The sequence below is a fragment of the Marivita lacus genome, assembly GCF_014637725.1.
Lineage (GTDB): Bacteria > Pseudomonadota > Alphaproteobacteria > Rhodobacterales > Rhodobacteraceae > Marivita > Marivita lacus.
Map to the genome: position 1 here is coordinate 336,146 of NZ_BMFC01000002.1, position 113,448 is coordinate 449,593.

106 protein-coding genes and 3 tRNA genes (1 of these 109 running past the window's edge) are annotated in these 113,448 nt (G+C 63.2%); 59 read left to right on the top strand and 50 right to left on the bottom strand.

Annotated elements, in window-relative coordinates; all coding sequences use genetic code 11:
- The 8 genes from IEV82_RS06335 to hflX form a co-directional block, all read left to right on the top strand.
- Positions 1–430: the 3' portion of a sensor histidine kinase NtrY-like gene (locus tag IEV82_RS06335; RefSeq protein ID WP_188481119.1), read on the top strand. It extends 1,793 nt beyond the left edge of the window; the window shows 430 of its 2,223 coding nt (coding positions 1,794–2,223); its start codon lies off the left edge, out of view; its stop codon occupies positions 428–430.
- A gap of 24 nt (positions 431–454) precedes the next feature.
- The gene (gene ntrX / locus IEV82_RS06340; protein WP_188481120.1) at positions 455–1,870 is read left to right on the top strand and encodes a nitrogen assimilation response regulator NtrX; all 1,416 of its coding nucleotides are present in this window, start codon (positions 455–457) and stop codon (positions 1,868–1,870) included.
- A gap of 246 nt (positions 1,871–2,116) precedes the next feature.
- On the top strand, positions 2,117–2,578 hold the full coding sequence (locus IEV82_RS06345; protein WP_188481121.1) for a DUF488 domain-containing protein: 462 nt from the start codon (positions 2,117–2,119) through the stop codon (positions 2,576–2,578).
- Between the two features lie 7 nt (positions 2,579–2,585).
- Positions 2,586–3,359, top strand: coding sequence for a DUF8758 domain-containing protein (locus tag IEV82_RS06350; RefSeq protein ID WP_188481122.1), 774 nt, complete (start codon positions 2,586–2,588; stop codon positions 3,357–3,359).
- A gap of 627 nt (positions 3,360–3,986) precedes the next feature.
- The gene (gene trkA / locus IEV82_RS06355) at positions 3,987–5,363 is read left to right on the top strand and encodes a Trk system potassium transporter TrkA (protein ID WP_188481123.1); all 1,377 of its coding nucleotides are present in this window, start codon (positions 3,987–3,989) and stop codon (positions 5,361–5,363) included.
- 4 nt (positions 5,364–5,367) lie between these two features.
- The gene (locus IEV82_RS06360) at positions 5,368–6,882 is read left to right on the top strand and encodes a potassium transporter TrkG (RefSeq protein WP_188481124.1); all 1,515 of its coding nucleotides are present in this window, start codon (positions 5,368–5,370) and stop codon (positions 6,880–6,882) included.
- A gap of 123 nt (positions 6,883–7,005) precedes the next feature.
- Entirely contained in the window at positions 7,006–7,245 is a 240-nt protein-coding gene (gene hfq / locus IEV82_RS06365; RefSeq protein WP_188481125.1) for an RNA chaperone Hfq, read from the top strand.
- Complete coding sequence (hflX, locus tag IEV82_RS06370) at positions 7,242–8,519, top strand: GTPase HflX (RefSeq protein WP_188481126.1); 1,278 nt, start codon at positions 7,242–7,244, stop codon at positions 8,517–8,519. The genes hfq and hflX overlap by 4 nt, the downstream gene beginning before the upstream one ends.
- A 129-nt stretch (positions 8,520–8,648) precedes the next feature.
- Here the strand turns inward: hflX and IEV82_RS06375 are convergent, their stop codons facing one another.
- Positions 8,649–11,123 carry a penicillin acylase family protein gene (locus IEV82_RS06375; RefSeq protein ID WP_188481127.1) on the bottom strand — a complete coding sequence of 825 codons (2,475 nt, stop codon included), beginning with the start codon at positions 11,121–11,123 and terminating at the stop codon, positions 8,649–8,651.
- 156 nt (positions 11,124–11,279) lie between these two features.
- Between IEV82_RS06375 and IEV82_RS06380 the strand changes: the two genes are divergently transcribed.
- Together IEV82_RS06380 and IEV82_RS06385 are read left to right on the top strand one after the other, a co-directional pair.
- Positions 11,280–12,152 (top strand): NAD(P)-dependent oxidoreductase, encoded by an 873-nt coding sequence (locus tag IEV82_RS06380; protein ID WP_188481128.1) that lies wholly within the window; start codon positions 11,280–11,282, stop codon positions 12,150–12,152.
- Between the two features lie 191 nt (positions 12,153–12,343).
- A complete protein-coding gene (locus IEV82_RS06385; RefSeq protein ID WP_188481129.1) occupies positions 12,344–12,583 on the top strand; it encodes an EF-hand domain-containing protein in 240 nt (79 codons plus the stop codon).
- 64 nt (positions 12,584–12,647) lie between these two features.
- On the opposite strand, the gene IEV82_RS06390 is transcribed toward IEV82_RS06385, so the two are convergent.
- The 3 genes from IEV82_RS06390 to IEV82_RS06400 form a co-directional block, all read right to left on the bottom strand.
- Entirely contained in the window at positions 12,648–13,349 is a 702-nt protein-coding gene (locus IEV82_RS06390; RefSeq protein WP_188481130.1) for a TspO-related membrane protein, read from the bottom strand.
- 2 nt (positions 13,350–13,351) lie between these two features.
- A complete protein-coding gene (gene serS, locus IEV82_RS06395; protein ID WP_188481131.1) occupies positions 13,352–14,644 on the bottom strand; it encodes a serine--tRNA ligase in 1,293 nt (430 codons plus the stop codon).
- 71 nt (positions 14,645–14,715) lie between these two features.
- Positions 14,716–15,387: a trypsin-like serine peptidase gene (locus IEV82_RS06400; RefSeq protein ID WP_188481132.1), complete on the bottom strand. Its 672-nt coding sequence runs from the start codon at positions 15,385–15,387 to the stop codon at positions 14,716–14,718.
- Between the two features lie 216 nt (positions 15,388–15,603).
- Here IEV82_RS06400 and yajC point away from each other — a divergent pair, with 216 nt between their 5' ends.
- From yajC to IEV82_RS06450, 10 genes are all read left to right on the top strand, one after another.
- Complete coding sequence (yajC, locus tag IEV82_RS06405) at positions 15,604–15,891, top strand: preprotein translocase subunit YajC (RefSeq protein ID WP_188481133.1); 288 nt, start codon at positions 15,604–15,606, stop codon at positions 15,889–15,891.
- A 46-nt stretch (positions 15,892–15,937) separates the two neighbouring features.
- A complete protein-coding gene (gene secD, locus IEV82_RS06410) occupies positions 15,938–17,599 on the top strand; it encodes a protein translocase subunit SecD (protein WP_188481134.1) in 1,662 nt (553 codons plus the stop codon).
- Position 17,600: 1 nt separating this feature from the next.
- A complete protein-coding gene (gene secF / locus IEV82_RS06415) occupies positions 17,601–18,569 on the top strand; it encodes a protein translocase subunit SecF (protein ID WP_188481135.1) in 969 nt (322 codons plus the stop codon).
- Positions 18,562–19,320 (top strand): sulfite exporter TauE/SafE family protein, encoded by a 759-nt coding sequence (locus IEV82_RS06420; RefSeq protein WP_188481136.1) that lies wholly within the window; start codon positions 18,562–18,564, stop codon positions 19,318–19,320. The genes secF and IEV82_RS06420 overlap by 8 nt, the downstream gene beginning before the upstream one ends.
- A gap of 15 nt (positions 19,321–19,335) precedes the next feature.
- Entirely contained in the window at positions 19,336–19,701 is a 366-nt protein-coding gene (locus tag IEV82_RS06425; RefSeq protein WP_188481137.1) for an Mth938-like domain-containing protein, read from the top strand.
- Positions 19,702–19,842: 141 nt separating this feature from the next.
- Complete coding sequence (ccmA, locus tag IEV82_RS06430) at positions 19,843–20,457, top strand: heme ABC exporter ATP-binding protein CcmA (RefSeq protein ID WP_188481138.1); 615 nt, start codon at positions 19,843–19,845, stop codon at positions 20,455–20,457.
- Positions 20,454–21,110: a heme exporter protein CcmB gene (gene ccmB / locus IEV82_RS06435; protein ID WP_188481139.1), complete on the top strand. Its 657-nt coding sequence runs from the start codon at positions 20,454–20,456 to the stop codon at positions 21,108–21,110. Before ccmA ends, ccmB begins: the two co-directional genes overlap by 4 nt.
- A 58-nt stretch (positions 21,111–21,168) precedes the next feature.
- Positions 21,169–21,897, top strand: a complete 729-nt coding sequence (locus tag IEV82_RS06440) for a heme ABC transporter permease (protein WP_188481140.1) — start codon at positions 21,169–21,171, stop codon at positions 21,895–21,897.
- Positions 21,894–22,046: a heme exporter protein CcmD gene (ccmD, locus tag IEV82_RS06445; RefSeq protein WP_188481141.1), complete on the top strand. Its 153-nt coding sequence runs from the start codon at positions 21,894–21,896 to the stop codon at positions 22,044–22,046. Before IEV82_RS06440 ends, ccmD begins: the two co-directional genes overlap by 4 nt.
- Positions 22,046–22,585: a DsbE family thiol:disulfide interchange protein gene (locus IEV82_RS06450; RefSeq protein WP_188481142.1), complete on the top strand. Its 540-nt coding sequence runs from the start codon at positions 22,046–22,048 to the stop codon at positions 22,583–22,585. The genes ccmD and IEV82_RS06450 overlap by 1 nt, the downstream gene beginning before the upstream one ends.
- Positions 22,586–22,971: 386 nt before the next feature.
- Here the strand turns inward: IEV82_RS06450 and acnA are convergent, their stop codons facing one another.
- Entirely contained in the window at positions 22,972–25,761 is a 2,790-nt protein-coding gene (acnA, locus tag IEV82_RS06455) for an aconitate hydratase AcnA (RefSeq protein WP_188481143.1), read from the bottom strand.
- A gap of 214 nt (positions 25,762–25,975) precedes the next feature.
- On the opposite strand from acnA, the gene IEV82_RS06460 reads away from it, so the two are divergent.
- Entirely contained in the window at positions 25,976–26,674 is a 699-nt protein-coding gene (locus IEV82_RS06460; protein ID WP_188481144.1) for a DUF1223 domain-containing protein, read from the top strand.
- On the opposite strand, the gene IEV82_RS06465 is transcribed toward IEV82_RS06460, so the two are convergent.
- On the bottom strand, positions 26,638–27,564 hold the full coding sequence (locus tag IEV82_RS06465) for a lysophospholipid acyltransferase family protein (RefSeq protein ID WP_188481145.1): 927 nt from the start codon (positions 27,562–27,564) through the stop codon (positions 26,638–26,640). The genes IEV82_RS06460 and IEV82_RS06465 overlap by 37 nt on opposite strands.
- A 211-nt stretch (positions 27,565–27,775) precedes the next feature.
- On the opposite strand from IEV82_RS06465, the gene IEV82_RS06470 reads away from it, so the two are divergent.
- Both IEV82_RS06470 and IEV82_RS06475 read left to right on the top strand, forming a co-directional pair.
- The gene (locus tag IEV82_RS06470; protein ID WP_188481146.1) at positions 27,776–28,543 is read left to right on the top strand and encodes an SDR family NAD(P)-dependent oxidoreductase; all 768 of its coding nucleotides are present in this window, start codon (positions 27,776–27,778) and stop codon (positions 28,541–28,543) included.
- A 29-nt stretch (positions 28,544–28,572) separates the two neighbouring features.
- Positions 28,573–29,289: a sirohydrochlorin chelatase gene (locus IEV82_RS06475; protein WP_188481147.1), complete on the top strand. Its 717-nt coding sequence runs from the start codon at positions 28,573–28,575 to the stop codon at positions 29,287–29,289.
- A gap of 27 nt (positions 29,290–29,316) precedes the next feature.
- Here IEV82_RS06475 and IEV82_RS06480 read toward each other — a convergent pair whose 3' ends face one another.
- Both IEV82_RS06480 and IEV82_RS06485 read right to left on the bottom strand, forming a co-directional pair.
- A complete protein-coding gene (locus IEV82_RS06480; protein WP_188481148.1) occupies positions 29,317–29,637 on the bottom strand; it encodes a hypothetical protein in 321 nt (106 codons plus the stop codon).
- A gap of 301 nt (positions 29,638–29,938) precedes the next feature.
- Positions 29,939–30,015: transfer RNA gene (locus tag IEV82_RS06485), tRNA-Ile, on the bottom strand.
- 114 nt (positions 30,016–30,129) lie between these two features.
- On the opposite strand from IEV82_RS06485, the gene purM reads away from it, so the two are divergent.
- The 3 genes from purM (at position 30,130) to rnd (ending at position 33,015) form a co-directional block, all read left to right on the top strand.
- Positions 30,130–31,176, top strand: coding sequence for a phosphoribosylformylglycinamidine cyclo-ligase (purM, locus tag IEV82_RS06490; protein WP_188481149.1), 1,047 nt, complete (start codon positions 30,130–30,132; stop codon positions 31,174–31,176).
- On the top strand, positions 31,173–31,766 hold the full coding sequence (gene purN / locus IEV82_RS06495) for a phosphoribosylglycinamide formyltransferase (protein ID WP_188481150.1): 594 nt from the start codon (positions 31,173–31,175) through the stop codon (positions 31,764–31,766). The genes purM and purN overlap by 4 nt, the downstream gene beginning before the upstream one ends.
- Positions 31,767–31,857: 91 nt before the next feature.
- A complete protein-coding gene (gene rnd / locus IEV82_RS06500) occupies positions 31,858–33,015 on the top strand; it encodes a ribonuclease D (protein WP_188481151.1) in 1,158 nt (385 codons plus the stop codon).
- Between the two features lie 3 nt (positions 33,016–33,018).
- Here the strand turns inward: rnd and IEV82_RS06505 are convergent, their stop codons facing one another.
- Positions 33,019–33,534, bottom strand: a complete 516-nt coding sequence (locus IEV82_RS06505) for a hypothetical protein (protein ID WP_188481152.1) — start codon at positions 33,532–33,534, stop codon at positions 33,019–33,021.
- A 135-nt stretch (positions 33,535–33,669) separates the two neighbouring features.
- On the opposite strand from IEV82_RS06505, the gene IEV82_RS06510 reads away from it, so the two are divergent.
- The gene (locus IEV82_RS06510; RefSeq protein WP_188481153.1) at positions 33,670–34,083 is read left to right on the top strand and encodes a SufE family protein; all 414 of its coding nucleotides are present in this window, start codon (positions 33,670–33,672) and stop codon (positions 34,081–34,083) included.
- Between the two features lie 157 nt (positions 34,084–34,240).
- Here the strand turns inward: IEV82_RS06510 and trpE are convergent, their stop codons facing one another.
- The 6 genes from trpE to fabI form a co-directional block, all read right to left on the bottom strand.
- A complete protein-coding gene (gene trpE, locus IEV82_RS06515; RefSeq protein ID WP_188481154.1) occupies positions 34,241–35,755 on the bottom strand; it encodes an anthranilate synthase component I in 1,515 nt (504 codons plus the stop codon).
- A 5-nt stretch (positions 35,756–35,760) separates the two neighbouring features.
- The gene (locus IEV82_RS06520; RefSeq protein ID WP_188481155.1) at positions 35,761–37,605 is read right to left on the bottom strand and encodes a peptidyl-prolyl cis-trans isomerase; all 1,845 of its coding nucleotides are present in this window, start codon (positions 37,603–37,605) and stop codon (positions 35,761–35,763) included.
- A 42-nt stretch (positions 37,606–37,647) separates the two neighbouring features.
- Complete coding sequence (locus tag IEV82_RS06525; protein WP_188481156.1) at positions 37,648–38,844, bottom strand: aminotransferase; 1,197 nt, start codon at positions 38,842–38,844, stop codon at positions 37,648–37,650.
- Positions 38,845–38,958: 114 nt separating this feature from the next.
- The gene (gene gpt, locus IEV82_RS06530) at positions 38,959–39,462 is read right to left on the bottom strand and encodes a xanthine phosphoribosyltransferase (protein ID WP_188481157.1); all 504 of its coding nucleotides are present in this window, start codon (positions 39,460–39,462) and stop codon (positions 38,959–38,961) included.
- A 19-nt stretch (positions 39,463–39,481) separates the two neighbouring features.
- Positions 39,482–40,084, bottom strand: coding sequence for a LysE family translocator (locus IEV82_RS06535; RefSeq protein ID WP_188481158.1), 603 nt, complete (start codon positions 40,082–40,084; stop codon positions 39,482–39,484).
- 3 nt (positions 40,085–40,087) lie between these two features.
- Positions 40,088–40,894: an enoyl-ACP reductase FabI gene (gene fabI, locus IEV82_RS06540; RefSeq protein ID WP_188481159.1), complete on the bottom strand. Its 807-nt coding sequence runs from the start codon at positions 40,892–40,894 to the stop codon at positions 40,088–40,090.
- Between the two features lie 166 nt (positions 40,895–41,060).
- Between fabI and pdxH the strand changes: the two genes are divergently transcribed.
- The 5 genes from pdxH to IEV82_RS06565 all read left to right on the top strand — a co-directional run bounded on the left by pdxH (position 41,061) and on the right by IEV82_RS06565 (position 47,083).
- Positions 41,061–41,666 (top strand): pyridoxamine 5'-phosphate oxidase, encoded by a 606-nt coding sequence (pdxH, locus tag IEV82_RS06545; protein WP_188481160.1) that lies wholly within the window; start codon positions 41,061–41,063, stop codon positions 41,664–41,666.
- Between the two features lie 93 nt (positions 41,667–41,759).
- Positions 41,760–42,299 (top strand): cold-shock protein, encoded by a 540-nt coding sequence (locus IEV82_RS06550; RefSeq protein WP_188481161.1) that lies wholly within the window; start codon positions 41,760–41,762, stop codon positions 42,297–42,299.
- Positions 42,278–42,757, top strand: a complete 480-nt coding sequence (locus tag IEV82_RS06555) for a DUF192 domain-containing protein (protein WP_188481162.1) — start codon at positions 42,278–42,280, stop codon at positions 42,755–42,757. Before IEV82_RS06550 ends, IEV82_RS06555 begins: the two co-directional genes overlap by 22 nt.
- Positions 42,758–42,817: 60 nt before the next feature.
- Positions 42,818–42,894: transfer RNA gene (locus IEV82_RS06560), tRNA-Pro, on the top strand.
- 514 nt (positions 42,895–43,408) lie between these two features.
- A complete protein-coding gene (locus tag IEV82_RS06565; RefSeq protein WP_188481163.1) occupies positions 43,409–47,083 on the top strand; it encodes a vitamin B12-dependent ribonucleotide reductase in 3,675 nt (1,224 codons plus the stop codon).
- Between the two features lie 162 nt (positions 47,084–47,245).
- Here IEV82_RS06565 and IEV82_RS06570 read toward each other — a convergent pair whose 3' ends face one another.
- Both IEV82_RS06570 and IEV82_RS06575 read right to left on the bottom strand, forming a co-directional pair.
- On the bottom strand, positions 47,246–50,446 hold the full coding sequence (locus IEV82_RS06570; protein ID WP_188481164.1) for a reductive dehalogenase: 3,201 nt from the start codon (positions 50,444–50,446) through the stop codon (positions 47,246–47,248).
- Between the two features lie 53 nt (positions 50,447–50,499).
- A complete protein-coding gene (locus tag IEV82_RS06575) occupies positions 50,500–51,165 on the bottom strand; it encodes a helix-turn-helix transcriptional regulator (RefSeq protein WP_188481165.1) in 666 nt (221 codons plus the stop codon).
- A 184-nt stretch (positions 51,166–51,349) separates the two neighbouring features.
- On the opposite strand from IEV82_RS06575, the gene IEV82_RS06580 reads away from it, so the two are divergent.
- Genes IEV82_RS06580 through IEV82_RS06595 form a run of 4 tightly spaced genes read left to right on the top strand, consistent with a single transcriptional unit; the run spans position 51,350 to position 53,820 of the window.
- Positions 51,350–51,574 (top strand): twin-arginine translocase TatA/TatE family subunit, encoded by a 225-nt coding sequence (locus tag IEV82_RS06580; RefSeq protein WP_188481166.1) that lies wholly within the window; start codon positions 51,350–51,352, stop codon positions 51,572–51,574.
- Between the two features lie 5 nt (positions 51,575–51,579).
- Complete coding sequence (gene tatB, locus IEV82_RS06585) at positions 51,580–52,032, top strand: Sec-independent protein translocase protein TatB (RefSeq protein WP_188481167.1); 453 nt, start codon at positions 51,580–51,582, stop codon at positions 52,030–52,032.
- 1 nt (position 52,033) lies between these two features.
- Positions 52,034–52,987, top strand: coding sequence for a twin-arginine translocase subunit TatC (tatC, locus tag IEV82_RS06590; RefSeq protein ID WP_188481168.1), 954 nt, complete (start codon positions 52,034–52,036; stop codon positions 52,985–52,987).
- Positions 52,988–52,995: 8 nt separating this feature from the next.
- On the top strand, positions 52,996–53,820 hold the full coding sequence (locus tag IEV82_RS06595; protein WP_373285188.1) for an ATP-binding protein: 825 nt from the start codon (positions 52,996–52,998) through the stop codon (positions 53,818–53,820).
- Positions 53,821–54,089: 269 nt separating this feature from the next.
- Here the strand turns inward: IEV82_RS06595 and IEV82_RS06600 are convergent, their stop codons facing one another.
- The 4 genes from IEV82_RS06600 to IEV82_RS06615 are packed head-to-tail and all read right to left on the bottom strand — an operon-like array spanning position 54,090 to position 57,088.
- Complete coding sequence (locus IEV82_RS06600; RefSeq protein ID WP_188481170.1) at positions 54,090–55,172, bottom strand: methyltetrahydrofolate cobalamin methyltransferase; 1,083 nt, start codon at positions 55,170–55,172, stop codon at positions 54,090–54,092.
- Positions 55,169–55,828, bottom strand: a complete 660-nt coding sequence (locus tag IEV82_RS06605) for an HAD family hydrolase (RefSeq protein WP_188481171.1) — start codon at positions 55,826–55,828, stop codon at positions 55,169–55,171. Before IEV82_RS06605 ends, IEV82_RS06600 begins: the two co-directional genes overlap by 4 nt.
- A gap of 9 nt (positions 55,829–55,837) precedes the next feature.
- A complete protein-coding gene (locus IEV82_RS06610; RefSeq protein ID WP_188481172.1) occupies positions 55,838–56,764 on the bottom strand; it encodes a methylenetetrahydrofolate reductase in 927 nt (308 codons plus the stop codon).
- 27 nt (positions 56,765–56,791) lie between these two features.
- Entirely contained in the window at positions 56,792–57,088 is a 297-nt protein-coding gene (locus IEV82_RS06615; protein ID WP_188481173.1) for a virulence factor, read from the bottom strand.
- Between the two features lie 265 nt (positions 57,089–57,353).
- Here IEV82_RS06615 and IEV82_RS06620 point away from each other — a divergent pair, with 265 nt between their 5' ends.
- On the top strand, positions 57,354–58,466 hold the full coding sequence (locus IEV82_RS06620; protein ID WP_188481175.1) for a Ppx/GppA phosphatase family protein: 1,113 nt from the start codon (positions 57,354–57,356) through the stop codon (positions 58,464–58,466).
- A gap of 3 nt (positions 58,467–58,469) precedes the next feature.
- On the opposite strand, the gene aroQ is transcribed toward IEV82_RS06620, so the two are convergent.
- The 11 genes from aroQ to IEV82_RS06675 all read right to left on the bottom strand — a co-directional run bounded on the left by aroQ (position 58,470) and on the right by IEV82_RS06675 (position 69,062).
- Positions 58,470–58,907 carry a type II 3-dehydroquinate dehydratase gene (gene aroQ, locus IEV82_RS06625; protein ID WP_188481177.1) on the bottom strand — a complete coding sequence of 146 codons (438 nt, stop codon included), beginning with the start codon at positions 58,905–58,907 and terminating at the stop codon, positions 58,470–58,472.
- Between the two features lie 72 nt (positions 58,908–58,979).
- Positions 58,980–61,088, bottom strand: a complete 2,109-nt coding sequence (locus IEV82_RS06630; protein WP_188481179.1) for a molybdopterin cofactor-binding domain-containing protein — start codon at positions 61,086–61,088, stop codon at positions 58,980–58,982.
- Entirely contained in the window at positions 61,085–61,540 is a 456-nt protein-coding gene (locus IEV82_RS06635; RefSeq protein WP_229747700.1) for a (2Fe-2S)-binding protein, read from the bottom strand. The genes IEV82_RS06630 and IEV82_RS06635 overlap by 4 nt, the downstream gene beginning before the upstream one ends.
- Entirely contained in the window at positions 61,537–62,016 is a 480-nt protein-coding gene (locus tag IEV82_RS06640; protein WP_188481183.1) for an OsmC family protein, read from the bottom strand. Before IEV82_RS06640 ends, IEV82_RS06635 begins: the two co-directional genes overlap by 4 nt.
- The gene (locus IEV82_RS06645) at positions 62,013–63,272 is read right to left on the bottom strand and encodes an LVIVD repeat-containing protein (protein WP_188481185.1); all 1,260 of its coding nucleotides are present in this window, start codon (positions 63,270–63,272) and stop codon (positions 62,013–62,015) included. Before IEV82_RS06645 ends, IEV82_RS06640 begins: the two co-directional genes overlap by 4 nt.
- Positions 63,269–64,783, bottom strand: a complete 1,515-nt coding sequence (locus IEV82_RS06650; protein ID WP_188481187.1) for a tripartite tricarboxylate transporter permease — start codon at positions 64,781–64,783, stop codon at positions 63,269–63,271. Before IEV82_RS06650 ends, IEV82_RS06645 begins: the two co-directional genes overlap by 4 nt.
- Positions 64,776–65,288: a tripartite tricarboxylate transporter TctB family protein gene (locus tag IEV82_RS06655; RefSeq protein WP_188481189.1), complete on the bottom strand. Its 513-nt coding sequence runs from the start codon at positions 65,286–65,288 to the stop codon at positions 64,776–64,778. Before IEV82_RS06655 ends, IEV82_RS06650 begins: the two co-directional genes overlap by 8 nt.
- A gap of 75 nt (positions 65,289–65,363) precedes the next feature.
- The gene (locus tag IEV82_RS06660) at positions 65,364–66,359 is read right to left on the bottom strand and encodes a tripartite tricarboxylate transporter substrate-binding protein (protein ID WP_188481190.1); all 996 of its coding nucleotides are present in this window, start codon (positions 66,357–66,359) and stop codon (positions 65,364–65,366) included.
- Positions 66,360–66,444: 85 nt separating this feature from the next.
- Positions 66,445–67,230 (bottom strand): sulfite exporter TauE/SafE family protein, encoded by a 786-nt coding sequence (locus IEV82_RS06665; protein ID WP_188481192.1) that lies wholly within the window; start codon positions 67,228–67,230, stop codon positions 66,445–66,447.
- Between the two features lies 1 nt (position 67,231).
- Positions 67,232–68,224, bottom strand: coding sequence for an ABC transporter substrate-binding protein (locus tag IEV82_RS06670; RefSeq protein WP_229747701.1), 993 nt, complete (start codon positions 68,222–68,224; stop codon positions 67,232–67,234).
- A gap of 148 nt (positions 68,225–68,372) precedes the next feature.
- A complete protein-coding gene (locus IEV82_RS06675; RefSeq protein ID WP_188481194.1) occupies positions 68,373–69,062 on the bottom strand; it encodes a FadR/GntR family transcriptional regulator in 690 nt (229 codons plus the stop codon).
- A 179-nt stretch (positions 69,063–69,241) separates the two neighbouring features.
- On the opposite strand from IEV82_RS06675, the gene IEV82_RS06680 reads away from it, so the two are divergent.
- From IEV82_RS06680 to IEV82_RS06695, 4 genes are all read left to right on the top strand, one after another.
- Positions 69,242–69,928: a fumarylacetoacetate hydrolase family protein gene (locus IEV82_RS06680; protein ID WP_188481196.1), complete on the top strand. Its 687-nt coding sequence runs from the start codon at positions 69,242–69,244 to the stop codon at positions 69,926–69,928.
- Positions 69,929–70,113: 185 nt separating this feature from the next.
- On the top strand, positions 70,114–71,049 hold the full coding sequence (locus tag IEV82_RS06685) for a dihydrodipicolinate synthase family protein (RefSeq protein WP_188481198.1): 936 nt from the start codon (positions 70,114–70,116) through the stop codon (positions 71,047–71,049).
- 21 nt (positions 71,050–71,070) lie between these two features.
- Positions 71,071–72,519: a dihydropyrimidinase gene (hydA, locus tag IEV82_RS06690; RefSeq protein WP_188481200.1), complete on the top strand. Its 1,449-nt coding sequence runs from the start codon at positions 71,071–71,073 to the stop codon at positions 72,517–72,519.
- The gene (locus tag IEV82_RS06695; protein WP_188481202.1) at positions 72,516–73,166 is read left to right on the top strand and encodes an aspartate/glutamate racemase family protein; all 651 of its coding nucleotides are present in this window, start codon (positions 72,516–72,518) and stop codon (positions 73,164–73,166) included. Before hydA ends, IEV82_RS06695 begins: the two co-directional genes overlap by 4 nt.
- Before the next feature lie 20 nt (positions 73,167–73,186).
- On the opposite strand, the gene IEV82_RS06700 is transcribed toward IEV82_RS06695, so the two are convergent.
- The 3 genes from IEV82_RS06700 to IEV82_RS06710 form a co-directional block, all read right to left on the bottom strand.
- Positions 73,187–74,272 carry an FAD-binding oxidoreductase gene (locus tag IEV82_RS06700; protein ID WP_188481203.1) on the bottom strand — a complete coding sequence of 362 codons (1,086 nt, stop codon included), beginning with the start codon at positions 74,270–74,272 and terminating at the stop codon, positions 73,187–73,189.
- Positions 74,273–74,276: 4 nt separating this feature from the next.
- A complete protein-coding gene (locus IEV82_RS06705; RefSeq protein WP_188481205.1) occupies positions 74,277–75,518 on the bottom strand; it encodes an aromatic ring-hydroxylating oxygenase subunit alpha in 1,242 nt (413 codons plus the stop codon).
- A gap of 248 nt (positions 75,519–75,766) precedes the next feature.
- Positions 75,767–77,812 (bottom strand): NADH:flavin oxidoreductase, encoded by a 2,046-nt coding sequence (locus IEV82_RS06710; RefSeq protein ID WP_188481207.1) that lies wholly within the window; start codon positions 77,810–77,812, stop codon positions 75,767–75,769.
- A 116-nt stretch (positions 77,813–77,928) separates the two neighbouring features.
- On the opposite strand from IEV82_RS06710, the gene IEV82_RS06715 reads away from it, so the two are divergent.
- The 9 genes from IEV82_RS06715 to IEV82_RS06755 all read left to right on the top strand — a co-directional run bounded on the left by IEV82_RS06715 (position 77,929) and on the right by IEV82_RS06755 (position 87,682).
- A complete protein-coding gene (locus IEV82_RS06715) occupies positions 77,929–78,567 on the top strand; it encodes a TetR/AcrR family transcriptional regulator (protein WP_188481209.1) in 639 nt (212 codons plus the stop codon).
- Positions 78,568–78,883: 316 nt separating this feature from the next.
- A complete protein-coding gene (locus tag IEV82_RS06720) occupies positions 78,884–79,597 on the top strand; it encodes a FadR/GntR family transcriptional regulator (RefSeq protein WP_188481210.1) in 714 nt (237 codons plus the stop codon).
- Complete coding sequence (locus tag IEV82_RS06725) at positions 79,594–80,598, top strand: ABC transporter ATP-binding protein (protein ID WP_188481212.1); 1,005 nt, start codon at positions 79,594–79,596, stop codon at positions 80,596–80,598. The genes IEV82_RS06720 and IEV82_RS06725 overlap by 4 nt, the downstream gene beginning before the upstream one ends.
- Positions 80,595–81,671, top strand: coding sequence for an ABC transporter ATP-binding protein (locus IEV82_RS06730; RefSeq protein WP_188481214.1), 1,077 nt, complete (start codon positions 80,595–80,597; stop codon positions 81,669–81,671). Before IEV82_RS06725 ends, IEV82_RS06730 begins: the two co-directional genes overlap by 4 nt.
- A 53-nt stretch (positions 81,672–81,724) precedes the next feature.
- Positions 81,725–83,236: an ABC transporter substrate-binding protein gene (locus IEV82_RS06735; protein ID WP_188481216.1), complete on the top strand. Its 1,512-nt coding sequence runs from the start codon at positions 81,725–81,727 to the stop codon at positions 83,234–83,236.
- A 55-nt stretch (positions 83,237–83,291) separates the two neighbouring features.
- Entirely contained in the window at positions 83,292–84,236 is a 945-nt protein-coding gene (locus IEV82_RS06740) for an ABC transporter permease (RefSeq protein WP_188481218.1), read from the top strand.
- Positions 84,233–85,114, top strand: a complete 882-nt coding sequence (locus IEV82_RS06745; RefSeq protein WP_188481220.1) for an ABC transporter permease — start codon at positions 84,233–84,235, stop codon at positions 85,112–85,114. The genes IEV82_RS06740 and IEV82_RS06745 overlap by 4 nt, the downstream gene beginning before the upstream one ends.
- A 15-nt stretch (positions 85,115–85,129) precedes the next feature.
- Complete coding sequence (locus tag IEV82_RS06750) at positions 85,130–86,923, top strand: gamma-glutamyltransferase family protein (RefSeq protein WP_188481222.1); 1,794 nt, start codon at positions 85,130–85,132, stop codon at positions 86,921–86,923.
- Between the two features lie 9 nt (positions 86,924–86,932).
- Positions 86,933–87,682, top strand: a complete 750-nt coding sequence (locus IEV82_RS06755; protein ID WP_188481224.1) for a DUF1028 domain-containing protein — start codon at positions 86,933–86,935, stop codon at positions 87,680–87,682.
- An 84-nt stretch (positions 87,683–87,766) separates the two neighbouring features.
- Here IEV82_RS06755 and IEV82_RS06760 read toward each other — a convergent pair.
- Both IEV82_RS06760 and IEV82_RS06765 read right to left on the bottom strand, forming a co-directional pair.
- Positions 87,767–87,841: transfer RNA gene (locus tag IEV82_RS06760), tRNA-Asn, on the bottom strand.
- A 70-nt stretch (positions 87,842–87,911) separates the two neighbouring features.
- On the bottom strand, positions 87,912–88,823 hold the full coding sequence (locus IEV82_RS06765; RefSeq protein ID WP_188481427.1) for an MBL fold metallo-hydrolase: 912 nt from the start codon (positions 88,821–88,823) through the stop codon (positions 87,912–87,914).
- A 93-nt stretch (positions 88,824–88,916) separates the two neighbouring features.
- Between IEV82_RS06765 and IEV82_RS06770 the strand changes: the two genes are divergently transcribed.
- On the top strand, positions 88,917–90,215 hold the full coding sequence (locus IEV82_RS06770; protein ID WP_188481226.1) for an ATP-binding protein: 1,299 nt from the start codon (positions 88,917–88,919) through the stop codon (positions 90,213–90,215).
- 162 nt (positions 90,216–90,377) lie between these two features.
- Positions 90,378–90,824 (top strand): acyl-CoA thioesterase, encoded by a 447-nt coding sequence (locus IEV82_RS06775; RefSeq protein ID WP_188481228.1) that lies wholly within the window; start codon positions 90,378–90,380, stop codon positions 90,822–90,824.
- 3 nt (positions 90,825–90,827) lie between these two features.
- Here IEV82_RS06775 and IEV82_RS06780 read toward each other — a convergent pair whose 3' ends face one another.
- The 8 genes from IEV82_RS06780 to IEV82_RS06815 all read right to left on the bottom strand — a co-directional run bounded on the left by IEV82_RS06780 (position 90,828) and on the right by IEV82_RS06815 (position 100,395).
- Positions 90,828–93,038: a PAS domain-containing hybrid sensor histidine kinase/response regulator gene (locus IEV82_RS06780; RefSeq protein ID WP_229747702.1), complete on the bottom strand. Its 2,211-nt coding sequence runs from the start codon at positions 93,036–93,038 to the stop codon at positions 90,828–90,830.
- Positions 93,025–94,173: an FIST N-terminal domain-containing protein gene (locus IEV82_RS06785; RefSeq protein ID WP_188481230.1), complete on the bottom strand. Its 1,149-nt coding sequence runs from the start codon at positions 94,171–94,173 to the stop codon at positions 93,025–93,027. The genes IEV82_RS06780 and IEV82_RS06785 overlap by 14 nt, the downstream gene beginning before the upstream one ends.
- Positions 94,174–94,263: 90 nt before the next feature.
- On the bottom strand, positions 94,264–94,947 hold the full coding sequence (locus IEV82_RS06790) for a response regulator (protein WP_188481429.1): 684 nt from the start codon (positions 94,945–94,947) through the stop codon (positions 94,264–94,266).
- A 121-nt stretch (positions 94,948–95,068) separates the two neighbouring features.
- Complete coding sequence (locus IEV82_RS06795) at positions 95,069–96,358, bottom strand: branched-chain amino acid ABC transporter permease (RefSeq protein WP_188481232.1); 1,290 nt, start codon at positions 96,356–96,358, stop codon at positions 95,069–95,071.
- Complete coding sequence (locus IEV82_RS06800; RefSeq protein ID WP_188481234.1) at positions 96,355–97,365, bottom strand: branched-chain amino acid ABC transporter permease; 1,011 nt, start codon at positions 97,363–97,365, stop codon at positions 96,355–96,357. The genes IEV82_RS06795 and IEV82_RS06800 overlap by 4 nt, the downstream gene beginning before the upstream one ends.
- A 129-nt stretch (positions 97,366–97,494) precedes the next feature.
- Positions 97,495–98,325, bottom strand: coding sequence for an ABC transporter ATP-binding protein (locus IEV82_RS06805; RefSeq protein WP_188481236.1), 831 nt, complete (start codon positions 98,323–98,325; stop codon positions 97,495–97,497).
- Entirely contained in the window at positions 98,322–99,101 is a 780-nt protein-coding gene (locus IEV82_RS06810) for an ABC transporter ATP-binding protein (RefSeq protein WP_188481238.1), read from the bottom strand. The genes IEV82_RS06805 and IEV82_RS06810 overlap by 4 nt, the downstream gene beginning before the upstream one ends.
- Positions 99,102–99,198: 97 nt before the next feature.
- Entirely contained in the window at positions 99,199–100,395 is a 1,197-nt protein-coding gene (locus tag IEV82_RS06815) for an ABC transporter substrate-binding protein (protein ID WP_188481239.1), read from the bottom strand.
- 255 nt (positions 100,396–100,650) lie between these two features.
- Between IEV82_RS06815 and IEV82_RS06820 the strand changes: the two genes are divergently transcribed.
- Entirely contained in the window at positions 100,651–101,784 is a 1,134-nt protein-coding gene (locus tag IEV82_RS06820) for a PQQ-dependent sugar dehydrogenase (protein WP_373285186.1), read from the top strand.
- A gap of 14 nt (positions 101,785–101,798) precedes the next feature.
- On the opposite strand, the gene IEV82_RS06825 is transcribed toward IEV82_RS06820, so the two are convergent.
- The 3 genes from IEV82_RS06825 to IEV82_RS06835 form a co-directional block, all read right to left on the bottom strand.
- The gene (locus tag IEV82_RS06825; RefSeq protein WP_188481240.1) at positions 101,799–102,689 is read right to left on the bottom strand and encodes a cation diffusion facilitator family transporter; all 891 of its coding nucleotides are present in this window, start codon (positions 102,687–102,689) and stop codon (positions 101,799–101,801) included.
- A 167-nt stretch (positions 102,690–102,856) separates the two neighbouring features.
- Positions 102,857–103,627 carry a hypothetical protein gene (locus IEV82_RS06830; protein ID WP_188481241.1) on the bottom strand — a complete coding sequence of 257 codons (771 nt, stop codon included), beginning with the start codon at positions 103,625–103,627 and terminating at the stop codon, positions 102,857–102,859.
- 241 nt (positions 103,628–103,868) lie between these two features.
- Positions 103,869–104,873, bottom strand: coding sequence for a GlxA family transcriptional regulator (locus IEV82_RS06835; RefSeq protein ID WP_188481242.1), 1,005 nt, complete (start codon positions 104,871–104,873; stop codon positions 103,869–103,871).
- A gap of 169 nt (positions 104,874–105,042) precedes the next feature.
- Here IEV82_RS06835 and IEV82_RS06840 point away from each other — a divergent pair, with 169 nt between their 5' ends.
- A complete protein-coding gene (locus tag IEV82_RS06840) occupies positions 105,043–106,413 on the top strand; it encodes a class II 3-deoxy-7-phosphoheptulonate synthase (RefSeq protein ID WP_188481243.1) in 1,371 nt (456 codons plus the stop codon).
- A 49-nt stretch (positions 106,414–106,462) separates the two neighbouring features.
- On the opposite strand, the gene IEV82_RS06845 is transcribed toward IEV82_RS06840, so the two are convergent.
- Positions 106,463–107,026, bottom strand: a complete 564-nt coding sequence (locus IEV82_RS06845; RefSeq protein WP_188481244.1) for a PAS domain-containing protein — start codon at positions 107,024–107,026, stop codon at positions 106,463–106,465.
- A 166-nt stretch (positions 107,027–107,192) separates the two neighbouring features.
- On the opposite strand from IEV82_RS06845, the gene IEV82_RS06850 reads away from it, so the two are divergent.
- The 5 genes from IEV82_RS06850 to IEV82_RS06870 all read left to right on the top strand — a co-directional run bounded on the left by IEV82_RS06850 (position 107,193) and on the right by IEV82_RS06870 (position 112,478).
- Positions 107,193–108,083, top strand: coding sequence for a YicC/YloC family endoribonuclease (locus IEV82_RS06850; protein ID WP_188481245.1), 891 nt, complete (start codon positions 107,193–107,195; stop codon positions 108,081–108,083).
- Between the two features lie 3 nt (positions 108,084–108,086).
- Positions 108,087–108,728: a guanylate kinase gene (gmk, locus tag IEV82_RS06855; RefSeq protein WP_188481246.1), complete on the top strand. Its 642-nt coding sequence runs from the start codon at positions 108,087–108,089 to the stop codon at positions 108,726–108,728.
- Positions 108,725–109,246 carry a gamma carbonic anhydrase family protein gene (locus IEV82_RS06860; RefSeq protein WP_188481247.1) on the top strand — a complete coding sequence of 174 codons (522 nt, stop codon included), beginning with the start codon at positions 108,725–108,727 and terminating at the stop codon, positions 109,244–109,246. The genes gmk and IEV82_RS06860 overlap by 4 nt, the downstream gene beginning before the upstream one ends.
- Positions 109,247–109,338: 92 nt before the next feature.
- Positions 109,339–110,640, top strand: a complete 1,302-nt coding sequence (locus tag IEV82_RS06865; protein ID WP_188481248.1) for a HupE/UreJ family protein — start codon at positions 109,339–109,341, stop codon at positions 110,638–110,640.
- Positions 110,641–110,837: 197 nt separating this feature from the next.
- Positions 110,838–112,478, top strand: coding sequence for an ABC transporter substrate-binding protein (locus IEV82_RS06870; protein WP_188481249.1), 1,641 nt, complete (start codon positions 110,838–110,840; stop codon positions 112,476–112,478).
- A 120-nt stretch (positions 112,479–112,598) separates the two neighbouring features.
- Here IEV82_RS06870 and IEV82_RS06875 read toward each other — a convergent pair whose 3' ends face one another.
- Complete coding sequence (locus IEV82_RS06875) at positions 112,599–113,195, bottom strand: hypothetical protein (RefSeq protein ID WP_188481250.1); 597 nt, start codon at positions 113,193–113,195, stop codon at positions 112,599–112,601.
- Positions 113,196–113,448 lie beyond the last annotated feature (253 nt).

Sequence of the window (113,448 nt, forward strand, 5' to 3'; positions counted from 1 at the left end):
GATGATCGGCCAGGCGTTCACGAACCTGATCAAGAACGCCGGGGAAGCCATTGAAAGTTATATCGAAACGGGGCCAGATCAGCCTGTGTCACCGCAGGTGCGCGTCACCTGCGAGATGAAGGACGACATGGCCGAAATCCGCATCTCGGACAATGGCATCGGCCTGCCGGAAGACCCGTCGCGGCTGTTCGAGCCCTACGTGACGACGCGCGAGAAAGGCACCGGGCTGGGCCTGCCGATCGTCAAGAAGATCATCGAGGAACATGGCGGGACGCTGACGCTCGAGCAGGCCGAGCCGTTCGATGACACGGGCCGCTGCGGGGCGATGGCGGTGATCCGGCTGCCGGTGCTGATCGTTCCGAAAACTGCAAGCGAAATCAATGGGCTGGAGGCCGACATGGCGCTGGCTGAACCGGAACACGAGACGTGAGTTCAGAAGGACAAGGGTGAGGTTATGAGCGATATTCTGATAGTGGACGATGAGCGCGACATCCGCGAACTGATCGGTGACATCCTGAAGGACGAAGGCTACACGACCCGGCTCGCGGGCAACTCGTCCGAGGCGATGGCCGAGATCAATGCAGAGGAGCCGTCACTGCTGATCCTCGATATCTGGCTGAAAGACAGCAAGATGGACGGGATCGACATTCTCAAGACCGTCAAGCGCGACAATCCGGATGTGCCGGTGGTCATCATCTCGGGGCATGGCAACATCGAGATCGCGGTCGCCGCGATCAAGCAGGGTGCCTATGACTTCATCGAAAAACCGTTCAATATCGACCAGTTGCTGGTCGTCATTCGACGCGCGATGGAAACGAGCCGCTTGCGGCGCGAGAACCACAAGCTCAAGCGGCGCGACAGCGACGTGGCGCAGATGGTGGGTGAATGCGCGGCCTATCGCGGGCTGGTGTCGAACCTCGACAAGGTGACGAAATCCAACGGCCGGGTGCTTTTGTCCGGGCCTGCGGGCAGCGGCAAGGAAGTGGCGGCGCGGTACATCCATGCGCATTCCAACCGCGCCAGCGCGCCGTTCATCACGGTGAACTGTGCCGGCGTGGCGCCAGAGACGATGGAGGAGGTGCTGTTCGGCCGCGAAACACCGGAACGCGGGGTCGAGCCGGGCTTGCTCGAGCAGGCGCATGGCGGGGTGGTCTATTTCGACGAGGTGGCGGACATGCCGCTGGGCACCCAGTCCAAGATCCTGCGGGTGCTGGTGGACCAGCAGTTCCAGCGCGTCGGCGGGGCGGACAAGGTGCGGGTGGACCTGCGGGTGATCTCCAGCACCAACCGCGACCTCAAGACCGAGATCGCGGGGGGGACGTTCCGCGAGGAGCTGTATCACCGGCTCAACGTGGTGCCGATCTCGGTGCCCAGCCTCGAGGACCGGCGCGAGGACATCCCGATGCTGGCGGGGCATTTCATCGACCTGTTCCACCAGTCGCAGGGCCTGCCCAAACGCGGGCTGAGCCCCGATGCGGTGGCGCTGTTGCAGACGATGGTGTGGCCGGGCAACGTGCGGCAGCTCAAGAACCTGATCGAACGGGTGCTGATCCTGGGCGACGGCACGGGCGACATTGCGGCGCGAGAACTGCCGCAGGACACGACGCCCGCCGAGGATGAAGAGGGCCGGGTGGTGCTGTCGGGCACGCTGGCCACGATGCCGCTGCGCGAGGCGCGCGAGGCGTTCGAACGCGAATACCTGCTGACCCAGATCAACCGCTTTGGCGGCAATATCAGCCGGACGGCAAGTTTCGTCGGCATGGAGCGCAGCGCGCTGCACCGCAAGCTGAAATCGCTGGGGGTGGTGACAAGCTCCAAGGCGGGGGGGCGGGTCGCCTATCTCGAGGACGAGGTGGAAGAGGCAACCTGAGCGGATAGGTCCGTTCTGGCCCTTTTGTTTCGCGCGCGAAACATTGGGTCCGGAGTGGACCTATTAAGGGTTTGGTAACGTTGGGGAAGGTCTGGATTGGAAAATCGTTTCTTTTGGAGGCGCACCTGAGCCGAAGTCCGTTCACGTAGCATTGTTGTCCCATCTTAACGCTTTTTTCACGCGCTTATTTCAAAGATATGGACAGTAGTAGCTTCGTAGGTACTATGGAAAAAAAGGAGGTGCCAAATGGCAGAGAGCATTCAGACGGATGAACCAATATTCACAATCGGTTATGAAAAGTCCACAATCGATGACTTTGTGAATAGACTTTCGGACGCGGAAATTGATGTTTTAGTAGACGTCCGTGAGCTTCCATTGTCTCGCAAAAAGGGTTTTTCAAAAAACGGTCTCAACGCTGCTGTCCGAGAGGCAGGTATCGACTACGTTCATGTCAAGGCGCTTGGTGACCCCAAGCTTGGCAGGGAAGCAGCGCGAGCTGGGGACCATGATCTATTTGTCGAGATATTCACTCGTCACATAGATGGTGAGGAAGCGCAATCGGCGCTAGCCGACCTTGCCGCTACTGTGAAGGGAAAGCGAATTTGTCTTACATGTTTTGAACGCCATCACGACGGCTGCCATCGCAAGATAGTTGCTGAGCGACTATCAAAAATGGTTGGGGCACGTATTGAGCATATCGCCGTGTGAGCTGACCTTGAGTGATTGGCAACCTCCTGTCGAAGTATGCGTAATCGTAAAAGCTGCGCCTGAGACAGGTCAAACGCACGGTGAGACGGTGTGCGTGGCGGGGATCGATGTTTACGGTCAATGGCATCGGCTATATCCAATGCCTTTCAAGCTACTTAGCAGTAAACAAAAATTCAATCGCTGGGATATAATTCGTACAAGATGGCGAAGCGCTGCTCCAAAAGATTTGCGTCCTGAAAGCAAGCGAGTCGATCATGGATCACTTGAGAAGGTCCGCGAGGTTAAAGTATCAGAGCGCCATGAATTTGCGAGGCGCGCTATCGTGGAGAGCTTGTCAGAGGAAAAAGCAAAGGGTCGCTCTTTTGCTCTAATTCGACCAGAAAACCCCGAATTTATCATTCGACGTTTGACTGAACCTGAAATGAAAAAGAACCAAAGGCGTCGTGATTTCCTTCTTAATCAAACAGATATGTTCTCGGGGGATAGTACGGTGCTTACGCCCGACGTAGCTCCGTATTCATTTCACTACCGGTTCGTGCATGAAGGTAAGACTCTAACCCACACGTGTATTGATTGGGAAACGGAGCGAACGTTTTTTAAATGGCGTAGCCAATATGGCGAAGAAGCGACTTTGCGTCACATGGGCGAAAAGTGGGGACACGACATGCCATCGAGGGGAATAGCTTTCGCTATGGGCACGCATAGAGTAACGAAGTTCAATAAGTGGTTGTTATCTGGTGTAATCAGAGTAGATCATTCGACACAGCCAAGCCTATTGTGAGGTCGAATAATCAATTAGCTTGTAAGTATTCGCGCGCCCACACGGCGGCGATTTGGTGGGACCAGTGCTCCGCTTTGATCTTCTTTGGATGTGACCGAGATAAATCGAGGGATTCGACAGTTGGAACGCCACCGCGCGCGTCGGAGATGCGCGGCGGGTGAGCGTTGCGCGGATTCTTGGGAGTTCGGTGCGTGCGAGCACGCACCCTACGGGATGAATGCACCTATGATGAAAGTCGAGTTTGACGTTAACCATTTTGGCGAAAACTCCACGTTGCCGCCCAATTCTCAACCTTTTTGAGCGCGAACAATGGTTTGTCTCGATTTCGAGATTTTGAAAATTAGGAGATTTTTCATGGGTAAAGGACAAGGAAACGGTGGCGGTTGGCCCAGCACAACCGGGAATCCTTCTGGCGGTGGCCGCTCCAATGGCTCTTCCGGTGGTGGAAAGAGCAAATAACTTGAAGGCTCCCAAAAGGGGCCTTTTTTCTTTTCTCTTTTGCGTAGTCAACGGAAAGGTAAGGGAGGCAAGCGCAGCGCCAACACCCTCCCCAATTGACCCCACCCCGGACCTCTGCCACACAGAAGCCTGCGTCACAGCCAAGGGGCCCGTCCGCGGGCGTGTGTCATGAAAGTCATCATCTGCGGAGCGGGTCAGGTCGGCTGGCAGATTGCGCGTCACCTCGCGGGCGAACGCAATGACGTCACGGTTGTCGACAACAATGCCGAACTGGTGCGCCGGGCGACGGATGCGCTGGACGTGCAGGGGATCGCGGGGTTCGCGTCCTACCCGGATGTGCTCGAACAGGCGGGGGCGCGGGATGCCGACATGATCATCGCGGCGACCCATTCGGACGAGGTCAACATGGTGACCTGCCAGGTGGCGCATTCGGTGTTCTCGATCCCGCGCAAGATCGCGCGGCTGCGGGCGAAATCCTACCTGACGGCGATCTATTCCGATCTCTACCGGCGCGATCACATGCCCATCGACGTGGTGATCAGCCCCGAGATGGAGGTGGCCGAGGCGGCGTTGCAGCGGCTGAACGCCCCGGCGGCGTTCGACACGGAAAAGTTCCTCGGGGGGGATGCGTCGCTGATGGGGCTGACCATCGACGCCGATTGCCCGATCATCAACACGCCGCTCAAGCAGCTGACGGATCTCTTCTCGACGCTGCGGAGCATCGTGGTGGGCATCCGCCGCGAGGGCACGCTGTTTGCGCCGGAATCGAACGATCAGATCTTCGCGGGCGATTCGTGCTACGTGATGTCCCACAGCGAGGACGTGCGCCGGACGCTCGAGATCTTCGGCAAGACCCATCACAAGCAGGAGCGGGTGGTGATCATCGGTGGCGGCAATGTCGGGCTGATGGTGGCCAAGGAGCTTGAACAGCGCACCGACCGGGTGCGGGTCAAGGTGATCGAGCGCAACCGCAAGAACGCCGAACGCGCCGCCGAGGCGCTGGAGCGGACGATTGTTCTGAATGGCGACGGGCTGGACGTGGCGCTGCTGGCCGAGGCCAATATCGAGCGCGCGGATGCGGTGCTGTGCGTGACCGATGACGACAAGACCAACATGCTGGCCGCGGTGCGCGCCAAGTCCGAGGGCTGCCGCATGGCGATCGCGCTGATCAACGACCCCACGCTGGAGCCGCTGATGGAACCGCTGGGGATCGACGCCTATATCAACCCGCGCTCGGTCACGGTCAGTTCGATCCTGCGCCATTTCCGCCACGGCCGGGTGCGCGCGGTCTATTCCATCGGCGATGCCGAGGCCGAGGTGATCGAGGCGGAGGTGCTGTCGACCTCACCCATGGCCGGGCAGAGGCTGCGCGACATCGATTTCCCGGAAGGTGTGATCCTGGGCGCGGTCCGCAAGGCGGGCAAGGTCAAGCGCCCGACCGGGGCGATGGTGATCGAGGAAGGCGACCAGGTGGTCATCTTCACGTTGGCCAAGGACGTGCCGGAGGTCGAACGCCTGCTCCAGGTGTCGATCGACTTCTTCTGATCCGATGGCGCTGCTGTATCGCCTGCCGCTGTTGTTGCTGCTGACCGGGTTGGCGTCGGCGTCGATGATCGTGCCGGCCAGCGTGGCGCTCTGGGCCGAGGCCTATCACGACGCGCGGTCGTTCTTCTATTCGGGGCTTGTGGGGCTGATCTTCTGCGCGCTGACCGGGCTGGCGGTGGCCAACCGGACGCACAATCGCAATGCCATCCGCCAGCTGATCGCGCTGCTGGGCAGTTTCATGATCCTGCCCGTGGTGTTGGCGGTGCCGTTCTACGAGGCGATCCAGACCACGTCGTTTCTCAATGCCTACCTGGACATGGTGTCGAGCCTGACCACGACGGGCCTGCCGCTCTTCAGTGCCGAACGGTTGTCGATGGCCGAGCACCTGTGGCGTGCGCAGGTGGCGTGGATGGGCGGGCTGCTGATGTGGGTCGCGGCGGCGGCGATCCTTGCGCCGTTGAACCTTGGCGGGTTCGAGGTGACCTCTCTGGGTGAGCCGGGACAGGATGTGGTGGCCGGGGCCGCGCGGCGCGACACTGCCAATCCCGCAACGCGCCTGGCGCGCAGTGCCGCGGTGCTGGTGCCGGCCTACGGGCTGCTGACGCTGGCGCTCTGGGTGTTGCTGCTGGTGGCGGGGGACACGCCTTTCGTGGCGCTCACCCATGCGATGAGCGTGATGTCCACCTCGGGCATCTCGCCTGTGGGCGGACCCGCAGGAAGCGACAGCGGCATCGCGGGCGAGGCGATCATGGCGGTGTTCCTGCTCTTTGCGCTGTCGCGGGTGACCTTCTCGCAGGACACCAGCACGGCGCAGAAGGCGGGGCTGTTCTACGATCCGGAATTCCGGCTCGGGCTGGCCATCGTGCTGATCGTGCCCACGCTGCTGGTGCTGCGGCATTTCGTGGCGGCGCTGGATGTCGGGGACCAGAACAACATCGTCGCCGCCGCGCGCGCCTTCTGGGGGGCGGCCTTCACGGTGCTCTCCTTCCTGACCACCCATGGCTATTCCAGCGTCGACTGGGCCGATGCGCGGGCCTGGTCCGGGCTGGCGACGCCGGGGCTGATCCTGATGGGGCTGGCGCTGATCGGGGGCGGCGTGGCGACGACGGCGGGCGGGGTCAAGCTGATGCGGGTGTTCGCGCTCAGCATGAACGGCATCCGCGAGGTCGACCGATTGGTGCACCCCTCCTCGGTGGGACGCGCCGGGCTGGTGTCGCGGCGCACACGGCGCGAAGGGGCGTTCATCGCGTGGGTGTTCTTCATGATCTTCTCGATCACGCTGGCGGCGACCACGGCAGCGCTTGCGGGCTTCGGTGTGCCGTTCGAACAGGCTCTGGTTCTGGCAGTGGCCAGCCTCACCAATTGCGGCCCTCTGGTCGAGGTGGTACAAGCCGGACGGCTGGTGCTGATCGAGTTGGGCCCCGGCCCCAAGATCGTGGCGGCGATCGCCATGATCATGGGCCGTCTGGAAATGCTGGCACTTGTGGTTATTTTGACACCAGATCTCTGGCGCGACTGAGCCTTGGCGGCACACTTGCCGAAATTCCTTGTTTTTCCACTGGAATTCGCGCGACTGCCAATACATAGTGGCGTGAAATCACGACTGTCGGCGCGACAAAAGCAAGAATAAAGGCAAAAATTTATGGCATCTGACAAGCAGAACCTTCAGGACGCGTTTCTCAACCACGTCCGCAAGACAAAGGTGCCCGTAACCGTTTTCCTGATCAACGGCGTCAAATTGCAGGGCGTGATCACCTGGTTCGACAACTTCTGTGTGCTTTTGCGCCGGGATGGGCAGTCACAGCTTGTTTACAAGCATGCCATCTCGACCATCATGCCAGCACAGCCGATCAACCTGTATGACGGCGAAAGTGACAATTGAAAGAAACTGAAGCGCATGTAACCCCGGCTTGGGTTCTGCATCCCGACATCACCAGCGACCGCTCGCGGCGGGCGGCCCAACCCGCTTTGGCAGAGGCCGTGGCGCTTGCCGCTGCCTTGCCCGGGCTCGAGGTCGTCGGCAGCACAGTTGTGCGCCTGCCGAAACCGCAGCCCCGCGCCTTGTTCGGAACGGGCAAGATCGCGGAGCTTGACGCGCTCTTCAAGGCGCAGGACGTGGAACTTGTGCTGGTCGACGGGCCGGTCACGCCGGTGCAGCAGCGCAATCTGGAAAAGGCCTGGGGCGTCAAGGTGCTGGACCGCACCGGGCTGATCCTCGAGATTTTCAGCGACCGCGCCGCCACCCGCGAAGGTGTGCTGCAGGTCGAGATGGCCGCGCTCAGCTACCAGCGCACCCGGCTGGTGCGCGCCTGGACCCACCTCGAACGGCAGCGTGGCGGATTGGGCTTTGTCGGTGGTCCCGGCGAGACCCAGATCGAGGCCGACCGCCGTGCCATCGACGACCAGTTGGTGCGCCTGCGCAGACAGCTGGACAAGGTGGTCAAGACACGCGGCCTGCACCGCGCCGCGCGCGCCAAGGTACCGTACCCGATCGTGGCGCTGGTGGGTTATACCAACGCCGGAAAATCGACGCTGTTCAACCGCTTGACCGGGGCCGATGTGATGGTCAAGGACATGCTGTTCGCCACGCTCGATCCCACGATGCGCGCGGTCAAGCTGCCGGACGGTCCCGAGGTGATCCTGTCGGACACGGTGGGCTTCATCAGCGACCTTCCGACTGAACTGGTCGCCGCGTTCCGCGCCACGCTCGAAGAGGTGCTGGCGGCCGATCTGATCCTGCATGTGCGCGACATCAGCCATTCCGCGACCGAGGAACAGGCGAAGGATGTGCGCGATATCCTGAACTCGCTGGGGGTGACCAACACCACGCCCTTGCTCGAGGTCTGGAACAAGATCGACGCGATGGACATCGAGGCCCGCGAAGCCGCCCAAACCCGCGCGGATCGCGATGACGCGGTCTATGCCACATCCGCCCTGACCGGTGACGGGCTGGAGGCACTGCTTGAGGCGGTGTCGCAGATCCTGGAAGGCGACCGTCGCGTCGAGGTGATTCACCTGGGCTTCGACGAGGGCCGCAAGCGGGCATGGCTCTTCCAAAAAGAGCTGGTCGAGGAAGAGACCCAAGGCGAGACCGGCTACAGCCTGCGCGTGCGCTGGTCCGCACAAGAGGCACGGCAGTTCGAAGCGTTGAAATAGGCGCAGGGCTTCAGGCTTCTCTGGTTCCAAATTACCTCGGGGGAGGCGCCGCAAGGCGACGGGGGCAGAGCCCCCAACGGCGCGCGCAGCGCGCCCCTGTCGGATGGCCAGCGGCCATTCGACATCTGCCTATTCCCGCACCAGCCGAGTGACGCCTACCGATGCCGCGCGTGCCAGATCGACATCCAGCGACATCGGGATGTATTCGCCGCGCCGCCAGAGTGTGCCGAGGTCGTCATAGTGTCTCGAAAGGAAATGGCCCGACTGGCCGGTGGACAGGATAAAGACCGAACTGTCGGGATCGGCGAAATCATAGACCCCGCGATAAGCCGCACCGTGCACGTTCAGAAACGGGTTGGGGCCCATACCCGTCCCGCGTCCGCGCATAAGCGTGTGATCGCCGCCCGAGGTGCTTTGGCGGATGTTCACGAAATACCGCAGCACGGGCACCTCTCCCAGAACCGGGTGGTCATGGGTGGCCTGGTGCGCGTCGCCCCAGCGCAGGGATTCCAGCGCGGTGCCCCAGTTCTCGGAGATCCAGACCAACGCGTCGTCCAGCGCCAGACGCGAGATGTCGCTGCAGGTTTCCTCGACCGCCGAGCGGATCACGTCGCACCACGCGCTGGCCCCGTCTACGTCGCGGTAGACCCGTTCGATGAAGAGCGGCTCCACGCGGGTGAATTCCGAGGCGAGCGTGCCGAGGTCGTCGCGGATCAGGCGGTCCTGCAGCGCGCGCAGCCAGGCCGAGTAGATCAGCGGTTCGGGCAGATGCTCGTTCATCTCGCCGTTCCAGTTGGCCAGCAGGTCGAGCGCGCGCTGACGCAGCCGTTCGGGTGTGCCTTCGGGCGCCGCCTCGCCCGTGAACCACAGGTCGGCGCCGATCAGCGGCAGCAACGCGCGCGCGGTGACCGACACGGTGTCGAGCTGCGCTTCGATAAAGCTGTCGCGGGTGTGCACCTCGCGGCCCTGCATCAGCCCCTGCCAGCGCATCACCCGCTGGCTGTCGCCCCAGTCGAAGCTGACATGCAGCGGGAAGGGGCGGTCCACGATCTTGTTGTTGGTGTTGCCCACGATGCCGCCGACAGGATCGCGGAACACCGGGTTCGCGTCGTTGGGGAACACACCCTGCCAGCGGTTCTCCTGCCGCCAGCCCAGCGACGGCAAGCGTCCCTGGCTCTGGTGCGCCGCATCGCGGCGGGGCATCGCGCCGATCATTTTCATCGCGATGCCGTCGCCGTCGATCACCGTCAGGTTCTGCGAGGGCGCGACATAGCCCTTGGAGACCTCGAGCGCCTCGTCGACGGATTGTGCGTGCATCAGGCCAATGGCGGCGGACATCGACGTGTCGCGCGCGCTGAGCGCGGTCCAGGACAGGGCGGCAACGTGATCCGGAGGGGTGATCGTGCCCAGATCAAAGTGGGTGGCAGGCAGCACCGGTCCATTGTCGGTCCAGCGCAGGGTCAGGGTGACGGGGTCGGAATCCCTGATCTCGATGATCGACCGTCGGGTGACGAAATCCTTGAAACCGTCGGGCGTGCGGTACTGCTCGCGGTTGTCGGGGTTCAGCTCTTCGATGAACAGGTCCTGATCGTCGAGGTAGGAGGATGTCAGTCCCCAGGCGATGGCGTCTGACCGGCCCGCCATGATCGCCGGGATGCCGGGAATGGTGGCGCCGATCACGCCACCCGAGGACAGTTGCATCCGCGCCAGGTACCATGTCGCGGGTGCGGTGAATTGCAGGTGTGGATCGTTCGCCATCAGCGAAGATCCGGTGGCCGACCGGGTTTGATCGGCGGCCCAGGCGTTCGACGCCCCCGCCAATCCGCGCGGTGCGACGGGCCAGAACAGGGGATCGGGGCCGGATTGGGCGAATTGCGTTCGGTCGGGCAGGGGATGCAGGCCGGGGACAAGCTGCGCGTATTCGGGCAGGGCGGCAATGCCTGAACCGGGCACGTCGGGCAGGATGTCGGCCAGACGGTTCTCGTCCGGCAGGAGCAACGAGGTGCGGGCGCGCAGCACCTCTTCGGTGAGGTGGCTGGAGAGTTGCAGCGCCATCAGCTTGATCAGTGCCAGCGAATCCACCGGCTGCCATGGGGCCAGCGGTGCGGAGAACACGAAGAACTCGGGCGCGCCGCGGCCAAGGCTGTCGAGGTTGATCTCGCCGATGCGCGCATTCACCCCGGCGGAATAGGCCTCGAGCGCATCGCGGGTGCGGGCGTCCTGCACCTCGACCGACTGAAGCGCGCGGGGATAGAGATCAAGCCGGCGCAACAGCTTGTCGGTTTCCAGCGTGCGGCTCCCGAAAAGCTCGGACAACCGGCCCTGCGCGGTGCGCCGCATCAGCGTCATCTGCCAGAGCCGGTCCTGTGCATGGGTATAACCCAGCGCATAGAACGCGTCGCGGTCGGACATGGCAAAGATATGGGGCACGCCCGAATTGTCGCGCACGATCTCGACCTCGGCGGTCAACCCGCCGACCGGGACCGTCTTGTCGTATTCGGGAAGGGACCGCGAGGCGAGGTAATAGACCGTCACGACACCGATTGTCGCCAGAACGAGAAAAGCCGTCGTCAGCCAGACCAGGGTTCTGAAGATCAGCGCCACGCGAGTTTACCCTTTCAAACGGGGAATGGGCCCGCATCAGGACCCGGTACAGACACCCGCGATGCCCTACCGAACACGCAGGCCCTTGCCAAGAGGGCGGTGCAGCGTCAGGTAAATACTGCGGAAAATTACCACGGAATATAGGGAGCACGCGGCATGGCGAAAGTGGCATTCTTGGGTTTGGGGGTCATGGGCTACCCGATGGCGGGGCATCTGGCGAAGGCCGGGCACGAGGTGACGGTCTACAACCGCACAACCGCCAAGGCAGAGGCCTGGGCCAAGGAACATGGCGGCGGCCATGCGGCCACCCCGCGCGAGGCGGCGGCAGGCTGCGACTTCGTGATGTCCTGCGTCGGCAATGACGACGATCTGCGCAGCGTGTGCCTGGGCGAAGACGGCGCCTTCGCCGGAATGGAAAAAGGCGCGGTGTTCGTCGATCACACCACGGTGTCCGCAAAGGTCACGCGCGAGCTTCATGACGCGGCAGCGGCGGGTGGCATCGCCTTTGTCGATGCGCCGATCTCGGGTGGGCAGGCAGGGGCCGAGAACGGCGCGCTGTCGGTGATGTGCGGCGGCGACGAAGCCGCCTATGACGCGGCACAACCGGTGATCGATGCCTATGCGCGCATCTGCCGCCGCATCGGCGAGAGCGGCGCGGGCCAGATGACCAAGATGTGCAACCAGATCGCCATCGCGGGTCTGGTGCAGGGTCTCAGCGAGGCGCTGCATTTTGCCGAGAAGGCGGGTCTCGATGGCCGCGCCGTGGTCGAGGTGATCAGCCAGGGCGCTGCCGGATCGTGGCAGATGTCGAACCGTTACGAGACCATGATCGACGACAAGTTCGAGCATGGCTTCGCGGTCGACTGGATGCGCAAGGATCTGGGCATCTGCCTTGATACGGCGGATGAGGTCGGCGCGTCGCTGCCGGTGACTGCGCTGGTCGACCAGTTCTACAAGGATGTGCAGAAGCTGGGTGGCGGGCGTTGGGACACGTCGAGCCTGGTCAAACGCCTGCGCGCTATGGGGTGAAAACAGGGCCCGGATGCGTCGACGCATCCGGGTGTTTCCGTTGACGGAAACGGCCACTGGCGATTAGACGCCGATCCGCGGTCACGGTTTTATTTCAGTACCTTGTGGCGCGTTATGGGCATGATATCTCAAGCGTCGACGGCATGAAGCCGTTGTGTGCGGGCGCGCCCGTAGTGGAGAATGAAGACATCATGAAGAACGCATTTGTAACCTTTGGAACCATCGTCGCTCTGTCGGCCGGTTTGGCGCATGCGCAGGTTGCGGTGGAAGACACGGATGGCAATGGCAGCTATTCGATGGAAGAGCTGATGGTCGCCTATCCGGACCTGACAGCAGACGTGTTCGCGGAAGTCGATGCCGACAGCGACGGGTCTGTCAGTGTCGAAGAGCTGACCGCTGCTCAGGACGCGCAGATCCTCGTCGCCAACTGATCGGCGATCACGATCTCAGGTGGGGCTTCGGGAAACCGAAGCCCTTTTGTTTTATGAGGACCGTCTATTCCGTGTCCGTTCCGCGCAGCGCCAGGATCGCCATGATCCCGATCACGCACAGCCCGACCACCGCGATATTGAGCGGTGTTCCATTGGCCACGATCACCGCGACCAAAGCCCAGATCACCGTCACGCCGTATTCCGGCGCGCGGTGCAGCCGGTACTGCGCTACCATGGCGATCACCAGCCCGATGCTCAGTGCGACTATGGCGGCCCATGTGCCGTTCAGCAGTCCGTAACCGCCCAGCAGCAACCCGATAGACACCGACGAGGCGGCAGTCAGCCAGCCCGCATAGATGGCCACCGGCGTCTGTTGCAGCCAGCGGTCCGTGTCGCCGACGCGGAACAGGCTGAGCAGCGCTGTGCCAAGCATGATCCAGATCAGGATCGTGGCAATAACCGGCGACAGGGTCGCCACCGGCAGCCAGGTCGCGCCGACGGCCAGGCTCGCCACCAGCGGCGGGCGCATGGCGTCCCAGTCGGGGTCGTCGCTGCGTTTGATCAGGCCGAACCCCGCGCCGATGATGAGCCAGAGATAGATCAGCCCCCAGATCGCAAAGGCATAGCCCGCAGGCTGCACGGGCGGGTTGTCCTGCGGCACGGGGAATTGGTCAGGCTCGAACCCGTTGAACCCGTCCGTGAACCACGGAGAGGCGGCAAAGACGAGTGCCGCCAGAAGAACCAGTGCTGCCCAGACCCGTTGCATGCCTATTCCATCGCTCCGTCTGCGGTGATCCGTGTCTTGCCGCCCAACCACGGGTGCAACGCCTCGGGAAGGGTGACGGATCCATCCGCCTCCTGTCCGTTTTCCAGCACCGCGATCAGGCAGCGCCCGACGGCAAGGCCGGACCCGTTCAGGGTATGCACGAAATCGGGCTTGCCGCCACCCGCGGGCTTGAAGCGCGCGTTCATGCGGCGGGCCTGGAAATCACCGCAAACCGAGACCGAGCTGATCTCGCGGTAGGTGTTCTGTCCGGGCAGCCAGACCTCGATGTCATGGGTGCGGCGTGCGCCGAACCCCATGTCGCCCGTGCAGAGCACCATTGTGCGGTAGGGCAGGTCCAGCTTTTCGAGGATGCCCTGCGCGCAGCTTGTCATGCGGTCCAGCTCGGCACGGCTGTGATCGGGATGGGTGATCGACACCATCTCGACCTTTTCGAACTGGTGTTGGCGCAGCATGCCTGCCGTGTCGCGCCCGGCGCTGCCCGCCTCGGAGCGGAAGCATTGCGTGTGGGCGACGTAGCGGCGGGGCAGGGTGTCTTCGTCCACGGTTTCGCCGTTGACGATGTTGGTCAGCGTTACCTCGGCGGTGGGCACCAGCCACCAGCCATTCGTGGTCTGGTAGCTGTCCTCGCCGAATTTCGGCAACTGGCCGGTGCCGTACATCATGTCGTCGCGCACCAGCACGGGAGTCCATGTCTCCTGCAGGCCGTTTTCGGTGATGTGCGTGTCCAGCATGAACTGCGCCAGCGCCCGGTGGACGCGCGCCACGGCGCCGGAGAGAACGACAAAGCGCGAGCCCGAGAGTTTGGCCGCGGTCTCGAAATCCATGCCGGGCTGTGCTGCGGCGATCTCGTAATGCTCTTTCGGCTGGAAATCGAAGTCGCGCGGCGTGCCCCAGCGGCGGGCCTCGACGTTGTCGGCCTCGTCCGCGCCATCGGGCACGTCGTCATGGGGCAGGTTGGGCAGGCCCATCAGCAGCGTCTGCAGCGTGTCGTCCAGGTCCTTGGCGCGGGTCTGCATGTCGGCGACGGCGGCTTTCTTGGCAGCCACCTCTTCGCGCAGCGTCTGGAACGCGGCCTCGTCACCCGATGCCTTGACCTTGCCGATTTCCTTGGCCGCCTTGTTCTGGTCGGCCTGTGCGGTTTCGGCAGCAAGGATGGCGGCGCGGCGGGCTTCGTCGATGCGCAGCACCTCGGACGAGACCGGCTCCAACCCACGGCGCGACAATGCCGCGTCAAAGGCGGCAGGGTTCTCGCGGATGGCTCGGATGTCATGCATGGGTCTTGTCCTTCTGACTCGCAACTGTGATGCGCGGCCTTATGCACCGGAATGCGGCGCTTTGGTAGGGGTCAGAGCGCGTTCAGGCGCGATACCACGCCCGAGACGGGGACCGCCAGCGCACCGCCCTGTCCCATCGCGCTGATCACCGCCGCAACCGCCCAGCCCTCATCCGCCCGGACCAGCACCGGCCCGCCGGAATTGCCCGGCGTGACGGCGCAGTCCAGACGCAGGATGCCCGCGAGTCGCTGCCCGCCGCAGGCAAAGTCGGCACCCAGCATGTGGGGGCGGCGGCTGGAATAGGCGACGAGGCCAAACGGTGCCTCGGGCTCTGTGTCGGACAGTCCCAAAGGGGCCACGGTCGAGGGCCGTTCGAGCGTCAGCAGCGCCACGTCATAGCGCATGTCGAGTGCGCCTTCGGCATAGGCTTGAGGATGCACCCAGATGGACGCGCCCGACACAGTGTCTGCGGCGGTGCCGCGCAGCCATCCGGCGACAAAGGTGATCTCGTCGGCGCGTGGGCCCACGCCGTCGGTGCCGGCCACGCAATGTGCGGCGGTCAGCACCATGTCGGGAGCGATGAGCGTGCCGGTGCACATCTCGCGTGTTCGGTAGCCCGCGGCATTGACGCGACCGACCGCCTGCCATGCCGGATGGTCGGATGCGGGCAGGACCGGCAGGTCCGCGGCCTGCGCCGTTGAAGCAAGAAACAGGACCACAGAGGCAAGGGCGGCTCGGATCATGGCGCGATGTAAGCCCTATTTCGCAGCGTGTCACAAGGTGGCGGACAAAACCGCCGACGGTTTTGCAAAAGCGGTCGACCGCTTTTGTCGCGTCGCACCGCACGGCTCTCCCGGTGGCACACCCGCCTTGCAAAGCCGCGCATGGCGACATAGGTAACGGCCAAATTTATGGCCAGTATCGGTGGGCATTCCCCGCCGTCTTGAAGGAGCACGCCCATGGAAGGCAACGCCATTGCCCAGTTCGTCCCGCTAATTCTGATCTTCGCGATCATGTATTTCCTGCTGATCCGTCCGCAGCAGAAAAAGATGAAGGATCATCAGAAAATGGTCGAGGGTCTGCGTCGCGGCGATGTCGTCATCACCCAGGGCGGGTTGATCGGCAAGGTCGTGAAGGTCAAGGAAAACAACGAGCTGGATGTCGAGATTGCCGAAGGCGTCAAGGTTCGCGTGGTGCAGAGCACCGTCGCGCAGGTCGTGTCCAAGACCGAACCCGCCAACACCTGATCACCTGACCTGATCCTTTTCCCCACCCGCATCGGACCGTTCGCTCATGCTTCAGATCGACCTCTGGAAGCGCCTTCTGATCTGGACCACCGTTGCGGTGGGACTGTTTCTGGCGCTGCCCAACCTGTTCTACCCGCGGGTGGAGCAACACAACGACGCCGTTGCCGCGATCGAGATGTCGGGCGAAACCCCGGAACTGGTGGCGCGAAGCGCGGGATGGCCGGATTTCCTGCCATCGGGGCTCGTGAACCTTGGCCTTGATCTGCGCGGTGGCGCGCATCTTCTGGCCGAAGTTCAGGTCGAGGACGTGTACGCGTCCCGGCTCGAGGCGCTCTGGCCCGAAGTGCGCGACGTGTTGCGCCCGGAGCGGGAGGCCGTGGGCACGATCCGGCTGCAGCCTTCGGAAGACGGCGCCTTGCGGGTCCGCATCTCGCAGCCCGAAGGCATGGCGCGTGCGCTGGAACTGGTGCGCGGTCTGGCCCAACCCGTGGTGTCGGTCACCGGTTCGCTGAGCAATGATCTGGATGTCCGGGCCGAGGGCGCGGATATCGTCGTCACCTTGTCGGAAGCGGAACAGACCGCCACCGACGAACGGACGATGCAGCAGAGCCTCGAGATCATCCGCCGCCGCATCGACGAGGTCGGCACCCGCGAACCGACAATCCAGCGGCAGGGCAGCGACCGCATCCTGATCCAGGTGCCGGGCATCGGATCGGCGGCCGAGTTGAAAGAGATCATCGGCACCACTGCGCAGCTGACCTTTCAGCCGGTGGTTGGCCGGACCGACGACTCGAACAGCGCGCCCGGCGTGGGCAACGAGGTGTTGCCGTCGCTGGACGAAAGCGGCGTGTTCTACATCCTCGAACAGGCCCCGGTGGTGTCCGGCGAAGAGCTCGTCGATGCGCAGCCCGCCTTTGACCAGAACGGTCGCCCGGCTGTCAATTTCCGCTTCAACCCGTCCGGTGCGCGCAAGTTCGGCGATTACACGGCGGCCAATATCGGCAATCCCTTTGCCATCGTGCTGGACGAAGAGGTGATCAGCGCTCCGGTGATCCAGAGCCACATTCCCGGCGGATCGGGCATCATCACCGGCAATTTCTCGGTCGAGGAAAGCACGCAGCTTGCGGTTCTGCTGAGGGCAGGTGCCTTGCCTGCCGGGCTGGAATTCCTCGAGGAGCGCACCATCGGTCCCGAATTGGGACAGGACAGCATCGAAGCCGGGCGCATTGCCACGCTTGTGGCCTTTGTCGGCGTTCTGGTCTTCATGGCGCTGAGCTACGGTCTGTTCGGGATGTTCGCCAATATCGCGCTGATCATCAACATCGGCCTGCTTTTCGGCCTTTTGAGCCTGATCGGCGCCACGCTGACCTTGCCCGGCATTGCAGGGATCGTGTTGACCGTGGGTATGGCGGTGGACGCCAACGTGCTGGTCTTCGAGCGGATTCGCGAAGAACTGAAGACTGCCAAAGGCCCGGCGCGTGCCATCGAGCTGGGCTATGAAAAGGCGTTGTCGGCCATCGTGGACGCCAACATCACGACGTTCATCACGGCGGTGATCCTGTTCGTCATGGGCTCGGGCCCGGTGCGCGGCTTTGCGATCACGCTGGGTCTGGGTATCATGACCTCGGTCTTCACTGCCATCTTTGTCACCCGGCTTCTGATCGTGATCTGGTTCGAACGCCGTCGCCCCAAGACGATAGAGGTCTGATATGCGTTTGCGACTGGTCAGAGAGAACACGAATTTCGATTTCTTCAGCCGCTGGAAGCTGTGGTTCGGCATCTCCGCCTTCCTGATGGTGCTGTCCTTCGGATCGTTCCTGCTGCAGGGGCTGAATTACGGCATCGACTTCCGGGGCGGCACGACAATCCGTACTGAAAGCGCGCAGCCGGTGGATGTGGGCCAGTACCGCGATGCCATCGGCGCGCTGGACCTGGGCGATATCACCATTTCCGAGGTGTTCGATCCGAGTTTCGGCCCCGATGAAAACGTCGCCATGGTGCGCATTCAGGCGCAGGACGGCGAAGAGGCGGTCAGCACGACGGTGATCGAACAGGTCGAGGCCGCGCTTCAAACCGTGGTGCCGGACATCCAGTTCGTGTCGGTGGAATCGGTTGGTCCGAAGGTGTCGGGCGAACTGATCCAGACGGCGATCATCGCAGTTGTACTCGCCATCGGGGCTGTGCTCATCTACATCTGGCTGCGGTTCGAATGGCAATTCGCCGTCGGTGCCGTGATCGCGCTGGTGCATGACGTGATCCTGACCATCGGCATCTTTTCCGAGCTGCAGATCAAGTTCGACCTCGCCATCATCGCGGCGCTGCTGACGATCGTGGGCTACTCGCTCAACGACACGGTGGTGGTGTTCGACCGGGTGCGCGAGAACCTCGTGAAATACAAGAAGAAGGACCTCAAGGAGGTTCTGAACATCTCGATCAACGAGACCCTGAGCCGGACCTTCATGACCTCGGCCACCACGCTGCTGGCGCTGGTTGCGCTGTTTGTGCTGGGCGGCGACGTGATCCGGGGCTTTGTGTTCGCGATGATCTGGGGTGTGATCGTCGGCACCTATTCGTCGATCTTTGTCGCCTCGGCGATCCTGCTCTGGCTCGGGGTCAAGCGCGACTGGACCAAGCCGACCGACACCACCGGCAACCAGTTCGCCAACGTGGATGCCTGACGCGCTGCTGGGAGCCTTGGCGACACCGGGCCTTGTCTGGATCGGTCTGGTCACCATCGTTGCCGGCATCGTCTATGGCTTTGCGGGGTTTGGTGCGGCGTTGATCTACATGCCGGTCACGGTGATCTACGTGGCGCCCGTCGTGGCGATTGCCGCTTTTTCCGTATCTGCCATGTCGTCCCTGGTGACGGTGTTTCCGCGCGCGTTGCCCCTGGTGAACCGCAAGGCGGTGCTGGTGCTGATCCTGTCGGCCACGGTTGCGGCCTCGTTCGGTATCTGCGTGCTGCGGGTGGCGGATGTGACCGTGATCCGCTGGGTTGTTGTGACGGTCTGCGCCGTGACGCTGATCGCCCTGATCGCGGGCTGGCGCTACAGGGTCGAACCGACGCTGGGCACGCGGATGGGGGTCGGTGCGGCGGCTGGCTTTGTCGGCGGGCTGAGCGGCTTGACCGGGCCGATCATGGTGCTGTTCCAACTGGCCGGGCGCGACACCATCACCACCACGCGGGCCACCACTGTGGTGTTCCTGACGATGACTAGCCTGCTGATGCTGCCGCTGATGGCGGCGCAGGGTGTGCTGACGGCTCAGGCGGTGGCGCTCGGGGTGCTCTTGCTGGTGCCCTACGGTGTCGGATCGTTGATCGGGCAGGCGCTGTTCCGCCCCGAGAGGGAACGGTTTTACCGCACCGTGGCTTATGCCATCATCGGGCTGGCGACGCTGGCCGGGGTGCCGCTCTGGGACAGGATGTAACGGGAAGGGACGAACATGCGATTGAACGAAGTGGTCTTTACCGACGCGCAGCCGATCGAGGGGTATGGCCCCGGCTTTTTCCGCATTGGCGGCACGAAACACGAGGGGCCAGTTGTGACCGGTCCCACGGGCACCAAGCCCTGGGGTGGGTATGACGATGCCGACACGCTGCTGGCCTACGAGGGTGCGGTGGATGTGCTGTTCGTCGGCACGGGTGGGGATATCGCGCATATTCCGGCCGCTTTGCGCGACAGGCTCGAGGCGCGCGGGATTGGAGTCGAGGCGATGAGTTCGCCCGCGGCCTGTCGCACCTACAACGTGCTTTTGTCCGAGGGACGCAGGGTTGCGGCTGCGCTGTTGCCTGTCGGGGACGCCACATGATGCATCGACGCATCATGGCTTTCCGTTGACGCAAAGCCGCCCCCGGCTGATATGTTTGCGCGCGCCATGCTCTTGCACCCGATCCCAAAATTCGGAATTTTCGCGCTTTTGCCCGCGCCGGGCTTGGTCTAAGCCAAGCGCATGAAATTGTCAGTCCGCGATCTGGCCGTGACCCGCGGCGGCCTTGCGATCCTCGAAGGCGTGTCGTTCGACCTCGCGCCTGGCGAGGCGCTTGTGCTGCGCGGCCCCAATGGAATCGGCAAGACAACGCTTTTGCGCAGCGTGGCAGGGTTGCAGCCGCCTGAAACCGGCAGCGTGACCGGTGCCGAAGACCAGATCGCCTATGCTGCGCATTCCGACGGGCTCAAGGCGATGCTCAGCGTGACCGAGAACCTGCGCTTTTGGGCGTCGGTGTTCGGCCTGTCCGAGATCGACGCGGCCCTTGTCGCCTTTGACCTGACCTCCCTGCGCAACCGCATGGCGGGCACCCTGTCGGCGGGGCAGAAGCGCCGTCTGGGTCTTGCCCGGTTGGTCGTCACGGGACGCCCGATCTGGGTGCTGGACGAGCCGACCGTGTCGCTGGACGTGGCGTCGGTGGCGCTTTTTGCCGAAGCGGTGCGCGGGCATCTGAAATCGGGTGGCAGCGCGCTGATGGCGACCCATATCGACCTTGGCCTGACCGAGGCGCGGGTGCTTGACCTGACGCCGTTCAGGGCCAAACCCCGCACCCGCCAGATGGACGAGGCGTTCCTGTGAAGGCGCTGCTTGTCCGTGACCTGATGCTGGCGATCCGGGCTGGCGGCGGCTTTGGCCTTGGCCTGTCGTTCTTTCTGATCGTCACGGTTCTGGTGCCCTTTGGCGTTGGCCCGCAGACCGAGCTTTTGTCGCGCATTGCGCCGGGTATCCTGTGGATCGGCGCGCTGCTGGCCTGCCTGCTGTCGCTCGACCGCATCCTTGCGCTCGACTGGGAGGATGGCTCGCTCGACCTGCTGGCCACGGCACCGCTCCCGATGGAGGGCATCGTCAGCATCAAGGCGCTGGCGCATTGGATCACCACGGGCCTGCCGCTGGTGCTGGCGGCACCGGTTCTGGGCGTTCTGCTCAGCCTGCCGATCCCGGCTTACCAATGGGTGGTGATCAGCCTGGCGGTCGGCACACCCGCGCTCAGCGTGATCGGCACCTTTGGCGCGGCGTTGACCGTGGGGATCAAGCGCGGTGGACTGCTGATGTCGCTCTTGGTTCTGCCGCTCTACGTGCCCACGCTGATCTTCGGGGCCGAGGTGGCCCGACGCGGGGCCGAAGGGTTGACAGTTCAGGCGCCGCTGCTGTTGCTGGCCGGGATCAGCTTTGGCGTGATCGCGCTCTTGCCCTTTGCCAGCGCGGCCGTTCTGCGGATCAATCTGCGGTAACGCGTCCCATGCGGTTTTTTGAATTGAAGATGCCCCAAAAACCGCCTACCTGATTTTCATGTCATTCTGGGAATATGCAAATCCTGTGAAGTTCATCCGCACCACCGACAAGGTGTTGCCATGGGTATGGGCTTTGACGGGTATCAGCCTCGTGACCGGACTGGTCTGGGGCTTTTTCTTTACGCCGGATGATTTCCGGCAGGGTTCAACCGTCAAGATCATCTACATCCACGTGCCCTCGGCGCTGATGGCGATCAACGCGTGGCTGATGATGCTGGTGGCGTCACTGATCTGGATCGTGCGGCGGCATCACGTCTCGGCTCTTGCCGCACGGGCGGCAGCGCCGGTGGGGGCGGTGATGACGCTGATTGCGCTGGCAACGGGTGCGTTCTGGGGCCAGCCGATGTGGGGCACATGGTGGGCATGGGATCCGCGCCTGACCTCGTTCCTGATCCTGTTCCTGTTCTACCTTGGCTACATGGCCCTGTGGGAAGCGATCGAGAATGACGACACGGCGGCAGACCTGACGTCGATTCTTTGTTTGGTGGGGTCGGTGTTCGCGATTCTCAGCCGCTATGCCGTCAATTTCTGGAATCAGGGGCTGCATCAGGGCGCGACGCTCAGCCTCGACAAGGAAGAGAACATCTCGGACGTGTTCTGGTTCCCGCTCTTGGTCTGTATCGCCGGGTTCGTGCTGCTGTTCATCGCGTTGGTGTTCCTGCGCACCCAGACCGAGATCCGCGCCCGCCGCACACGGGCGCTCTTGGCGCGGGAGGGGCAGGCATGATGCCGGATCTTGGAAAATACGCCTTTGCGGTGCTCAGTTCCTATGGGGTGACAATCGTGCTTCTGGCGGTGATCGTGCTGGTCAGCGTCTGGCGCGCGCGCAAGGTCAAGACCGCGCTTGACGAGATCGAAAACCGGCGGGGCAGCTGATGGCGAAGATTTCCCCCTTGATGGTTCTGCCGCCGGTGATTTTCGGTGCCTTTGCGGTGCTGGCCTATGTCGGCATGTTCCGTGACGACCCGCAGGGTCTGCCCTCGACTCGCGTGGGTCAACCGGCCCCACCGATCACCGAGGTGGCGCTTGCGGGGTACGAGGCCTTTGATCCGGCGATGTTGACCTCTGGCGAGGTCACGCTGGTGAATTTCTGGGCGAGCTGGTGCCCGCCCTGCCGGGTCGAGCATCCCAAGCTGTTGGAAATGCAGGCCGAAGGCATGCAGATCATCGGTGTCAACATCCGCGATCAGGAACGCAATGCCACCCGCTACCTGGAAGAGGACGGCAACCCGTTCGCCGCCGTACCGTTCGACCCGGCAGGGCGTACGTCGATCGATTGGGGCGTGACCGCGCCACCCGAGACGTTTATCGTGGATGGGGACGGAACGGTGCTGTTCCGGTTCGCCGGACCTCTTGTCGGGTCCGACTACGAACAAAGGTTTGTGCCAGCGCTGGAAAACGCGCTGGTGGATTAAAATCAGATTTTACGGAAAGAGTGTCGTGCCGGCGTCAGGGATGCCGGCGAACACACTCGCGCCTGCGATAAACAGCAAGGCTGCGGTCTGGATGATCGTTAAAAGCTTCATGATATGACTCGTCGATGTTTGCGCCTGTTGGACGACTAATTGGTGTATCCGCGCGGCTTTTGTAGGGGCCAAGCTGTCACATGCGACAACTTGAACCAAATTCTGAATATCTTTTTCATTTTTGTGCGGGATCTTGCCGGGATCGCCCGATTTTGCGGCAGGCCGTGAACGGATTTCCTCGCTCCAAGCCCGATCAGACAGGGACCAGATGCGCTGAACGAAACAGGCGGGCCAAAGCCCGCCTGTTCCAAGTCTCCAACGATTGACGACCGGCTTTATTCTGCCGCCACGGTGTCGCGGCTGGCCAGATCGCGCAGCACGTAGTGCAGCACGCCGCCATGTTCGATGTATTCGATCTCGATGGCGGTATCGATCCGGCACTTGAGCGTGATCGTCTTCTCGGTGCCGTCTGCGTAGGTGATGGTACAGGGCACTTCGGCCAGCGGGCTGATCGTGTCCAGCCCGTGGATCGACACGGTTTCCTCGCCGGTCAGGTTCAACGACTTGCGGGTGTCGCCGCCGGTGAACTCGAACGGAATCACACCCATGCCAACGAGGTTGGAGCGGTGGATACGCTCGAAGCTTTCGGCGACCACGGCCTTGACGCCCAGAAGCGCTGTGCCCTTGGCCGCCCAGTCGCGGCTTGATCCCGCGCCGTATTGTTCGCCGCCGAAGATCACCAACGGAATGCCCGCTTCCTGATAGGCCATCGCCGCGTCGAAGATCGACGTCTGGTCGCCGTCCGGACCCTTGGTGTAGCCGCCTTCGACCCCGTCCAGCATCTCGTTCTTGATGCGGATGTTGGCGAAGGTGCCGCGCATCATGATCTCGTGGTTGCCCCGGCGCGAGCCGTAGGAGTTGAATTCGCGCTGCGGCACCTGGCGTTCGATCAGGTACTTGCCCGCGGGGGTGGTGTCCTTGAACGATCCGGCCGGGCTGATGTGGTCGGTGGTGATCATGTCGCCCAGAAGCGCCAGAACCTTGGCGCCCTCGATGTTCTCGATCTTCTTGGTGTCCATGGTGATGCCCTGGAAATAGGGCGGGTTCTGGACATAGGTCGAGCTGGGCGGCCAGTCATAGGTCTTGGCGTCGGTGGTCTCGACACCCTGCCACTTGTCGTCTCCCTTGAAGACGTCGGCATATTTCGACTGGAACGCTTCGCGCGTGACGGTCCGCTCGACGAGTTCCGCGATCTCGGCCTGGGTCGGCCAGATGTCCTTGAGATAGACATCGTTGCCGTCCTGGTCCTGGCCCAGCGGGTCGCGCGAAATGTCCACGTTCATGTCACCGACCAGCGCATAGGCCACCACGAGGGGCGGGGAGGCAAGGTAGTTGGCGCGCACGTCCGGGCTGATCCGGCCTTCGAAGTTGCGGTTGCCCGACAGGACAGATGTGGCGACAAGATCGTGGTCGCTGATACACTTGCTGATCTCTTCGGCCAGCGGGCCGGAATTGCCGATGCAGGTGGTGCAGCCATAGCCGACAAGGTTGAAGCCGATGGCGTCAAGGTCTTCCTGAAGCTCTGCCGCCTCGAGATAGGCCGACACGACCTGCGAACCGGGGGCCAGCGATGTCTTGACCCAAGGTTTGCGGGTCAGACCCTTTTCGCGCGCCTTGCGGGCGACAAGGCCCGCACCGATCATCACGTAGGGGTTCGACGTGTTGGTGCAGGAGGTGATCGACGCGATCACGACCGAGCCGTCATGCAACTGGTAATTTCCATCCTTGGTCGTCACGTAGCCGCGCCGGTGGTGGCCTTCGTCGCCCGGAATGTCGGTCGGCTCCGGCGCGCCGCCTTCACCTTCCCAGCGGCTTTCCTCTTTCGGCGCGGCGTCCTTGCCCTCGCGCAGACCCTTGACGTATTTGCCGAACGCGGTCGCCGCCGAGGTCAGGGCGATGTAATCCTGCGGGCGCTTGGGGCCCGAGATGGCGGGCACGATGGTTCCCATGTCGAGATGCAGCGTGTCGGTGTAGATCGGCGCGTAATCCGCATCGCGCCAGAAGCCGTTTTCCTTGGCATAGGCTTCGACCAGCGCGATCCGGTCCATGTCGCGGCCGGTGGTCTTGAGATAGCGCAGGGTTTCGTCGTCGATCGGGAAGAAGCCGCAGGTGGCGCCATATTCGGGCGCCATGTTGGCAATCGTCGCGCGGTCCGCCAGCGGCAGGGTATCAAGACCCTTGCCGTAGAATTCGACGAACTTGCCGACCACGCCCTTTTCGCGCAGCATTTCGACAACCTTGAGAACGAGGTCGGTGCCGGTTGTGCCTTCCATCATCGCGCCGGTCAGCTCGAAGCCGACAACTTCGGGGATGAGCATGGAGATCGGCTGACCCAGCATCGCGGCCTCGGCTTCGATCCCGCCAACACCCCAGCCCAGAACGGCAGCGCCGTTGACCATGGTGGTGTGGCTGTCGGTGCCCACAAGCGTGTCTGGGTAGGCAACCTCAACGCCGTTCTGGTCCGCATCGGTCCAGACAGTCTGGGCGAGATATTCAAGGTTCACCTGATGGCAGATGCCGGTGCCCGGCGGCACGACGCGGAAGTTGTTGAACGCGTTCTGACCCCATTTGAGGAAGGTGTAGCGCTCCATGTTGCGTTCGTATTCGCGGTCCACGTTCATCTGGAACGCACGCGGATTGCCGAACTCGTCGATCATCACCGAGTGGTCGATGACCAGATCCACAGGGTTCAGCGGGTTGATCTTTTCCGGATCGCCGCCAAGCGCCACGATCCCGTCGCGCATCGCGGCCAGATCGACCACGGCAGGCACGCCGGTGAAATCCTGCATCAGGACGCGGGCCGGGCGGTAGGCGATCTCGCGCGGGTTCTGGCCGCCGTTTTCGCCCCATGTGCCGAAGGCCTTGATGTCATCCACGCTGACGGTCTTGCCGTCCTCGAAACGCAGCATGTTTTCAAGCACCACCTTCAGACAGGCGGGAAGGTTCGAAAACGTCCCGAGCCCAGCCGCTTCGGCTGCGGGGATCGAGTAATAGGCGATGGACTGGCCATTGACCGTAAGGGTCTTACGCGTCTTGGCTGTATCCTGACCAACGATGATGGACATGACATGGCTCCTCAAAGGGGAATTCGGATCTCTGAGCCGCTGTTTGCCTGATGGCTCCGACTCGATCAAGGGGGGTGCGACGATTTTGGTATACTATTGTGCACAATAAGGCGATGCCGCTCCGATCGCGGCCTATCGCAAAACCTTGATTGGTTATTTCACTTCGCTATGGCTAAGTGTCTTGATGCAAATGCAAGGACGGGAAACAGGCGGCATGAACAGGCTTTTTGCGTTGATGACAGCACTGCTGCTTGGTGTGACCGCGACGGCCTCGCAGGCCGAGGACGCGCCCGTGGTGGTCGAGCTGTTCACATCGCAGGGCTGTTCCTCCTGTCCGCCCGCAGACGCGTTGCTGACCCGGCTGGGCGAGTATGACAACGTGATCCCTCTCGCGCTGCATGTCGACTACTGGGATTATATCGGCTGGAAGGACAAGTTCGCCCAGCCTGCTTTCACCAAGCGCCAGAAAGCCTACGCCCACAATCTTGGCACCAATGTGATCTACACCCCGCAGATGGTCATCAACGGCAGTGACCAGGTGGCGGGCAACCGCACTATGGACGTGTCCGACCTCGTTCAGGCGCACAAGGCCAAGGGAATGCCGGCCCGCATCGACATCAACCGCTCAGGCGATACGCTGACGATCCGAGGCAAAGAAGTGAATACGCTGCGCCGTGCCGACGTGATCCTGATCCGTTACCAGCCCGCGGCCACGGTTCAGATCGCGCGCGGCGAGAACGCGGGCAAGACCCTGTCGCACAGCTTTATCGTGACCGAGTGGATCGACATCGGTGATTGGGACGGCATGTCGCCGCTGTTTCAGACCGTAGCGGTGTCCGGTCAGAACCCGATCGTGGTCCTGGTGCAGGCCAAGGGTCAGGGCGCCATATTGGCCGCAGCCCGCTTGCGCTGACGTTTCGGCTTCCAACGCCGGTGAATCCAGAACCACTGTTCGGGATGCGCTTGGATCCGTGCCTCGAGCCGCCGTGTGACCTCGCGCATCATCTCGACGGGATCGCCATGCGGCACGGGGGCTTCGAACACCGCGTCGAAACTGATCCCGTCCGCTTTGCGAATGCCGAAGAACGGGACCAGAAGCGCGCCGGTTTTCAGTGCGATATCGGCGGCTGAGGTCAGGGTTGGCGCGGGTTGGCCCATGAAGTCGATCACTTCGCCTGCGCTGTCATAGACATCGAACAAAAGCACACCCATCCCGCCCTCGCGGATGTGGCGGATCAGCCCGATCGTGCCGCGCCGCCCCTGTTCGAACACGGGGTCCGACAGGGCGTGCATGTTGGCGGCGTAATGCGCGTTGAAATACGGATTCGACATGGGTCGGTAGAGCCCGCCGATCCGGTATCCCCGTGCCACCAATGCCGCGCGCGGGGCTTCGAAATTGCCGAAATGGCCTGTGACGAACAGCACGGGGCGCCCCTCGGCGCGGGCCTGTTCGACTTCGACCAGCCCCTCGCCGCGAATCTCGGCCTTGGCCATGCGCCGCATCAGGCCGTGCACGTCGTAATTGTCGATCATCGTGCGCCCGGCATTGTCGGCCACCCGGTCGGCAAGGTGTCGGCGGTCGAGCACGCCCATGTCGGGCCAGACATGCGCAAGGTTGTTCATGGCGCGTTGCCGGTAGCCTGCAAGGGGCGCCACCACATGGCGGATCAACCGCCCCATCAGCCACAGCCGCGCCCGCAGCGGAAGGCGCAGCGCGCACCAGATCGCTGCACGCAGCACGCGGTCGGTCGCCCAGTCCTCCCAGCCACCGGGGATGTGTTTGCGCGTCTTGGTCTGGGGCAAAAGGAAACCTGCGATTGGTGGCGGCGGAGAAGCGCCTTCGAGGGCGCTTGATACGCGATTTGCAAATCGCGTGTCAAAGCCCGTTGCACCGGGCTTGTCGTGCTCTGTCCCCGAAAGGTGCAGCCGGGTTGTTTTCCCACCCCGAAACACTTCAGAAAGGATCGCGGTGCATCACCATTCGTGACAGCCAGAACCAGCAGGGAGAGAGCGCATGATCATCACGCAAGACACCGTTGCCGTCATTTCGGGGGGCGCATCCGGCCTCGGGGCCGCTGCCGCCACCGCGCTGGCCGAGGCCGGGGCAAAGCTGGTGCTGCTGGACATGAACGAGGCGGTGGGGCGGGCGCGGGCAGAGGCGCTTGGCGGCATTTTCATCAAGACCGATGTGAGCGATCCGGACAGTGTTGCAGCGGCGATGGAGCAGGTCCGGCAGGCCCATGGCGCGCTGCACGTCGCGGTGAACTGCGCAGGCATCGCGCCTGCCGCCAAGACGGTGTCCAAAGGGGCGGCGCATGACGCGCAGACCTTTGCCAACACGATCAGCGTCAACCTGATCGGCACATTCAACGTGGCCTCGCAGGCGGCGGAGCTGATGGCAGCAAACGACCCGCTGGACCAGGACGGCGCGCGCGGCGTGATCGTCAACACCGCCTCTGTCGCAGCCTTCGAAGGGCAGGTGGGGCAGGTGGCCTATGCCGCGTCCAAGGGCGGCGTGGTGGGCATGACCCTGCCGATGGCGCGAGATCTGGCGCAGCTTGGCATCCGCGTCTGTGCAATTGCGCCGGGGCTGTTCAAGACGCCGATGCTCGAAGGCCTGCCGCAAGAGGTGCAGGACTCTCTGGGTGCTCAGGTTCCCTTCCCGTCGCGTCTGGGTGGTCCGTCCGAATATGCCCAGCTTGTACGCCATATCGTCGAGAATCAGATGCTCAACGGCGAAGTGATCCGATTGGATGGTGCCATCCGCATGGCCCCGCGCTAAGTCTGCGGCAGGTAACGCGGAGCCGCCCCATGTCCTTTGATGCGCTGATCGTCAGTCACGGCCAACCCTCTGACCCCGATGTGGGCGAGGCCGAGATCGCGGCGCTTGCCGCTGCCGTGGCAGCACATCTGCCCGAGGCCCGTATCGACGGCGTGACGCTGGCCGCGCAAGGCCGGATCGAGGCGCTGTCGGCCAACCGTCCCGGCGCGCTGATCTACCCGATGTTCATGGCGGATGGCTGGTTCACGCAGGTGCAATTGCCCAAACGACTGGCCGAGGGCGCGGGTCCGCAACTGGTCAGCTTTGGTCTGGATTGCACCTTGCCGATGCTGGCCGCCGATTGGCTGCGGCAGGTCTGTACGGATCACGGGCTTGAACCGGACAAAACCGATCTGGTCGTCGCCGGTCACGGATCGGGCAAATCCCGCCGCGTGTCCGAGGCGACCCGCGCCTTTGCCGACCGCGTGGCCGAGGGCTTTGGCCCCCAGTCGGTCCGCTGCGGCTTTGTCGAGGAAGACCCGTCGCTGACAGATGCACTGTCAGGCTTGGGGTCCAACGCCATCTGCCTGCCGTTCTTTGCCGCACGGCGCGGGCATGTGCTGGAGGATCTGCCCGAAGCGGTGGACGCTTCGGGCTTCAAGGGGATCATGCTCGACCCGATCGGCCTGCACCCGGAGGTGCCCAGGATGATCGCGGGTGCGCTGCGCTGGCGGGCGACAACATCTGATGTGTCGAGATGCGTATAAAGCCCGCCAAGGCACCGTTTCGGCAGGTCACTCGATAACGAAGCTGTCTCCGTCGATCATGCAGATATCGACATCGAACTCCTCGAACGTGTCTCCGTCCGAGAAGACGTACATCACATCCCAGAAGCAGCCATAGCCGCTTGTGTCGAGCGTGACTTCGAGTTCTTCTCCGTTGCGGATTTGACCGTCCAGGATGTTGTCGCCCCAGTTGCTCTCGTTGGAGGGCCCTGCATAGACTTCGGTGATCGTGTAGCCGCTTTTGTTGACAAGATCGAACCCTGCGGCGGCAGCGGCGAGGGGCAGAGCGAAAAGGGCCGCGGACAGAACCGCGACATGTGCGTATTTCATGTTTGTCTCGTTGTAAGGGGTGACGCTTCAATCTTGTCGAGACCGGGGCGGTCGATCACACCGCCTCGTCAGCGCCTCTGCGGTGAAATGCTTAAAATTTGCAGCAACGCACTGGCGATATTGACCGGTTCATATCCAAAGGCAAGTGGGGTCGAGATTTGGCGCTGAAATCTTATGAAGCCGGTTGCGTCCGCGAAGGCATGCTGAAAACGAAACGTCCGAAACGGCGCACCGGTCTCATCCTCTCGGGGGCAGGATGCGCCATATTCGATTGGGGTTCAGGGGTGTTTTGGCGGTGTGTTGGTAGGCCCGGCAGGACTTGAACCCGCAACCAAAGCGTTATGAGCGCTCTGCTCTAACCAATTGAGCTACAGGCCCGCCATGTGTATTTCAGTACCAGACCGCCGGGGCGCGTCAAGAGGCGCGGCACGCGGATGATGGACTCGTGCCGAAGGCTGCGCTAAGGCAGCCGCGACCTTCGGAGGGTGCAGCATGACAGACGGCAAGAACGGCATCACCTACGCGGATGCGGGTGTGGATATCGACGCAGGGAACGCCCTTGTGGAACGGATCAAACCCGCGGCCAAGCGCACGGCGCGGCCGGGTGTGATGTCGGGGCTCGGCGGGTTCGGCGCGCTGTTCGATCTCAAGGGCGCGGGCTTTGTCGATCCGGTGCTGGTGGCGGCCACGGACGGTGTGGGCACCAAGCTGCGCATCGCGATAGACACCGGCCATGTGGATGGCGTGGGCATCGACCTTGTTGCGATGTGCGTCAACGATCTGGTCTGTCAGGGCGCGGAGCCTCTGTTTTTCCTCGATTATTTCGCGACGGGCAAGCTGGACACCGACACCGCCGCACGGGTGATCGAGGGCATCGCGACAGGCTGCGCGCAGTCGGGCTGTGCTCTGATCGGCGGCGAGACGGCGGAAATGCCGGGCATGTACCCGGCGGGTGATTTCGACCTCGCGGGCTTTGCCGTAGGCGCAATGGAGCGGGGCACGGACCTGCCCAGTGGCGTGGGTGAGGGTGATGTGCTTTTGGGGCTGGCGTCGAACGGCGTGCACTCCAACGGCTACTCCCTTGTGCGCAAGCTGGTGGAGGTTTCCGGCCTTGGCTGGGATGCCGATTGCCCCTGGGCCGACGGATCGCTGGGCGAAGCGCTTCTCACTCCGACACGGCTTTACGTGACGCAGGCGCTGGCGGCGGTAAAAGCCGGCGGCGTGCACGCACTGGCCCACATCACCGGCGGCGGTCTGACCGAGAACCTGCCGCGCGTCCTGCCCGAGGGTCTGGGCGCGCAGATCGACCTGACGGCATGGGATTTGCCGCCGGTGTTCAAATGGCTGGCGCAGACCGGTGGCATGGCCGAGTCCGAACTTCTCAAGACCTTCAACTGCGGCATCGGCATGATCGCCGTCGTGGCCCCGGACCAAGCGGATGCGCTGACGGCGGTGCTGGAAGAGGCGGGCGAGACCGTGTTCCGGATCGGTACCGTCACCGGCGCTCCGGGCGTGGCTTACACGGGCGCGCTGCGTTGAGAAAACGGGTGGCGATCCTGATTTCGGGTGGAGGCTCGAACATGGTGTCGCTGGCCGATGACATGACCGGCGATCACCCGGCGCAGCCTGTGCTGGTGCTGTCCAACCGCGCCGATGCGGGTGGTCTGGAGAAAGCCAAGGCGCGCGGCATTCCCACAGCTGTCGTGGATCACCGGCCCTTTGGCGGCGACCGTCCGGCGTTTGAAGATGCGTTGAACCACGTGCTGGATCAGGCGCGGCCGGACATCATCTGCCTTGCGGGCTTCATGCGGGTGCTGACCGAAGGCTTCGTGACGCGCTGGCAGGGCAAGATGCTCAACATCCACCCGTCGCTGTTACCAAAATACAAGGGTCTGCACACCCATCAGCGCGCCATCGACGCGGGCGATACCGAGGCCGGCTGTTCCGTGCACGAGGTCACCGCCGAACTCGATGGCGGGCAGGTGCTGGGACAGGTGCGGGTGCCGATCGCGCCCGACGACACCGCCGCGACCCTGGCTGCCAAGGTGCTGGTGCAGGAACATATGCTCTATCCGTTGATCCTTCGGCGCTTTGCCCAAGGCGACACGGCCCGTATCGATCTGCCCTGACGATTGAGGCCCGGACGCTAGGCAAAGCCTGGCTTTTGGTCTATACGCGGGACGGGGACCGAAAACACAAGAATAACGAACGACCCGAGACATGCACATCATCACAACCACGACCGAGCTTGCCGCATTCTGCGAACGCGCTGCACAGACACCCTATGTGACCGTCGATACCGAATTCCTGCGGGAACGGACCTATTATTCCAAGCTGTGCCTGATCCAGCTGGCCTATCGCGGGGATGGCAAGGACGACGCCGTTCTGGTTGATCCGCTGGTCGAAGGATTGTCGCTCGAGCCGCTGATGGATCTGTTCCGCAACCCGGATGTGGTCAAGGTGTTCCATGCGGCACGGCAGGATATCGAGATTTTCCACATCGACCATGGGGTCATTCCCAGGCCGCTGTTCGACACTCAGGTGGCGGCGATGGTGGCGGGGTTCGGCGAACAGGTGGGCTATGAGACGCTGGTGCGAAAGATCGCCAAACAGGCGCTCGACAAATCCTCGCGCTTCACCGACTGGTCGCTGCGGCCATTGTCGGACAGCCAGACCGCCTATGCACTGGCCGATGTGACCCATCTGCGGGTGATCTATGAATACCTGCGCAAGAAACTGGCCGAGACCGGGCGCGACCGCTGGGTCGAGGAAGAAATCGGCGTGCTGCTTGATCCCGAAACCTATGTCACCCATCCCGAAGACGCGTGGATGCGCGTCAAGACGCGGTCGAACGCGCCGCGCTTCCTTGCGCTGGTCAAGGAACTCGCCCGCTTCCGCGAGACCTATGCGCAGGAACGCAACGTGCCGCGCAGTCGGGTGTACAAGGATGATGCGTTGGTCGAACTGGCATCGACCAAACCCAAGGACATGGCCGATCTGGGCCGGTCCCGTCTGCTGTTGCGCGAAGCGCGCAGGGGCGAGATCGCCAATGGCATCCTCGAGGCGGTGCACCGCGCCCAGAGCATGCCCAAGGAACAATTGCCCTCACTGGATGACGCGCGCCCGTCGCCGCAGGTGAACCCGGCGCTGGCGGATTTGCTGCGCGTGCTGCTGAAGGCCAAGACGGAAAGCTCTGGCGTGGCATCCAAGCTGATCGCCACCTCTGCAGAGCTTGACGCGCTGGCCTCGGGTGACCGCGATGTGCCCGCGCTGCACGGCTGGCGCCGCGAAGTCTTCGGCGATGATGCGCTGCGCCTCTGCGATGGGCGCGTCGGGCTGGCTGCCAAGGGCAAGCAGGTTCAGATCATCGAACTCTGACGCCTAGCGGCGGACGCTGCGCGCATCATTGGCACCGCGCACGGTGATGGTGCGGATGCCCTGCAGATCCTGATCGGTGATCCAGAGCCCAACGGTGACCTGACGGGCGCGCGGGTTGGTGCTGCGCGGGCCGGGCTGTTGCAACGCCTTGAGATCGAACACCAATGTGCCGTCGGTACTGGCGGATGCATCCGGGACAAGCCGCACATCGAACGGCCCCACGCGGTCGGCCTGACCGGTGGCACGGATGATCGCTCCGCCGGGGCGGCGTTCGACCAGAAGCTCGGTAACCTCTGCAATCGGACGACCGGCAAAGACCTCGGGCGCATTGTTGCTGATGATCGAGATCCGCCGCGCCGGGATCAGCGGGTTCACGGGGGCATTGGCCACGTCGAGCGCTGCCGGATCAGGCTGGCTCGATCCGAACCAGTTGAACGGGTTCAGACGCGACTCGCCGATGGCGACGCAGCCCGTGAGCATCGCGGTTGCAAGGATCAAGAGCGTCACGGGTTTGCGCATGGTCGGTCCCTCTGCCAGTGTTTCTTCGACGTAACCGATTGCGCCGCGGTTGAAAAGCGTCAAGCCCGGGCTGGACGTTTGCCCCGCGCCTGCCTAGGTGTTCGGGGAACACGCAACCTGGACCCGGAGGCCGCCATGGCGAGCGCCGCTTTTGAAGAGATAGTCGAGGATTTCGAGTTCCTGGACGATTGGGAAGACCGCTACCGCATGGTGATCGAGCTTGGCCGTGCGATGGAGCCCTTGCCGGACGCGTTGAAAGTGCCGGCCACCAAGGTCGATGGCTGTGCCAGTCAGGTCTGGTTGCACCCCCAGATCGAAGGGGGTGTGTTGCGGTTCGAGGGCGAGTCGGATGCGATGATCGTCAACGGGCTGATCGCGGTGCTGCGCAAGCTCTATGACGGAGTGCCGCCTTCCGAAGTGACCGCCATCGACGCGCGGGCCGAACTGGGACGGTTGGGACTGAATGATCACCTCTCGGCCCAACGCTCCAACGGGCTGCGCGCCATGATTGAACGTTTGCAAGGTTTTGCGCACGCGTCGTCACCTTGAAGGAACGCCACGCCGTGTTGGGGGCTCTGCCCCCAAACCCCCGAGATATTTCCGAACCAGAGAATGAAGAACCGCGCCCCGGCTTCTCTGGTTGACAAATACCTCGGGGGAGACGCGCGCAGCGCGGCGGGGGCAGCGCCCCCGATCAACAGCCGGATTACGCGTTGCCGTTGCCTGTAAACCGCGCGGCGTCCGCAGCAGCACGGCGGATCGCGTTCGATTTGTGCACCGTTTCCTGGTACTCGGCTTCAGGGTCGCTGTCATAGACGACGCCGCCGCCCGCCTGGATATAGAGCTTTTGGTCCTTCACCAGCGCGGTGCGCAGGGCGATGCACATATCCATGTCGCCGCCCGCGCTGAAATAGCCGACGCCGCCGCCATAGATGCCGCGCTTTTCGGGCTCCAGCTCGTCGATGATTTCCATGGCGCGGACCTTGGGGGCACCGGACACGGTGCCTGCGGGCAGACCGGCCAGCAGTGCCGACAACGCGTCGTGTTGGGGATCAAGCTCGCCTACGACGTTCGACACGATGTGCATTACGTGGCTGTAGCGTTCGATGATGAATTTCTCGGTCGGGCGCACGGTTCCAATCCTGGCCACGCGGCCCACGTCGTTGCGGCCGAGGTCGAGAAGCATCAGGTGTTCGGCGCATTCCTTGGGATCACCCAGAAGGTCGGCCTCGAAGGCGTCATCCTCGGCTGGGGTCGCGCCGCGCGGGCGGGTGCCTGCAATGGGGCGGATGGTGACCTCGTTGCCGAAAACCCGCACGAGGATCTCGGGACTCGCACCGATCACCTGGAAGCCACCGAAGTTGAAGTAGAACATGAAGGGCGAGGGGTTGGTCCTTCGCAAGGAACGATAAAGTGCAAAGGGTGGAAGGGGGAAATCCTGCGTCCAGCGCTGTGCTGGAACCACCTGGAAGATGTCGCCGGCGCGGATGTAGTCCTTGGCCTTTTCGACGGCTTGCTTGTAGCCCTCGTGGGTAAAGTTCGACACGGGTGCTGCGATCTCGGCGGCATCGCCCATTTCGCGGGCCTGCTGCGGCAGCGCGCGCTCCAGGTCGCGCACTGCGTCCATCACCCGTTCGGCGGCCTGTGCATAGGCGGCGCGGGCGGTCAGACCGTCAGCGACCCAGGCGGGGGACACCACGGTGACCTCGCCCTTGACCCCGTCCAGCACCGCAACCACCGAGGGGCGCAGCATCACAGCATCGGGCAGGCCGAGCGGGTCGGGATTGATGTTGGGCAGGTGTTCCACCAGCCGGATCATGTCATAGCCCAGATAGCCGAAAAGCCCGGCGGCGGCCTGTGGCAGGGTATCGGGCAGGTCGATCTTTGATTCCGCGATCAAGGCGCGCAGCGTCGTCAGAGGATCGCCCGACTGGTCCTCGAACGCGTCGGAATCATAGCGGGCGGCACGGTTGATGCGGCTTTTGTGGCCGTGGCACTGCCAGATCACGTCAGGCTTCATGCCGATGATCGAATAGCGACCGCGCACTTCGCCGCCAGTGACGCTTTCGAGCACGAAGGCGTCCTTGGCGGCACCGGTGAGCTTGAGCATCAGCGACACCGGCGTGTCGAGATCGGCGGCAAGGCGGGCATAGACGACCTGGTTCTGACCCGCGTCAAAAGCGCGGGCAAAGCTGTCGAAATCTGGGGTCAGTGTGGCCATTTGCGTTACTGGATCAGCGCATGAACCGCGTTGATCGCGGGTTGGTTGATGTCGACCCCGGCGCGGCGTTGCACGTCGCTTGCAAAGGCGCGGAACAGGTCTTCGGCGACGCTGTTGGCGGCCTGATTGCGCAGGGCCTCGGCCAGCATCTCGATATCGCCATCGCTGCGGTCCACCGCCGTGATGCCGTCAAGGCGCAGCAGGATCACGGTCCCGGTTCCGGCCACGGCACGGGTGTCTCCGACGCCCATTTCGAACACCGCCGTCAGCAGGTCGGGGCCAAGCTCGGCGATCTGGGCGTTGCGGCCAAGTCCGGTTTCGGTGCGCGGGGACAGGGACAGGTCCTCGAAGCTGGCGCCGCCCGCGAGCGATGCGGCGAGATCTTCGGCCTGTGCCATGAGCTGCGCGGTCTGTTCGCGGGTGTCCCAGCCCTGACGGACGCGGTCGATCACGTCTTCAATGGGCTGTGGCGCGGGGGGCTGGATGCGGTTGAGGCGCATGGCAAACACACCGCCATCGCCAAGCTGCATCACTTCGGGGAAGTCGCCTTCGTTCAGCATTCCTGCGGCTTCGCGGAAGGCGTCATAGGCGGCGATCTCGCCGTCGGCACCGGGGAACCAGTCGATCTGGCCCAGCTGCGCCTCGGTGGAGTTTGCGATCTCTTCGAGAGTGGCCCCTGCGGCCAGTTCATCGTCGATCGTTTGCGCCAGCGTTTCGATCACCCGACGGGCACGGTCGAGTGCCAGTTCGCCGCGCAGGTCGGGGCGCGCGTCCTCAAAAGACGTGGTCTGCGCGTCCAGCACCGCGTTGACGCGGTAGAGCGCCGGTCCGAGGTTCGAGGGCAGCGGGCCGACAGTGTCGCCGGTGCCTGCGGCAAAGACACCCTCAGCGGCGGCGCCCACGTCATCGCGGGTGACATCGCCCATGTCAACGTCCGGCAGGGTCAGACCGCGCTCTGCAACCAAGTCCTCGAAGCTGAAGTCATCGCCCAGACGAGCCAGCGCCTCGGCGGCGGCGTCTTCGCTGTTGAAGACAAGACGTTCGACCAGCCGACGCTCGGGCAGGTTGAACTCGTCGAACCGTTCCTCGTAGGAGGCGCGCAGCGTGGCGTCATCCACCTCGACCGTGTCCACGATCATCTCGGGCGTGATCCATGCATAGGTGATGTCGCGCTGTTCGGGCAGGGTGTAGCGGTCGATATTGTCTTCGTAATAGGCTTCCAGATCCGCCTCGGATGGCTCCGGCAGGCCGGTTTGCAGGTTCGATCCGGTCAGCCGCGCCCAGGTGAAATCGCGGGTTTCGCCGGTATAGGACAGCAGCGTGTCGATATAGGTGTCGGGCAGGGTGTTGCCGGCGATCAGCGCGCTTTGCAGGATGGTGCGCGCGGTGTCGTCGCGCAGCTGTTCCTCGAATTCGGATTCGGACAGGCCCTGGTTGCGCAGGGCAAAGCTGTAGGCCTCGCGGTTGAAGCTGCCATCGGCGCTCTGGAAGGACGGCACCTGCAACAGCTGTTCCGCGACCACTTCGTCGCCGACCGAAATGCCGATGCGCGCCGCTTCGTGATCCAGACCGCGGGCGGTGATCAACTGGGCCAGCACCTGCCGGTCAAGCCCCAGCAACTGCGCCTCGGACATCGGCACGGCGCGTCCTGCCTGTGCGGCAAATGCGTTGATCTCGGTGCGCAGGTTGCGCAGGTAGGCCTCGGTCGAGACCTCCTTTTCGCCCACTGTCGCCACGCTGCGCGCGGTGCCGGTCAGACTGGTCGCGCCAAAGCCTGCGAGGCCAATGATGAGAAGCCCCAGCAGAATCCAGATGAAGGTCTTTGACAGCTTGCCTTTGCCCATGGCCATGCGGGTGCGCCCCTTGCTTGGTTGTGTTTTCGTGCGACGTGTCTACGCGGCGGGGACAGGGGTCGCAAGGGGCCAGTCGAGGCTGGCCAGACGGCTGAACAGCGCCTCGATCCCGGTTCGGTCGACATTGGCAAAGGCGACACGGAACTGACGTGCGCCGGACGGGTCCGAAGCGGGCGTGAACATGGTGCCGGGCAGGGCGAGGATACCCGCCTCCTGCACCAGTTTCGGGGCCAGCGTGGCGCTGCTTTCGGCGAAGGGATGTTCAAGATAGGCGAAATAGGCGCCACAGCCCATGAGCCGCCAGCCCTTGGCTTCGATGAGCGGCATGTGGTCTTGGATGGCTGCACGCCTGTCGAGGATCTCGTGGCGTTCCCCGGCCAGCCAGTCGCCGAGGTTCTGCAATCCCCAGAGGGCCGCGCGCTGGCCCAGTTGCGAGGGGCAGATGGCGACGGTGTCGAGGAATTTCTCGATCTCGGCCAGAAGTGCTGGATGCGCAAGCACCGCGCCGACGCGGTGGCCTGTGAGGCGGTAGGCCTTGGAAAACGAGTAAAGCTGGATCAGCGTGTCGTCCCATTCAGCGTCGGACAGCAGATCGTGCGGCGGGTTGGGGCGGCTGTCGAAATCGCGATAGGTCTCGTCGACGATGAGTTTGAGCCCGGTCTCGCGGGCAAGAGCGAAGAACGCCCGGAGCGTTTCGGCGGGGTATTCGACGCCGCCGGGGTTGTTCGGTGTGACCAGTGCAATCGCGCGGGTCTTGGGCGTGATGTGCGCGCGGGCGGCACTGGCCTCGGGAATGAGATCCGACCCGGTGGGCAGCGCCACGGCACTGACGCCGGACATGTCGAGCCACATTTTATGATTGAAGTACCATGGGGTTGGCAGGATAACCTCATCCCCTTCGGTGCAGAGCGCGGCGATGGTGGCGGCAAAGGCCTGATTGCAGCCCGAGGTGATCGCGACCTGATCAGCGGTCACGCTGCCGTGGTAATGCGCGGACCATTGCGCGGCAAGTTCGGCGCGCAGGGCGGGCAGGCCCAGCACCGGGCCGTAGAGATGGGTCTCGGGCAACTCCAGCGCCTCGGCCATCGCGGCACGCAGGGGCGCGGGAGGCGGCTCCACCGGGGCGGCCTGGCTCACATTGATCAGCGGCTGGTTGTCGGGAAAGGTCACCCCGCCAAGCCAGCGGCGGGCTTCCATCACCGGGGGAGCAAAGGTGGTCTGGGTGCGTGAGGTCATGGCAGCTGATCCGATTGGGCGCCTGCGGCGCGCTGTTTGTCTGTATTCAGGGGCTCTGCCCCTCGGCCTTCGGCCTCACCCCGAGGTATTTGGAAACCAAAGAAGATCAGGCCGTCAGTCCTTGCCGCGATAGGGTTCCACATATTGCAGCGCCATGTCCCAGGGAAAGAAGATCCACGTGTCCTGGCTCACTTCGGTGATGAAGGTGTCGACCTGCGGGCGACCCTTCGGCTTGGCATAGACGGTGGCGATATGTGCCTTGGGCATGTGCCTGCGCACCACTTCGAGCGTTTTGCCGGTGTCCACGAGGTCATCGACCACCAGGATTCCGGTGCCATCGCCCACCACGTCCATGTCGGGCGACTTGATCACCTTGGGCTCGGTCTGGGTCTGATGGTTGTAGCTTTTGACGCTGATCGTATCGACCATGCGGATGTCCAACTCGCGGGCGACGATCATGGCCGGGGCCATGCCGCCACGGGTGATGGCAACCACGGCGCGCCATCCGCCTTCATCCGGGCCTTCGCCCTGCAGCCGCCAGGCAAGCGCTCGGGCGTCGCGGTGCAACTGGTCCCAGCTGACGTGGAATCCTTTTTCGTGGGGCAGGCGGTCGGTCATGGGATGGCTCCTTTTGGGCTCAGCGGCCGAACAGCAGGCGCAGGCCGAGCGCGCCGAGAATGGCGGCGGCGGTGCGGTCGATGACGGGTTTCAGCCGCAGGTATCCGGCGCGGGCGGGTGCGCTGGAGAGGAAGGCGGCGAAGAGGGTGTAGACGATGAGTTCGACAACGAAATGATTGGCAACGATCAGCGCTTTGGCACCCAGGCTCAGGTCAGGCGGGAAGATCACCACCAGAACCGCACCGGCGAAAAGCACTGATTTGGGATTGGCGAGGTTGACCAGAAGCCCGCCGAAAAAGGCCCGCGCACCGGGGCGCGCGCTGTCCGAGACAGGATCGCGGGCGTTGCGCCACAGTTGGAAGGCGATCCAGAGGAGGTAGATCGCGCCTGCGGTCTTGAGCACCAGATAGGCCCAGGGGACCAGCGCGAACACGGCGTTGAGACCCACAAGCGCCGCGCCGGTCCAGAGGGCTGCCATCAGGCCAAGCCCCGCGCCCGTCGCGACACCCGCGCGAAACCCGCCGGCCACAGATTGACGCAGCGCATAGAGCAGCGCCGGGCCGGGGGCGGCCATCGCGGCCAGCAGCGTCAGGTTGAACGCGATGAGCTGGGCCGTGGTCATCCGTTACTCTTTGCTCATGTCCGGCGCATCGACCGCCTTCATGCCGACGACGTGATAGCCCGCATCGACATGGTGGGTCTCACCGGTCACGCCCGAGCCGAGATCGGACAGAAGGTAGAGCGCGGATTTGCCCACATCGTCGATGGTCACGTTGCGGCGCAGCGGCGAGTTGTATTCGTTCCACTTCATGATGTAGCGGAAATCGCCGATGCCCGAGGCGGCTAATGTCTTGATCGGACCGGCCGAGATCGCGTTGACGCGGATGCCGTCCTTGCCAAGATCTTCGGCCAGGTAGCGGACCGAGGATTCCAGCGCCGCCTTGGCAACGCCCATCACGTTATAATGCGGCATGATCCGTTCAGCACCGTAATAGGTCATGGTGAGCGCGGCACCGCCATTGGTCATCATCTTTTCCGCGCGCTGCATCACCGCAGTGAAGGAATAGACCGAGATGTCCATGGTCATCATGAAATTGTCGCGGCTGGTGTCGACATAGCGGCCACGCAGTTCGGACTTGTCGGAAAAGCCGATGGCATGCACCACGAAATCAAGGCTGTCCCAGCGGGTCTTGAGACTCTCGAACAGGGAATCGATCGACGCGCTGTCGGCGACATCGCAGGGCAGCACGATGTCGGACCCCAGTTGCGCCGCCAGTGGATCAACGCGTTTCTTGAGTGCGTCGCCCTGGTACGAGAAGGCAAGCTGTGCGCCTGCATCAGCCAGCGCCCGCGCGATCCCCCAGGCGATTGATTTGTCGTTGGCAAGGCCCATGATAAGCCCGCGCTTTCCAGCCATAATTTCGCTTTTCATGGAGCCGCGCCCTTTGCTGTTCGGTGTGCGAGACGTTTAGGCGAACCGGGCTTGCGCGGCAAGGCTGTGAATGCTCTGTGCGCATATGCACATTTTGTGACACAAGGTCACGGTGGACAATCCCCCGCGCATTCCGCTAGGGCGCGCTTTTCAGTTGGAGGTTACGATGAGTGATCGCACGGGAATTTTTGCGGGAGACGATCCGTTCGAGATCGCGCGCCGCTGGCTCGCCGAAGCCGAAGCAACGGAAATCAACGACCCGAACGCCATTGCGCTGTCGACGGTGGATGCATCTGGCATGCCCAATGTGCGCATGGTGCTGCTCAAGGAGATCGAGGCAGACGCCTTTGTCTTCTATACCAACTACGAGAGCCGCAAGGGGCAGGAGATCGAAGCTGCCGGCAAGGCGGCGTTCGTGATGCATTGGAAATCACTGCACCGCCAGTTGCGCGTCCGGGGCACCGTAACCCGCGAAGAGGGCGAGAAGGCGGATGCCTACTACGCGTCCCGGTCGCTCAAGAGCCGTCTTGGCGCCTGGGCGTCAAAACAGTCGCAACCGCTCGGGTCCCGGACCGAGCTGATGACCGAAGTTGCAAAACTTACTCCCAAGCTTGGAACCAATCCTCCGCGCCCTGCGTTTTGGGGAGGATTTCGGATCCATCCGACCGAGATCGAGTTCTGGGCCGATGGCGCGTTCCGGTTGCATGATCGGTTCAGGTGGGTGAAGGGAGACGGGAAAATTGAATGGGATATCAACCGCTTAAATCCGTGACATTCACGTCACGTGAAATGCAGGGTGAAATTCCTACTTTTTTCTTATACTTGCAACTGTGGTTGGGGCACCGCAAAATGCGGTGGGAATTTGATGTTGGAAAAAATCGTGGAACAGTCACAACAGCCTGACTCGCGCATCGCTGGTCATGTGAAGTGGTTTGACCCAGCCAAAGGTTTCGGTTTTCTGGTCTCTGACGAGGGTGGGCCCGATATCCTGCTGCACGCAAATGTACTTCGTAACTATGGACAGGGGTCCGTCGCGGACGGGGCGCGGATCGAGGTGCTTGTTCAGACCACCACCCGTGGCCTGCAGGCGGTCGAAGTCCTGAGCATCACGCCGCCGGTGCAATCCGGGGTCGCCCCGCTGGAAGACTTCAGCGGAGTGTCAGCCGAGGATATCGCGGCAGCCGAGCTGGAACCGGCGCGGGTCAAATGGTTCGACAAGTCCAAGGGGTTTGGCTTTGCCAATGTCTTTGGCCGCTCCGAGGATATCTTTATCCATGTGGAGGTCTTGCGCCGTTCCGGGCTTTCGGATTTGCTGCCCGGCGAAGCGCTTGCGCTGCGTTCGATCGAGAGCAGCCGTGGGCGCATGGCCGTCGAGGTGCTTCCGTGGGAAAGTGGTCTGTCCTAAGTCTTGTCGTTGCGCTTGGCGCGTCGCCGGTCTTTGCCGCTGACGCACCTTGCCGCGACGATGTCATATTTCTGCGCGGCGACTGGGGCAATGCCCGCTTCGCCGTCGACGTGGCCGACACGCCTGAATTGCGCAGTCGTGGCCTGATGTTCGTGGAAGACATGCCGACGATGACCGGCATGCTCTTTGTCTACGAATACGAGCAGACCGTGTCGTTCTGGATGCAGAACACCCTGATCCCCCTGGACATGATCTTTGCCGATTCCAACGGCGTGGTGCAGCGCGTGCATGACAACGCCATTCCCGGCGATACGACAAGCATTCCCGGAGGGTCGAACATCCAGTTCGTGCTCGAGATCAATGGCGGCATGGCGGACCGGCTGGGCATCGACGTGGGCACGGAAATGCGCCATCCGGCGATTGCCGACGAGACGGCAAGCTGGGCTTGTGGCTCCTGAGCCTGTCGCGGAAAAAACCGCTTTCCAAATCGGGTGGGCGTCGATAAACGACCCCTCAGTCGGGGCGTAGCGCAGCCTGGTAGCGCGACGGTTTTGGGTACCGTAGGTCGCAAGTTCGAATCTTGCCGTCCCGACCATCTCACCAGTATTCTCATCGACAGATGACAGGCCGCCGGCGGGCGGTGTGCCGTTTTTGGCGCAGTTCATCTTGGTCGTGGGATCTCTGCCACAGAACCCCGTGTTGCAGATTCGCCGCGCCGCTTTCCAGACCGGTTGAAGCAGCCTCTCAAAGCCTGTGGATAACTTTCTGGCAGCGTTGGCTTTTCGGACGCTGGCTTATCCACAGGTCTATACACGGGTGATGCACAGTTGAATCACCACCAGTAGTATCCTTGGCGGCGGTCAACCCAAAATCTATTACGAAAAAGCGAAAATACGTGTTGACGAGTCCGGCGTTTATCCGCCAATTTGTGCGGGTCGGTTCGATAAACCACAACATATAGTGGTTGGGCTGACAACAGGGACGAGACTACCGGACAAGGCTTTTGAGGCGCTTTACCTGCACGCCATGCGCGCGGGACCGGAAAACTCGTGCCTGTCGCGGCCTCGGTAGGGCCATGGGGTACACACAGAAAAAAAGAGACCGGTGCGATGAAAATCGAAAGAAAATTTACCAAATCTGGCCAGGGTGCATATGCAGGGGTCGAATTCGTGTCGACCACGTCCGAAATTCGGAATCCTGACGGGTCCGTGGTTTTCAAGCTCGACGATGTCGAAGTTCCGTCCAGCTGGAGCCAGGTGGCAAGCGACGTCATTGCACAGAAATATTTCCGCAAGGCGGGCGTTCCGGTCTCTGTGAAGAAGGTCAAGGAAAAGGGCGTGCCCAGCTTCCTGTGGCGTTCGGTTCCCGAAAGCGCGGACACGCCGCGCACCGGCGAAATGTCCTCCAAGCAGGTGTTCGACCGTCTGGCCGGCGCCTGGGCCTATTGGGGCTGGAAGGGTGGCTACTTCACCACCGAAGAAGACGCGCAGGCCTATTTCGACGAGATGCGCTTCATGCTGGCCACGCAGAAGGCCGCACCGAACAGCCCGCAGTGGTTCAACACCGGCCTGCACTGGGCTTATGGAATCGACGGCCCGAGCCAGGGTCACTACTACGTCGACTACAAGTCGGGCGAGTTGACCAAATCCACCTCGGCCTATGAGCACCCGCAGCCCCATGCGTGCTTCATCCAGTCGGTGGCAGATGATCTGGTCGGCGAAGGCGGCATCATGGATCTCTGGGTGCGCGAGGCGCGCCTGTTCAAGTACGGCTCCGGCACCGGCACCAATTTCAGCTCGCTGCGCGCAGCGAATGAGCCGCTGTCGGGTGGTGGCAAGTCTTCGGGCCTGATGGGCTTTCTCAAGATCGGTGACCGCGCGGCGGGCGCGATCAAGTCGGGCGGCACAACGCGCCGCGCGGCCAAGATGGTGATCTGCGATGCCGACCACCCCGATATCGAGGAATTCATCAACTGGAAGGTCAAGGAAGAGCAGAAGGTCGCGAGCATCGTCGCTGGATCGAAGATGCACGAGAAGATGCTCAATGCGATCTTCGCAGCCATTGCAAGCTGGGACGGGCTGGAAGAAGACGCCTATGATCCCAAGAAAAACAATGGCTTGAAGGATGCAATTCGCGCAGCCAAGAAGATGATGATCCCCGAGACCTATGTCAAACGCGTGTTGGATTACGCGCGCCAGGGATACACCAGCATCGAATTCCCGACCTATGACACCGATTGGGACAGCGAAGCCTACGCGTCGGTGTCGGGCCAGAACTCGAACAACTCGATCCGCGTGACGAACGCCTTCCTCAAGGCGGTGCGTGAAGATGCCGATTGGGAGCTGATCCGCCGCACGGACGGCGCGGTCGCCAAGACGATCAAGGCGCGCGACCTCTGGGAAGACGTGGGCCACGCGGCCTGGGCCTGTGCCGATCCGGGCATCCAGTTCCACGACACCGTCAACGAATGGCACACCTGCCCGGCGGATGGCGAGATTCGCGGTTCGAACCCGTGCTCGGAATACATGTTCCTTGACGACACGGCCTGTAACCTCGCGTCGATGAACCTGCTGACCTTCCTCAAGGATGGCGCGTTCCAGTCGGATGACTACATGCATGCTACCCGCCTCTGGACGCTGACGCTGGAAATCTCGGTGATGATGGCGCAGTTCCCGTCCAAGGAAATCGCGCAGCGCTCTTATGACTTCCGCACGCTCGGTCTGGGCTATGCCAATATCGGCGGCCTGCTGATGAACCTCGGCTTCTCCTATGACAGCGACGAGGGCCGCGCGCTGTGCGGTGCGCTGACCGCGCTGATGACCGGCGTGTCCTACGCCACCTCGGCCGAGATCGCCGGAGAGCTGGGCCCGTTCCCCGGCTACAAGAAGAACGCCGATCACATGCTGCGCGTCATCCGCAACCACCGCAACGCCGCTTACGGCGCAACCGATGGCTACGAGGCGCTGTCGGTCAAGCCGGTGCCCCTCGATCACGCAAACTGCCCCGACCGCAAGCTGGTCGATCTGGCACAGGCAAGCTGGGACGAGGCGCTGCGCCTTGGCCAGAAACACGGCTACCGCAACGCGCAGGCCACCGTGATCGCCCCCACGGGCACCATCGGTCTGGTCATGGATTGCGACACCACGGGCATCGAGCCGGACTTCGCTCTGGTGAAGTTCAAGAAACTGGCCGGTGGTGGCTACTTCAAGATCATCAACCAGTCGGTGCCGGCAGCGCTTGAAAAGCTCGGGTATGGTAGCGCGCAGATCGAAGAGATCGTGTCCTACGCTGTCGGCCACGGCACCATCGGCAACGCGCCCGGCATCAACCACACCTCGCTCGCCGGTCACGGCTTTGGCCCGGCGCAGCTTCAGAAGGTGGACAAGTCGCTGGCCGCAGCCTTCGACATCCGGTTCGTGTTCAACCAGTGGACGCTGGGCGAAGAGTTCTGCCGCGAAGTGCTGGGCATCCCGACGGAAAAACTCAACGACCCGACCTTCGACCTGCTGCGCCACCTCGGCTACACCAAGGCCGAAATCGACGCGGCGAACGACCATGTCTGCGGAACGATGACGCTCGAGGGTGCGCCTTACCTGAAGGTCGAACACTACCCGATCTTCGATTGCGCCAACCCCTGCGGCAAGAAGGGCAAGCGCTTCCTGTCGGTGCAGTCGCACATCACCATGATGGCGGCGGCGCAATCCTTCATCTCGGGCGCGATCTCCAAGACGATCAACATGCCCAACGATGCCACCATCGAGGATTGCCAGAAGGCGTATGAGCTGAGCTGGTCGCTCGGCACCAAGGCCAACGCGCTGTACCGGGACGGCTCCAAGCTGTCGCAGCCGCTCGCGGCCGCGCTGGTCGAGGATGACGAGGAAGCCGCAGAGATCCTCGAATCCGGATCCATGCCCGAAAAGGCGCAAGTGCTGGCCGAGAAGATCGTCGAGAAGATCATCATCAAGGAAATCCAGAAGTCGCACCGCGAAAAGATGCCCGAGCGCCGCAAGGGCTATACCCAGAAGGCGGTTGTCGGTGGCCACAAGGTTTACCTGCGCACGGGCGAATACCAGGATGGCAGCCTTGGCGAGATCTTCATCGACATGCACAAGGAAGGTGCGGGCTTCCGCGCCATGATGAACAACTTCGCCATCGCGGTGTCGGTTGGTCTTCAATACGGTGTGCCGCTCGAGGAATTCGTCGATGCCTTCACCTTCACCAAGTTCGAACCGGCGGGCATGGTGCAGGGCAATGACAGCATCAAGAACGCGACCTCGATCCTCGACTACATCTTCCGCGAACTGGCCGTGTCCTATCTTGACCGGACCGATCTGGCCCATGTGAAGCCCGAAGGCGCAAGCTTCGACGATCTGGGCCGTGGCGAGGAAGAGGGCGTGTCGAATGTCCGCGAACTGTCGGACACCGCTGCGTCCCGCTCGCTCGAAGTGCTCAAGCAGATCAGCTCCACGGGTTATCTGCGCAAGCGTCTGCCGCAGGAACTGATCGTGCTTCAGGGCGGTCAGAACGGGGCTGTCGCCTTTGCCGGCGGGATTGACGCCGTGGCGACACTCAACACTTTTGTGCCGCAAACCGGCGGGTTTGCAACCGCAGTGGCGTCAGCGTCCACCACCAGCACCTCGGCCCCGGCCATGGCAGCGGTGACACGGGCCAAGATGCAGGGTTATGAAGGCGAAGCCTGCGGCGATTGCGGCAACTACACGCTGGTGCGCAACGGCACCTGCATGAAGTGCAACACCTGCGGTGCGACAAGCGGGTGCAGCTGAGCCCCAACCAGTCACGAGGCGGGTGCGCCCGCCTCTGACGCGCGTCGGGCCGCAGGCAAGATTATTCAGAGCGGTGTACAACTTGAGAGCTTGACGAGCGAAACTGAGCGGGGGCCCAAATGGCCCCCACTTTTTTGTCTGCTCTGTATGGATTTCAAGGGGTTACAGCTCGATCGTGATCTCGCCATCGGGTTCTGCCGCTCGGGACTGGCACAGGATGATCTGGTCCTTGCGCTGCGCGTTCGACAGCACGAAATCGCGGTGCTCCACCGCGCCGCTGACGATCCGCGCCTTGCAGACACCGCAGATCCCGTCGGAACATTTCACATCCACGGTGACCCCGTTTGCAGTCAGCACATCCGTCGCAGTCTTGTCGGCGGGAACGGCAAAGCTGCGCCCGTCGGTCAGGTTCAGTGTGAAAGCGTGGTTTTCATACTCCGGCACCTCGGGCACGGCGAAATATTCCAGATGTTTCGCGTCGTCCGGAAAGCCTTTGCGTTCAGCGGCTTCCATGACGGACTTCATGTAAATATCTGGCCCACAGGTATAGATGTGCTGGCCCTGCTGGTAATCCGGCAACAGCGCATCAAGATCGGCGCGGGTGCCTTCGTCGCTGACATGGAGCTGCACCTTGTCGGCCCATGGCATTTTGGCCAGATCGTCCAGATACCCGGCCTCGGCACGGGTTTTCAGCGAATAGTGCAGCGCAAAGGGCCGCCCCAAGGCATGCAACCTGTGCGCCATGGCGATCATCGGAGTGACCCCGATGCCGCCGCCCATCAGCCATGTGAAACTCGCATCCTCGACCAGTGGGAAATGGTTGATGGGTTTGGAAACGAACACCCGCCGCCCTTCGGCAAAGATGCGGTGCAACAGCGCCGATCCACCACGCCCCGTGTCCTCGCGCAGCACGCCGATCTGGTAGACCGACCGGTCCGCCGGGTTGCCCGACATCGAATATTGCCGCAGGAATTCGGGGGCCACCACCAGATCAAGATGGCCGCCCGCGCTCCATTCCGGCAGGTCATGCCCATCGACATGGCGGAACTCGTACTTGGTGACCGAGGGCGACATCTTTTCGACCTTGCTGACCACCACAGGCACAACCGGGCTTTCGGTGGCATCCCTTGGGCGGTGCAGATGGGACGTGTCGCCGCGCGCCAGCCGCGCCTTGTGCTCTTCCGCGCTGACCATCGCGGCATAGGCGGCGATGCCGGCCTCGCGGTCCATCGGATCAGGATAGGGATAGGGATGCGCGGCCAGCGGTGCGGGATAGACGGCCAGCGTCTGGTCCTCTTGGCGCAGGGTCAGACCCTTTTGCAAATCGCGCGCATTGACCGGGTGATGGGTCGGCGCGTAGCTGCCGTTCTCCTGCAACTCCAGATCCCACCACCATTTCTTGACCGGGTTCAAACCGCCACGGCCCGCGGCATCGTCCAGCTTGGCCAGAAGCGGTGCCGCCTGCGGCAGGGTCATCGCAATCTTGCGGAACGGCTTTTCGGCAAACAGCCCTTCGAGGTTCCACGGGCAGGTCTTCATGCAGCGCCCGCACATCGCGCCGCCTTCGGTTGTGATGCGGTAGGTGGCGCATTTCTGGCTGTCGGATTTCCAGATCTCGTAGCCGTTGAACATCCGCTTCGGCCCGGCGGTGATCGCCCCAGACGGGCATTCGCGGGCGCATTTGTTGCAGCTTTCGCAGAAGGTTTGCAGACCGAAGTCGATGGGCTTGTCATGAGCCAGCGGCATGTCGGTGGTGACGACACCGGACTTGAGGCGCGGTCCGAGGAACGGGTTGAGGATCACCTCGCCGATGCGGCTGACCTCGCCGAGACCGGCCAGAAGCAGCAGCGGCGGTTGCAGCACCTCGCCGTCCAGCACGGTATGCGCCTTTGCACTATAGCCCAGATTGCGGATCTGCTTTGCCAGCACGCCGCCCAGCAGCGAGAAGCGCAGATAGGCGCGCATGGATTGCGCGACGCTGATCCAGTCGTCGCCAGATGCGCCGTCCATCGTCTCGTAGCCCTGGTCGATGATGATGCTGATCGCCTGGTCATGCGGCGGGTCGATGGGGTCGCCGCGCGCGTCGTGGCTGTACCATGTCCAGTCGGGGCAACGGCTGATCCCCAGCGCATCGACCCCCAGCCAATAGGCGGTGGCCTTGATGGCGTCGGCGTTGTTTTGCAAATTTGCAGGACGGGACCCGTTTTCTGGCGGTCCATCTTGCAATAACACAAAGGCCCCCAACATCCGACGCTGCGCCGAGGATGGTGCCGCCTTGCGCGCATAGTAGCCGCCTTTCGCGCCGTCCTGCAGTTTCTTGCCCATGTCCCCGAACTGCGCGCGGGCGAACAGGTCGGCGCGTTTGGGCACGCGGGGCACGTTGGGTTCGTCGATATAGGTGGTCGGTGTGTCGACCCGCTTGAGCGTTTCGAACGGGTGCGGTCCATCGACATAGCGGCGGCTGTCGAACGGGTTGGGGTTGAGTCCGGAGCGCGCCGAAACGGTGCCCAGCTTCCACGCCAGTCCTTTGGTCAGCGATTTCGGCTGCGCGTTGGCCAGCGGTGCGTCCTGCGCCAGATCGAGCGTCGTGGTCACGACGGCCACGCCGAACCGGTCACCCAGCCAGGGATTGACCAAGCGTCCGTTCTTCGCGACCGCCAGCCCGCCAGCGACCGTGCAGATGTTGAGATCCACATCGGTGCTGGTGGCAGTGTGCGCCTTGGCGTCCCACCCCAGAAGGCGGATGTAATTGGCGATCACAACGGCGGTTTCCGTGGCCCGCAGACAGGCGCGGTGGGCTTGCGCGCCGGTGATCCATTCGGTTCCGGTCTCGCCCGGTTTCGGGTCGCGCGGGATCTCGTAGAGGAACACCAGCGCGGTGTGATGGCCGACGATCGTGCTGGGCGGTGCCTCCATCGATTCTTTCAGATCCGCCATGATCATGTCGATGCCCGAAGCGAGCGTCTTGGTCTGGCGGGTCTTCAGATCATTGGACAAGCGGTCGATATCGGGGTTCTGCCGCGGCGTGTCCATATGCGCCTCGGGCAGCAGGGCGCCGATTCCGACCATCGTGGCGTCGGAGAAATATCCGAACGCTTTCAGATGGTTGGCGCGCTCTGTTACGTCATCGGTAAAGCGTGACCGGGCCTTGTTCACGAACCCGTCGCGGATCGCGTCCATCATCGCCTGGTAGTCGGCCATCGCGTTGACGATGGAGGCCGGGTCTTCGGGACGCACGAAGCTCAGACCGGGATGGGGCGGGATCGTCGCGGGGTCCGGCATCGCGCCGCGCGCCGCGCGCTCCAGCGGGAAAGGGCCCAGATGCACCGGCCGGTTTTTGTCGGAAAAGAACCGAAGTCCCATGAAGCCCTCCCATCGCGCGATGCACGCGCTCGCAGAGAGTGCCGCATTCCTGCTCAGGACTGCAAGGCGTGAAAATCCTTGAGCGTCTTGCCTGCCTCGTCGACAAACAAGCCCGGAAGCGGTGTGAGGTCGATCACCCGGTCCATGCGGAAAGTGGCGAAGCCTTCGTCGGTTTCGTCCCAGACCACGCAGGTCCAGATCCGACCCCAGTAATCAAGATGCAGCGGACGCACGGTGTGGACCTTGCCGTCCCGTTCAAGCCGCAGGCGCAGTTTCTGCCGTGCGCGGATCGCCTTGCGGAAGGCGGGCATGTGGCGAAACCCCTGTGCGGCTTCGGCAAAGGGGTAGGTGGCAAAGCCGAACTTTCCCACGGGGGTGCCCACGTCCTCTGGCAGCACCGCGTCGATCTTGTCGGCAAGGGCGCGGGCGGCGCTGGCGAGGTCTTCGGTATCGGTGGCACCGACGGCGGCGAGACCGATATGCAGCGCTTCAAGCTCGGTCTGGGTCAGGTTCAGCGGTGGCAGGGTGATCATCGCCTGCGCGGTGTAGCCCGATCCGCGCGCGCCCTCGACCGGCACACCCGAGGACGCCAGCGTGTCCATGTCGCGGTAGATGGTGCGCACAGACACGCCCAGATCCTGCGCCATCGCTTCGGCGGTGTGCAGATGACCGTCCTTCAGACGCTGCATCAGGGCGTAAAGCCGGTCGCTGCGTTTCATGTGATTCTCCGTTGAGTCGCTCTGCTGCACTGCGGTGATACTGACAAAAACCTGTCAACTGACAAGCTCTTGACAAAAACGCATGAAATTGGCGTGTTTTCGTGCTTTCGGAAGGCGGCGCGAGTCATTACATAACCGCAGGGAATTGATTGCAGGCCGTCGCCTGCCGGTTAGGAGAGATTTCATGGGTATCGGAAATATCGGTCTGCCGGGCCTTCTGCTCATCGCCGTCGTGGTGCTGGTGCTGTTTGGCCGTGGCAAGATTTCGGCGTTGATGGGCGAAGTTGGCAAGGGCATCACCGCCTTCAAGAAGGGCGTCGACGAGGGCAAGAGCGAGCTTGAAGAGCAGAAAGCCGAGAGCGCCAAGGACGTGACGCCCGCGGATCAGAAAGACAAGGACAAGGTCTAAACGCAATGTTCGATCTTGGCTTTGCCGAGCTGTTGGTGATTGGGATCGTGGCGTTGATCGTCGTCGGTCCCAAGGATCTCCCGGTGCTCTTTCGAAAGGTTGGCAATTTCATGGGCAAGGCCCGTGGCATGGCGCGCGAGTTTTCGCGGGCGATGAACGATGCCGCCGACGAATCCGGGGTCCGGGATATGCAGAAGACGTTCAAGTCGGCCACCAACCCGATGAGCAGCGCGATGGACGGGGTCAAGGATGCGGCCAAGTCGATGACGAATGTTGATCCGGCGAGCAATACCGGCAAGCTGTCCGCCGAACGCGAGGCGGCAAAGAAAAAGATCGAGGCCAGCGCGGCGCGCGCCGCAGCGGACCGCAAGAAACGCGAGGCGGACGAGGCGCTGAAAAAGGCCGAAGACATGGAAGCGGCGCTGAAATCGGACGCCGCTCCGGAAAAGGACGCCTGAAATGAGTGCCCGCGACGAAGACATCGAGGACAGCAGCGCGCCGTTGATCGAGCATCTGGCCGAATTGCGCACACGGCTGATCCGGTCGGTGCTGGCGCTTCTGGTTGGCATCTGCGTGCTGTTCATCCCGGTGCAGGGGGATTTTCTCGCAGAACACGTGCTGCGCTTCCTGCTTGTGCCGATCGAGGACACGCTGCGCGCGCTTGGCGATCCGTCGCCCACGCTGCAATACACCAGCCCGCAGGAATACCTGTTCGTTCTGTTCCGCATCGGCATGGTGTTCGGCTTTGCGCTGGCCTTCCCGGTGATCGCGCACCAGATGTGGCGCTTCATTGCGCCGGGGCTGTACCGGTCCGAAAAATCCGCCTTTCTGCCGTTCGTCATCGCGTCGCCGGTGATGTTCATGCTTGGTGCGAGTTTTGCGCATTTCGTCGTGACACCGCTGGCGATGGCGTTTTTCCTGGGCTTCACCGATGCGCCGTCGCTCTTTGCGAATGCCCTGTCGGGTGCAGTGGATGTTGAGGCGACCGCCGTGGCACCTGCTGCGAGCCAGGGGCTACAGATCACATTCTTTGGTAAGGTGAACGAAAGCCTGCAAACCTCGCTGGTGTTCATCATGGCCTTTGGCCTGTGCTTCCAGCTTCCGGTTCTGCTGACGCTGATGGGCAAGGCGGGGCTGGTGTCGGCGGCGGGTCTGGGAGCCGTGCGCAAATACGCGATGGTCGCCATCCTGATACTTGCGGCCCTTGTGACGCCGCCCGACGTGGTGACGCAACTGATCCTCTTCACGGTGGTCTACGGGCTGTACGAGATCTCGATCATCCTTGTGCGCAGCGTGGAAAAGAAGCGCGAAAAGGAACTGCGGGCGCAAGGCCTCTGGTTCGAAGATGATCCTGCCGACGGCATGGACGACGATCCCCTGATGCGTGAATTCGACGAGGACGCGAAGAAGTGACCGACCCGATGGAGCGGATTGCAGCGGCGCTGGAACGCCTGGCGCCTGCGCCGCAACCTGCGCCGGATTTCGATGTGGCAGATGCCTTTGTCTGGCATGTGAACCCCGATCACCTGCAACCCGTGCCCAAGGTCAGCCGCGTGGCGGTGGACCTGCTGATCGGGGTGGATCGCAGCCGCGACACGCTGCTGGCCAACACGCGGCAATTCGCACGCGGCCTGCCTGCGAACAACGCGCTCTTGTGGGGCGCGCGGGGAATGGGCAAGTCGAGCCTCGTCAAGGCAGTGCATGCCGCGGTGCTGGCCGAGGGGCTGCGTGTCAAGCTGGTGGAGCTGCAGCGCGAGGATTTGCCCAGCGTGGCGCGCCTGCTCAACCTGTTGCGGGCGTCGGACCACCGATTCCTGCTGTTCTGCGACGATCTGAGCTTCAGCCATGATGACCAGCATTACAAATCGCTGAAGGCGGTGCTGGATGGCGGCGTCGAGGGGCGGCCCGACAACGTGGTGTTTTATGCCACGTCAAACCGGCGCCACCTGATGCCGCGCGACATGATCGAGAACGAGAGATCGTCTGGGATCAACCCATCCGAAGCGGTCGAGGAGAAAGTGTCGCTGTCGGATCGCTTCGGGCTGTGGCTGGGCTTTCACCCGTGCAACCAGGACGATTACCTTGCGATGATCCGGGGCTATTGCGATGCTCACGGGGTCGAGATCGACGATGCGACGCTGCGCGCAGAGGCGATCGAATGGCAGGCCACACGCGGATCGCGGTCGGGCCGGGTGGCGTGGCAATACTTTACCGATCTTGCGGGACGCCGGGGCGTTGCGATCTAGGCACAACGGCTGTTGCGGCGGGCGAAGCTGAGGATCGGATCTTGGCCGGCGCGTGTGCTGTCCCCAGAATTTTATGGGCACGCTCTAGAATCTTCGTACGAAGATTCTGAGGCCCGGACGTCAAGAAAAGATGAAGGACTGCTGTCTTGGCCAGAATTGGGTACGGGGACGCCTCAATCTGACCGGAACCGTACATCACCGTCCAACCGCTGATAACGGAAACGCCGCGCTCTGTCCGAGCGCGGCGCTGTCATTTCCAAGCCGTCAGATCACGCGCGGCGGCGGCGACCCCCGGTGCGGGCGTCGCGGCCCCGGCCTTCATGACCGGCTTTCGGAGGCTGCCGGTTGAACGCGATCCACGCACCGCCACCCTCGTCATTGTTGGTGAGGAAGTTGGCGGCACGGATCGCCTCCATCTCCTTGCCGGGCTTCGGCTTGGTCGAACCCAGACCGAACAGGATGCAAAAGGTTTCGTCGTCGATGTCCTCGGGCAGCACGATGCCCGCCGCTTCGACCTCGGCGCGTTTCTCGGCGATCCGGATCGGGCCAACGGGCAGGGCGACCGGGTTCATGATCGCCGATGTCATGCCGGCGGCCATCGCCATCGGCAGAAAGGCGTTGTTGATGCCGTGACGGTTCGGCAGGCCAAAGCTGATGTTCGACGCGCCGCAGGTGGTGTTCACACCCAGTTCCTCGCGCAGGCGGCGGACCAGCGTAAAGACCTGAAGCCCCGCAGTGCCCATCGCACCGATCGGCATGACCAGCGGGTCGACCACGATGTCATGCGCCGGGATGCCGAAATCGGCAGCGCGTTCGACGATCTTTTTCGCGACGGCAAAACGCACATCGGGGTCCTCGGAGATGCCGGTGTCGTCGTTGGAAATGGCCACGACCGGCACATTGTATTTCTTGACCAGCGGCAGAACCAGTTCCATCCGCTCTTCTTCACCGGTGACCGAGTTCAGCAGCGGACGGCCTTCGGCAGCCGCCAACCCGTTCTCGAGGGCGCCGGGCACCGAACTGTCGATGCAGAGCGGGCAATCGGTGATGGCCTGCACCCGCTGGACCAGTTCGCGCATCAGCGTCGGTTCGACAAAGTTGTTGTCGGCGTAGCGCGGGTCTTCGGCCATCTTGTTCGAGAAGACGGCACCCGAGTTGATGTCGAGGATATTGGCGCCTGCTGCAACCTGTGCCAGCGCGTCGGCTTCGACCCGGCTGAAATCGCCGCGTTCCAGTTCCTCGTTCAGGATCTTGCGGCCCGTCGGGTTGATCCGTTCACCGATGACGCAGAACGGCTGGTCGAACCCGATGATGGCGGTTTTGGTCTTGGACTCGACAATCGTGCGGGTCATGCGGCTACTCCTAGAATGCGGGCCAGAATGCCTGGCAGCGCGGGGTCTGTGAAATCCTGGACGGTCATGTCGGCACCGGCGGCACGCAGTTTCGCGTCATCCAGTGCGGAGCGGATGCCGATGCTGTAGGCGCCGGAGGCGGCAGCGGCGCGCATGCCCGAGGGGCTGTCCTCGAAGGCGATGCAGTCTTCGGGGAACTCTCCGAGTGCCGCCATCGCGGTCAGGTAGGGCATCGGGTGCGGCTTGCCAAAGGCGCATTCCTCGCCGATCACGATCACCTCGAACCGGTCGCGCAGCCCGATCGCACCCAGCATGGCCTCGGCGTTGAGGCGCATGGCATTGGTCACCACCGCCAGTTGCCAGCCCTGCGCCTGTGCGGCGTCGATGAAGTCGGGCAGGCCTGCGGTGGCCGGGTAGGGCGCAGGCAGGCGGTCGCGAAACTGCGCCTCTTTCCATTCGCTCAGGGCTTGCGGATCGGGCTCGTTGGGCAGGTAATCGGCAAAGACATCGACATTCAGACGGCCATGCACCTGCTCCATGTAGAACCCTTCGGGCACCGGCAGGCCCCGGTCGGTCCAGAGTTCCGTAAAGACGGCCTCGTGGATCGGGTCCGAGTTCAGCATGGTGCCGTCTAGATCAAAAAGCAGGGCTGGCATGTGTGACGATCAGCTCGCGGCAGCGGGCGCGGTTCCGGCACCGCCGTTTTCGATCGCCCAGGTGGCGTTGGACGTGATCCCGCCCAGCGGGAAGAAATGCACCTGTTCGATGTTGAAATCGGGGTTCTTTGCCTTGTGCGCGGCCAGTTTGGTCAGCGCCTCTGTCGGCTCGTAGGGCAGCAGCAGCTTGGACACGTCCATCGCGCGTTTCTGCAGCACCTTGAGCGACGGGCCGACACCGCAGGCGATGGCGAACTTGATCAGGGTTTGCAGCTTTGCAGGACCGGCTATGCCGATATGCACCGGCAGTTTGATACCAGCCGCAGACAAGTCATCGACCCATTTGATGATCGGGTCAGCGTCAAAGGCGAATTGCGTCGCCAGCGCCATCTTGGCATCGGTGCGTTCCGAAAACGCCTGTTTCCAGCGCAGTGCGTCTTCGACATTCTTCATGCCGCCGTTGGGGTCGATGTCCTTGTTGCCCTCGGGGTGACCGGCGACATGAAGGCGCTTGAAACCCGCCTTGTCGAACAGCCCGCTTTCCATCAGCTGCATCGAGCTGTCGAAATCGCCATGCGGCTTGGACACGCCACCTGCCAGAAGCAGCGCCTGATCGACGCCCGCTTCGCCCTGGTAGCGCGCGATCCAGTCAGCCAGCATGGCCTTGTCCTTGATGATGCGGGCCGGGAAGTGCGGCATGACGGGATAGCCGGCATCGGCAAGGCGCTTGGCTGTCGCGACCATGTCCTCGATGGGCGTGCCTTCGATATGGGCGATGTAGACGCGGGTGCCGGGGGCCAGCAGGGCGCGGAAATCCTCGACCTTTTCGGCGGTGCGCGGCATGACCTCGATGGAGTAGCCCTTCAGGAAGGCTTCCATCTCGGGTGTTGTGCCGTTCTCGACGGTTTCGCGCTTGCGGAAATACAACAATGCCATAATGGCCTCCCTCAGGGTCATGCGGGGTTACGCCCAGCCTTCGTTATCAATCAGCGCCTTGAGGCGCGCCTTGTCATATTCCGCGTCGATGCGCGCGGTTTCGGCGGCGCAGACCTCTTCGGGCTCTCCGTCCACCGTATATGGGGCGGCCTTGCGCCATTCCGCAAGGTAACTGTCGGTGTCCGATGCCCCGATCTTCATCGCGGCGCGGTCGATGGCCTGTTCGAACCGTTCTGGCAAAGGCGCCTTGGCACCGCGCCGGCCCTTGCCCACGATCACCTGCGCCGGGATATCTCGCCAGTAGACAATAGTGACATCCGGCATGTCGTGATTCCTTCGATGTGCTTGCGCCTTCGTAATTGAGCGCATCCGCGACCCAAGTGCGAATTTCGACGTGTCCGATCCCGTCTGCGACCCGGGGTCACAATAGGGCATGACGCTGTCAATGGCGATGCTCCTGCTGCGCCAAAATTCTCAGGCTTTGCATGAGACGGGCTCATAACTGCGCCAGCACGCATCACGAAACTTGCGATGGATCGCAAGCCCGCATAGGGTTGGGATAACTTACATATTCGGAAGGCGCGAAGTCATGGCGCCAAAGCGTCCCAGAGGTGCGGGCGCATTCCCGAAACCGGTAGAAAGCCCCGCGCCGTCACGGCCCGATCCATCAGAGCTTTATGCCGCGCTGGATCTGGGCACAAACAGTTGTCGCATGTTGATTGCCCAACCCAAGGGCAACCAATTTCACGTGGTCGACAGCTTTTCCAAGTCGGTGCAACTGGGGGCCGGGCTTGAAAAGTCCGGCAGGCTCAGCCGTGCGTCGATGAACCGGACGATTTCGGCGCTGCGGGTGTGCCAGCAGAAGATCCGCCGCCACGAAGTGACGCAGATGCGGCTGGTGGCGACCGAGGCGTGCCGCCGGGCGCACAACGCGCGCGAGTTCATCCGTCAGGTGAAACGCGAGACCGGGCTGACGCTCGAGATCATCCAGCCCGAAGAAGAGGCGCGGCTGGCAGTGATTTCCTGCGCGCCGCTGGTCAGCACCAAGACCGAGCAATTGCTGGTGGTCGATATCGGCGGCGGGTCGACCGAACTGGTCTGGATCGACCTGACAGCCGTGCCCGCCTTTGACCGCCCCCGCGCGATCATGCGGCTGCATGCCGGATTCCACACCAAGGACAGCCCGTTTCCCGCCGCCCGCGTGGTGGACTGGATCAGCGTGCCTTTGGGTGTGGCCACGCTGCGGGACCAGTTCTCGGACGTGGAAAGCGACAGCGCACGCTATGCGCTGATGAGCTGGTATTTCGAGGAAAACCTGGCCGAATTTGCACCCTACAAGGATGTGCAGGCGCGCGAGGGGTTCCAGATCGTCGGCACAAGCGGCACGGTCACAACCGTGGCGGCCAGCCATCTGGGCCTCAAACGCTATGACCGGACCAAGGTGGACGGGTTGCGCATGACCTCGGACCAGATCGAGAAGGTGATTTCCAACTATCTCGAACTTGGCCCCGAAGGACGGCGTGCCGATCCCCGGATCGGTTTGGACCGTCAGGCGCTGATCATGTCGGGTGCCGCGATCCTGCAAGCCTTGCTGCGCTGCTGGCCGACGGACCGGCTGTCGGTTGCGGATCGCGGCCTGCGCGAAGGTCTGCTTTATGCGCAGATGTCGGCGGATGGCGTGCTGGAGGATGCGCCGTTCTGACGATCAGCCCAGCAGGCTGATCACCCGCCGCAGCGCCAGTTCATAGCCTTCGACACCGAACCCCGCGATCACGCCCTCGGCGCGGGCCGAGACGTAGGAATGGTGCCGGAACGCCTCGCGTTTGTGGACGTTCGAGATGTGCACTTCGAACACCAGCCCCTCGTAAGCCTGAAGCGCGTCGTAGATCGCCACGGAGGTGTGGGTGAAGGCACCGGGGTTGATGATGATGGCGGCCGCCGCATCGCGGGCCTCGTGAATCCAGTCGATGATCTGGCCTTCGTGGTTCGACTGCATGGATTTCAGATCGAGCTTCGCCGGTTTGGCCAGCGCCGCGCAGCGGGCCGCGACGTCGTCCAGCGTGTCAGATCCATAGATCGTGGGTTCCCGCTTGCCCAGAAGGTTCAGGTTGGGCCCGTGGATCAGGAAGACGGTCTTGGACATGGGGTGCTCCGGTTTGATTGCCCTAGCTGTGCCAGCTTGCCGCCGGTCGCGCAACCCGGCGCGTGTCGTGGCTCACAGCGCCAGCGCGGCCTGCGTGATGGCATCGGCGGTGAAGGGCATCCGCCGCAGGCGCAACCCGGTGGCTGCAAAGATCGCGTTGGCGATGGCGGCCACGGTGGGGCCGGGCGACGCCTCTCCCGCACCGACAGAGGGCAGAGCGTTGTCTTCGAGCAGCGATATGTCGAAGTCCGGAACATTGTCGAAGCGGAGCACCGGATAGCTGTCCCAGTCGCGCGAGGTGATGCCATTGCGGTCCCATGTGACCTCTTCGTGCAGCGCCCAGCTTGCCGCCTGCATGACCCCGCCTTCGAGCTGTGCAATAAGCCCGTCAGGGTCGATCACGCGGCCCGCATCGGCCACGATGGTCACCCGGTCAAGCCGCACCTCGGCGGTGTCGGTCACGCTCAGATCCACGGCCATGCCGACGCGGGTCATGGCGTTCTTGTACTGCGCATAGGCGATGCCCCGGCCCATGCCCTCGGCCACGGGGGGCAGGGCAGCAAGACGGCGGTCGAGGTCGCGCAGCACGGCGATGGCGCGCGGATCGGTGAGGTGTGCGATGCGGAACGCGATCGGATCGGTGCCTGCCGTTTGCGCGGCCTCGTCCATCAGGCTTTCCAGCGCGAACACATTGGCGACAGCCCCCAGACAGCGCATGGCGGATGTGCGGTGCGGCAGGTTCTGGACAAGATTCTTGACCAGACGGATCTCGGCGAAGCCGTAGATCGGATCAAGGTTCCGGTGCATCCCCGCATGAGTGCCCATGTTGGGCGGGGCGACAAAGGGCGGCAACGGATCGGCGCGGAACCGGTTGGCCAGCAGCTTTGCCGGACCCGCGCGGTTGGGGCCGGGGCGGGGCCGACCACGATGTGTGTCGCTGAAGGCTTCGGCGGAGAGTGCGGTGATCCTTCCGTCTGTCAGGGACGCATCCACCTGCACCGCCATCGCGGGGGCGAAAGGCTCCCACGCATGTTCGTCCTCGCGCGACCATTTCAGCAGGATCGGCGTGCCGGGCAGGGCCATCGCCACCAGCGCGGTCTCGTAAGTCGCATCGTCGGCACCGTTATGGCCGTAGCAGCCGGAACCGGGGACATGGGTGATGTCGACCTGATCCGGCATCAGGCCAAGGCTGTCGGCAATCGCTTCGCGCAGCGGGTAGATGCCCTGGCTGTGGCTGTGTAGGATCAACCGCTCGCCTGTCCATTCCGCCATCGCCGCCGAGGGTGCCAACGCGCCGTGCATCTGGTAGGGCCGTTCGAACCGTGCGCTGAGGTCTGGCGCGGGCAGCGGGTCGGGCACGGGGGCCTGTTGCGGGGTGCCGTTCACCACCGGGAAGCGTTGGGCGGTGGCGGCGGTCAGTTGCGCCAGCACGTCCGCTTCCGGCAAACCGCCGTGCAGATCCCAAGTGCAGGCCAGCCCGAGGCTGGTCGCCGTCTTGACCACGTCCCATTCGCGCGGTCCCGCAACGGCGATGAAACTGCCGTCGCGCAGGACGTGCAGGCCCCTGACCTGTGCCTTGTCCAGCGCGGTCTGGTCGATCTCGCGCAAGGTGGCGCGGGCGTGGGGCGGGCTGACGCGGCGGGCGTGCCACATGCCGGGCAGGTCGAGGTCGTGCAGAAAGGTGTAGCGTCCCTGCACCATGGCCGAAATGCCACGCATATCCGGGGCCGGAGCGGCGCCGGGCACATGCCGGGGCAGATCGGGATCGACGGGCAGGTCGGGCGGAAGGTCGCGGGCCAGTTCGACAAGGCCAAGGCGCAGATTGGTGCCCGCGCGCTGCACGTGGCCATCCTCCAGCACCCAATCGGCGCGGTCGCCACCATGTTGCGCGATTGCCATGTCGAGGACATGCTTGCGCAGGGTCGCGGCGGCAGAGGCGACGGCGCGACCCGAGTGTTCGATGGAATTGCTGCCCGAGGTGATGCCTTCATCCGGCGCGTGTCCGGTGCGGACGGGGGCGATGCCGATCTGCAACAGCGGCAGCGCCAGTTCCTCCTGCACGATCCGCACCAGCGCGGTCGAGATGCGCTGGCCGATATCGACCTTGCCGGTGTGGATCAGCAGGCTGTCACCGTCGGTGGTCAGCCAGTCGGCAACGCGCGGATAGTTCTTGAGGCTCATGCCTTGGCCGCCTTCTCAATCGCCCTGAGCACGCGCGGGTGTGATCCGCAGCGGCACAGATGTGGCGTCAACGCCGCCTTGGTGGTGGCGCGATCCGGTGCCGGGTTGTCCACCAGCAAGGCGGTTGCCGCCACCACGAGACCTGATGTGCAATAGCCACATTGTGCGGCGGTCTCTTCGACAAAGGCCTGTTGCACGCGCTGGCCGATCTCGGTCTCGGCGATGCCTTCGATGGTCGTGACATTTTTGCCGGCGAACGCCTCGACCGGGGTGACGCAGGACAGCACCAGTTTGCCGTCCACCATGACCGCACAGGCTCCGCATTGTTCCAACCCGCAACCCAGCTTGGTGCCTTTGAGTTTCAACTCGTCGCGCAGGACATAGACCAGCGGCGTGTCCGGGTCGGACGTGATGTCATGCGCGGTTCCGTTGATCGTCAGTCTCAGGCTCACGGGGCGACGCGCTCCCATGTGATCTGCACATCCACATCCGCCGATTTGAACAGGTTCATCACCGGGCAGCGGTATTCCACGTTGCGGGTCAGCCGGTCGAACCTCTCCTGCGTTTCCTCGGTATGGACACGGATGCGCAGCTTGACCCAGTTGAAATAGGGCCGCACGCCCTGCACGCCGCGGCTGCCGCGCTGGTCGACCTCGCCATCGGCCTCCATGTCGACGGCGGTGTAGACGAACTGCATCGCCTCGGCGCAGCGGTTGATGATGACGCCTTCGCAGCCCAGCAGCGACGACAGCGTCATTTCCAGAGGCGTCGGCCCGGTGTTGCTTTCCTTCTCGTCGGTGATGACGATGTGATCGCGCACCATCATGACCGACCGGGTCGAGGCCTCGTTGCGGGCGCTCACGCGGCGGATGCCCAGCGCCTTTGTGTTGGGATCGACGCTGGGGGGCAGGAGGTCAGGATCGCTCATAGGGACATCTCCAGAATGTCGAGGCCCCGGTTGCGGTCGAGCACGTAGATCAAGCCATTGTCATCCACATCCACATCGTTGGATTGGGGCGCGGCCCCGGTGGGTCCGGGTTCCATGAAATGCGCCACTTCGACGGGCAGGTGCGGATCGGCCACGTCAAGCACGCGCAAGCCACCGGCGAACCACGTGGCAAAGATCAGCGTGCTGTCCAGCTTTTCGCGGAACTGGTGCCCGCCGAACCGGACACCCTCTTCGCCGACCCAGGGACAGAACCGTTCAGACAGGTCCCATGCCGCGACGGGTTCCATGTTGTTCAGGTCGGTGACATCCATGATCCAGATGAAGCCGTGCAGGCGGCCGGGCTTGTGGTCGTGTTCCTCGTCGATGACGACGGCATAGCGCTTGCCGTTGATCGTCTGTTCCAGCGGCATCACGGTATGTGTCGGCTCTGGGATCGCCTTGGGAAAGCGGTAGCTGCCCTTGACCGTCGGATTGGTGATGTCGCTGGCGTCCAGAACCCGGAACCCGGCATGCCAGACCGCCGCCCAAAGCTCGTCGCCGCAGCGCATCGCGTGGTGCAGACGGTGGCTGTAACCGACACCGGTGGGGGTTTCGCCATTGGCCACGTGCTGCCCCGGCATGTGCCAGCGCGACACCTCGGTCGGGTTGGAAGGATCGGACAGGTCGTAGATGACAAGGATGTTGCCGACATAGCCCTCCATCTCGGTCGAGATATAGGCGTAGTTGGCGTCCATGTCGAAACGGTGCACGCCAAAGCCATGGGTCTTGACGTAGGACAGAAGCTTGGGCGCGGTCTTGTCCGAGATGTCCCAGACGCGGAAGCCGCCGCTGTGGTAGCCGCGCTGCAGCGCCTTTTCGAGAACGGCGATGTCGGATGCTTTGACCGACAGGCGCGCGGCGATCTGGTCGTCCGTCAGACCTTCGGCGCGCAGACCCGCGATCTTGTCGCCCTTGCGCAGGAAATGCCGCTTGTCCATTTCGACATTGGTGATCATCAGATCGCCCGCCACCTTGACCTTGTGGGTGTGAGACCACTCGTCCGGCGGGGCGACATGCGACACCACCTTGGGGTTTGCCGGGTCGGACACGTCGATGATCGACGTGCCCATCGGCGGCTTCATGTGGCCGACATAGGCATAGCTGCCCTGAAGGGTCACTTCGCCGCCACCTTCGATATCCAGATGGCCCAGACGGCGGATGTTGCGCGCCAGTTCGTATTCCACGGTCTTTTTCATTCGGCAGGTACCTCGAGTTTGCGTTTACGCCGCATGCCAAGAACGATGGGCAGGATGATGGACATTGCGAAGGCCACCCAGAGGATGTTGCCCAGCGTGGACGAGAACAGGACCATGATGTCGCCGTCCGATTTCTTGAGCGACCACAGGAAGTACTTTTCCAGCAACGGGCCAAGGATGACCCCGATCAGGATCGCGGCCACGTGGTAGCCGGTGCGCCGCGCGATATAGCCCAGAACGCCGAAGCCCAGCGCAAGGTACATGTCGAACATGTATTCGCGCGGGACGAACCCGCCGACCAGCGTGAAGGCGATGATCATGGGGGCAAGGTAGATCGTCGGGATCGTGGTGACGCGGCTCATGTAGCGGCTGAGCGGCAGGATGGTCAGGAACATGATGACGTAGCTGACCGCCATCGCCATGAACATGCCATAGCCGACCTTGGGCTGATCCTCGAACAGCGATGGACCAAAGCTGACGCCATGGAACTGCATCACCACCAGCATGATCGCGGCCGTCGCCCCGCCGGGAATGCCCAGCACCAGAAGCGGCACGAGCGTGCCCGAGGTGACGCCGTTGTTCGCGGCTTCCGGCGCGATCAGACCTTCGGGGTGGCCGGTGCCGTAAAGCTCGGGCGTTTCCGAGAAGCTGCGGGATTGTTGATAGGCGACGAAGCTGGCGATGGACGCGCCTGCGCCGGGGATCACGCCGATCACCAGACCGATGATCGAGGTCCAGACGATGTGCACCCAACGTTTCAGCGCGATGTTGACGCCTTCGAACGTGTCACTCCAGTTGGGGGCCTTGGGCTCGCCCTCGTGGGTCACGATCACGCGTTTCTCGATGATGACAAACGCCTCGGACACCGCGAAAAGGCCGACCAGCGCCGGGATCAGCGGCACACCGTCGTACAGCTCGAGAATGCCGAAGGTGCCGCGTGGGGTGGCATAGACCACATCCGTGCCGATGGAGCCGATCATCAGGCCTAGAAAGCCCGCGATCAGTCCCTTGACCATGTCCTGCGCGGCAATCGACGCGATCAGGGAAATGCCGAACAGCATGACCACGATCATCTCGACCGAGTGCATGTAAAAGCCGACGCGGGCGAGGATCGGCATGGTGGCCAGCGCGATGATTGTCGTCAGCAAGCCGCCGATGCACGACGCGACAAACGAGATCGCCAGCGCCTGTTGGCCCTTGCCTTGCTTGGCCATCGGGTAGCCGTCCAGCGGTGTGGCCGCAGCCCCCGCCGTACCGGGGATGTTCACGAGGATGGCCGGAATGCCCGCCCCCATGCGCGCCGCGCAATAGAGCGAGATCATGAACACCAGACCCGATTGAAGATCGAGCGCCAGTGTCAGTGGCATCAGGATGATGATGGTGTTGGCGGCAGAAAAGCCGGGGATGCCGCCGACGATCAGGCCCAGCAGGATCGTCGGGATGATGATGTACCAATAGCCGATGGTTTCAAAGAACACCTCGACCAGGATGGAGGCTGTGCTGCTATCCATTTGCAAGTACCGCTTTCATGGTCGTTTCGAACCAGCCGCGCGGAAACCGCGTGTCGAAGGCCCAGATGAACACCGCCCAGCCTGTGAGGGCCATCGCCGCCGAGACCATCGTGATGAAGCCTGCGTTCTTGCCCTTGGCGAGGATCAGCATGCTGACCGCAAGGAACAGGAAGGTCATGAGCGTGAAGCCCAGCGTGTCGATGAACATCACGTAGGCGATGGTGGTCAGCAGCAGTCCGATGCGCCCGGTGCGGATGTCGTCCATCGTGAACAGGTTGCCGACCCCGAGCGTGCCTTCACCGCGGACAAGCCAGATCCCGGCGCGCACGAAAAAGATCGCGCAGACCAGAAGCAGGATGCCTCCGACCATGAAGGTGCTGACCTGTGCGGTCCAGGGCGAGTTCCAGATCGTCGAAAAGAAATAGATCGTGAAGCCCACCGCGAGGATGGGGATGACAAGCTCTCCACCGATCTGGCGCGGCGGTTTGTGGTGGTCCGAGGGCATGGGCAAGCCGTCCTGTGTGCGAATTGGGTGGGGTATGACCGGCAGCGATTGCTGCGCTGCCGGTCGGGGACGCGGTTACGCGCCGGTCAAAAGCGCCTTGTACTCTGCACCAAGGTCGAGCATCGCCTGTTTTTCCACGGCAAGTTCCTCGACCCCGGCATAGACGAGGTATTCGGGCTGACCCTTAGTGGCGATATAGGCTTCCATCAGGGCCGGGTCCTCGTGGGATTCCTTGAAAGTGCGGGTCAGCACTTCGAACCGGTCGGGGAAATCGTCAATGGCCTTCTGGTGGATGCCGAACGCGCGTGTGGACAGCATTTCAGGCAGGTCCATGCCGTAGGCGTCGTTGATGCTAGGCGCGTTGTCGAGAGCCTCTCCGGCGATGTTATTGCCGAAGACCAGCAGCGTCTTGACGCTGTCACCCGCCGCAATCACCGACCCGGATGTGAGAACCGAGAAATCGACCTCGCCGGTCACGGCGCCAGCCACGGTGCCCTTGCCGCCCTGAAGCGGGATCAGGTTGAAGTCGACCCCCAGCTTGTCGCCCAGCGCCAGCAGCCCGATCGAGGCCGGGTGCGCCATGCGGCTGGTGCCGACATTGAGCTTGCGGGTCTTGGACGCGGCGAAGATGTCGTCCATCGTCTGCAGCGGGCTTTCTGCACCGACGAAGAGGCAGCACGGGTCTTTGTCGACCTGCCCGAAATAGATGTAATCGTCGATGCCAAAGGTTGGTGGCTGCAGCGCCCAGTTGAGCACTTCAGGCCCAACATTGCCGAAGAGCAGGTTGTAGCAATCAGGCTCGGCCTTGCCCATGTAGATCTCGTAGCCCACACGGCCCGACGCGCCGGGATAAAAGCCGGGTTCGAAATCGACGCCCAGACGGGTTTTCCAGACGCTCGAGAAGGCGCGGAAGTTGCGGTCGGCCCCGCCGCCTTCGGCTGTGGGGATATAGACGCTGAAATTGCGGTCGGGGAACGTGTTGGCCCGGACCAGTCCCGGTGTGGCAAGGGTCAGGGCTGCGGCTGCGGCACCGGTGCCAAGCAGGGTGCGGCGGTTGATGGTCTGTTTCATGGACATGGTTTCCTCCCAGTTACATGTTCAAATTCATTTGCGCGGATGATGGTCTACCGCCGGGGTTGCGCACGTGCCCGGCGGGTCAGTTGCTTCCTCCTGTCGGAGCCTCTGCGGCAGTGGAAAAGAACACGTCGCTGGCCCCGGCGTAGATCAGGCGCATGGCCAGCAGCGACAGCACCACGGTCAGCACGATGCCGAAGCGGCGGTCGTCGATTTTGGCCAGCATGAGCCGCCCGGCCAGCGTGCCAAGAACACCTGCGGCGATCAGCAGGGCGATCAGCCCGGCCCAGATGCTGAAGGCAAAGCCGAGGATGCCGAACATGATCGTCTTGAGCAGATGCTGCAGCGTCATGAACATCGCGTGCGTGGCGACATGCGCGTGCCGATCGAGTTCTTGCGCTTTCACGTAGGTGGCCACGAAAGGCCCGGTGCCGCCAAAGAACATCGTCAGGAAACTGGACACGGTGCCCGTGACCGCCCCCGAGCGGCGCAGGAATGCAGGTGGCTTGGCCAGAACCGACCACAGGATGAACAGCCCGACACCCATCTGGATCCAGCCGGGTTCGAGTTGGACAACCAGCGAGCCGCCGATCAGGATGCCGATCAGCGCGCCCGCCGCAAACGGGCCCAGCAGATCGAACCGCATGTAGCGGGTCATGATCGCGGCGCGTCCCGCGTTGGAGCCAAGCTGCACCAGCCCGTGTACCGGGATGATGGCGGGCGCGGGCAGCAGCGTGGCGAGCACGGCGAGCATCACCGCACCGCCCCCGATGCCGAAGGCGATGGTGATGAAGGAGCTGGCAAAACTGAACGCCAGCAGCGTTGTCGCGGTCGGCCATCCCAATCCTGCGTGCCACATTTCCATCATCTCAGGTGTCCAGAACCGACGGGTGAAACAGCGTCTCGGGGGCGACCGGACCGGCGGACAGGTGTTGATCCAGCGAATAGCGGCAGATCGCGGCGATCTCGGCCATGTTGGCGGTGCAGCCATAGCTCCAGTAATCCGGGCCCATGCTGTCAAGCGTCCGCTCCATCGCGGCATTCAGCCAGGGCAGGGTCATGCGGTTGGCGTTGCCCAGCCAGACCGACCGCAGCCGCGCCATCGCGATATCGCGCGCCGCGACAAACCCGTCGTAGAGCGCGCGGGGCAGGTCGGGATGGTCCTCGGCCACGGATTTGCGGATGCCGATCAGGTGCATGATCGGAAAGAACCCGGTGGAGCGGTGATAGGCCTGCTCGGCGGCTTCGAAATCGGGGATCAGGCGCACGAGGTCGGGATTGCCGTCCAGAAACGCCTGCGGCGGTTTGGGTGCCAGCAGTCCGTCGATCTCGCCGCGCAGGAGCATGTCCTGAAGCGTGTCGCCCTCGGTGATCGGTTCGACCACCATGCCTTCGGGCAGCGCCAGTTCCAGCCGTTCGCGGCGTACGCCTTCGTCCAGCGCACCGGTGCGCCAGTGGATGTCGTCGCAGGCCACGCCGTATTCATCGGCGAGAATGCCGCGCATCCAGAGCGCCGCCGTCATCTGGTATTCCGGCACGCCGATCCGGCGACCGGCAAAATCGGCGGGGCTTTTGATCCCCGATCCGGCGCGGGCAAAGAATCCGCTGTGCCGGAACGCCCGGCTGACAAAGGCGGGGATCGCGGTGTAGTCCGACCCGCCGCGCGACAATTGCAGCACGTAGCTCGACACCGACATTTCGGTGATGTCGAACTTCGCGTCCTGCACGGCCCAGGGGAACAGCTTGGACGTGGGGTGGATGTGGCTGTCCAGCGTCACGCCGGGCACCGTCACCCGCCCGTCATGCAGCGCCATGACGCGGTCATGGTCCCATGTGGCCAATGTCAGGCTCAGCGGACTCACTGGAACAATGCCGCCCGGCAGAGGGCACGGCCTGCGATGCGCGTGGCGGATGGTGCGATCTTGAACATCTGTCTCCTCCCCGAGAACATGATTTTCGTTTTCTGTGCGGGTTTTTATCGTTTCTTTCCCGCAGGATATGGCGCTTTCTTCATGTCTCCCCGAACAGGCGCGCGGAGACCGAACCAAGATGCGCGCGCATGGCATCCTGTGCCGCCTTGGGGTCGCGCGCTTCGATGGCGGCGACGATGGCGTCATGTTCGGCGAAGCTCGAATGGGTGCGGGGTGGGCGGTCCGAACTGCGCACCACCATGTTCCACGCCACCGCGCGGCGCACCGCGTTCAGATGATCGAAGAGCGACAGGAGCAGCACGTTGTCAGTCGCTTCGGCCAGATCGCGGTGGAAATTGTCGTCCTGTGCCTCGTACTCGTCCCAGTTCGGGGCCTCGGACGCGCGGTCGCGGGACTGCTTGAGCTTGCGCACGGCCTCTTCGGATGCGTGCAGCGCAGCCTCGCGGGCAATGGCAGGCTCCAGCGACAGGCGGGCGCGCATCAGTTGCACGGGCGTCACCTGCTGGCTGAGCATCTTGAGATTGCTGGGGCCGGAGGACACGCTGGGCGAGGCGATGAACGTGCCCTTGCCGACATGCCGCCAGATCGCGCCTTCATGTTCCAGCATGTCCAGCGCCTTGCGCAGCCGGGCACGGGTCACGTCCAGCCGCACGATCAGGTCACGTTCCGATTCCAGCCGGTCGCCGGGCTTGTATCCGCCTTCGGCGATGTAGGATCGCAGCTTTTCCACCACGTCATCGGTGTCGATCGGGACTGAGTTCATGAGCATGGATTGGCCCTTGTATTGGTCAACCAATTTGCGCCCAGTTGGGCGGATTGAGGCCAAGCTTTGCCTAAATTGGTCGATCAATCAATGTTTTTTCTTGCATTTCTTCAGGTGGTCTTGAATTGATTTCATCGGAACCCTGCGCTAATCGACACCAAGACCTCACAAATCCGGAGACCTGAATGACCCAATACGCAATCGAAACGCCGCCTGTCGTGGCACTTCCCGTGGCCGGACAGGACACGCTGTTTCCTGTTCGCCGGATTTACTGCATCGGGCGCAATTACGCCGCTCATGCCATCGAGATGGGTCATGATCCTGACCGCGAAGATCCGTTCTTCTTTCAGAAAAACCCCAACAACCTGACCACGTCCGAGATTTTTCCGTACCCGCCGCACACCACGGATGTGCACCACGAGGCGGAAATGCTGGTCGCGTTGAAGACCGGTGGCACCAATATCCCCGTCGATACCGCGTTGGATCACGTGTTCGGTTACGGTCTGGCGCTCGACATGACGCGGCGCGACCTGCAGGGCATCGCCAAGAAGGCGGGCCGTCCGTGGGAAATCGGCAAGGCGTTCGAGGATTCGGCACCCTGTGGCCCGATCCATCCGGTCTCCGAAGTGGGTCACCCTGATCAGGGGCATCTGGTGCTCAAGGTCAATGGCGAGGTCAAGCAGGAGGGCGACCTGAACCAGATGATCTGGAAAGTGCCGGAAATGATCTCCTACCTGTCCGAATATTTCGAACTGGCCCCCGGCGACGTGATTCTGTCCGGCACACCGTCGGGTGTGGGTCCGGTTGTCAAAGGTGACACGATGGAACTGACCATCGACGGTCTGGGCAGCCTGACGGTCACCGTCGGCTGACACGGCGCATGACGAACAAGAAATGCCCGGGTCCGGAGTGCTGGAGCCGGGCGTTCCTGTTTTCAGTGGCACCCGGATTATCCGGTCGCGCGGTGTGACGCGGATGGATATGCTCGGCTGAACAAGAGGGAGAACCGGGTGTTTCAGGCCCGTATCGTCCCGAGACCCCGACGGAGGACAGTATTGTGACACAGCGGATCGACAGACAATCCGAAGGCGTTTTCATCATCGCCGCCACGCCCTTTGCCAGCGATGGCGCGCTTGATCTCGACAGCACCGACCGGATGGTGGACTTCTACCTCGACTGCGGTGTGTCCGGCATGACGATCCTTGGCATCATGGGGGAGGCCCCGAAGCTGTCGGGCGAGGAATCGGCGCGCTTTGCCCAGCATGTGCTGGACCGTGTGGCCGGCCGGGTGCCGGTGGTGGTCGGCGTGTCGGGCGCGGGGCTCGACAACATGGCGCGGCTGTCGCACAGCGTGATGGATGCGGGGGCTGCCGGTGTCATGGTGGCACCCATGCCGGGGCTGGGAACCGAAGCCAAGCTGCGGGGCTATTTCGCGCAAGTGTGTTCAGCGCTCGGACCGGATGTGCCGGTCTGCGTGCAGGACTACCCGCAAACCACTGGCGTGCAGTTCAGTGTGGAAACCATCCTGCAACTGACCCGCGATCATGACCAGATCGTCATGCTCAAGCACGAGGATTGGCCGGGGCTGAACAAGCTGTCGCGCGTGCGGGACGAAAGCGGCACCGCCGACACGCCGCGCCTGTCGATCCTCGTGGGCAATGCCGCGCTGTTCCTGCCGCAGGAATTGCAGCGCGGGGCCGATGGCGCGATGACCGGCTTTGCATACCCCGAGATGCTGGTGCGGGTGGTGGCGCGGCACAAGGCGGGGGATGTGGACGGCGCGGAAGACCTGTTCGATGCCTACCTGCCGATGGTGCGCTACGAGCAGCAGCTTGGCATCGGGCTCGCCATTCGCAAGGAGATCCTGCACCGGCGGGGCGTGCTCGCCGCTCCGGCCGTCCGTGCGCCGGGGCCGTCGATGACCAAGGCGGATCATGCAGAGCTGACACGGCTGATGGACCGGCTCGACCGCAAGCTGGCCGATCTCGGGTAAGCATAGAGAGGGGACCGAACCATGCAGCATGATCTGGTGATCAAGGGCGGCACGCTGGCCACCGCGTCCGAGACCTTTCGCGCCGATATCGGCATTCGGGATGGCAAGATCGCCACGCTGGGCCATGACCTGCGCGGCGATGACGTGATCGACGCCACGGGCAAGCTCGTGCTGCCCGGCGGGATCGAGGCGCATTGCCATATCGCGCAGGAAAGCGGCATGGGCCTGATGACGGCGGATGATTATGAAACCGGTTCTATCTCGACGGCGTTCGGGGGCAATTCGTGTTTCGTGCCCTTTGCCGCGCAGAAGATGGGGCAAAGCGTGGCCGACACGCTGGCCACCTATGACGGGCGCGCGGCACCCAAGTCGGTGATCGACTATTCCTACCACCTGATCCTGACCGACCCGAACGCGGATGTACTGGCCGAACTGCCCGACGCCTTTGACCGCGGGATCACGTCGTTCAAGGTCTTCATGACCTACGCCACCCGCGTCAGCGATGCGCAGTTTCTGGACATCCTGACCGTCGCGCGGCGGCATGGCGGGCTGACCATGGTGCATGCGGAAAACCACGACATGCTGACTTGGATGGCGAGCGCATTTGCCGAGAACGGCTACACCGATCCGAAATTCCATGCCCCCGCGCGCCCCGCGCTGGCCGAGGAAGAGGCGATCAACCGCGCGATCAGCCTGTCGAAGCTGACCAACGCGCCGCTGATGATCGTGCATGTCTCGACCCCAAAGGGGGCCGATCTGGTGGCGCAGGCGCGGGCCGAGGGCGCTTATGTGTTCAGCGAAACCTGCCCGCAATACCTGTTCCTCACCCGCGACGATCTGGACCGTCCGGGCAAGGAGGGGGCCAAGTATATCTGTTCGCCGCCTTTGCGCGACACGCATACGCAGGACGTGCTCTGGCGGCACATCGCGCGGGGCACGTTCAACGTCGTGTCCTCGGATCATGCGCCCTATCGCTTTGACGACTCAGGCAAGTTCGCCAATGGCCGCGACGTGGATTTCCGCAAGATCGCCAACGGGATGCCGGGGATCGAGATGCGCCTGCCGATGCTGTTCTCGGAAGGTGTGGTGAAGGGTCGGATCAACCTCAACCAGTTCGTTGCCCTGTCCTCGACCAACGCGGCGCGGCTCTACGGCATGCATCCGACCAAGGGCACACTGGCCATCGGCGCGGATGCGGATATCGCGATCTGGGATCCGTCCGAGACGCGGGTTGCAGGCGAGATGCACGACGCGATGGATTACAACCCGTTCGAGGGCATGGAGGTCACGGGTTGGCCAGTGACCGTTCTGACCCGCGGGCGACGGGTGGTGGACCAAGGTGCGCTGATCGCCAAGCCGGGGGACGGAGCGTTCGTGAAGCGCGGGCGCACCGACCTGTCGGGCCTCACGGGAACGCGCCTGCCGGAAACCGATCCGGCGACCAATTTTGGCGCGGAGATCCTGACATGACCGGACCGATCGTGGTCATCAATCCGAACTCCAACCAAGCGGTGACGGATGGGTTGAAGGATGCGCTGGCCGCGTTCAACCTGACCGGTGGCCCAAAGATCGAATGCCTGACGCTGGAAGAAGGCCCGTTCGGCATCGAAAGCCAGTTCGATTCCGACAGTGTCGTTCTGCCGCTGGCCAAGCTGATGCAATCGCGCCTCGATGCGGGGGCCTTCGTGATCGCCTGTTATTCCGATCCCGGCCTCGACACCTGCCGGTCCGTGGTGCCGCATCCGGTGTTCGGCATTCAGGAAAGCGGCGTGCTGACCGCGATGGCGCGCGCCGACCGCTTCGGCGTGATCGCCATTGCCGACGGGTCGATCCCGCGTCACCGGCGCACCATGGCGCGGATGCAGGTGCTGGACCGTCTGGCCTGCGAGATCGCGCTGAACATGAGCGTCGATGAAACTGCGCGTGGTGCGGGCACCTTCGACCAGCTGGTCGACGTGGGCACCACGCTCAAAGAGCAGGGCGCTGGCGCGGTGATCCTGGGCTGCGCAGGCATGGCCCGGCATCGCGCGCCGCTCGAAGCGGCGCTTGGCATCCCGGTGATCGACCCGACACAGGCTGCCGTCGCCATGGCGCTTGGTGCGCTCCTAGCGGGATAGACCCGTGCGGGACGGTCGGGTCAGAAATCGACCGCGACCGCGCCGATGGGTTTGGAACAGCAGGCAAGGATATATCCGTTCTCGATATCCTCTTCTGAAATCCCGCCATTGTGGACCATGTGCACATGGCCTGCAGTCTTGCGGATCTTGCAGGTGCCGCACACGCCGAAGGTGCAGCCGGACGGGATCACGATGCCCGCGCTGCGCGCCACGGCAAGCACGGTGTCTGTCTCGAGGCACTCCGCCGTCACGTCCGACCGGGCAAAGGCGATGCTGGCGGTCGCGTCCTCGTCGGGCACGACGTCGTCATGCTCGGGCAGCTGTTCCTCTTTCTTGACGGGGGCGACAAAGCTTTCCTGGTGGTAGCGCTCCATGTCGTAGCCCAGACCGATGAGCATTTCGCGCACCGCGTCCATGAACGGCTCGGGACCGCAGCAATAGACCTCGCGTTCAAGGTAATCGCCGGCGATGAGGCCGATCATCAACTGGTTGAGCCGCCCGCGCAGCCCGGTCCAGACGCGGTAAGGGTCGTCTTCCTCGACGATGAAGAACAGCTTGATCGACGGCACGCGGCTTGCCATCTGCTCGAGCCGCTGACGGCAGATGATGTCCTGCGGGCGCTGCGCGCAATGCACGAAGGTCACGTCGATATCGGTGCCGCGATCATACAGATAGGTGGTCATCGCCAGTGACGGCGTGATCCCGGATCCGGCCGAGATGAACAGGTACTTTTTCCGCTCGGCGCGGGGCAGGGTGAAGATCCCCGCCGGACCCGTCGCCTTGATCTGCATGCCGGGCTGCAGGTGATCCAGCATCCAGCGGGTGCCGATGCTGTTCGGCTGCGCCTTGACCGTGACCGCGATGGTCAGCGGGCGCGAGGGTGAGGACGAGATCGTGTAGGTCTTCCAGACCGTGCCGCCGGGCACCGGAAGCTCCAGCGTCAGGAACTGCCCCGGCTCGTAGCGGAACTGTCGCCCCGAGGGTGAGACAAAGCTGAAGGTCGCGGTGTTCGGCGCTTCGGGCACCACGGCGCAGCAGACCAGCGGTTCGGAATCGGTCCAGATGCCGGCATCGGCGGTGGCGGTGAGATCAATGTCGAAGGCCATCGGTCTACTCCGCCGCCATCGGAGTAGCACCGCCGGTGATCGCGTGGATCATCGCCGTGGCGTACCACTGGGTGAACTGGATGTTGCCGCCCTCATGCTTGGTCGAATAGGGGCCGGGGGTATAGGCCGGGGACAGGATGCCGCGCTGGTTGTTCTCGACCACCTCGCGGTCCTCGTCATTGGTGGCCAGCCACACTTCGGTCAGGCGCTTGAGATCATAGTCCTGCCCCTCGACCGCATCCTTGTGGACCAGCCACTTGGTGCAGACCTCGGTTTCCGTTGCGCTGATGGGTGTGACGCGGAAGACAAGCGCGTGATCGGACAGGAAATGGTTCCAGCAGCCGGGGTATTTGTACTTGAGCAGCGATCCGGCATCCTTGAACGGGATCGACGAATTCGGCTTGGTCACCGCGACCTTGCCGTCCATCGTGTAGCTTTCGCCCTTGTCCAGCAGCGGCGTGCGGACATAGCGCCAATCACCGTGCGACGATTCAAGGAAAGCCGAGGCGGCGCCCACGGCTTCGCAGCGCGTCACATGGTCCGACGCCACTTTGGAAAACACGCCGGTGTTGTCGGTTCCGATATAGCTGGGGTCCTCGGGGAAGGTGCGACAGAGCGATGGGTGATTGCCCGAACAATGGTAGCATTCGCGGTTGTTTTCCCAGACCAGCTTCCAGTTGCCATGCTCGACAATGGTGCTTTCGAACGCGACCTTGGAGTTTTCCAGATCATGCAGCGCAAGATAGCGCGCGGTCTGTTCCGCGAATTCGGTGATGTCGGGGGCGTCATCGGCCAGGCAGATATAGACCATGCCCGACAGGTTGCGGCAGTGCACCTGCTTCAGCCCATGTTTCGAGGCATCGAAATCCGGCCCCATATCGCGGGCCCAGAGCAGCTTGCCGTCCAGTTCGTAGGTCCATTGATGATAGGGGCAGACCAGCTTGGGGTTCGACCCGGATTTCGACTTGCACAGCACCGATCCGCGATGGCGGCAGGAATTGTGGAAGGCGCGGATCTCTCCATCGTGACCACGCACGAGGATCACCGAATAGGCGCCGATGTCGTGGACGACGTAGTTGCCGGGTTTCGGGATCTCGCAGGAGGGCAGGATGAACAGCCATTCGCGGTACCAGATCCGCTCCATGTCGGCCTGAAAGACACCTGGGTCGCAATACAAGTCCTGCGCGAGCGAATACGCGGGTTTGCGACGCATCAACGTGGACAGGACATCGGCTTCACGAAGCATGGGGCACCTATGATTGGTCTTTCGCCGCAGGGCGATGGGGTGAAACGATATGGGGCGAGGGCGGGACCTCTGGACGCGCAATCGCATGCAACACGCGCGATCACGTCATGATTTGCGACGCAGCGAAACCGGTTTGCGACTCGCGTTTCGATGCAGCCCTGCCGGTGTCGGTTTCGCCGGAAAAGAGGGCGGAAATGGTCCGCCTCCACCGTTCGAATTTGCCTCGAAACTGGGCATCCGCGGCCATCTCAGATGTCCTTGACCAATCGCAGCGCGTCGTAGATCGCGGCGTGGGTGTTGCGGGCACTGACCGCGTCGCCGATGCGGAACAGCTGGAAGGTGCCGCTTTCATTGCGCGTCACGTCCTGCGGCTGGCCCGCGATCAGCGCGTCGTGATCGACCGCGCCGCCATTCGACGACAGCGGCCTCAGCTCGAAATAGAGATCATCCAGCGGCATGGTGCCGTAGTTCACCACGATCTGATCATAGGTCTTTTCGCTCGTGTGATCGCTGTAATCGGTGCCGATGGTCGCCCTGAGCCGATTGCCGTCGCGCTGCACGTCCTTGAGGCGGCGGGTGACGGTGAAGGTGACATCCTTGTCCTGCAGCGCGCGCATGTAGGGCACGAGGTTCATCGCCATGACATCGGGCGCAAAGGTCCGGTCGGGGGTCATCACCTCGACGCTGCTGCCCGCGCTGGCGGCCACTTCGGCGGCCATGAGGGCAGGGTGATCGCCGCTTTCATCGTAGATCAGGATGCTTTGCGCCGGTTTCACGTCGCCCGCGATCATGTCCCAAGACGACACGACCAGCGGGTTTTCGCGGCCCTGCTCGAAGAGTTCGGTATTGGGCAGACCGCCGGTGGCGACGATCACCACATCCGGATCAAGAGCGGTCACGTCCGCGGCCTCGGCCCAGGTGTTGAAGCGGAAATCCACGTCGCGCGCGGCACATTGGGCCATGCGCCAGTCGATGATCCCGATCATCTCGCGGCGGCGGGGGTTCTGCGATGTCAGCCGGATTTGCCCGCCGGGATCGGGCTGCGCCTCGAACACCGTCACATCATGGCCGCGCTCTGCCGCAACGCGCGCCGCCTCCAGCCCGGCAGGACCGGCCCCCACGATCACCACCTTCCGGCGCGTTTCGGCGGGCGTGATCTCGTGCGGCATGGTCAGTTCGCGGCCCGTGGCGGCGTTGTGGATGCACAGCGCCTCTCCGGCGGCATAGATGCGATCAAGGCAGTAGGTCGCGCCGACGCAGGGGCGGATGTCATCCTCGCGCCCCTCGATGATCTTTTTCACTATATGCGGGTCGGCCATGTGGGCGCGGGTCATGCCCACCATGTCCAGCAGTCCCGCCTGCACCGCGTGGCGCGCGGTGGCGACATCGGGGATGCGTGCTGCGTGGAACGTGGGCATGCCGGTCGCGGCACGCACCGCGCCCGCGAAATCCAGATGCGGCGCGCTTTTCATGCCCTGCACCGGGATCACGTCGGTCATCGCCGGATCGGTGTGGATGCGGCCCCGGATCACGTTGAGGAAATCCACCATCCCGGTTGCCGCCAGACGTTTCGAGATCTCGATCCCTTCGTCGGGGGTGATCCCGCCCGCCTCGGCCTCGTCGGCGGTGTAGCGCAGGCCGACGATGAAATCGTTCCCCACACGTTTGCGGATGCCTGCCAGCACATCCATCAGAAGCTGCATCCGGCTCTCCAGCGTCTGACCGCCATAAGGCCCGTGCAGATCATTGGTCAGCGGTGACCAGAACTGATCAAGCAGGTGGCCGTAGACCTGCAATTCGATCCCGTCCATGCCGCCTTCCTTCATCCGCTCGGTGGCATCGGCGAAATCGGTGATGATGCGTTCGATGTCCCAATCCTCAGCGAGTTTGGGAAAGGCGCGGTGCGCGGGTTCGCGGTGTTTGGACGACGACACCGAGGGCAGCCAGTTGCCCTTGTTCCACGTCGTGCGGCGGCCCAGATGCGTCAGCTGGATCATCACCGCGCAGCCATGATCGTGGCAGGCATCGGTCAATTGACGGATGAACGGCACCACCTCGTCGGTGTAGGCGAGGATGTTGTTGAACACCGGCGGGCTGTCCTTGGACACCGCAGCCGATCCCGCCGTCATCGCCAGCGCGACACCGGCCTTGGCGCGTTCGGCGTGATAGGCGGCATAACGCGCCTTGGGCATCCCGTCTTCGGGATAGGCAGGCTCGTGGCTGGTGGTCATGATGCGGTTGCGCAGCGTCAGGTGCTTGAGCTGATAGGGCTGCAGTAGGGGATCGTTGGACATGGGGGGCTCCGCGAGGTTTGACGCAGCGTTGACGTAAATGTTCACACCTGTCAAGTTTGTGTTCAGCCCTGACCATTTTCCTTGTCGGGTCAGGATTTCCTGCCTATGCAGGCCTCATGGCAGAGGCAGTGGACATCGACGGCAAGACAAGGGGCTGGCGCGGTTCGCGCGAGGTCTGGCTGGCTGCGGCCCGCGAGGCATTTCTGGACTCGGGCATCGAGGCCGTGAAGATCCAGCCGCTCGCCAGCCGTCTGGGCCTGTCGCGCACCAGCTTCTACTGGTTCTTCGCGGATCGCGACGCGGTGCTGCAGGCGCTACTGGACGATTGGGACGAGACCAACACGAAGCGGCTGGTTCAGGCGTCCGAGGCGTTTGCGGAAACAATCACCGAGGCGGCGCTGAACGTGATCGGGGTGTTCCTGCCCGGTGGCGGGTTTGAACCCAAGCTCGACCTTGCGATCCGCGGCTGGGCGCATCAGTCCGACGCGGTCGCCGCAACGGTCAACGCCGCCGACGACCTGCGACTGTCCGCGATACGGGCGATGTTCGAACGCTTCGGCTATCCCGCCGACGAAGGTGATGTCCGGGCACGCACGATGTACCTCGTGCAGATCGGCTATATCTCGATGCAGGTGCAGGAAGACCTGTCGCTGCGGCTGACGCGGATTCCCAACTACGTCAAGACCTTTACCGGCCAAAGCGCAAGCGTCCGCGAGCTCGACAGGTTTCACGCACGCGTCGTGGGTGCTGCGTAAGTCGCATTGACGGAAAAGGCGGGTCTTCCGGCCAGGCTTTCCAGGCTGCGCGATGGTGGCAAGGCCCGGCAACCGCAGTCCTGAGGAGTCTTGGCTGTGGCGATTTGATCGGAGATGGTTTCACCTTCGTCCTTCACGCCAATTTTTTGTGCACGAAGAATAACCTATCAAAGACAGTAGGTTATGGCGCGATCTTGACGTGGTTTCGCTGTGTAAAGCGATCTCGTTTCACCTCGGGTCCGCATGGAGGTTGACAGATTAGCTGAAACCAAAGCACGATTGGTTTCAGCCAATCCTGAATTCCTCTTGGAGCCGCATGATACAGGACCGTCCCAAAGACACGCAGGAAACACCCGAGGCCGACCGCGTGCTTCAGGCGATCCGTCAGATCGTGAGCGAAGGGCGTCTGCCGTCTGACGGGCGACTGCCGACCGAGCGCCATCTTGCCGCCGAACTGGGTGCGGGGCGCGCTTCGGTTCGGCGCGCGCTCGACCGGCTCGAGGCCGAAGGGCTGATCTGGCGCAGGCAGGGCAAGGGCACCTTTGCCGGCCAGCCGCCCGATCCGACCGAGGAACTGGCCGCGCAGATCGCCTCGGATGTCGATCCGCTGTCGGCAATGGAGGCACGGCTTTGCATCGAACCGGCGTTGGCCGATCTTTGCGCTCGCCGTGCGACGGGTGAGGATGTCGTGCGCCTGCGGAAACTGGCCGAGCGCACGCACGATGCGGACGATTCGGATTCGGCCGAGCTTTGGGACGGTGCGCTGCACCGCGCCATCGCGCGGATCGCGGGCAACCGGCTGATGCTGACCGCGTTCACCCTGATCGACGAGGTGCGCATGGGCGAGGACTGGCAGGAAAAGCGCCACCGCGCCCGCACGCCGCAAACCCGCGCCTTTTACGACGCGCAGCACCAGAAAATCATCGACGCCATAGACGCCCGCGATGGTGCTGCAGCGGCACGCGCCATGCGCGAGCATCTTGAAACGCTGTTCGACAACCTGCGCAAATCCATGGAGCGCAGGACATGAGCGGGCAGGGTCCGCTTTTGCAGGTCGAAGGGCTGACGATCCGTGTCGCCAATGCGCCGCAACCGCTGGTCGATGACGTGAGCTTTGCGCTGAACCCCGGCGAAACGCTCTGCATCGTGGGCGAGTCGGGCTGCGGCAAGAGCCTCACCGCGCTGGCGCTGATGGGGCTGCTGGAGGGCACGCCTTTGCGGATCGAAGGCGGCACGGCACAGTTTCAGGACACCGACCTGCTGTCTGCTCCGCGCGAAACGCTGCGTGCCCTGCGCGGCGACAGGATCGCGATGATCTTCCAGGAGCCGATGACCTCGCTCAACCCGGCGCTGCGGATCGGTGACCAGATCGCCGAGGCCGTCTGCGAACATCGTGGCGTGTCGCGCGAGGCGGGCCGGGCACGCGCGCTCGAGATGCTGGAACGGGTGCGCATTCCGGCAGCGGCCAAGCGGCTGGACGAGTTTCCGCACCAGCTTTCCGGCGGGATGCGGCAGCGGGTGATGATCGCCATGGCGCTGGCCAATGACCCGGCGCTGCTGGTTGCGGACGAGCCGACCACCGCGCTGGATGTGACGATACAGGCGCAGATCCTCGACCTGATGCGAAATCTCGGGCAGGAGACGGGCGCTGCGATGATCATGATCACGCATGATTTGGGCGTTGTGGCCGAAATGGCCGATGCCGTCGCCGTCATGTATGCCGGGCGCATCGTCGAGGCGGGCAGTACGGCGCAGATTTTCGACGACCCGCAGCACCCCTACACGCTTGGCCTGATGTCTTCCATGCCGTCGCTCACCGGTCGATCCGAACGGCTGGTCACCATTCCCGGAACGGTTCCCAGTGCGCTCGACATGCCGGTGGGGTGCAGATTTGCCGCACGTTGCCCTTTTGCCACGGCAGATTGCGCCAAGGCACCACCACTGACGGATCTGGGCGGCGGGCACCGCGTCGCCTGCTGGCACGCACCTCTCGAGGCGGCGGAACCCGTGCCAGCGCGGGTGACGGCATGAGCGCGATCCTCACCGCACGGGGCCTGACGCGCCGCTTCACCATGCGCAAGCCGCTGTTCGGCGCGGCGACGGTGGTGCAGGCGGTCAGCGGCATTGATCTTGATATCGAAGAGGGCGAGACCTTTGCCATCGTCGGAGAGAGCGGTTGCGGCAAGTCCACATTGGCGCGGCTGCTGTCGCACCTGATCGCGCCCTCCGAAGGCACCGTCACCTATGACGGGCGTGACATTTCAGCATTGAGCGGGGCCGAGCTGCGGGCGCTGCGCCAGCACATGCAATTCATCTTTCAGGATCCGTTCTCGTCGCTCAATCCGCGCATGACCGTGGGGGCTCTCATCGGTGAGCCGTTGCGCATCCACCGCATCGGCACGGCGGCAGAACAGCGCGCGGCTGTGGCAGAGCTCCTGCGCAAGGTGGGGCTGCGGCCCGAACATGCCGACCGCTATCCGCACGAGTTTTCCGGCGGTCAGCGCCAGCGCATCGGCATTGCCCGTGCTCTGGCCACGAAACCGAAGATCATCATCGGGGACGAACCGGTTTCCGCCCTCGACGTGTCCATTCAGGCGCAGGTGGTCAACATCCTCGAAGACCTCAAGGCCGAGTTCGGCCTGACGCTCATCATCATCGCGCATGATCTGGCCGTGATCCGCCATATCGCGGATCGGGTGGCGGTGATGTATCTGGGCGAAATTGTCGAACTTGCCCCGGCGGCCGAGCTTTTTGCAGCACCCAAGCACCCCTACACAGAGGCGCTGCTTTCCGCGATCCCGATTCCGGCGACCGGTGCACGGCGCTTGCGCACGACGCTGGAGGGGGATCCGCCCAACCCCATCGCGCCGCCGCCCGGCTGCCGATTCCACACCCGTTGCCCGCATGCGCAGGACCGGTGCCGCACGGAACGCCCGGTTTTGCGCGATGTAGCGGCGCAACACGGCGTTGCCTGCCATTTCGCCGACACGCTGTCCTTGCCGGGGATCGAGACCACCGAAAAGCCCCGCTCTGCCGCCACGCAGGCGCGCTTTGCCCGTTACAGTCAGGCCCGCGCTGCCATGGACGCCGAGGCCGAACGATGAACGACATGCCGACCCATAATAAAAGATACGACAACCAACAGAGGAGTAATCCAATGAACATCTTCAAGACACTGGGCCTTGCGGCGATCCTCGCCGCCACAAGTGGTCTGGTCCACGCGCAGGACCTGCGCATCGGGCTTCAGGAAGACCCCGACGTTCTGGACCCGGACCAGTCGCGGACCTTCGTGGGGCGCATCGTCTACGCCTCGCTCTGCGACAAGCTGGTGGACATCACCCCGCAGCTCGAGATCATCCCGATGCTTGCGACCGGCTGGGAGTGGAGCGCGGACGGAACCGAGCTGACCATGACCCTGCGGGATGATGTGGTGTTCCACGACGGCGAGCCGTTCAACGCCGACGCCGTGGCCTACAACCTCGACCGCTCCAAGAATTTCGAACTGAGCCGCCGCAAGTCCGAAGTCTCCTCGGTCGAAAGCTGGGAGGTCGTGGACGACAGCACGATCCGCATCAAGCTGGCCGCGCCCGATGCGACGCTCATGGCGCAGTTGGCCGACCGCGCCGGCATGATGGTGTCGCCCAAGGCCGCCACCGAAGCGGGCGAGGCGTTCGGCCTGAACCCGGTCTGCGCCGGTCCTTTCACGTTCAAGGAGCGCATCCAGCAGGACCGCATCGTGCTTGAGAAGTTTGCCGACTATTACCGTGCGGACGAGATCTTGGTCGACAGCGTGACCTTCCTTCCCATCCCCGACACCACCGTGCGGCTTGCCAACCTGCGTGCGGGTGATCTGGACATGCTGGAACGTCTGGCCGCGACGGACGCGCCTTCGGTCATGGCTGATGACGGGCTGACGATGGAAAAGGCCACCTCGCTTGGCTATCAGGGCATCACGATCAACGTGGGCAATGGCGACCGCGCGAACACGCCCCTCGGGCAGGACAGCCGCGTTCGTCGGGCCCTGTCGCTTTCCATTGACCGCGCAGCACTGAACCAGGTGGTGTTCGAAGGTGCCTTTGCCGCGGGCAGCCAGCCCTATCCGCCGGATTCGCCGTGGTTCAACAGCGCCTTCCCGGTGCCCGAGCGCGATGTCGATGCCGCCAAGGCGCTGCTGGCCGAGGCCGGTCTTGCGGATGGCGTCGATATCGAGGTGCAGGTCGCCAACAACCCGGTGCAGACCCAGGTGATGCAGGTCGTGCAGGCCATGGCCGCCGAGGCGGGGATCAACATCTCGCTGACCGCCAAGGAGTTTGCAACGCTCCTCGAAGAGCAGACGGCGGGCAACTACACGGCAAGCCAGGTCGGCTGGTCGGGCCGCGTCGACCCAGACGGCAACATTCACCAGTTCATGACAACGGATGGCGGAATCAACGACTCCAAGTATTCCAACCCCGAGGTCGATACGCTGCTGAACGAGGCGCGTCTGTCCAACGACACCGCTGATCGCAAGGCAAAGTATGACGCCGCGCTGGCCATCCTTCAGGAGGACAGCCCCATCGTCTATCTCTACCACCAGGTGTGGATCTGGGCGCTGGACGACTCGGTGCAGGGCTTCGTGCCCTATCCCGACGGCATGATCCGCCTGTTCGGCGTGTCCAAGACCGAGTGACGCCTTCCGCCGTCCCGGGACATTCCCGGGGCGGCGCCTGCCTTGGGGGAACGCCATGCTCGCTTTCATCGGACGCCGGATCCTCATCGCGATCCCGACCGTCATCATCATCTCGATCTTCGTTTTCGCCCTCCAGCACATGCTGCCGGGCGACCCCATCCTCGTGATGGCCGGGGAAGAACGCGATCCTGCCGTGATCGAGGCGCTGCGCGAGAAGTACCGCATGAACGATCCGATCCCGGTGCAGTATCTTGCATGGGCGGGTGCCGCGCTGCAGGGCGATCTGGGGATCTCCCTGCGCACGCAGCAGCCCGTTCTGGAGCTGATCGGGCAGAAGCTGCCGGTGACCATTCAGCTTGCCGTGATGGCGCTGATCATCGCCATCCTGATCGGCATTCCCGCCGGGGTGCTGTCGGCCTACAAGAAGGGCACCTGGATCGACTGGCTGGCCAATATCGTTGCGTTGTCGGGCCTCTCGGTGCCGAATTTCTGGCTTGGCATCATGCTGATCCTGCTGGTGTCGGTCAAACTCGGCTGGCTGCCAGCCTCGGGGTATCAGCCACTGTCCGAGGATCCGATCCAGTCGATCAAGGTCATGCTGATGCCCGCCTTCGTGCTGGGCACGGGCATCGCCGCCACGTTGATGCGGCACACCCGGTCCGCCATGCTGTCGGTCCTGAAATCCGATTACGTGCGCACCGCCCGCGCCAAGGGGTTGCGGGAACGCGTGGTGCTGGTCAAGCACGCGCTGCGCAACGCGCTGGTGCCGGTGGTGACCGTCATCACGCTGCTTTTCGGCGAATTGCTGGCCGGAGCGGTCCTGACCGAACAGATTTTCACAATTCCGGGCTTTGGCAAGCTGGTTGTGGATGCCGTTTTCAACCGTGATTACGCGGTGGTGCAGGGCATCGTCCTGTGCACCGGGATCGCCTTTATCGCGATGAACATTCTGGCCGACGCCGCCTACCGCGTCCTGAACCCGAGGATGTCCGACCAATGACCGCTGTCGTCGATCCCAAGGTGGTGGCCGACCCGCTGCCACCCCGCCGAAGCAACCGCGCCTGGGAAAAGTTCCGCCGCAATCCCTCGGCGCTGTTGGGCGGAGCTGTCGTGGCCTTCTTCCTCATCGTGGCGCTGCTGGCACCGGTTCTGCCGGTGCCCGGACCCGCCGATACGGATTGGTCCGCCGTGCGCAAGGCGCCGTCGGCCGCGCATCCGTTCGGCACCGACGAGATCGGCCGCGATGTGCTGTCGCGCATGATCTGGGGCGCGCAGGCGTCGTTGCTTGCCGGCGTGGTTTCGGTGGCGATCGCGGTGCTGCTGGGTGTGCCGCTGGGGATGCTCGCGGGCTACCTGCGGGGCTGGACCGATGCCGTGATCTCGCGCTTCACCGAGGCGCTGCTGGCTGCACCCTTCCTGATCCTCGCCATTGCCCTGGCTGCCTTTCTCGGGCCATCGCTGCAGAACGCGATGATCGCGATCGGCCTCTCGGCCATGCCGATCTTCATCCGGCTGGCCCGCGCGCAGACGCTGAGCGTGATGACCGAGGATTACGTGGAAAGCGCCCGCGCCGTGGGCATCGGGCATCTTGGCCTGATCGGGCGCTACATCCTGCCCAACATCCTGCCGCCGATCATCGTGCAATCGACGCTGACCATCGCCACCGCGATCATCGCGGAGGCATCGCTGAGCTTTCTCGGTCTCGGTCAGCAACCGCCCGCGCCAAGCTGGGGCGCGATGCTGAACATCGCCAAGAATTTTCTCGAACAGGCGCCCTGGATGGCGCTTTATCCCGGCATCGCGATCTTTCTCGTGGTGCTTGGCTTCAACCTGCTGGGCGACGGGCTGCGCGATGCGCTCGACCCGCGCGATACATAAGACAAAGGGACAACGATGCAGTTTACCACCAGACCCGAGATCAAGGGCACCTTCGGCGTCGTCGCCTCGACCCACTGGATCGCCTCCGCCGTGGGGATGAAGATCCTCGAAGCGGGGGGCAGTGCTGCGGATGCCGCCGCCGCCATGGGCTTTGCCCTGCACGTGGTCGAGCCGCACCTGAACGGTCCGCTGGGTGACATGCCGCTCTTGTGGCGCGGCTCCGGCGATGACACGCCGCAGGTTCTTTGCGGGCAGGCGCCGGCACCGGCGGGGGCGACCATCGCGCATTACCGCGCCGAGGGGCTGGACTCCGTGCCGGGCTCGGGCCTGCTGGCCACCGTCATTCCCGGTGCCTTCGGGGCCTGGATGGCGCTGCTGCGGGATCATGGCCGCCTGCCGCTGCGCGCGATCCTTGAACCTGCGATCTACTACGCCCGCAATGGTCATCCGGTGCTGCCGCGGGTTGCGGCGACGATCGACGGGCTGTCGGACTTTTTCCGCGACGAATGGCCGACCTCCGCCGCCACATGGATGCCGGGTGACCGCGCGCCCAAGGCGTGGTCGCTGATGCGCAATCCCGAACTGGCCGACACCTGGGAGCGTTTGCTCTCCGAGGCCGAGGCCGCAACAGGCCGCGCTGCGCAGATCGAGGCGGCGCGCCATGTGTTTTATGAAGGCTTCATTGCCGAGGCCATCGACACATGGATGCGCGAGGCCTGCGTCATGGATGCCTCGGGCGCGCGCCACAAAGGTGTGCTGACCGGGCAAGACATGGCAGGCTGGCACGCCACATGGGAAACACCGCTGTCGGTCGATTACGAGGGCTGGACCGTCTGGAAGGCGGGCATGTGGAGCCAGGGGCCGAGCCTCTTGCAGGCGCTGCGCCTTCTGGACGGGTCGGGCATCGCCGATATGGACAGCCGTGGCGCCGATTTCGTCCATACCGTGACCGAGGCGATGAAGCTCGCCTTTGCCGACCGCGAGGCCTATTACGGCGATCCGCTGCACAACGCGGTCCCGACCGACACGCTGCTGTCGCGGGCCTATGCCGACACGCGCCGCGCCTTGCTGGGTCCGAACGCGTCGCTCGACCAGCGGCCGGGCCGGATCGACGGGTTCGCCCATCAGGCTGACGCCGCCATCGCCCGCGCCAGGGCAAGCCAGGAAGCATCCGGCGGCGGTGTCGGGGCAGGGGAGCCGACAATGGCGCACCTGTCCGAAAAACGCGGCGATACGGTGCATATCGACGTTATCGACCAATGGGGCAATTCCGTCTCGGCCACGCCCTCGGGCGGCTGGTTGCAAAGCTCTCCGGTGGTTCCCGGCCTTGGCATGCCGCTCAATTCGCGGGCGCAGATGTTCTGGCTGGACGAGGGCTTGCCCACATCGCTGGCTCCGGGGCGCCGTCCGCGTACGACGCTGTCACCCTCGATGGCGCAGGCCCCCGACGGCACGCGCCACGCCTTCGGCACGCCGGGCGGCGACCAGCAGGACCAGTGGCAGCTGATGCTGTTCCTGCGGTTCGTGCATTCCGGCCTGAACCTGCAGGAGGCGATTGACGCGCCACTTTTCAACACCGCGCATTTCCAGGGCTCGTTCGACCCGCGCCCCGTGCGCCCGGGCCACCTCATGGTGGAACCGGCCTTTGGCGAGGCGGTGATCGCCGACCTGCGCGCGCGCGGTCATGACCTCGAGGTCGCCGAGCCGTGGACCGTGGGCCGTCTGACCGCCGCCTGCCGCACACCGGACGGGATGCTCAAGGCCGCGGCGACTCCGCGCCTGATGCAGGCCTACGCTGTCGGACGCTGAGGAGAGACCATGACCTATTCGATCTGCGCCCATGACGAGACCACCGGAGAGATGGGCGTCGCCGTCGCCAGCCGCTTCTTCGCGGTGGGGATGCTGGTCCCGCATATCCGCGCAGGGCGAGGCGCCGTCGCCACGCAGGCTTTCGTCAACCCGCTCTGGGGGATCGAGGCCGCCGACCGCCTTGCCGCCGGATATGCGCCCGAGGATGTGGTTGCAGCGCTCGTTGCCGCCGACAAGGGGCACGCGAACCGGCAGCTTCACATGGTGGACGCGCAGGGCCGCGCCGCCGCACACACTGGCGCGGAGTGCGTCGACTGGTGCGGGCATTTGGCGGCACAGGGCGTCTCGGTGGCTGGCAACATGCTGGCTGGCGAAGCGGTGATTGCCGACACGCTGGCCTGCTATCTCGACCGCGCCGACCTGCCCTTGGCCGAGCGGCTGATGACCGCGATGGAGGCGGGCGAGGCGGCAGGCGGAGACAAGCGCGGCACGCAATCGGCGACCCTGATCGTGCATCGTGACCAGCCCTACCCCTGGCTCGACCTGCGCGCCGACGATCACCCCGATCCGCTGGCCGAACTGCGCAGGCTCCATGATGTCGCCCACGAGCGCTTTTCCATTGTCGCCAAGGCGCTGCCAACGCTTCAGAACCCGCATGGCTGGCTCGAACGGGGCAGCATCGACCGAGAAATACGCGAAGCTGATGACCGCCGCATCGCAGAGGGCCGCGAAAGCCGCAGCTTCGGCACGCCGCTTTGACCCTGTACTTCGCTAAATTGCCTCCAAAAAAAGAAGGCCCCGCAAATTGCGAGGCCTTTCTTTTCCCTATCAACCAGGGATTTTTGGCTCCGGCGGTAGGGATCGAACCTACGACCAATTGATTAACAGTCAACTGCTCTACCGCTGAGCTACGCCGGAACACGAGGCGGGGTTTAGCAACAGTGGTGCACCGCGTCCAGAGGCTTTTGTGAAAAAAATGCAAAGGTCGTCATGTCAGGGCGAATTGTACATCCGCGCCAAGCGGACCCATCGGTGCGACGCGAATTTTTCCATTTAGATCAATGAGATGGGCAAGCACATTGCGGGTGGCGGCGGGCAGGAGCGCGGGTGGTGTGTCGGTGTAGATGCGCGCGGCGAGGGTGGCGCTGGTGGCAGGGCCGGACTGCAGCGCATCGAGCACCGCGGCTTCGCGGGACAAGCGGTGCGTGATCAGCCAGTCGAGCCGTGCGGCAGGGTTGGGGATCGGTGCACCGTGGCCGGAATGGAGCACCGACCACTCCGTGCTGCGCAGCCGCGCGCAGGAGGCCATGAAGTCGGTCAAGTCGCCATCCGGGGGTGACACCAGCGAACTGGCCCAGCCCATCACCAGGTCACCGCAGAAAAGGGCATCGTTCCACGCAAAGCTCAGGTGATTGCCGAAATGGCCGGGGGTGTGAATCGCCCGCAGGCTCCAGCCTGTGCCGCTGACCGTATCGCCGTCAGCCAGCCGGATGTCCGGCATGAACGCGGCATCCACACCTTCGCCGCCACCCATCAGACCACTTGCGGCAAGCTGCTGCATCACGGCGCTGCGCCCGCCAAAGGCATCCGAGAACGCGTAGACCGGCGCGTCGACACGCTCTGACAAGGCACGGGCCAGCGGCGAATGATCGACATGGGCATGGGTGACAAGGATCGCGGATACCCGATCTGCGCCAATGGCTTGCAGGAGGGCGTTCAGGTGCTCTGCCTTTTCCGGGCCGGGGTCGATCACGGCCAGATCCCCGTCCCCCAGAAGATAGGTGTTGGTGCCGCGAAACGTCATCGGCGACGGGTTCGGGGCCAGCACGCGACGCAGACCGGGGGCCAGTGTCTCGGCGTGTCCGGGGATGGGGTGGAAATCGCGTTGCGGGTCCTGCATCATGCGGGCAACAGCATCAGCGCGGACGCAAAATTGCAATCCCCGACGCGCGGGGACGTTCCGTTTCCTGCCGCGCTGGAGTAGCGTGGGTGCATGACATTCGACTGGCTCAAACGCTACATGCCGCGCGGACTATACGGGCGTGCCGCCCTGATCCTGCTTTTGCCGGTGGTGGCGCTGCAACTTGTGGTGTCTGTCGTGTTTGTTCAGCGCCATTTCGAGGGCGTGACCCAACAGATGAGCCGCGAGGTCGCGCGCCAGATCAATGCGACGCTTGCTCCCGAAGCGGCGGATGATCCGGGTCTGGCCGACGCGCTGAGTCTTGATTTCCTGCCCACATCTGCCGGCATGATGCCCGATCGCGACCTGCGGCGCTGGTACGATTTTTCGGGTCTCGCGGTGATCCGCACCCTGCGGGACCATGTGAGCGGATTCGAGCGGGCGCATCTGGTCGATGACTGGACGGTGCTGATCTGGGTGCAACCCGAAGGCCAACCCCTGACACTGATCGAATTTACCCGCGAACGCGCCTCTGCGTCGAACCCGCACCAATTGCTGGTCAACATGGTGGTGTTCGGCGCGCTGCTGACGGTGATCGCCTATTTCTACCTGCGCAACCAGTTGCGGCCGATCACCCGTCTGGCCCGCGCCGCCGAGGCGTTTGGCCGAGGGCGCAACGTGCCCTATTCGCCCTCGGGCGCGGTCGAGGTACGGGCCGCCGGGCATGCGTTTCTGGACATGCGCGCGCGGATCGAACGGCAGATCGAACAGCGCACGATGATGCTGTCGGGAATCAGCCATGACCTGCGCACGCCGCTGACCCGGTTGCGGCTGGCGGTGTCGATGCTGACCGATGACGACCGAGACGCGCTTGAACGCGATATCGACGACATGCAAAAGCTGATCGACGCCTTCCTCGATTTCGCGCGCGGCAATGCCGACAGCGGTCAGCCCGAACCGACCGAGATTCCCGATTTCGTGCAGACCGTCGTCGATGACTGCGCGCGGGGCGGCACACCCGTGCGGCTTGTCGAGAGTGCCGGGGCAGGGAAGGTCATGCTGCGCCAGACTGCGATGCGCCGGGCGATCGAGAACCTGATCGGCAATGCGGAACGCTACGGGTCGCGCTGCGAGGTGTCAGTGGTTCTGACCGATAAATCCCTGCGCATCCGGATCGAGGATGACGGCCCCGGCATCGCCACCGACCAGCGCGATGCGGCCCTGCGCCCGTTTGTGCGGCTTGATCCGGCGCGCAATCAGGACAAGGGGTCCGGTGTCGGGCTGGGGCTGGCCATCGCAGCCGACATCGCGCGGGCGCATGGCGGAGTGTTGCGTCTGGGCGAAAGTGACACGATGGGAGGCCTGCGCGCGGATATCGTCGTGGCCCGCTGAATGGCGTCATTGCACCTGTCTACGACTTTGGTAGCGCGTAAAGTTTGGGCAATCCGCACAAAAAAAGTTGAAAAGGGTGCCCTTCTTCTGGAATACAATGGAATACCGAAACGCTCTTGGCATGTGCCAAGCCCTGACGAGACGAGCACAGGACGACCCGGAATGCCGGCATACCAATATGTTCACGATGTCATGCTGCGCGATTGCGAACCATCAGGCATTGTTTTCCTGCCCCGATATTTCGACATGGTGCACACCGTCATCGAGAATTGGCTCGACGAGGCGTTGGACTGGCCGATCAGCCAGATCCTTGGCAGCGACGGGCTGACCATGCCCTTCGTGAACATCAATGCGGAGTTTCCGGCACCCAGCCGTCTTGGGGATCGACTGACATGGCGGCTGTCGGTGCGCGAATTGCGGCGCAGCAGCCTGTGGATCGAGTTGTCCGCCACAACGGGTGCGGAACGCCGGGTTACCATCACAGGCACGCTTGTGCTGTCCGAGGCGATCGCCCTGCGCACCCGGCGCTGGCCTGACCCGATAGCCGAGCGGATCAAGGAGTACCTTGTCGCGGCCGAGGCGAAATCCGGCAAGCAAGTCGCGGAATAGCGTCTAGACCGCGATCCTGCGCGCGGCGGCGTGCAGGAATTCGATGAGCTTGGTGCGGTCCAGCGGTTTGAGCAACAGGTCGATCTCGAGCCGCTTGGTTTCCTGCCGCAATTGCACCGACCGTTCCGCGGACACGATGGCGCAGGGCAGGCGGCCCAACCGGCGCATCAATTCTTCGTAAAGCTCGGTGCCAGACAGGCCTTCGCCCAGTTGGTAATCCAGCAACAGCGCATCCGGCGTGATCTGCAGATCCTCCATCAGCTCCAGCGCGCTTTCGGCGGTTTCGCTTTCGATCACGCTGACGCCCCAGCTTTCGATCAGGATCGACATGGCGCGGCGCAATTGCGGATCGTTTTCCACCAGCAATATGATCAGCCCGGACTTGAGCAGGCTCATCGCCGAAGCGTTGCGCGATTTCACCGGCAGGTTCGGCTGCGCCTGCCGCGCGAGGGGCACGTTCAGCATGAAACACGATCCGCGCCCAAGTTCGGACCACAGGCCCAGCGGATGGCCCAGCCGCGCACAGGCGCGTTCTACGATGGCAAGGCCGAGGCCCAGCCCGTCATTGTTGCTGGCTTTGGTGTCGAGACGGCGGAATTCCTCGAAGATCAGGTTCTGGTTCTCTTCGGCAATCCCCGGCCCGGTGTCCCAGACCTCGATCCGAACCGAATCGCCATTGCGCCGCGCACCCACAACGACGCGGCCCGTATCGGTATAGCGGATGGCATTGGTCAGCAGGTTCTGCACGATGCGGCGCAGGTAGGAAGGGTCAGAGTCCACCGCAAGCGAACTGTCGATGATCCGCAGCACCAACCCCTTGCGGGCGGCCAGCATCTCCATCTCGTCACGCAGCGGATCGAAGATTTCGCGCAGGGCCACCGCGCGGATGTCGAAACTCAGCCCGTCGGTTTCCAGCTTGGAGATGTTCAGCAGCGCGTCAATGATCTGTTCCGCTGCGCCCAATGCGGTCTCCGCCTTGGCGAGCACCGCCTGTTCGTTGGGGGTGTCGATCTTGTCCGAAAGTGACGCCATGAACAGCTTGGCTGCCGACAAAGGCTGCAACAGGTCATGGCTCGCCGCCGCGACAAAGCGTGATTTCGACGCGTTTGCCCGTTCCGCGGCGCTCAGCGCGTCTTCGAGTTCAAGCGTGCGCTCCATCACCCGCTGTTCGAGGATCTCGTTCAATTCATACAGCTTTTGCGCGGCTTCGCGTTCCGCCGTCACATCGGTGCAGGAGATCACGAAGCCCCGGTCCGGCATTGCCCGCCCGAAGATGTGCAGCACGATGCTGTCGCCGCGTTGCACCTCGAACGACACCGGCTGGCGCAGCCCGTCGGACGTGGCCCAGCGCCGGAACGACGCGCGGTCGATGCCGCGGGTGAACTGGAATGTGTCATCCAGATCGTCCAGCAACCCGGTAAAGGACGCGCCGATCCGCAAGCGCCGTGCGGGCATGGACAGCAGGCTGCCCAGCTTCTGGTTCCAGCCCACCAGCCGCGCGTTTTCGTCAAAAATGCACACACCCTGGTTCAGGTGGTCCAGCGTCGCACGGATCATCCGCGTCTGCTTGTCCCGCAGCTTGGCCTGTTCCTGCCGCTCGACGCGCATGATGTCGGTGATGTCGGTCTGCAACACCACGGTGCCACCATTCGCGGTGCGGTGTTCGGACACCTGCAGCCAACGGTCATGGATCAGCTGCACGTTGAACATCACCCGCCGATCCTTGTGACGCTGGCGACGCATCTTGGCCCATGTGTTGCGGTCCTGATGGTCGGGCAGGTGCAGATAGGCCGACCGGCTGACCCGGTCCACGTAGCTGTCAAAGGCCAGACCGGGTTTCAGGTCATCCGCCGTATCCCGGAAGTCGCGGCAAAAGCGCGAATTGCACATGACGAGGTCATCATTGGGATCGAACAGCGCGAAGCCCTCGGAAATGGTCTCGATTGCATCGGCAAGGTTGCGCCGCGCCGCTTCGGTCTCCTGATTGGCGCGGGCCAGTTGTGTATTGGCGTCATGCAGCAGGTCCAGTGTGCTTTCCAGTTCCAGCGTACGTTCGCGCACCCTCTTTTCCAGAAGCGCCGCGCGTTCGAACTGGGCATAGGCCGCTCCAGAGTGGGTGGTGCCGTATTCGACGCGGCGCATCAGGCTGTCGGCGATCTTGAGCAGCTTCTCGTTTTGCCGTTCCAGGCTGTCGCTGGGATCAATCAGGGACACGGGTCGCCTCGTCGTTGGAAGGGGGATAGATGGCCACACCCGTCAGGGTCTGGTTCACGTGCAGCCCGCCGATCTGTTCGCCATAGGTGGAAAACCCCACGACGTGATGCGCGCTCAGCACGTCGGACACTGCGCGGGATTTCTGCAGGCGTCCGGCCTCGATCCGGCGCAGGATGCAATCGCAGCCAAGGATGAACTCGGGCTTTTCGTGCCGCGCAAGGTCGCGCAGCCCGGCATCCAGATGCGCCACGATGTCGTCATGGTCGGCCAGCGTCAGAACCATGCCCTCGTTGATGGCGGAAAAGAACACCAGATCGTGGTTTTCCCTGACCTGCCGAATGGCGCGCACGTGATGTACGTCGCCCAGCCGCACCACCACCGGATGTTCGGCAAAGGTGAACTGGTCCAACTGTTCCGGGTCCAGCCCCAGCAGCCGCGCATATTCCAGCGCTGCGGGTTCTGCGTTGATCTCGTGCACGATCCGGTCCTCGGGAGAGGCGGCGGTGACGACCATCCGCTGCTCCGTGGGCACAAGGTGGTCAAGGCTGAACACCCGCACAGGGCGGTCGCACCGCACCACCACGACGATGGCGGCGTTCTGCATGACCGTGCCGTTGCGCGCGAGCCATGTCTGGCCGAACCGCGTGCCGTCACCGGACGAGCCCCCGAAGAGCGGAGTCGGCCCAAGCCCGGCGGACAGGAAGGCGGTCAGTTGTTCCTCGCGCAGGCTCAGCCCGTCGACCATCAGGAAAGCAAATTCCGAATTCCACCCGGGTGTTTTCTGGGTCAGGGACAACCGCGCCTCGATCAACGTGTCGGCGATCGGTTGTTCCTCGATCTTGTCAAGATCTTCAATGGCATAGGTGAGGATCTTGAAGTGATCTCTGCGAAAGCCAACGGCGATGATCTGGTCTTCCTCGTAGCCCGCGCGACCGATCTCGCCTGCCGTGGTACACGCCAGAACATCCGAGCCACCAAACAGGTGGGACGTTTCGGCCACCAGTCCTGCGAAATCCGCCTCCGGCGACACAAACAGGCAGACAAGCTCGAAAGGTCCCGGTCCGAGCTGTCTGACTATCTGGTCTGCAGAGTTGGGGTCATCACAGCGCACCTGCGCAACTGCTATCACCTCCATGGCGGTCTCGGAACGTACGGCCTCAGGAAAAACCCTGCATCCTTCCACTCTCTGGTTCCCAAGCGTTGGCTATCCCCGATGATACGAGGATCAGAGGTCGCTTGGCAAGACACGGTTGAAGCGGGCCTCCTGGGCGATCAGCACAGCCTGCGTCCGGCTGTGGACGCCCAGCTTGCGCATGATCGCCGTGACATGCGCCTTGACCGTGGTTTCCGCGATCGACAGGTCAAAGGCGATCTGCTTGTTCAGCTTGCCCTCGCAGATCAGGTTCAGGATGCGCGCCTGCTGGTTGGTCAACAGCGCCAGCCGGGACAGCGCGTCTTCGGGTGCGTCGCGGGTGCTGTCCTGCCCATGCGGGTCAATGTAGCCATCGGGCACGAAGGACTGTCCCTCTCGCACCGTGTCGAACGCCTTGCGGAACACCGCGCGCTGCGAATGCTTGGGCACAAAGCCATTGGCCCCGGCCTTGAGCGCGTGACAGATCATCCGGTTGTCGGCCATCGACGACACGATCAGGATGGTCGTTTTCGGTGCCGCCGTGCGCAGCCGCACCAGCCCGTCGAGGCCATTGACGTCCGGCAGGTTCAGATCGAGCAGGATCAGGTCGAACTCCGTATTCGTACCCACCGTGTCCAGCGCGGCATCCATGGTGCCCACCGTCTGGATCTCGGCAAAATTGGCAATGGAGCGGAGTGTGAGCATCAGCGCGTCGCAGAACAAGGGATGGTCATCCACCACCAGCGCGGTCAGTTCTGTTGTTGGAATGTCTCGCATTGCTCTGCTCATTTCTGTCGCCTGTGCGGCAGACGCGGCGACCGTCTGCCTGTCCCTCCAGACTAGGAGGCTAAATCCGCGCCGTCACTTGCCGAAAGGTCTCATACGGCGCGGAAGCCTGTTATCGCTCGGGCAAGAGCCCCCTCGGGTTCAGACGCAGCACCAGCAGCAGGATCAGCCCCATGGTCAGCAGCCGCATGTGCTGCACGCTGTCCATAAGATGATCCTTGAGCCAAGAGCCATCCGCCATGCCCGCCGTGATCCCGGTCATCAGCAACTGTCCCATCGGTTCGACCTGCACCCAAAGGAACCATATCAGGAACCCGCCCAGCACCGCGCCAAGGTTGTTGCCAGACCCGCCGACGATCACCATCACCCAGATCAGGAACGTATACCGCAGCGGCTGGTAACTGCCCGGCGTCAACTGGCCGTCCAGTGTTGTCATCATGGCACCCGCCACTCCGCAGATGGCCGAACCAAGCACGAAGACCTGCAGATGCCGCCCGGTGACGTCCTTGCCCATGGCCCGCGCCGCCGTCTCGTTGTCGCGGATCGCCCGCATCATCCGGCCCCAGGGGCTGTTCAGCGCAAGCTGCGACAGCACCAGAAGCACGATCAGGACAGCGGCGAACAGCAGCCCGTATTCGATCTTGACATAGATCGTCGACGCGGTGGTCGCATCCAGCCCGAAGCCTGCTGCCCGTTCGACAAAGGCGGGATCGTTCTGCAGATCGACCTCGTAAGGTACGGGACGGGGCAGACCGATGACGTTTTTCACGCCCCGCGCCATCCAGTCCTCGTTCTTGAGGATGGCAATGATGATCTCGGCAATGCCCAGCGTGGCGATGGCCAGGTAGTCCGACCGCAGGCCCAGTGCCGTCTTGCCGATCACATAGGCCGCCCCTGCCGCCAGCACGCCGCCCACGGGCCAGGCCAGCAGCACCGGCAGGCCCAATCCACCCAGGTAGCCTGCCAGCGCCGGATCAACCGCCTCGACGGCCTCGACGGCCGGGTCCAGGACCATGCGGTAGATCACCATCCCGATCAGCAGCACCGCCGCTGTGGCCCAACCCCGCAGCTTGCCCGACACGCGTGACCAGACCAGAACCGCCGCCACGATGGTCGCGGCCCCCAGCACCAACCCCAACAGGATGTTGCCGCCCCCGGCCTGCCAGGCCGCGCCCACCGGCGGCATCGAAATCAGCACGACCGCCAACCCGCCCAGCGCGACGAAGCCCATCACGCCCACATTGAACAGCCCCGCGAGACCCCATTGCAGGTTCACGCCCAGTGCCATCACCGCAGAGATCAGCCCCATGTTCAGAATGAGCAGCGCCGAGTTCCAGCTTTGCAGAAACCCGGTCCCGATGATCAGCCCGGCCACTGCGGCAAACATAAGAACGGTTCTCATATCGATTTCCCTCGGAAAAGGCCGGTTGGTCGGAACAGGAGCACGATCACGAGGATCACGAAGCTGACCGCAAACTTGTATTCCGTGCTCAGGATCTGCACCAAACCCTCGGGTTCAAGGGCAGGGGGCATCAGGTAGACCAGCACCTTTTTCCAGGCATAGGTGATCCCGACCTCGGAAAACGCGATCACGAACCCGCCCGCGATGGCGCCCAGCGGATTGCCAAGACCTCCGACAATGGCGGCCGCGAAGATCGGCAGCAGAAGCTGGAAATAGGTGAACGCCTTGAACGACTTGTCCAACCCGTAAAGCACCCCGGCGACGGTCGCCAGGGACGCCACGATCAGCCATGTCACCAGCACCACGCGTTCGGGGTTGATGCCCGACAAGAGCGCCAGATCCTCGTTGTCGGAAAAGGCGCGCATGGATTTGCCGGTGCGCGTCTTGTTCAGGAACCAGAACAGCGCCGCCACCACGATCACCGCCGTCACCACCGTGATCACCTGCGTCGTGCGCAGCGCCAATCCTTCCTCGAGCCCCGTCATGTCCCGGAACGTGCGCGCCGAGATCACAAACCGCTCGCCATCGGCAAAGCGGTAATCGTCCGGCCCGATGATGATGCGCGTGAGGCCGTTATAGATGAACATCACCCCCATCGACACGATCACCAGGATCACAGGCTTGGCCTTTTGCGCCCGGTAGAACTTGTAGACATAGCGGTCGGTCAAGAGCACCAGTGCCGTTGCGCCCAGAATGCCGATCGGGATTGCCAGCAACGCGGTGGGCAGCGGCCCCAGGCTGACGCCCATCGCCTGCAGCCCCCAGGTGGTCAGCACCGCGAACATGGTCCCCACCGCCATCGTGTCGCCATGGGCAAAGTTGGAAAACCGCAGGATGCCGTAGATCAGCGTGACCCCAAGCGCGCCAAGCGCCAACTGGCTGCCATAGGCAATCGCCGGGATCAGCACGAAATTGGCCAGCGCCACAAATCCGTTCAACAGGTCCATCAGGCGGTGCCTTCCTTGATCATCCGAAGCGTCCCCTGCTTCTTCTTTTTACAAATATGCAAATCCATCATCTCCCTCCCGCGCGCCGCTTGGCAAAGGCGTAGGCCGGGCATCTGCCCGGCACCCCCGTCACCCACCGAGGAACGACCGGCGCACATCCGGGTTCGCCAAAAGGTCTTTCCCGGTGCCGGAATAGCCATTGGCACCCTGCACCAGAACATATCCTTTGTCTGCAATTTCAAGCGCTTGTCGCGCGTTCTGCTCCACCATCAGGATCGAGATGCCGGTCCGCGCCACTTCGATGATGCGGTCGAACAGCTCGTCCATGACGATGGGCGACACGCCCGCCGTGGGCTCGTCCAGCATCAGCACCTTCGGCTGGGTCATCAGTGCACGGCCCACGGCGACCTGCTGGCGCTGCCCACCCGACAATTCGCCCGCCGGCTGATGGCGCTTTTCGCGCAGGATCGGGAAGAGGTCGTAGACCTGCTCCATCGTGGTGCGGAAATCGTCGTTGCGGATGAACGCGCCCATCTCGAGGTTCTCCTCGACCGTCATCGACGTGAAGATGTTCGACGTCTGCGGCACGAACCCCATGCCGTGACGCACGCGCGCCTGCGGTGTCAGTGCGCTGATGTCCTGACCGTCGAGCAACACGCGGCCTTCGCGCAGGTCGAGCATGCCGAATACCGCCTTCATCGCCGTCGATTTGCCCGCGCCGTTGGGTCCGACGATCACCGCGATCTCGCCACGTTCAACCGCGATGGTGCAACCATGCAGGATGTCCGGGCCGGACTTGCCATAGCCGCCGGTCATGTTCTCACCGATCAGGAACGGTCCTTCATGGCCCGGCATCGGACGCTCCTGCGTTCCCGAGGCGGTCAAACTGCCTTGCCCGTGCGGGTTGGTGATCGAGGCGTCGGTGTTGCCCCGGTCGTCCTGATAGGGGTTCCCGCTCATAACACAGCGTCCTTGTTCTTGAGCCCGGTGCCCAGATAGGCTTCGATCACGCGCTCATCGGCCTTGATCTCGTCGATCGTGCCTTTTGAAAGCACCTTGCCCTCGGCCATGACGATGACCGGATCGCACAGCCGCCCGATGAAATCCATGTCATGCTCGATCATGCAGAACGTGTAGCCGCGTTCGGTGTTGAGCCGGATGATCGCGTCGCCGATGGTGTTCAGAAGCGTGCGGTTCACACCCGCGCCGACCTCGTCCAGAAACACGATCCGCGCATCCACCATCATGGTGCGTCCCAGCTCCAAAAGCTTTTTCTGACCACCCGAGACCTGTCCCGCCTTGTGGTCGGCCAGATGTTCGATGGTCAGGAATTCCAGCACCTCGTCCGCCTTGGCGCGTAGTGCGCGTTCCTCGTCTGCGATGCGCTTGCGCCCGAACCACGTGTTCCAGAGCATTTCGCCGGTCTGGTCGCCGGGCACCATCATCAGGTTCTCGCGGCAGGTCATGGACGCAAACTCGTGCGCGATCTGGAAGGTACGCAGCAGCCCCTTGTGAAACAGCTGGTGCGGCGGCAGGCCGGTGATGTCTTCGCCCGCCATGAAGACCTGCCCCGAAGTTGGTGGAAGAACGCCCGCCACAACGTTGAAAAGAGTTGTCTTTCCTGCGCCGTTAGGGCCAACAAGCCCAGTGATGGAGCCTGTCTCGATCTCGAGAGTGGCGCCATCAACAGCGTGGAAACCGCCGAAATGGCGGTGAAGGTTTTTCACCTCGATCATCGTTCAATCCCTGTGGCGGTGTTGTCCGGCCCGCCTTGCATAGTGAAACGGCGCGAGAAAACTCTCGCGCCGCTTGGTGTTGCGTGCAGGAACCGGCTTAGCGGTAGCCGACAACCTTGAGAGCGCCGTCCTCGACGGTGAACTCGGCGTAGGAACCCGCAGCTTCGCCCGGCTCGACCAGTTCGACGCCTGTCGCACCCTGGTAGTCCACGTCACCGCCAGCGGCGATGATCTCCAGCGCCTTGTCCAGCTCGCCCGGCAGGATCTGCTCGCCCGGAGCGTTGGCCACGGCAAAGATGTGTGACTGGTAGTCACCCGGCTCTTTCGATCCGGCAACGGCCATCGCCAGCAGCATCAGTGCTGCGGCGTCATAGGATTCACCGGCATAAACCGATGTGCCGTCAATGCCGGCAGCGGTTGCCATTTCGGCGAAAAGGGCGGAGCCTTCGTTGTCCGATCCCGGTGCGGTGCCGATCATGCCGGCGATGTCGTCGCCGAACCGCTCGACCAGCGAGTCGCCGATCATGCCATCACCCATGGCGAACATGTCGAACGCGCCGGTGTCCAGCGCGCCCTGAATGACGCCCGCGCCACCCTGATCGACATAGCCCAGCACGACAAGCGCATCGCCGCCAGCCGAGGCCAGAGCGCCGACTTCAGCCGAGTAGTCCGCCTTGCCGTCTTCATGCGGTGCCGACAGGGTCACCGATCCGCCAGCTGCCTCGTAGGCCGCTTCGAACGCGTCGGCAAAGCCCTTGCCGTAATCGTTGTTGGTGTAGGTCACTGCGGCACTGGTGATGCCTTTTTCGACCAAGATGTTCGCCAGCACTTCACCCTGACGCGCATCCGACGGTGCGGTGCGGAAGAAGAGGCCATTGTCCTCGGCAGCCGACAGTGCAGGCGATGTGGCGGACGGAGAGATCATGACCATGCCGTTCGGCACGGAGACGTTGGCAAGAACCGCACCGGTCACGCCGGAACAATCGGGGCCAACCATCGCGCTGATGCCGTCGCTGGTGATCAGGCGCTCGGCTGCGGCGGTCGCTGCGGCGCTGTCCACGCAGGTCGAATCCGCGCGAACGGGGGTGATGGTCGCGCCGCCAAGCAGCTTGCCGCTTTCGGTGACTTCCGCCATCGCCATCTCGGCACCCGCCGCCATCGCAGGCGTCAGGGATTCGATCGGGCCGGTGAAGCCCAGGATGACACCCATCTTGATTTCGTTGGAATGGTTGGCCGCAAAGGCGGAACCCGCCATCAGTGCGCCAGCTGCCGTGGCCGCCAGAAACTTTTTCATATCTGTACTCCCATGTTGGAACATCGCTGTGTTCTGGCTCAAGACGATATTCAGATGCAGTGGAAAAGAAAAGACCCCTCGCATCGCGGCTGTTGTGCCGTGGGGTATGGTTTCAAGGACTTAGGGGCAGGGCTTGAGGTGCTTCGAAGCATTTTGCGCCTGGCCTTGGTGGCTCACGACTTCGTAAGGGCCGTTGCCCCAACGGCAGGCGGGCCCATATTCCTGACAAATCCAGTCAATCCGGAGATGCGCCCCATGTCACACCTGCGCCGCCTCACCCTGTCGCTGTCGCTCCTGCTGTCCTCTGCTGTACTTGCACCCGTGGCCGCACAGACGATGTCCGAAACGATCCAGACCAGCGCCGGGGCGATGCAGGTCTCGGCAGTGGTGACGGGGCTGGACGAGCCCTGGGCGTTCGGATTTTTACCGGATGGTAAAATCGTGGTGACAGAGCGGGATGGCCGCGTGCTGCTGGTCACGCCCGGTGGTGCTGCCGTGGCACTGCGCACCCCGCCCGAGTCCCATTCCGACGGGCAGGGCGGTCTGCTGGACGTTCTGGTGCCGCGCGACTTTGCGCAAAGCCGGACGCTCTTCTTCACCCATGCCAAGCGTCAGGGGCGTGGCAGCGGAACAGCGGTCACCAAGGCGGTGCTGAACGCGGAGGGCACGGCACTGACCAATCACGAGACGATCTTTGAAATCGCGCCCGGATCCAGCGGCGGGCGGCATTTCGGGTCTCGCATTGTCGAGGCCCGCGACGGCACGCTTTTCGTGACCGTGGGCGACCGGGGCTCGGATGATACCGCGCAGGACCGCAGCCTTCACAACGGCTCGGTGCTGCGCATCACCAAGACCGGCGCTGTGCCATCCGACAACCCGTTCTTGAACGTCAGTGGCGTACAGCCCGAGATCTGGTCTTACGGTCACCGCAACCCGCAGGGTGCCGCACTTGATGCCTCCGGCCAGCTTTGGGTCAACGAACATGGCGCACGAGGCGGCGACGAGGTGAACCGCATCCGGAAAGGTGCCAATTTCGGTTGGCCGGTGATTTCATATGGTCGGCATTATTCGGGCCGCAGCATCGGTGAGGGTACGGCCAAGGCCGGGATGGAACAGCCTGAAACCTATTGGGATCCCTCCATCGCGCCTTCAGGGATGAGCTTCTACAAAGGCGGCCCGGTGGGCGGCTGGAACGGTGACATGTTCGTCGGCTCGCTCAAGTTCGACTACATCTCGCGTTTGAACGGCGCGCCGCTGCGCGAAGTGGAACAGATCAAGGGTGACAGCACCCAGCGCGTGCGCGATCTGCGCCAAGGCCCGGATGGCGCGCTGTGGTTCCTGAGTGTCGGCAACGGCGCGCTCTACCGGATGGCAGGCGTGGGGTCGTAGACGAAGGCGCGCCGTCAGTCGAGCACGACAATCCCGGTGTGTTTCTGCTTGTGTTCCGGCTCCACATGGATCGTCACGCGGCTGTCCGGCACGGCCTTTCCGATGGCAGCCTCGATCCGGTCGCAGATCTCGTGGGCATCGAACACCGTCATGTCTCCGGGCACAACGAGGTGAAACTCCACAAAGGTCACGGCACCGGCGTGGCGGGTGCGCAGGTCATGCGCCTCGACCGCGCCGTCGGCCTGTTCCGAGATCACGTCGCGGATCCGGGCCAGCGTGGTTTCGGGCACCGCCTCGTCCATCAAACCGCTGAGCGAGTCCTTGATCACCCGTGACCCCGACCACAGGATATGCACCGCCACCAGCGCCGCCATGATCGGATCGAACAGCCACCAGCCGGTGACAAAGGCCAGAAGCACGCCTGCCGCCACGCCAACCGAGGTCAGCACATCGGTCCACAGATGCCTTCCATCGGCTACCAGTGCAGGCGATTTCAACCGGCGTCCCTGCCGCAGCAGCACCATCGCCCAGGCCGCGTTGAGCGCCGTGGCTGCGCCGTTGACCAGCAGCCCTTCTATGGGCGCATCCAGCGCGCGGGGCGACAGGAATCCCGCATAGGCTTCGCGCAGGATGAAGAGCGCCGCGATGATGATCATCACGCCCTCCAGCACCGCGCTGAAAAACTCCGCCTTGTGATGGCCGAAAGGGTGGTTCGCATCGGCGGGGCGCTGCGCCACCCGAATGGCGATCAGCGCGGCAAAGGCGGTGGTCAGGTTCACCGTGCTTTCCAGCGCATCCGACAAAAGCGCCACCGACCCGGTGATCCACCATGCGAGCGCCTTGAGGCCCAGCACCACGATCCCCACCAGCAGGCTTCCTAGAGCGAGTTTGAGCGCGGCGGACATGGCGTTCCCCTTTGGATGGGGGCGCTTTACAGGGCGGGGGCGGAGCGCTCAACCCTCTGAATCTGCGATTGATACTGACTTTCAAATGCAGGCCCGGACCATTTGGTTCGCCGTGGCGGTGGAGGTGGCCACCTGTTTGGAGCAGCCACCTCTCTGCCATGGGTCACTCAGGTCTTGCGGCTTTCCAGCGCCATTCCGATGCCTGCTTCCTTGAGGGCGGCGTTGATGTCCTTGAAATCGACACCGGAGGCGGGCAGCACCGCAAGCATCGTTGCAATGTCGCGTTCGCTGAGGTCCAGCGAGTCGAGGTTCGGGATCTCTCTGAGGCTCTCTGCGATCAGAGGCGGCCTGAACACAAAGCCGGTTTCAGGCGTGATCTCGGCCAATGCTCCTCCAGATGCCGTGGGCAGGCTGGATTGGGTCTGGTCGTTTATGACGCCGTTTGCATCCAGATACGTCGCCCGGTTCTGCGGGGTCAGCAGGACGCGGGCAGGGCGGTCAAGCTGCGGCTCGAAGGTGATCCCACCGGGGAACGAAAACCGGATGTTGGCAGGCAGGCGCAGGCGAACATAGCCGCGGGCCTCGAAATTGGCGGGCAAGACTGCGACCGGAAACGGATCGCTTGGCAAAAGCGCGACCTTGGCGGTTTCGTTCGGCGCGATGGTGATCGTCGGGTTCAGAGTGAAAACCGAAGAGGTCAGACCACCCGACAGGCTGGCCGAAGTGTTGTTGGAATTCGCAGTGTCCACGAAGGCCACGGTATTGTTGAACAGGCTGCGGTCCGGGTCGCTGACCGAGGAGGTTACGAAACTCAGCGAGAACCGCAGTTCCACGTCTTCGAGGTTCGTGATGTTGAGGAAATATCCCTGAAGCACCCGGTCTGCCGCGCCGACCGGGGATTGGGGTTTGTAAATCAATTCAAAAGAAGAGACTTCCATATCGGTAACTCCTGAAATTGTGAGATCAAAATGCCGTGCGCCGTCAAATATGCCGTCAAATATACAGGCGCAGGGGGCGGCAGAGCCTTGGGCGAGGTGATTGACCGCTCGACCGCCAAGGACAACGCTACAAGTTTGAGAAGTGGCGCGAGAGTGAGAAGGGTGTGAGTACGGCGCTCACGCCGCATCGCGCCCGAAGTTCAGAGCAATGTGTTCACCAAACGCGCTTGGGTGAACTGCGTTACACCGACAGCCGCGACGCGTGCGCCCCGCGTTCGCGGTAGGGCGTTGTTTCGTAATGCGCGCGGTAGCATTTCGAGAAATGCGACGGTGAGGCAAAGCCGCAGGCCAGCGCCACGTTGATCACGCTCATGTCGGTCTGCATCAGCAGGTTGCGCGCCTTTTGCAGGCGCAGTTCCATGTAATACCGCTTTGGGCTGCGGCTCAGGTAGCGGCGGAACAGCCGTTCGAGCTGGCGCGTGGACATGCCCACCTGATGGGCCAGAACCGAGGGGCTGATCGGCTCTTCGATGTTCTGCTCCATCATCTGGATGACCTTGGACAGCTTGGGGTGCCGCACGCCGATGCGGGTCGGCACGGACAGGCGCTGCGTGTCCTGATCGGTGCGGATCGAGTTGTAGATCAACTGGTCGGCCACCGCGCCGGCCAGTTCCTCGCCGTGATCGTCGGCGATGATCTTGAGCATCAGATCGACCGACGCGGTGCCGCCTGCCGTCGTGATGCGGTTGCCATCGACGACAAAGATCGACTTGGTCAGCGTCACCTCGGGAAATTCCTCGGTAAAGCTGTCCTGGTTTTCCCAATGGATCGTCGCGCGTTTGCCGTCCAGCAATCCTGCACAGGCCAGCGAATAGGCCGCGGTGCACAGCCCGCCGACCTTCAACCCGCGCCGTGCCTCGCGGCGCAGCCAGTTGACGACGCGCTTGGTCGTGGCCGATTGCACGTCGATGCCGCCGCAGACAAGCACCACATCGTCGCGGTTCAACTCGATCAGGTCCGAATCCAGCCGAAAGGACACGCCCGCTGAACAGCTGATCTCGACGCCACCCTCGCCGATGATGGTCCAGTCATAGAGCTTGCGGTTCGCCATGCGGTTCGCGATCCGCAAGGATTCCACCGCCGCCGAGAAACACAGCATCGTGAATTCGGGCAGCAGGACAAAGGCGAATTTGCGCGGTTTGCTGGGGACGCGGTCAAGTTCTACATTCTGGCGGGTCGGTAACATGGATATCGGGGCCCTTGGCTCTAAGCTGCGGCACGGTGCGCGCCACATGGTCAGAAGAGACGCCCGGGGTCAAGCGTTCGAGGGCGATTCCTTGCTGGTCAGACAGGGGCTGTTTCTGTATAGCGGGGCCGCTAACGCTAAATTACGAGCATTGACCGGAGTAGAAACAATGACCGAGTGGAAAAAATCAGGCTGGCGCGCAAAACCGCGGATTCAGATGCCTGACTATACGGATGCGGCAAAGCTGGAAGCTGTCGAAGCCCAGCTGTCGAAATATCCGCCGCTGGTCTTTGCAGGCGAGGCGCGCAAGCTGAAAAAGGCACTGGGGGCGGCATCGCGTGGCGAGGCGTTCCTGCTGCAGGGCGGCGATTGTGCCGAGGCGTTCGACCAGTTCAGCGCCAACGGAATTCGCGACACGTTCAAGGTGATGCTGCAGATGGCGATGGTCCTGACCTTCGGGGCAAAGGTGCCCGTGGTCAAGGTGGGCCGCATGGCAGGCCAGTTTGCCAAGCCGCGCTCGGCCCCGACCGAGACCGTCGATGGTCTGGAGCTGCCAAGCTACCGCGGTGACATCATCAACGAACTGGCCTTCACGCCCGAGGCGCGCATGCCCGATCCGGCCCGGATGTTGCAGGCCTACACGCAGGCTGCGGCGACGCTGAACCTGCTGCGCGCCTTCTCGACCGGTGGTTATGCCGATGTGCACCAGGTCCACCAGTGGACGCTCGGATTCACCGAAAGCGAGAAAGCCGCCAAGTACCGCGATCTGGCGAACCGCATCAGTGACACGCTTGATTTCATGAAGGCCGCCGGTATCGACAGCGACCGCGCCCATACGCTGCAGACGGTGGATTTCTACACCAGCCATGAATCGCTGCTGCTTGAGTACGAAGAGGCGCTGACCCGTCAGGACAGCACCTCCGGCAAGTGGCTTGCAGGCTCAGGCCACATGATCTGGATCGGCGACCGCACCCGTCAGCCCGATGGCGCGCATGTCGAATTCGCGCGCGGCGTGCTGAACCCGGTTGGTCTCAAATGCGGCCCGACCACGACGGCCGAAGACCTCAAGGTGCTGATGGCCAAGCTGAACCCGGAAAACGAGGCGGGCAAGCTGACGCTGATCGCACGGTTCGGGGCTGGCAAGGTGGGCGAACATCTGCCGCGCCTGATCAAGACCGTGGCCGAGGAGGGCGCCAACGTCACATGGGTCTGCGACCCGATGCACGGCAACACGATCAAGTCGTCCACCGGCTACAAGACCCGTCCGTTTGAACTGGTCCTGCGCGAAGTGCGCGAGTTCTTCAGCGTCCACAACGCCGAAGGCACCGTTCCCGGCGGTGTGCATTTCGAGATGACCGGTCAGGATGTGACCGAATGCACCGGCGGTGTCCGGGCGGTGAGCGAGGAAAATCTGAGCGACCGCTACCACACGGCCTGCGACCCGCGCCTCAATGCGTCCCAATCGCTGGAACTGGCCTTCCTCGTGGCCGAGGAACTGACATCGCGCCGCGAAGCACAGGTCGCCGCCAAGGCAGGCTGATCGCGTTTAATGACTTCGGAAAGGGGCGGCTCTGCGGGGCCGCCCTTTTTCATGCGTTGTTGACCACGAGGCGCAGATGCGACCTGCGGGCAGGGGCCATGACGGGCGGGGTTGTGGCACGGATTGCGACCAGCCCGAACCGGCAGGGTGCCGCGACAGTCTCACCGATGGGGGCCAGCCCGCCCAGAAGCTGCGTGATGCGCCCTGACTCGGCGCGCAACGGGTAGAGCACCATGCGGGCCGCCACATCCTGCTTCGCCACGGACAGGTCCAACTCGATGGGGCAGCGGCTGTCACAGGCGGTGCGCAGTGCCTCGTTGAAGGCCGGGCGATCCTCTGGCCGGAACATCAGGCTCAGCGGCAGACCGGCGCAATCGCCGCCCGTCATTTCAGCCACTGATCCACCTGCAACGCGAATGCGCGCATGGGATTGACCGTACCGTTCGGCCAGAAACGCATGATCCAGCGCGTCCTGGATGTCCGCAGGATCGACCCGTGACCACAGTGGCACATCGCCCTGCGCGGCAAGCCCCCGCCAACAGGCGTCCAGTATCCCAAGCGCCCGCGCCGCGTGGCGGTTCAGCACGTGCGGTGTCAATGAGGTGATGATCATCGCCGGTGGTCCCATCCGTTCCCTGAACCCGGCACTATCACATTCCTGCCGCAATTTGGTCCGAGATCTTAACAAATGGTTAACTTCTGCAACGGGTGCAATCGCTTGCATCAAACCTGCGCACAGCGTAACCCAAAGCCCTGATGACGGGGAGCGGGGGAACATCATGCGCCAATCCATGACGGGCTTTGCGTCGGGGCAGGGAGAGGCCATGGGCCTGACCTGGTCCTGGGATCTGCGCAGCGTCAATGCGCGGGGTCTCGATATCCGCGTGCGGGTGCCCGACTGGATCGACGGGCTGGAACAGGCGTTGCGGGGCCTGATCTCCAAGCGGCTGGCGCGGGGCAGCGTGACCGTGTCGCTGCGGTTGCATTCCAACGGGGCCGACACCGCTCAGGAACTGAACGAGGCGCAGCTTGACCGTGTGCTGACCGCGATGCTGCGGATCGAGGCCGAGGCGATGACGCGGGGCCTGTCGCTGACCGCCTCCTCTGCCGCCGATCTCATCACCGTGCGTGGCGTGATGGATGCGCCGCAACAGCAATCCGACCCCGCCGAGGTGCGCGCCGCACTGGTGACCGATTTCGGTCCGGTGCTCGACAGTTTCACCGCCTCGCGACAGGCCGAAGGGGCAGCACTGGTGGATGTGCTGGCCGGGCAGGTGGATCATATCGCGGATCTGACCCGTCAGGCCGATGTCGTGGCCGAGGCGCGCAAGGACGAACAGGCCGAAAAGATGCGCGCCGCGATGGCGCGGGTTGCCGAGGCGACCGACGGCGTCGACGAGCAGCGCGTGGCTCAGGAACTGGCGCTGATCGCGGTCAAGGCCGACGTGACCGAGGAACTCGACCGCCTGCGCACTCATGTCGAGGCTGCACGGACCCTGCTCACGACCGATGGTGCGGTGGGGCGCAAGCTGGATTTCCTGATGCAGGAATTCAACCGCGAGGCCAACACGCTGTGTTCCAAGGCGCAATCCGCCCCGTTGACGGCGCTGGGGCTGGAGTTGAAAACCGTGATCGAACAGATGCGCGAACAGGTTCAGAATGTGGAGTGAGACATGATCCAGCGGCGTGGATTGCTGATCATCCTGTCCTCACCCTCGGGTGCGGGCAAAAGCACGCTGTCGCGGCGGCTGCTGGATTGGGACACCAGCCTCCGCTTTTCGGTCTCGGCCACCACACGCGCGGCGCGTCCCGGTGAAGTGGCGGCCGAACACTACCATTTCCTGAGCGAAGACGCGTTCAAGCGCGACGTGAACAATGGCGAGATGCTGGAACATGCGCATGTCTTCGGCAATTTCTACGGCAGTCCCCGCGCGCCGGTACAGACCGCCATCGACGCGGGCAACGATGTGCTCTTCGACATCGACTGGCAGGGCGCTCAACAGATCGTGAACTCGGCTCTCGGGCAGCACACGCTGTCGATCTTCATCCTCCCGCCCTCGATCGCCGAACTGCGCCGCCGCCTGGAAAGCCGTGGGCAGGACAGCGTCGAAACCATCGGCAAGCGCATGCTCAAAAGCTGGGACGAGATCAGCCATTGGGGCAGCTATGATTACGTGCTGGTCAATGACGACCTCGACCAGACCTTCGAGAAACTGAAAACCATCGTCACCGCCACCCGCTTGCGCCGCTTGCAGCAACCGGGATTGGTGGAGCATGTCCGCAAGCTGCAACAGGAATTCGAGGATTTGACATGACGCTCTACGCTCTGGACGGCATCGCGCCGGAATTGCATGAGGACACTTGGGTCGCGCCTGACGCCAACCTGATCGGGCGGGTGGTTGTCGAAGCGGCAGCCAGCGTCTGGTTCTGCGCCACCCTGCGCGGCGACAACGAGGTCATCACCGTGGGCGCGGGCAGCAACATCCAGGAAAACTGCGTGTTGCACACCGATATGGGTTATCCGCTGACCATCGGGCAGGGTTGCACCATCGGCCACAAGGTGATGCTGCACGGCTGCACCATCGGCGAAAACTCCCTGATCGGGATGGGGGCGACTGTGCTCAATGGCGCGAAGATCGGCAACAACTGCCTGATCGGGGCAGGGGCCTTGATCACCGAAGGCAAGGAAATCCCGGACGGATCACTTGTGATGGGTGTGCCCGGCAAGGTGGTGCGCGCACTGGATGAGGCGGCCATCGAGGGCCTGCGCAAAAGCGCTCTTGGCTACCAGGCCAACATGCGCCGCTTCCGGGATGGCCTGACCGCACTCTGACGGATCGCAACCTGCGGATTTCTTGAAACCTTTACTTGAACTGCCGCGTGTCTGCATCAGTCTTGGTGCAATCGGTCAAAGGAACAATTGTGATGAAAGCGATCTGGTTCAGTCTCTGCCTGATGTTGTCTGCAACGGTGGCAACGGCCCACGAGGTGCGCCCGGCCATCGGTGATCTCGAGGTGGCCGAAGGACAGGTGGACATATCGATCACCCTCAATGGAGAAGCGCTGGTCGCGGATGTCAGCCTCGAAGGTGTCGAGAACACGGACGCGCTCGACGCCTCGAACGAGGTGGACCGGCTGCGCTCCCTTGAGCCGGACGCTCTGCGCGCCGAGCTTGAGCCGCGCATGGCCGAGTTCATCCAGAGCCTGAACGTCACCGCAGGCGGTATGCCCGTTGACCTGACCGTCGCTCAGATTGACGTGGGTGAGGTGGCCAATCCCGACCTGCCACGCGACACGGTGGTGAGCCTCACTGGTGCCTTGCCGGATGGGGCCGAGACGATCAGCCTGACATGGCCCGCCGCCTATGGCGCGCTGGTGCTTCGCCAGCAGGGGGTTGAAGAGCCCTATACCGGCTATCTCGAAGGTGGACAGAGCAGCGGCGACATCCAGCTTGGTGGCGGCGACGAGGCCAGCGGCTGGGCGACCTTCGGCACCTATATCCCGGTCGGGTTCGACCATATCCTGCCCAAGGGTCTGGATCACATCCTGTTCGTTCTGGGGCTCTTCTTCCTGTCCACCCGGTTCACCCCGCTGTTGTGGCAGGTGACATCCTTTACGCTGGCGCACACGGTGACGCTGGCCATGGCGGTGCTGGGCATCGTGTCGGTGCCCGCCAGCATCGTGGAGCCACTGATCGCAGCCTCCATCGTCTATGTCGCGGTGGAAAACGTGATCTCCGGCAAACTGCACCGCTGGCGGCCCTTCGTGATCTTCGGGTTTGGCCTCTTGCACGGTCTGGGGTTTGCATCCGTGCTGGGTGACTTCGGATTGCCCGAAGGTCAGGTGATCCCGGCGCTGATCGGGTTCAATATCGGCGTGGAACTGGGGCAACTGACGGTGATCGCGATTGCCTTCATTCTTGTCTGGTACGCCATCCGTGTGGACCGGGGTGAGGCCGATGTGGCCCCGGCGCAAGGCCTCTACGGCGTGCTGGCCGTGATTTTCGCGGGTCTGGGCTTTGCCATGAACACCCCCGGCTTCCAGGAGATCATGGGCGCCTCGGCGATGGTGTTCTTCTGGCCGCTGGCTGCGCTGTCTGTGCTTTGCGCGATTTCGGCGACGTTGGTGGACCAGCTCGACGCCTACCGCCGCTACGTCGCGGTTCCGGCTTCCGCCGTCATTGCCCTGGTCGGTGCCTATTGGTTCGTGGAGCGGGTGTTCCTGTAGCACGACGGGATCACTCAAGGATCGCGCCCTCGCAACCAAGGGCGCGATTGCATTTGAAGTGTCGTTTTTGGTTGATCATGTCGCAAACGGGCTATCTGATGAAGAACAACGGAGCGCGATGACCGTGCTCGGGGCACGCGGACAGCTTGCCTATGCCGCTGCCTTTCCCTTCATCTCCCAAAATCGACGAGATCAAGATGCCCATATCCAGACACATCCATCCCGCCGCCCGCGCCTATGCCGACGAAGTCGCCGCCGGTACGCTGTCCCGGCGTGACTTCATGACCCGCGCCACCACACTTGGCGTGTCAGCCGCCACCGCTTATGGCCTGCTGGGTCTTTCGCAACCGGCACGCGCCGCGGCCCATGCGCAATCGGGTGGCACGCTCCGGATCGAGTCTACCGTCAAGGCGATGAAGGACCCGCGCACCTTCGACTGGCCGCAGCTGTCGAACTACACGCGCGGCTATCTTGAATACCTTGTCGAGTACCAGATCGACGGTTCGATTGCGCCCGCGCTGCTGGAAAGCTGGTCCGTCAACGAGGATGCCACGGAATACACGCTCAATGTGCGCCCCGGCGTCACCTGGAGCAATGGCGACCCCTTCACCGCCGAAGACGTGGCCTTCAACATCGCCCGCTGGTGCGAAAGCGAGGTCGAGGGCAATTCCATGGCGTCGCGCATGGAATCGCTGATCGATCCGGACACCAAGATGGCCCGCGAGGGCGCGATCACTGCGGTCGACGCCACCACCGTGCGCCTGACGCTGGAACAGCCGGACATCACGATCATCGCGGGCTTCTCGGATTACCCGGCGGCCATCGTGCATCAAAGCTTCAACGGCGATCCGCTCGACAATCCCATCGGTACCGGTCCTTACATGCCGGGTGAGTACACGGTTGGCGTGAAGGCGGTTCTGCTCAGGAACCCCGACCATCAATGGTGGGGCGAGGGCGCGTATCTGGACCGGATCGAATATATCGACTTCGGCACCGAACAGGTCGGGATCTTCGCCGCGGTCGATTCCGGTGAGGTCGACATGGTCTACGAGTCCATCGGTGATTTCATCCTGCTGATGGACAGCGTGGGCTGGACCAAATCCGAGGCGATCACCGCCAACACCGTTGTCATCCGCCCCAACCAGGAGGCCGAGATCGATGGCATGAAGCCCTATGCCGACGTCCGCGTGCGCCGCGCGCTGGCCATGGCCATCGACAACAACGTGCTTCTGGAGCTTGGCTTTTCCGGTAACGGGCTGGTGGCCGAGAACCACCATGTCTCGCCGCTTCACCCGGAATACGCAGAGCTGCCACCGCCCGTTTACGATCCGGCGGGCGCAGCGGCGCTGATGGAAGAGGCTGGCATGGCCGATTTCGAGCATGACCTGATCTCGATCGACGACACCTGGCGCAAGAACACCTGTGATGCGGCAGCGGCGATGCTGCGCGACGCGGGCATCCCGATCAAACGCACGGTGCTGCCCGGATCGACCTTCTGGAACGACTGGGCGAAGTACCCATACTCGGCCACCGACTGGGCGCAGCGCCCGCTGGGCGTGCAGGTTCTGGCCCTCGCGTACCGGTCCGGCGGGACGTGGAACGAAAGCGCGTTCTCGAATGCTGAATTCGACGAACTGCTGGCAGAGGCCATGTCGATCGCCGACGCCGACACCCGCCGCGAGGTGATGGTCCGGTTGCAGACGATCATGCAGGAGGAAGGGGTGGTGGTTCAGCCCTACTGGCGTTCGATCTACCGCCACTACGCCCCCAACGTCGTGGGAGCGGACATGCACCCGACCTTCGAGATCCATGTCGCCAAGCTGGGTTTTGCTGCATAAATTTCGAAGGGCAAGACCGTACTTCATGTGTCTGCGGTCTTGCCCGACCTTCCGATTCCAGAACGTACGCGGCACCCGGTGGCTCACCGGCCGGGGAAGGTCAGTAATTCTCCGCAAATGTCATTTGGACAGCTTTTTCAGCAGAGCGAAATAGGCGAGGATCAAGGTGAATATGTCGATGACGGGAAATGCGGGCCCACCGCCCGCAGCAGGCTGGTGTCCGGTATCGGCACGAATTTCGGCAACTGCATTTTGCAACGGCATCGTGGGAATGCTGGTCAGGCCGTCGGACTCGTGACACGTCTTCATATGGTTCTCGATAACCCCGCCGATCGCATCAAGCGCGGTTTTCGAAGCATTTCCAGACAAGAACGCATGCAGCAAGTCCCGCAATCTCCGTTCCAGTTCGGCCACGGCTTTCGAGACTTCCGCAACATTGGCTTCACGGCTTTCCAATCTTTGCCGCGCCGCATAGGCATTGGCGTCAAAGCGTTGGTTTCGGTACATCATGTGATTGAAATGGGATCGTGACTTCAGGGTGCGTTCCCAAATCTGTTTCAGGTCGACAAACCGCCGTTCCCAATCCGTGATCTTCTGTTCCAAGGCATCATAGGAGGCCGTATGTTTCGTCGGAGTGTCGCCGATGAGCTTCACGCGCTCGGCTTCGATTTGGTTTGACAGCTTTCGGATGCCGTACAATTCGGTTTCATGTCCCATGAAAAATACCTTTTGATCGAAACGAGGGTTACCAATACCCCAAGGTAACACGGGAAGCGGTGCCGCAATCAAGACAAAGGGGGCGGTGGCCAAGGCTCCGGGTGGTTGATGTCGCGGGCGGAAAGCTTGTGATGCGGCTCTTGCGCGTTGAGTGATCACCCGCTATACGCGCGCCACTGACACCACAGGCGGGGTCGGGCCTTTGGGGGAGACATCCCCAAATGTCCACCGGTTGGCCACATGGCTGATACCC

Bases quoted from the DNA above. Each gene is read 5' to 3' on its own strand.
- ntrX (WP_188481120.1), top strand. From the start codon at position 455: ATGAGCGATATTCTGATAGTGGACGATGAGCGCGACATCCGCGAACTG.
- IEV82_RS06345 (WP_188481121.1), top strand. From the start codon at position 2,117: ATGGCAGAGAGCATTCAGACGGATGAACCAATATTCACAATCGGTTAT.
- trkA (WP_188481123.1), top strand. From the start codon at position 3,987: ATGAAAGTCATCATCTGCGGAGCGGGTCAGGTCGGCTGGCAGATTGCG.
- IEV82_RS06360 (WP_188481124.1), top strand. From the start codon at position 5,368: ATGGCGCTGCTGTATCGCCTGCCGCTGTTGTTGCTGCTGACCGGGTTG.
- hfq (WP_188481125.1), top strand. From the start codon at position 7,006: ATGGCATCTGACAAGCAGAACCTTCAGGACGCGTTTCTCAACCACGTC.
- IEV82_RS06380 (WP_188481128.1), top strand. From the start codon at position 11,280: ATGGCGAAAGTGGCATTCTTGGGTTTGGGGGTCATGGGCTACCCGATG.
- IEV82_RS06385 (WP_188481129.1), top strand. From the start codon at position 12,344: ATGAAGAACGCATTTGTAACCTTTGGAACCATCGTCGCTCTGTCGGCC.
- IEV82_RS06390 (WP_188481130.1), bottom strand. From the start codon at position 13,349: ATGCAACGGGTCTGGGCAGCACTGGTTCTTCTGGCGGCACTCGTCTTT.
- serS (WP_188481131.1), bottom strand. From the start codon at position 14,644: ATGCATGACATCCGAGCCATCCGCGAGAACCCTGCCGCCTTTGACGCG.
- IEV82_RS06400 (WP_188481132.1), bottom strand. From the start codon at position 15,387: ATGATCCGAGCCGCCCTTGCCTCTGTGGTCCTGTTTCTTGCTTCAACG.
- yajC (WP_188481133.1), top strand. From the start codon at position 15,604: ATGGAAGGCAACGCCATTGCCCAGTTCGTCCCGCTAATTCTGATCTTC.
- secD (WP_188481134.1), top strand. From the start codon at position 15,938: ATGCTTCAGATCGACCTCTGGAAGCGCCTTCTGATCTGGACCACCGTT.
- secF (WP_188481135.1), top strand. From the start codon at position 17,601: ATGCGTTTGCGACTGGTCAGAGAGAACACGAATTTCGATTTCTTCAGC.
- IEV82_RS06420 (WP_188481136.1), top strand. From the start codon at position 18,562: ATGCCTGACGCGCTGCTGGGAGCCTTGGCGACACCGGGCCTTGTCTGG.
- IEV82_RS06425 (WP_188481137.1), top strand. From the start codon at position 19,336: ATGCGATTGAACGAAGTGGTCTTTACCGACGCGCAGCCGATCGAGGGG.
- ccmA (WP_188481138.1), top strand. From the start codon at position 19,843: ATGAAATTGTCAGTCCGCGATCTGGCCGTGACCCGCGGCGGCCTTGCG.
- IEV82_RS06440 (WP_188481140.1), top strand. From the start codon at position 21,169: ATGTCATTCTGGGAATATGCAAATCCTGTGAAGTTCATCCGCACCACC.
- ccmD (WP_188481141.1), top strand. From the start codon at position 21,894: ATGATGCCGGATCTTGGAAAATACGCCTTTGCGGTGCTCAGTTCCTAT.
- IEV82_RS06450 (WP_188481142.1), top strand. From the start codon at position 22,046: ATGGCGAAGATTTCCCCCTTGATGGTTCTGCCGCCGGTGATTTTCGGT.
- acnA (WP_188481143.1), bottom strand. From the start codon at position 25,761: ATGTCCATCATCGTTGGTCAGGATACAGCCAAGACGCGTAAGACCCTT.
- IEV82_RS06460 (WP_188481144.1), top strand. From the start codon at position 25,976: ATGAACAGGCTTTTTGCGTTGATGACAGCACTGCTGCTTGGTGTGACC.
- IEV82_RS06470 (WP_188481146.1), top strand. From the start codon at position 27,776: ATGATCATCACGCAAGACACCGTTGCCGTCATTTCGGGGGGCGCATCC.
- IEV82_RS06475 (WP_188481147.1), top strand. From the start codon at position 28,573: ATGTCCTTTGATGCGCTGATCGTCAGTCACGGCCAACCCTCTGACCCC.
- IEV82_RS06480 (WP_188481148.1), bottom strand. From the start codon at position 29,637: ATGAAATACGCACATGTCGCGGTTCTGTCCGCGGCCCTTTTCGCTCTG.
- purM (WP_188481149.1), top strand. From the start codon at position 30,130: ATGACAGACGGCAAGAACGGCATCACCTACGCGGATGCGGGTGTGGAT.
- rnd (WP_188481151.1), top strand. From the start codon at position 31,858: ATGCACATCATCACAACCACGACCGAGCTTGCCGCATTCTGCGAACGC.
- IEV82_RS06505 (WP_188481152.1), bottom strand. From the start codon at position 33,534: ATGCGCAAACCCGTGACGCTCTTGATCCTTGCAACCGCGATGCTCACG.
- IEV82_RS06510 (WP_188481153.1), top strand. From the start codon at position 33,670: ATGGCGAGCGCCGCTTTTGAAGAGATAGTCGAGGATTTCGAGTTCCTG.
- trpE (WP_188481154.1), bottom strand. From the start codon at position 35,755: ATGGCCACACTGACCCCAGATTTCGACAGCTTTGCCCGCGCTTTTGAC.
- IEV82_RS06520 (WP_188481155.1), bottom strand. From the start codon at position 37,605: ATGGCCATGGGCAAAGGCAAGCTGTCAAAGACCTTCATCTGGATTCTG.
- IEV82_RS06525 (WP_188481156.1), bottom strand. From the start codon at position 38,844: ATGACCTCACGCACCCAGACCACCTTTGCTCCCCCGGTGATGGAAGCC.
- gpt (WP_188481157.1), bottom strand. From the start codon at position 39,462: ATGACCGACCGCCTGCCCCACGAAAAAGGATTCCACGTCAGCTGGGAC.
- IEV82_RS06535 (WP_188481158.1), bottom strand. From the start codon at position 40,084: ATGACCACGGCCCAGCTCATCGCGTTCAACCTGACGCTGCTGGCCGCG.
- fabI (WP_188481159.1), bottom strand. From the start codon at position 40,894: ATGAAAAGCGAAATTATGGCTGGAAAGCGCGGGCTTATCATGGGCCTT.
- pdxH (WP_188481160.1), top strand. From the start codon at position 41,061: ATGAGTGATCGCACGGGAATTTTTGCGGGAGACGATCCGTTCGAGATC.
- IEV82_RS06550 (WP_188481161.1), top strand. From the start codon at position 41,760: ATGTTGGAAAAAATCGTGGAACAGTCACAACAGCCTGACTCGCGCATC.
- IEV82_RS06565 (WP_188481163.1), top strand. From the start codon at position 43,409: ATGAAAATCGAAAGAAAATTTACCAAATCTGGCCAGGGTGCATATGCA.
- IEV82_RS06570 (WP_188481164.1), bottom strand. From the start codon at position 50,446: ATGGGACTTCGGTTCTTTTCCGACAAAAACCGGCCGGTGCATCTGGGC.
- IEV82_RS06575 (WP_188481165.1), bottom strand. From the start codon at position 51,165: ATGAAACGCAGCGACCGGCTTTACGCCCTGATGCAGCGTCTGAAGGAC.
- IEV82_RS06580 (WP_188481166.1), top strand. From the start codon at position 51,350: ATGGGTATCGGAAATATCGGTCTGCCGGGCCTTCTGCTCATCGCCGTC.
- tatB (WP_188481167.1), top strand. From the start codon at position 51,580: ATGTTCGATCTTGGCTTTGCCGAGCTGTTGGTGATTGGGATCGTGGCG.
- tatC (WP_188481168.1), top strand. From the start codon at position 52,034: ATGAGTGCCCGCGACGAAGACATCGAGGACAGCAGCGCGCCGTTGATC.
- IEV82_RS06595 (WP_373285188.1), top strand. From the start codon at position 52,996: ATGGAGCGGATTGCAGCGGCGCTGGAACGCCTGGCGCCTGCGCCGCAA.
- IEV82_RS06600 (WP_188481170.1), bottom strand. From the start codon at position 55,172: ATGACCCGCACGATTGTCGAGTCCAAGACCAAAACCGCCATCATCGGG.
- IEV82_RS06605 (WP_188481171.1), bottom strand. From the start codon at position 55,828: ATGCCAGCCCTGCTTTTTGATCTAGACGGCACCATGCTGAACTCGGAC.
- IEV82_RS06610 (WP_188481172.1), bottom strand. From the start codon at position 56,764: ATGGCATTGTTGTATTTCCGCAAGCGCGAAACCGTCGAGAACGGCACA.
- IEV82_RS06615 (WP_188481173.1), bottom strand. From the start codon at position 57,088: ATGCCGGATGTCACTATTGTCTACTGGCGAGATATCCCGGCGCAGGTG.
- IEV82_RS06620 (WP_188481175.1), top strand. From the start codon at position 57,354: ATGGCGCCAAAGCGTCCCAGAGGTGCGGGCGCATTCCCGAAACCGGTA.
- aroQ (WP_188481177.1), bottom strand. From the start codon at position 58,907: ATGTCCAAGACCGTCTTCCTGATCCACGGGCCCAACCTGAACCTTCTG.
- IEV82_RS06630 (WP_188481179.1), bottom strand. From the start codon at position 61,088: ATGAGCCTCAAGAACTATCCGCGCGTTGCCGACTGGCTGACCACCGAC.
- IEV82_RS06640 (WP_188481183.1), bottom strand. From the start codon at position 62,016: ATGAGCGATCCTGACCTCCTGCCCCCCAGCGTCGATCCCAACACAAAG.
- IEV82_RS06645 (WP_188481185.1), bottom strand. From the start codon at position 63,272: ATGAAAAAGACCGTGGAATACGAACTGGCGCGCAACATCCGCCGTCTG.
- IEV82_RS06650 (WP_188481187.1), bottom strand. From the start codon at position 64,783: ATGGATAGCAGCACAGCCTCCATCCTGGTCGAGGTGTTCTTTGAAACC.
- IEV82_RS06655 (WP_188481189.1), bottom strand. From the start codon at position 65,288: ATGCCCTCGGACCACCACAAACCGCCGCGCCAGATCGGTGGAGAGCTT.
- IEV82_RS06660 (WP_188481190.1), bottom strand. From the start codon at position 66,359: ATGAAACAGACCATCAACCGCCGCACCCTGCTTGGCACCGGTGCCGCA.
- IEV82_RS06665 (WP_188481192.1), bottom strand. From the start codon at position 67,230: ATGATGGAAATGTGGCACGCAGGATTGGGATGGCCGACCGCGACAACG.
- IEV82_RS06675 (WP_188481194.1), bottom strand. From the start codon at position 69,062: ATGCTCATGAACTCAGTCCCGATCGACACCGATGACGTGGTGGAAAAG.
- IEV82_RS06680 (WP_188481196.1), top strand. From the start codon at position 69,242: ATGACCCAATACGCAATCGAAACGCCGCCTGTCGTGGCACTTCCCGTG.
- hydA (WP_188481200.1), top strand. From the start codon at position 71,071: ATGCAGCATGATCTGGTGATCAAGGGCGGCACGCTGGCCACCGCGTCC.
- IEV82_RS06695 (WP_188481202.1), top strand. From the start codon at position 72,516: ATGACCGGACCGATCGTGGTCATCAATCCGAACTCCAACCAAGCGGTG.
- IEV82_RS06700 (WP_188481203.1), bottom strand. From the start codon at position 74,272: ATGGCCTTCGACATTGATCTCACCGCCACCGCCGATGCCGGCATCTGG.
- IEV82_RS06705 (WP_188481205.1), bottom strand. From the start codon at position 75,518: ATGCTTCGTGAAGCCGATGTCCTGTCCACGTTGATGCGTCGCAAACCC.
- IEV82_RS06710 (WP_188481207.1), bottom strand. From the start codon at position 77,812: ATGTCCAACGATCCCCTACTGCAGCCCTATCAGCTCAAGCACCTGACG.
- IEV82_RS06715 (WP_188481209.1), top strand. From the start codon at position 77,929: ATGGCAGAGGCAGTGGACATCGACGGCAAGACAAGGGGCTGGCGCGGT.
- IEV82_RS06720 (WP_188481210.1), top strand. From the start codon at position 78,884: ATGATACAGGACCGTCCCAAAGACACGCAGGAAACACCCGAGGCCGAC.
- IEV82_RS06725 (WP_188481212.1), top strand. From the start codon at position 79,594: ATGAGCGGGCAGGGTCCGCTTTTGCAGGTCGAAGGGCTGACGATCCGT.
- IEV82_RS06730 (WP_188481214.1), top strand. From the start codon at position 80,595: ATGAGCGCGATCCTCACCGCACGGGGCCTGACGCGCCGCTTCACCATG.
- IEV82_RS06735 (WP_188481216.1), top strand. From the start codon at position 81,725: ATGAACATCTTCAAGACACTGGGCCTTGCGGCGATCCTCGCCGCCACA.
- IEV82_RS06740 (WP_188481218.1), top strand. From the start codon at position 83,292: ATGCTCGCTTTCATCGGACGCCGGATCCTCATCGCGATCCCGACCGTC.
- IEV82_RS06745 (WP_188481220.1), top strand. From the start codon at position 84,233: ATGACCGCTGTCGTCGATCCCAAGGTGGTGGCCGACCCGCTGCCACCC.
- IEV82_RS06750 (WP_188481222.1), top strand. From the start codon at position 85,130: ATGCAGTTTACCACCAGACCCGAGATCAAGGGCACCTTCGGCGTCGTC.
- IEV82_RS06755 (WP_188481224.1), top strand. From the start codon at position 86,933: ATGACCTATTCGATCTGCGCCCATGACGAGACCACCGGAGAGATGGGC.
- IEV82_RS06765 (WP_188481427.1), bottom strand. From the start codon at position 88,823: ATGCAGGACCCGCAACGCGATTTCCACCCCATCCCCGGACACGCCGAG.
- IEV82_RS06770 (WP_188481226.1), top strand. From the start codon at position 88,917: ATGACATTCGACTGGCTCAAACGCTACATGCCGCGCGGACTATACGGG.
- IEV82_RS06775 (WP_188481228.1), top strand. From the start codon at position 90,378: ATGCCGGCATACCAATATGTTCACGATGTCATGCTGCGCGATTGCGAA.
- IEV82_RS06785 (WP_188481230.1), bottom strand. From the start codon at position 94,173: ATGGAGGTGATAGCAGTTGCGCAGGTGCGCTGTGATGACCCCAACTCT.
- IEV82_RS06790 (WP_188481429.1), bottom strand. From the start codon at position 94,947: ATGCGAGACATTCCAACAACAGAACTGACCGCGCTGGTGGTGGATGAC.
- IEV82_RS06795 (WP_188481232.1), bottom strand. From the start codon at position 96,358: ATGAGAACCGTTCTTATGTTTGCCGCAGTGGCCGGGCTGATCATCGGG.
- IEV82_RS06800 (WP_188481234.1), bottom strand. From the start codon at position 97,365: ATGGACCTGTTGAACGGATTTGTGGCGCTGGCCAATTTCGTGCTGATC.
- IEV82_RS06805 (WP_188481236.1), bottom strand. From the start codon at position 98,325: ATGAGCGGGAACCCCTATCAGGACGACCGGGGCAACACCGACGCCTCG.
- IEV82_RS06810 (WP_188481238.1), bottom strand. From the start codon at position 99,101: ATGATCGAGGTGAAAAACCTTCACCGCCATTTCGGCGGTTTCCACGCT.
- IEV82_RS06815 (WP_188481239.1), bottom strand. From the start codon at position 100,395: ATGAAAAAGTTTCTGGCGGCCACGGCAGCTGGCGCACTGATGGCGGGT.
- IEV82_RS06820 (WP_373285186.1), top strand. From the start codon at position 100,651: ATGTCACACCTGCGCCGCCTCACCCTGTCGCTGTCGCTCCTGCTGTCC.
- IEV82_RS06825 (WP_188481240.1), bottom strand. From the start codon at position 102,689: ATGTCCGCCGCGCTCAAACTCGCTCTAGGAAGCCTGCTGGTGGGGATC.
- IEV82_RS06830 (WP_188481241.1), bottom strand. From the start codon at position 103,627: ATGGAAGTCTCTTCTTTTGAATTGATTTACAAACCCCAATCCCCGGTC.
- IEV82_RS06835 (WP_188481242.1), bottom strand. From the start codon at position 104,873: ATGTTACCGACCCGCCAGAATGTAGAACTTGACCGCGTCCCCAGCAAA.
- IEV82_RS06840 (WP_188481243.1), top strand. From the start codon at position 105,043: ATGACCGAGTGGAAAAAATCAGGCTGGCGCGCAAAACCGCGGATTCAG.
- IEV82_RS06845 (WP_188481244.1), bottom strand. From the start codon at position 107,026: ATGATCATCACCTCATTGACACCGCACGTGCTGAACCGCCACGCGGCG.
- IEV82_RS06850 (WP_188481245.1), top strand. From the start codon at position 107,193: ATGCGCCAATCCATGACGGGCTTTGCGTCGGGGCAGGGAGAGGCCATG.
- gmk (WP_188481246.1), top strand. From the start codon at position 108,087: ATGATCCAGCGGCGTGGATTGCTGATCATCCTGTCCTCACCCTCGGGT.
- IEV82_RS06860 (WP_188481247.1), top strand. From the start codon at position 108,725: ATGACGCTCTACGCTCTGGACGGCATCGCGCCGGAATTGCATGAGGAC.
- IEV82_RS06865 (WP_188481248.1), top strand. From the start codon at position 109,339: ATGAAAGCGATCTGGTTCAGTCTCTGCCTGATGTTGTCTGCAACGGTG.
- IEV82_RS06870 (WP_188481249.1), top strand. From the start codon at position 110,838: ATGCCCATATCCAGACACATCCATCCCGCCGCCCGCGCCTATGCCGAC.
- IEV82_RS06875 (WP_188481250.1), bottom strand. From the start codon at position 113,195: ATGGGACATGAAACCGAATTGTACGGCATCCGAAAGCTGTCAAACCAA.